Annotated in this window: 102 protein-coding genes, 2 tRNA genes, 1 other RNA gene and 1 pseudogene (2 of these 106 running past the window's edge); 55 read left to right on the forward strand and 51 right to left on the reverse strand. The window is 39.8% G+C overall.

Annotated elements, in window-relative coordinates; genetic code table 11:
* The 6 genes from WG905_RS05760 to WG905_RS05785 all read left to right on the forward strand — a co-directional run.
* Positions 1 to 128, forward strand: partial view of a hypothetical protein gene (locus tag WG905_RS05760; protein WP_339590757.1) — the final stretch only. The gene continues 208 nt to the left of window position 1, outside the view; 128 of the gene's 336 nt are visible here — the last part of the coding sequence; the start codon falls outside the window, past its left edge; its stop codon occupies positions 126 to 128.
* On the forward strand, positions 119 to 925 hold the full coding sequence (locus WG905_RS05765) for a hypothetical protein (RefSeq protein ID WP_339590758.1): 807 nt from the start codon (positions 119 to 121) through the stop codon (positions 923 to 925). The genes WG905_RS05760 and WG905_RS05765 overlap by 10 nt, the downstream gene beginning before the upstream one ends.
* 17 nt (positions 926 to 942) lie before the next feature.
* Entirely contained in the window at positions 943 to 1,866 is a 924-nt protein-coding gene (gene miaA, locus WG905_RS05770; protein ID WP_339590759.1) for a tRNA (adenosine(37)-N6)-dimethylallyltransferase MiaA, read from the forward strand.
* A gap of 74 nt (positions 1,867 to 1,940) precedes the next feature.
* Positions 1,941 to 2,474, forward strand: coding sequence for an outer membrane beta-barrel protein (locus tag WG905_RS05775; protein WP_339590760.1), 534 nt, complete (start codon positions 1,941 to 1,943; stop codon positions 2,472 to 2,474).
* A 96-nt stretch (positions 2,475 to 2,570) separates the two neighbouring features.
* On the forward strand, positions 2,571 to 3,095 hold the full coding sequence (locus WG905_RS05780) for a DUF3347 domain-containing protein (protein ID WP_339590761.1): 525 nt from the start codon (positions 2,571 to 2,573) through the stop codon (positions 3,093 to 3,095).
* An 85-nt stretch (positions 3,096 to 3,180) separates the two neighbouring features.
* Complete coding sequence (locus tag WG905_RS05785) at positions 3,181 to 4,467, forward strand: citrate synthase (protein ID WP_339590762.1); 1,287 nt, start codon at positions 3,181 to 3,183, stop codon at positions 4,465 to 4,467.
* Positions 4,468 to 4,551: 84 nt separating this feature from the next.
* On the opposite strand, the gene WG905_RS05790 is transcribed toward WG905_RS05785, so the two are convergent.
* From WG905_RS05790 to WG905_RS05810, 5 genes are read right to left on the reverse strand one after another with little or no spacing between them, the layout of a single operon-like run.
* Entirely contained in the window at positions 4,552 to 5,634 is a 1,083-nt protein-coding gene (locus WG905_RS05790; RefSeq protein ID WP_339590763.1) for a DUF3667 domain-containing protein, read from the reverse strand.
* Between the two features lie 42 nt (positions 5,635 to 5,676).
* Entirely contained in the window at positions 5,677 to 6,942 is a 1,266-nt protein-coding gene (locus tag WG905_RS05795) for a nucleoside permease (RefSeq protein WP_339590764.1), read from the reverse strand.
* 50 nt (positions 6,943 to 6,992) lie between these two features.
* A complete protein-coding gene (locus WG905_RS05800) occupies positions 6,993 to 7,607 on the reverse strand; it encodes a bifunctional nuclease family protein (RefSeq protein ID WP_339590765.1) in 615 nt (204 codons plus the stop codon).
* 40 nt (positions 7,608 to 7,647) lie between these two features.
* Positions 7,648 to 8,619 carry an electron transfer flavoprotein subunit alpha/FixB family protein gene (locus WG905_RS05805; protein ID WP_339590766.1) on the reverse strand — a complete coding sequence of 324 codons (972 nt, stop codon included), beginning with the start codon at positions 8,617 to 8,619 and terminating at the stop codon, positions 7,648 to 7,650.
* Between the two features lie 39 nt (positions 8,620 to 8,658).
* On the reverse strand, positions 8,659 to 9,396 hold the full coding sequence (locus tag WG905_RS05810) for an electron transfer flavoprotein subunit beta/FixA family protein (protein WP_339590767.1): 738 nt from the start codon (positions 9,394 to 9,396) through the stop codon (positions 8,659 to 8,661).
* 46 nt (positions 9,397 to 9,442) lie between these two features.
* Here WG905_RS05810 and WG905_RS05815 point away from each other — a divergent pair, with 46 nt between their 5' ends.
* Both WG905_RS05815 and chrA read left to right on the forward strand, forming a co-directional pair.
* Entirely contained in the window at positions 9,443 to 9,778 is a 336-nt protein-coding gene (locus WG905_RS05815; protein WP_339590768.1) for a tetratricopeptide repeat protein, read from the forward strand.
* 11 nt (positions 9,779 to 9,789) lie between these two features.
* Entirely contained in the window at positions 9,790 to 10,989 is a 1,200-nt protein-coding gene (chrA, locus tag WG905_RS05820) for a chromate efflux transporter (protein ID WP_339590769.1), read from the forward strand.
* A 14-nt stretch (positions 10,990 to 11,003) separates the two neighbouring features.
* Here chrA and dnaB read toward each other — a convergent pair whose 3' ends face one another.
* Complete coding sequence (gene dnaB / locus WG905_RS05825; protein WP_339590770.1) at positions 11,004 to 12,563, reverse strand: replicative DNA helicase; 1,560 nt, start codon at positions 12,561 to 12,563, stop codon at positions 11,004 to 11,006.
* Positions 12,564 to 12,682: 119 nt separating this feature from the next.
* On the opposite strand from dnaB, the gene rlmB reads away from it, so the two are divergent.
* A complete protein-coding gene (gene rlmB, locus WG905_RS05830; RefSeq protein ID WP_339590771.1) occupies positions 12,683 to 13,462 on the forward strand; it encodes a 23S rRNA (guanosine(2251)-2'-O)-methyltransferase RlmB in 780 nt (259 codons plus the stop codon).
* Between the two features lie 96 nt (positions 13,463 to 13,558).
* Here the strand turns inward: rlmB and WG905_RS05835 are convergent, their stop codons facing one another.
* The gene (locus tag WG905_RS05835; protein ID WP_339590772.1) at positions 13,559 to 14,650 is read right to left on the reverse strand and encodes a mannose-1-phosphate guanylyltransferase; all 1,092 of its coding nucleotides are present in this window, start codon (positions 14,648 to 14,650) and stop codon (positions 13,559 to 13,561) included.
* 17 nt (positions 14,651 to 14,667) lie between these two features.
* Positions 14,668 to 15,633 (reverse strand): KpsF/GutQ family sugar-phosphate isomerase, encoded by a 966-nt coding sequence (locus WG905_RS05840; RefSeq protein WP_339590773.1) that lies wholly within the window; start codon positions 15,631 to 15,633, stop codon positions 14,668 to 14,670.
* An 88-nt stretch (positions 15,634 to 15,721) separates the two neighbouring features.
* Here WG905_RS05840 and recQ point away from each other — a divergent pair, with 88 nt between their 5' ends.
* A complete protein-coding gene (recQ, locus tag WG905_RS05845) occupies positions 15,722 to 17,911 on the forward strand; it encodes a DNA helicase RecQ (RefSeq protein ID WP_339590774.1) in 2,190 nt (729 codons plus the stop codon).
* Positions 17,912 to 17,938: 27 nt separating this feature from the next.
* Complete coding sequence (gene kdsA / locus WG905_RS05850; protein WP_339590775.1) at positions 17,939 to 18,754, forward strand: 3-deoxy-8-phosphooctulonate synthase; 816 nt, start codon at positions 17,939 to 17,941, stop codon at positions 18,752 to 18,754.
* 310 nt (positions 18,755 to 19,064) lie between these two features.
* Here the strand turns inward: kdsA and WG905_RS05855 are convergent, their stop codons facing one another.
* On the reverse strand, positions 19,065 to 19,688 hold the full coding sequence (locus WG905_RS05855; protein ID WP_339591085.1) for a 7-carboxy-7-deazaguanine synthase QueE: 624 nt from the start codon (positions 19,686 to 19,688) through the stop codon (positions 19,065 to 19,067).
* Between the two features lie 111 nt (positions 19,689 to 19,799).
* Between WG905_RS05855 and WG905_RS05860 the strand changes: the two genes are divergently transcribed.
* Positions 19,800 to 20,135: a Rieske (2Fe-2S) protein gene (locus WG905_RS05860; RefSeq protein ID WP_339590776.1), complete on the forward strand. Its 336-nt coding sequence runs from the start codon at positions 19,800 to 19,802 to the stop codon at positions 20,133 to 20,135.
* Positions 20,136 to 20,185: 50 nt separating this feature from the next.
* Here WG905_RS05860 and WG905_RS05865 read toward each other — a convergent pair whose 3' ends face one another.
* From WG905_RS05865 to WG905_RS05885, 5 genes are read right to left on the reverse strand one after another with little or no spacing between them, the layout of a single operon-like run.
* Complete coding sequence (locus tag WG905_RS05865; RefSeq protein WP_339590777.1) at positions 20,186 to 21,067, reverse strand: bifunctional 5,10-methylenetetrahydrofolate dehydrogenase/5,10-methenyltetrahydrofolate cyclohydrolase; 882 nt, start codon at positions 21,065 to 21,067, stop codon at positions 20,186 to 20,188.
* A gap of 44 nt (positions 21,068 to 21,111) precedes the next feature.
* On the reverse strand, positions 21,112 to 22,899 hold the full coding sequence (gene lepA, locus WG905_RS05870; RefSeq protein WP_339590778.1) for a translation elongation factor 4: 1,788 nt from the start codon (positions 22,897 to 22,899) through the stop codon (positions 21,112 to 21,114).
* Between the two features lie 29 nt (positions 22,900 to 22,928).
* A complete protein-coding gene (locus WG905_RS05875) occupies positions 22,929 to 23,732 on the reverse strand; it encodes a nitrilase family protein (RefSeq protein ID WP_339590779.1) in 804 nt (267 codons plus the stop codon).
* Between the two features lie 26 nt (positions 23,733 to 23,758).
* The gene (locus tag WG905_RS05880) at positions 23,759 to 24,904 is read right to left on the reverse strand and encodes a methionine aminotransferase (RefSeq protein ID WP_339590780.1); all 1,146 of its coding nucleotides are present in this window, start codon (positions 24,902 to 24,904) and stop codon (positions 23,759 to 23,761) included.
* A 2-nt stretch (positions 24,905 to 24,906) separates the two neighbouring features.
* Complete coding sequence (locus WG905_RS05885; protein WP_339590781.1) at positions 24,907 to 25,752, reverse strand: CvfB family protein; 846 nt, start codon at positions 25,750 to 25,752, stop codon at positions 24,907 to 24,909.
* A 248-nt stretch (positions 25,753 to 26,000) separates the two neighbouring features.
* Between WG905_RS05885 and WG905_RS05890 the strand changes: the two are divergent.
* A pseudogene (locus tag WG905_RS05890) lies at positions 26,001 to 26,450 on the forward strand (zinc-binding dehydrogenase); the annotation flags it as partial.
* Between the two features lie 36 nt (positions 26,451 to 26,486).
* Here WG905_RS05890 and WG905_RS05895 read toward each other — a convergent pair.
* The gene (locus WG905_RS05895) at positions 26,487 to 26,852 is read right to left on the reverse strand and encodes a YtxH domain-containing protein (RefSeq protein ID WP_339590782.1); all 366 of its coding nucleotides are present in this window, start codon (positions 26,850 to 26,852) and stop codon (positions 26,487 to 26,489) included.
* A 102-nt stretch (positions 26,853 to 26,954) separates the two neighbouring features.
* Here WG905_RS05895 and WG905_RS05900 point away from each other — a divergent pair, with 102 nt between their 5' ends.
* The 4 genes from WG905_RS05900 to WG905_RS05915 all read left to right on the forward strand — a co-directional run bounded on the left by WG905_RS05900 (position 26,955) and on the right by WG905_RS05915 (position 31,767).
* Positions 26,955 to 28,106 carry an MFS transporter gene (locus WG905_RS05900; protein ID WP_339590783.1) on the forward strand — a complete coding sequence of 384 codons (1,152 nt, stop codon included), beginning with the start codon at positions 26,955 to 26,957 and terminating at the stop codon, positions 28,104 to 28,106.
* Between the two features lie 32 nt (positions 28,107 to 28,138).
* Positions 28,139 to 30,565, forward strand: a complete 2,427-nt coding sequence (locus WG905_RS05905) for an AsmA family protein (RefSeq protein ID WP_339590784.1) — start codon at positions 28,139 to 28,141, stop codon at positions 30,563 to 30,565.
* 121 nt (positions 30,566 to 30,686) lie between these two features.
* The gene (locus WG905_RS05910) at positions 30,687 to 30,995 is read left to right on the forward strand and encodes an RNA recognition motif domain-containing protein (protein WP_339590785.1); all 309 of its coding nucleotides are present in this window, start codon (positions 30,687 to 30,689) and stop codon (positions 30,993 to 30,995) included.
* 94 nt (positions 30,996 to 31,089) lie between these two features.
* A complete protein-coding gene (locus tag WG905_RS05915; RefSeq protein ID WP_339590786.1) occupies positions 31,090 to 31,767 on the forward strand; it encodes a lysoplasmalogenase in 678 nt (225 codons plus the stop codon).
* A 5-nt stretch (positions 31,768 to 31,772) separates the two neighbouring features.
* Here WG905_RS05915 and WG905_RS05920 read toward each other — a convergent pair whose 3' ends face one another.
* The gene (locus WG905_RS05920) at positions 31,773 to 32,177 is read right to left on the reverse strand and encodes a hypothetical protein (RefSeq protein ID WP_339590787.1); all 405 of its coding nucleotides are present in this window, start codon (positions 32,175 to 32,177) and stop codon (positions 31,773 to 31,775) included.
* Between the two features lie 110 nt (positions 32,178 to 32,287).
* The gene (gene topA, locus WG905_RS05925; RefSeq protein WP_339590788.1) at positions 32,288 to 34,897 is read right to left on the reverse strand and encodes a type I DNA topoisomerase; all 2,610 of its coding nucleotides are present in this window, start codon (positions 34,895 to 34,897) and stop codon (positions 32,288 to 32,290) included.
* A 255-nt stretch (positions 34,898 to 35,152) separates the two neighbouring features.
* On the opposite strand from topA, the gene WG905_RS05930 reads away from it, so the two are divergent.
* A complete protein-coding gene (locus WG905_RS05930; protein ID WP_339590789.1) occupies positions 35,153 to 35,662 on the forward strand; it encodes a glutathione peroxidase in 510 nt (169 codons plus the stop codon).
* A gap of 71 nt (positions 35,663 to 35,733) precedes the next feature.
* On the opposite strand, the gene mnmA is transcribed toward WG905_RS05930, so the two are convergent.
* Positions 35,734 to 36,825: a tRNA 2-thiouridine(34) synthase MnmA gene (gene mnmA / locus WG905_RS05935; RefSeq protein WP_339590790.1), complete on the reverse strand. Its 1,092-nt coding sequence runs from the start codon at positions 36,823 to 36,825 to the stop codon at positions 35,734 to 35,736.
* 399 nt (positions 36,826 to 37,224) lie between these two features.
* Here mnmA and WG905_RS05940 point away from each other — a divergent pair, with 399 nt between their 5' ends.
* Positions 37,225 to 38,088 carry a sigma-70 family RNA polymerase sigma factor gene (locus WG905_RS05940; RefSeq protein ID WP_339590791.1) on the forward strand — a complete coding sequence of 288 codons (864 nt, stop codon included), beginning with the start codon at positions 37,225 to 37,227 and terminating at the stop codon, positions 38,086 to 38,088.
* A 65-nt stretch (positions 38,089 to 38,153) separates the two neighbouring features.
* Here WG905_RS05940 and WG905_RS05945 read toward each other — a convergent pair whose 3' ends face one another.
* The 4 genes from WG905_RS05945 to ribD all read right to left on the reverse strand — a co-directional run bounded on the left by WG905_RS05945 (position 38,154) and on the right by ribD (position 41,176).
* Positions 38,154 to 38,468 (reverse strand): hypothetical protein, encoded by a 315-nt coding sequence (locus WG905_RS05945; RefSeq protein WP_339590792.1) that lies wholly within the window; start codon positions 38,466 to 38,468, stop codon positions 38,154 to 38,156.
* Between the two features lie 188 nt (positions 38,469 to 38,656).
* Positions 38,657 to 39,271, reverse strand: coding sequence for an IMPACT family protein (locus WG905_RS05950; protein ID WP_339590793.1), 615 nt, complete (start codon positions 39,269 to 39,271; stop codon positions 38,657 to 38,659).
* Positions 39,261 to 40,124 (reverse strand): EamA family transporter, encoded by an 864-nt coding sequence (locus WG905_RS05955; RefSeq protein WP_339590794.1) that lies wholly within the window; start codon positions 40,122 to 40,124, stop codon positions 39,261 to 39,263. Before WG905_RS05955 ends, WG905_RS05950 begins: the two co-directional genes overlap by 11 nt.
* Positions 40,121 to 41,176: a bifunctional diaminohydroxyphosphoribosylaminopyrimidine deaminase/5-amino-6-(5-phosphoribosylamino)uracil reductase RibD gene (gene ribD, locus WG905_RS05960; protein WP_339590795.1), complete on the reverse strand. Its 1,056-nt coding sequence runs from the start codon at positions 41,174 to 41,176 to the stop codon at positions 40,121 to 40,123. The genes WG905_RS05955 and ribD overlap by 4 nt, the downstream gene beginning before the upstream one ends.
* Before the next feature lie 48 nt (positions 41,177 to 41,224).
* Here ribD and prmC point away from each other — a divergent pair, with 48 nt between their 5' ends.
* A complete protein-coding gene (prmC, locus tag WG905_RS05965; protein ID WP_339590796.1) occupies positions 41,225 to 42,076 on the forward strand; it encodes a peptide chain release factor N(5)-glutamine methyltransferase in 852 nt (283 codons plus the stop codon).
* Here the strand turns inward: prmC and xerD are convergent.
* A complete protein-coding gene (gene xerD / locus WG905_RS05970) occupies positions 42,073 to 42,972 on the reverse strand; it encodes a site-specific tyrosine recombinase XerD (protein WP_339590797.1) in 900 nt (299 codons plus the stop codon). The two genes, prmC and xerD, sit on opposite strands and share 4 nt — an antisense overlap.
* Positions 42,973 to 43,014: 42 nt before the next feature.
* Between xerD and aroQ the strand changes: the two genes are divergently transcribed.
* The gene (aroQ, locus tag WG905_RS05975) at positions 43,015 to 43,434 is read left to right on the forward strand and encodes a type II 3-dehydroquinate dehydratase (RefSeq protein WP_339590798.1); all 420 of its coding nucleotides are present in this window, start codon (positions 43,015 to 43,017) and stop codon (positions 43,432 to 43,434) included.
* On the opposite strand, the gene WG905_RS05980 is transcribed toward aroQ, so the two are convergent.
* Positions 43,421 to 44,431: a glycosyltransferase family 2 protein gene (locus WG905_RS05980; RefSeq protein ID WP_339590799.1), complete on the reverse strand. Its 1,011-nt coding sequence runs from the start codon at positions 44,429 to 44,431 to the stop codon at positions 43,421 to 43,423. The two genes, aroQ and WG905_RS05980, sit on opposite strands and share 14 nt — an antisense overlap.
* A gap of 1 nt (position 44,432) precedes the next feature.
* Complete coding sequence (locus WG905_RS05985) at positions 44,433 to 45,311, reverse strand: lysophospholipid acyltransferase family protein (protein WP_339590800.1); 879 nt, start codon at positions 45,309 to 45,311, stop codon at positions 44,433 to 44,435.
* 37 nt (positions 45,312 to 45,348) lie between these two features.
* Between WG905_RS05985 and WG905_RS05990 the strand changes: the two genes are divergently transcribed.
* From WG905_RS05990 to mgtE, 3 genes are read left to right on the forward strand one after another with little or no spacing between them, the layout of a single operon-like run.
* Complete coding sequence (locus tag WG905_RS05990) at positions 45,349 to 45,960, forward strand: WbqC family protein (protein ID WP_339590801.1); 612 nt, start codon at positions 45,349 to 45,351, stop codon at positions 45,958 to 45,960.
* A 4-nt stretch (positions 45,961 to 45,964) separates the two neighbouring features.
* Positions 45,965 to 47,083: a magnesium/cobalt transporter CorA gene (corA, locus tag WG905_RS05995; RefSeq protein WP_339590802.1), complete on the forward strand. Its 1,119-nt coding sequence runs from the start codon at positions 45,965 to 45,967 to the stop codon at positions 47,081 to 47,083.
* A 1-nt stretch (position 47,084) separates the two neighbouring features.
* The gene (mgtE, locus tag WG905_RS06000; protein ID WP_339590803.1) at positions 47,085 to 48,434 is read left to right on the forward strand and encodes a magnesium transporter; all 1,350 of its coding nucleotides are present in this window, start codon (positions 47,085 to 47,087) and stop codon (positions 48,432 to 48,434) included.
* Here mgtE and WG905_RS06005 read toward each other — a convergent pair.
* The 7 genes from WG905_RS06005 to WG905_RS06035 all read right to left on the reverse strand — a co-directional run bounded on the left by WG905_RS06005 (position 48,429) and on the right by WG905_RS06035 (position 57,577).
* On the reverse strand, positions 48,429 to 48,839 hold the full coding sequence (locus tag WG905_RS06005) for an organic hydroperoxide resistance protein (protein ID WP_339590804.1): 411 nt from the start codon (positions 48,837 to 48,839) through the stop codon (positions 48,429 to 48,431). The genes mgtE and WG905_RS06005 overlap by 6 nt on opposite strands.
* A gap of 35 nt (positions 48,840 to 48,874) precedes the next feature.
* On the reverse strand, positions 48,875 to 51,034 hold the full coding sequence (locus WG905_RS06010; protein ID WP_339590805.1) for an FUSC family membrane protein: 2,160 nt from the start codon (positions 51,032 to 51,034) through the stop codon (positions 48,875 to 48,877).
* A gap of 241 nt (positions 51,035 to 51,275) precedes the next feature.
* A complete protein-coding gene (locus tag WG905_RS06015; protein ID WP_339590806.1) occupies positions 51,276 to 52,421 on the reverse strand; it encodes a tetratricopeptide repeat protein in 1,146 nt (381 codons plus the stop codon).
* Between the two features lie 81 nt (positions 52,422 to 52,502).
* Complete coding sequence (locus WG905_RS06020) at positions 52,503 to 53,585, reverse strand: tetratricopeptide repeat protein (protein ID WP_339590807.1); 1,083 nt, start codon at positions 53,583 to 53,585, stop codon at positions 52,503 to 52,505.
* 23 nt (positions 53,586 to 53,608) lie between these two features.
* Complete coding sequence (gene gyrA / locus WG905_RS06025; protein WP_339590808.1) at positions 53,609 to 56,236, reverse strand: DNA gyrase subunit A; 2,628 nt, start codon at positions 56,234 to 56,236, stop codon at positions 53,609 to 53,611.
* Between the two features lie 88 nt (positions 56,237 to 56,324).
* Positions 56,325 to 57,221 carry an oxygen-dependent coproporphyrinogen oxidase gene (gene hemF, locus WG905_RS06030; protein WP_339590809.1) on the reverse strand — a complete coding sequence of 299 codons (897 nt, stop codon included), beginning with the start codon at positions 57,219 to 57,221 and terminating at the stop codon, positions 56,325 to 56,327.
* Between the two features lie 137 nt (positions 57,222 to 57,358).
* Complete coding sequence (locus tag WG905_RS06035) at positions 57,359 to 57,577, reverse strand: coproporphyrinogen III oxidase (RefSeq protein ID WP_339590810.1); 219 nt, start codon at positions 57,575 to 57,577, stop codon at positions 57,359 to 57,361.
* Between the two features lie 87 nt (positions 57,578 to 57,664).
* Here WG905_RS06035 and WG905_RS06040 point away from each other — a divergent pair, with 87 nt between their 5' ends.
* The 3 genes from WG905_RS06040 to WG905_RS06050 are packed head-to-tail and all read left to right on the forward strand — an operon-like array spanning position 57,665 to position 60,219.
* Positions 57,665 to 58,150 carry a DUF4442 domain-containing protein gene (locus tag WG905_RS06040; RefSeq protein ID WP_339590811.1) on the forward strand — a complete coding sequence of 162 codons (486 nt, stop codon included), beginning with the start codon at positions 57,665 to 57,667 and terminating at the stop codon, positions 58,148 to 58,150.
* Between the two features lie 26 nt (positions 58,151 to 58,176).
* Positions 58,177 to 58,812 carry an AlbA family DNA-binding domain-containing protein gene (locus WG905_RS06045; RefSeq protein ID WP_339590812.1) on the forward strand — a complete coding sequence of 212 codons (636 nt, stop codon included), beginning with the start codon at positions 58,177 to 58,179 and terminating at the stop codon, positions 58,810 to 58,812.
* Between the two features lie 30 nt (positions 58,813 to 58,842).
* Complete coding sequence (locus WG905_RS06050) at positions 58,843 to 60,219, forward strand: MATE family efflux transporter (RefSeq protein WP_339590813.1); 1,377 nt, start codon at positions 58,843 to 58,845, stop codon at positions 60,217 to 60,219.
* A 186-nt stretch (positions 60,220 to 60,405) separates the two neighbouring features.
* Here the strand turns inward: WG905_RS06050 and WG905_RS06055 are convergent, their stop codons facing one another.
* Together WG905_RS06055 and WG905_RS06060 are read right to left on the reverse strand one after the other, a co-directional pair.
* Positions 60,406 to 61,056, reverse strand: a complete 651-nt coding sequence (locus WG905_RS06055) for a DsbA family oxidoreductase (protein WP_339590814.1) — start codon at positions 61,054 to 61,056, stop codon at positions 60,406 to 60,408.
* A 23-nt stretch (positions 61,057 to 61,079) separates the two neighbouring features.
* Positions 61,080 to 62,117, reverse strand: a complete 1,038-nt coding sequence (locus tag WG905_RS06060; RefSeq protein WP_339590815.1) for an aldose epimerase family protein — start codon at positions 62,115 to 62,117, stop codon at positions 61,080 to 61,082.
* An 86-nt stretch (positions 62,118 to 62,203) separates the two neighbouring features.
* Between WG905_RS06060 and WG905_RS06065 the strand changes: the two genes are divergently transcribed.
* The 3 genes from WG905_RS06065 to WG905_RS06075 are packed head-to-tail and all read left to right on the forward strand — an operon-like array spanning position 62,204 to position 64,571.
* Positions 62,204 to 63,355 carry a galactokinase gene (locus WG905_RS06065; RefSeq protein ID WP_339590816.1) on the forward strand — a complete coding sequence of 384 codons (1,152 nt, stop codon included), beginning with the start codon at positions 62,204 to 62,206 and terminating at the stop codon, positions 63,353 to 63,355.
* 15 nt (positions 63,356 to 63,370) lie between these two features.
* Positions 63,371 to 63,904, forward strand: a complete 534-nt coding sequence (locus tag WG905_RS06070) for an RNA methyltransferase (RefSeq protein WP_339590817.1) — start codon at positions 63,371 to 63,373, stop codon at positions 63,902 to 63,904.
* Positions 63,905 to 63,908: 4 nt separating this feature from the next.
* Positions 63,909 to 64,571, forward strand: a complete 663-nt coding sequence (locus tag WG905_RS06075; RefSeq protein ID WP_339590818.1) for a YdeI/OmpD-associated family protein — start codon at positions 63,909 to 63,911, stop codon at positions 64,569 to 64,571.
* A gap of 44 nt (positions 64,572 to 64,615) precedes the next feature.
* Here the strand turns inward: WG905_RS06075 and WG905_RS06080 are convergent, their stop codons facing one another.
* A complete protein-coding gene (locus WG905_RS06080) occupies positions 64,616 to 66,082 on the reverse strand; it encodes a glutamate synthase subunit beta (RefSeq protein WP_339590819.1) in 1,467 nt (488 codons plus the stop codon).
* A 2-nt stretch (positions 66,083 to 66,084) separates the two neighbouring features.
* Positions 66,085 to 70,596 carry a glutamate synthase large subunit gene (gene gltB, locus WG905_RS06085; protein ID WP_339590820.1) on the reverse strand — a complete coding sequence of 1,504 codons (4,512 nt, stop codon included), beginning with the start codon at positions 70,594 to 70,596 and terminating at the stop codon, positions 66,085 to 66,087.
* A gap of 351 nt (positions 70,597 to 70,947) precedes the next feature.
* Between gltB and ffs the strand changes: the two genes are divergently transcribed.
* An RNA gene (gene ffs, locus WG905_RS06090) (signal recognition particle sRNA small type) lies at positions 70,948 to 71,047 on the forward strand.
* Positions 71,048 to 71,207: 160 nt separating this feature from the next.
* Positions 71,208 to 71,876: a fructose-6-phosphate aldolase gene (gene fsa, locus WG905_RS06095; RefSeq protein WP_339590821.1), complete on the forward strand. Its 669-nt coding sequence runs from the start codon at positions 71,208 to 71,210 to the stop codon at positions 71,874 to 71,876.
* Positions 71,877 to 71,930: 54 nt separating this feature from the next.
* On the opposite strand, the gene WG905_RS06100 is transcribed toward fsa, so the two are convergent.
* Together WG905_RS06100 and WG905_RS06105 are read right to left on the reverse strand one after the other, a co-directional pair.
* Positions 71,931 to 72,428, reverse strand: a complete 498-nt coding sequence (locus WG905_RS06100; RefSeq protein WP_339590822.1) for a D-glycero-alpha-D-manno-heptose-1,7-bisphosphate 7-phosphatase — start codon at positions 72,426 to 72,428, stop codon at positions 71,931 to 71,933.
* Between the two features lie 189 nt (positions 72,429 to 72,617).
* Positions 72,618 to 72,878 (reverse strand): hypothetical protein, encoded by a 261-nt coding sequence (locus tag WG905_RS06105; protein WP_339590823.1) that lies wholly within the window; start codon positions 72,876 to 72,878, stop codon positions 72,618 to 72,620.
* A 108-nt stretch (positions 72,879 to 72,986) separates the two neighbouring features.
* On the opposite strand from WG905_RS06105, the gene WG905_RS06110 reads away from it, so the two are divergent.
* Positions 72,987 to 75,056 carry an OPT family oligopeptide transporter gene (locus WG905_RS06110; RefSeq protein WP_339590824.1) on the forward strand — a complete coding sequence of 690 codons (2,070 nt, stop codon included), beginning with the start codon at positions 72,987 to 72,989 and terminating at the stop codon, positions 75,054 to 75,056.
* Between the two features lie 151 nt (positions 75,057 to 75,207).
* Positions 75,208 to 75,280 (forward strand) — tRNA-Lys (locus WG905_RS06115).
* A gap of 107 nt (positions 75,281 to 75,387) precedes the next feature.
* On the opposite strand, the gene WG905_RS06120 is transcribed toward WG905_RS06115, so the two are convergent.
* Positions 75,388 to 76,650 carry a serine hydrolase domain-containing protein gene (locus WG905_RS06120; RefSeq protein WP_339590825.1) on the reverse strand — a complete coding sequence of 421 codons (1,263 nt, stop codon included), beginning with the start codon at positions 76,648 to 76,650 and terminating at the stop codon, positions 75,388 to 75,390.
* A gap of 308 nt (positions 76,651 to 76,958) precedes the next feature.
* Between WG905_RS06120 and WG905_RS06125 the strand changes: the two genes are divergently transcribed.
* Together WG905_RS06125 and WG905_RS06130 are read left to right on the forward strand one after the other, a co-directional pair.
* On the forward strand, positions 76,959 to 77,423 hold the full coding sequence (locus tag WG905_RS06125; RefSeq protein ID WP_339590826.1) for an SRPBCC family protein: 465 nt from the start codon (positions 76,959 to 76,961) through the stop codon (positions 77,421 to 77,423).
* 138 nt (positions 77,424 to 77,561) lie between these two features.
* A complete protein-coding gene (locus WG905_RS06130) occupies positions 77,562 to 78,119 on the forward strand; it encodes a hypothetical protein (protein WP_339590827.1) in 558 nt (185 codons plus the stop codon).
* Between the two features lie 26 nt (positions 78,120 to 78,145).
* On the opposite strand, the gene WG905_RS06135 is transcribed toward WG905_RS06130, so the two are convergent.
* Positions 78,146 to 78,598 (reverse strand): DUF1572 family protein, encoded by a 453-nt coding sequence (locus WG905_RS06135; RefSeq protein WP_339590828.1) that lies wholly within the window; start codon positions 78,596 to 78,598, stop codon positions 78,146 to 78,148.
* Between the two features lie 408 nt (positions 78,599 to 79,006).
* Here WG905_RS06135 and WG905_RS06140 point away from each other — a divergent pair, with 408 nt between their 5' ends.
* Positions 79,007 to 79,894, forward strand: coding sequence for a FimB/Mfa2 family fimbrial subunit (locus tag WG905_RS06140; protein ID WP_339590829.1), 888 nt, complete (start codon positions 79,007 to 79,009; stop codon positions 79,892 to 79,894).
* Between the two features lie 25 nt (positions 79,895 to 79,919).
* Here WG905_RS06140 and WG905_RS06145 read toward each other — a convergent pair whose 3' ends face one another.
* From WG905_RS06145 to WG905_RS06160, 4 genes are all read right to left on the reverse strand, one after another.
* Positions 79,920 to 82,118: a B12-binding domain-containing radical SAM protein gene (locus WG905_RS06145; protein ID WP_339590830.1), complete on the reverse strand. Its 2,199-nt coding sequence runs from the start codon at positions 82,116 to 82,118 to the stop codon at positions 79,920 to 79,922.
* A gap of 47 nt (positions 82,119 to 82,165) precedes the next feature.
* Positions 82,166 to 83,326, reverse strand: coding sequence for a glycosyltransferase (locus tag WG905_RS06150; protein WP_339590831.1), 1,161 nt, complete (start codon positions 83,324 to 83,326; stop codon positions 82,166 to 82,168).
* A 291-nt stretch (positions 83,327 to 83,617) separates the two neighbouring features.
* Positions 83,618 to 85,375, reverse strand: coding sequence for a RagB/SusD family nutrient uptake outer membrane protein (locus WG905_RS06155; RefSeq protein WP_339590832.1), 1,758 nt, complete (start codon positions 85,373 to 85,375; stop codon positions 83,618 to 83,620).
* A 109-nt stretch (positions 85,376 to 85,484) separates the two neighbouring features.
* Positions 85,485 to 88,733 (reverse strand): SusC/RagA family TonB-linked outer membrane protein, encoded by a 3,249-nt coding sequence (locus WG905_RS06160; RefSeq protein ID WP_339590833.1) that lies wholly within the window; start codon positions 88,731 to 88,733, stop codon positions 85,485 to 85,487.
* A 399-nt stretch (positions 88,734 to 89,132) separates the two neighbouring features.
* On the opposite strand from WG905_RS06160, the gene WG905_RS06165 reads away from it, so the two are divergent.
* Genes WG905_RS06165 through WG905_RS06175 form a run of 3 tightly spaced genes read left to right on the forward strand, consistent with a single transcriptional unit; the run spans position 89,133 to position 90,626 of the window.
* The gene (locus WG905_RS06165) at positions 89,133 to 89,927 is read left to right on the forward strand and encodes an SDR family NAD(P)-dependent oxidoreductase (RefSeq protein WP_339590834.1); all 795 of its coding nucleotides are present in this window, start codon (positions 89,133 to 89,135) and stop codon (positions 89,925 to 89,927) included.
* Complete coding sequence (locus WG905_RS06170; protein WP_339591086.1) at positions 89,927 to 90,271, forward strand: DoxX family protein; 345 nt, start codon at positions 89,927 to 89,929, stop codon at positions 90,269 to 90,271. The genes WG905_RS06165 and WG905_RS06170 overlap by 1 nt, the downstream gene beginning before the upstream one ends.
* A gap of 34 nt (positions 90,272 to 90,305) precedes the next feature.
* A complete protein-coding gene (locus tag WG905_RS06175) occupies positions 90,306 to 90,626 on the forward strand; it encodes a hypothetical protein (RefSeq protein WP_339590835.1) in 321 nt (106 codons plus the stop codon).
* Between the two features lie 177 nt (positions 90,627 to 90,803).
* Here WG905_RS06175 and WG905_RS06180 read toward each other — a convergent pair whose 3' ends face one another.
* Entirely contained in the window at positions 90,804 to 91,193 is a 390-nt protein-coding gene (locus tag WG905_RS06180) for a VOC family protein (RefSeq protein WP_339590836.1), read from the reverse strand.
* Positions 91,194 to 91,281: 88 nt separating this feature from the next.
* Here WG905_RS06180 and WG905_RS06185 point away from each other — a divergent pair, with 88 nt between their 5' ends.
* A complete protein-coding gene (locus tag WG905_RS06185; protein ID WP_339590837.1) occupies positions 91,282 to 91,956 on the forward strand; it encodes a hypothetical protein in 675 nt (224 codons plus the stop codon).
* Here the strand turns inward: WG905_RS06185 and WG905_RS06190 are convergent.
* On the reverse strand, positions 91,931 to 93,538 hold the full coding sequence (locus tag WG905_RS06190; RefSeq protein WP_339590838.1) for a Na+/H+ antiporter: 1,608 nt from the start codon (positions 93,536 to 93,538) through the stop codon (positions 91,931 to 91,933). The genes WG905_RS06185 and WG905_RS06190 overlap by 26 nt on opposite strands.
* Before the next feature lie 199 nt (positions 93,539 to 93,737).
* Here WG905_RS06190 and WG905_RS06195 point away from each other — a divergent pair, with 199 nt between their 5' ends.
* From WG905_RS06195 to WG905_RS06205, 3 genes are read left to right on the forward strand one after another with little or no spacing between them, the layout of a single operon-like run.
* Positions 93,738 to 94,478, forward strand: coding sequence for an ImuA family protein (locus WG905_RS06195; protein WP_339590839.1), 741 nt, complete (start codon positions 93,738 to 93,740; stop codon positions 94,476 to 94,478).
* 2 nt (positions 94,479 to 94,480) lie between these two features.
* Positions 94,481 to 95,977 (forward strand): Y-family DNA polymerase, encoded by a 1,497-nt coding sequence (locus tag WG905_RS06200; protein ID WP_339590840.1) that lies wholly within the window; start codon positions 94,481 to 94,483, stop codon positions 95,975 to 95,977.
* Positions 95,978 to 96,003: 26 nt separating this feature from the next.
* On the forward strand, positions 96,004 to 99,228 hold the full coding sequence (locus tag WG905_RS06205) for an error-prone DNA polymerase (protein WP_339590841.1): 3,225 nt from the start codon (positions 96,004 to 96,006) through the stop codon (positions 99,226 to 99,228).
* Between the two features lie 5 nt (positions 99,229 to 99,233).
* On the opposite strand, the gene WG905_RS06210 is transcribed toward WG905_RS06205, so the two are convergent.
* Positions 99,234 to 99,845 carry a class I SAM-dependent DNA methyltransferase gene (locus WG905_RS06210; protein ID WP_339590842.1) on the reverse strand — a complete coding sequence of 204 codons (612 nt, stop codon included), beginning with the start codon at positions 99,843 to 99,845 and terminating at the stop codon, positions 99,234 to 99,236.
* Positions 99,846 to 100,028: 183 nt separating this feature from the next.
* Positions 100,029 to 101,810 (reverse strand): DUF4091 domain-containing protein, encoded by a 1,782-nt coding sequence (locus WG905_RS06215; protein WP_339590843.1) that lies wholly within the window; start codon positions 101,808 to 101,810, stop codon positions 100,029 to 100,031.
* 196 nt (positions 101,811 to 102,006) lie between these two features.
* On the opposite strand from WG905_RS06215, the gene WG905_RS06220 reads away from it, so the two are divergent.
* Positions 102,007 to 104,091, forward strand: a complete 2,085-nt coding sequence (locus WG905_RS06220) for a M3 family metallopeptidase (protein ID WP_339590844.1) — start codon at positions 102,007 to 102,009, stop codon at positions 104,089 to 104,091.
* Between the two features lie 59 nt (positions 104,092 to 104,150).
* On the opposite strand, the gene WG905_RS06225 is transcribed toward WG905_RS06220, so the two are convergent.
* The gene (locus WG905_RS06225) at positions 104,151 to 104,621 is read right to left on the reverse strand and encodes a 3'-5' exonuclease (RefSeq protein ID WP_339590845.1); all 471 of its coding nucleotides are present in this window, start codon (positions 104,619 to 104,621) and stop codon (positions 104,151 to 104,153) included.
* Between the two features lie 196 nt (positions 104,622 to 104,817).
* Here WG905_RS06225 and WG905_RS06230 point away from each other — a divergent pair, with 196 nt between their 5' ends.
* The 4 genes from WG905_RS06230 to WG905_RS06245 all read left to right on the forward strand — a co-directional run bounded on the left by WG905_RS06230 (position 104,818) and on the right by WG905_RS06245 (position 108,537).
* Positions 104,818 to 105,948 carry a DEAD/DEAH box helicase gene (locus WG905_RS06230; RefSeq protein WP_339590846.1) on the forward strand — a complete coding sequence of 377 codons (1,131 nt, stop codon included), beginning with the start codon at positions 104,818 to 104,820 and terminating at the stop codon, positions 105,946 to 105,948.
* 385 nt (positions 105,949 to 106,333) lie between these two features.
* Positions 106,334 to 107,629, forward strand: coding sequence for a hypothetical protein (locus WG905_RS06235; RefSeq protein WP_339590847.1), 1,296 nt, complete (start codon positions 106,334 to 106,336; stop codon positions 107,627 to 107,629).
* Between the two features lie 43 nt (positions 107,630 to 107,672).
* The gene (locus tag WG905_RS06240) at positions 107,673 to 108,212 is read left to right on the forward strand and encodes a DUF4142 domain-containing protein (RefSeq protein ID WP_339590848.1); all 540 of its coding nucleotides are present in this window, start codon (positions 107,673 to 107,675) and stop codon (positions 108,210 to 108,212) included.
* Positions 108,213 to 108,216: 4 nt separating this feature from the next.
* Positions 108,217 to 108,537, forward strand: a complete 321-nt coding sequence (locus WG905_RS06245; RefSeq protein ID WP_339590849.1) for a plastocyanin/azurin family copper-binding protein — start codon at positions 108,217 to 108,219, stop codon at positions 108,535 to 108,537.
* 17 nt (positions 108,538 to 108,554) lie between these two features.
* Here WG905_RS06245 and WG905_RS06250 read toward each other — a convergent pair whose 3' ends face one another.
* Complete coding sequence (locus WG905_RS06250) at positions 108,555 to 109,121, reverse strand: YdeI/OmpD-associated family protein (protein ID WP_339590850.1); 567 nt, start codon at positions 109,119 to 109,121, stop codon at positions 108,555 to 108,557.
* Positions 109,122 to 109,343: 222 nt separating this feature from the next.
* On the opposite strand from WG905_RS06250, the gene WG905_RS06255 reads away from it, so the two are divergent.
* The gene (locus WG905_RS06255; RefSeq protein WP_339590851.1) at positions 109,344 to 109,880 is read left to right on the forward strand and encodes a pyridoxamine 5'-phosphate oxidase family protein; all 537 of its coding nucleotides are present in this window, start codon (positions 109,344 to 109,346) and stop codon (positions 109,878 to 109,880) included.
* Positions 109,881 to 109,892: 12 nt separating this feature from the next.
* Here the strand turns inward: WG905_RS06255 and WG905_RS06260 are convergent, their stop codons facing one another.
* The gene (locus WG905_RS06260) at positions 109,893 to 110,651 is read right to left on the reverse strand and encodes a DUF72 domain-containing protein (protein ID WP_339590852.1); all 759 of its coding nucleotides are present in this window, start codon (positions 110,649 to 110,651) and stop codon (positions 109,893 to 109,895) included.
* Positions 110,652 to 110,777: 126 nt separating this feature from the next.
* Between WG905_RS06260 and WG905_RS06265 the strand changes: the two genes are divergently transcribed.
* The 5 genes from WG905_RS06265 to WG905_RS06285 all read left to right on the forward strand — a co-directional run.
* The gene (locus WG905_RS06265) at positions 110,778 to 111,323 is read left to right on the forward strand and encodes an OmpA family protein (protein WP_339590853.1); all 546 of its coding nucleotides are present in this window, start codon (positions 110,778 to 110,780) and stop codon (positions 111,321 to 111,323) included.
* Positions 111,324 to 111,491: 168 nt separating this feature from the next.
* Positions 111,492 to 112,388, forward strand: coding sequence for an arginase family protein (locus WG905_RS06270; protein ID WP_339590854.1), 897 nt, complete (start codon positions 111,492 to 111,494; stop codon positions 112,386 to 112,388).
* 64 nt (positions 112,389 to 112,452) lie between these two features.
* Positions 112,453 to 113,643, forward strand: a complete 1,191-nt coding sequence (locus tag WG905_RS06275; protein ID WP_339590855.1) for a multidrug effflux MFS transporter — start codon at positions 112,453 to 112,455, stop codon at positions 113,641 to 113,643.
* 120 nt (positions 113,644 to 113,763) lie between these two features.
* Positions 113,764 to 113,836 (forward strand) — tRNA-Lys (locus WG905_RS06280).
* Positions 113,837 to 114,256: 420 nt separating this feature from the next.
* Positions 114,257 to 115,343, forward strand: the 5' portion of a protein-coding gene (locus WG905_RS06285) for a Kelch repeat-containing protein (protein WP_339590856.1). The gene runs 716 nt beyond the window's last position; the window shows 1,087 of its 1,803 coding nt (coding positions 1-1,087); it begins with the start codon at positions 114,257 to 114,259; its stop codon lies off the right edge, out of view.

A 115,343-nucleotide genomic window follows, 5' to 3' on the forward strand; every position in this document is an offset into this window, starting at 1 on the left:
TCGATTGTAAATTGTTGGGGAATCAAACCGCAATTGAAATTAAGCAATTAGATGATGTGCTGATGAATCAAATTGAAGAAACCTTTGCTGCAGGATATAAGGTGTTTAAAGAGCAAGAATGGGTCTGAACGCTGACTGGCTTATCGCAGTTGAAAGTTTATTAGCGGCTGAAAATATACAGGTTGAAAATTTAAACCACACCTGTTTTCATCTATTATTTATCCCACAGGGAAAGCTGATCCTTAACCTTGTTCCGCTTTCTCATCCTTATCAGCCTGAAAAGTTCATTGAACTGCAACAAGCTTATCAGCTCAAAGATATCCATGTGATTCATTTATGGGAGGACATTTTCATCACCAGGCAAGCGCAGGTGTTGAGCAGAATTAAATCATTTGCAGGCTTAAACAGGAGCGTTCACGGCCGGAATACATTCGTTGAAAGGATTTCTAAAGAGGATGCAGATGTATTTCTTAATCAATATCATTTACAAGGAAGTGTGGGAGCGAGGTACAGGTTTTGTTTAATCCATGAAAATGAGACTGTTGCCGTTGCTACCTTCAGTAACAAAAGGAAAATGGTCCGACAGGGACCCGATTACACTTCAGCTGAACTCATACGCTTTGCTACTAAAGACGGCATTACAGTAACGGGCGGTCTTAGTAAATTGATTAAACATTATGTTAAACTACTGGCGCCAAATGACCTGATGAGTTACGCTGACCGCGACTGGTCGTTAGGTAATGGATATCTGGTTGCGGGCTTTAAATTAAAAGCCATCACACCGCCTTCAAAGCTATACCTGGACCGGATCACTTTGCAGCGCTATTTTAGTCATCGTATTCCAGATAAAACTGATCAATCAGCCGCTTCGTCCTATATTGAAATTTTTAATACTGGAAATCTTAAATTTATACTTGATCTCTAATGACCAAAAACCCTTTATTGATTATATTAGGACCCACTGCAAGTGGGAAAACGAAACTTGCGGTTTCAGTTGCTGCTGCCTTAAACGGGGAAATCATCAGTGCAGACAGCCGTCAGGTTTTTAAGGGAATGGATATCGGAACGGGGAAAGACCTCGATGAATACAAAATCAACGGCAAGCTTATTCCATACCACTTAATTGACCATAAAGAACCAGGTATGCGTTACCAGGTTAATGCATTCAAAGTAGACTTTTATAAAGTTTTTGAATCTATAACAGCACGTCATAAATTACCTGTGCTCTGTGGGGGCACCGGAATGTATATCCATAGCCTTCTTCAAAATCATGAATATACTGCTATACCGGTCAACGAAACCTTAAGGGAGAAGTTAATGCCCTTTGAATTATCCGGACTTCAGACTATTTTAAAGGAATATCCACCTCATTTGTGGCATCATGCTGATCAATCCACACATAAGCGTTTAATAAGGGCTATTGAAATCGCCGAATATCTAAAACACAACAAACTAGAGACTTTACCTAAAATTAATTTTAAACCGTTAATTATAGGTTTAAAATCGGGCGTCGAATCCAGACGGACGAGGATAAGGGAAAGGTTGGAGCAAAGGTTAAAGGATGGTCTGGTTGAAGAAGTACAGCAACTTCTGGCTAATGGGGTCAGCAAGGAGATGTTGGTGTTTTATGGCCTTGAATACAAGTTTGTGGTCGCTTACCTATCTGGTGAATTGAATTACCCCGATTTCAAAGAAAGGTTGTTCACGGCGATCTGCCAGTTTGCCAAACGGCAAATGACCTTTTTTAGAAAAATGGAAAAGGATGGAATTGAAATTCATTGGTTTGATATAGACCAGGAGTCAGTTATTGAAGTTAAAACAATTGATTTATATGAAAAAAACGCAGTAAAAAATCAAGCTATTTGAACGTTAACAGGGTGTGGCATGCAATTTGTTTAAGCACGATCATACAACTATTATTTAAACGAAATCAAATAGAAATGAAAAAAACTACAAAATTTATTGCTACTGCAGCAGCTGCGCTGGCATTATTTTTCTCCACTAATGTAAATGCACAAAGCCCGAAATTAGGTATAGGTATTCATGCAGGTATACCAACAACAGATCAATATAATTTTACCCTGGGTGGTGATGCCCGTTTGCAGTTTGATATCTCTAAGCAGATCTCTATTCCTGTAAGTGTAGGTTATACGCACTTCTTTTCGAAAGATTATGCACCTGAAATTAAACAGGATTACGGTTATATCCCAGTTAAAGCGGGCGTGAAAGTATTTTTTGACGAAGTAACAGGATCTGGATTGTATGGTATGGCTGAACTTGGTGCTGCTTTTGGAGTAACTGATAATGCTAAAACAGGTTTTATCTATGCACCTACGGTAGGGTATTCATGGAGCAGTGGTTTAGACCTTGGTATCAGGTATGAAGGTATTTCCAGCGCAAGAACTGAAACACCAGTATATGACAAAAATGTAAGTCATATCGCCTTGCGTTTAGCCTATGGTTTTAAATTGTAATATTTAACTCACAAAATAATTAAGCCCCTGATTTTTTCGGGGGCTTTTTTATTTATTCGAATTTAAAATGCTATTTTGAGCAAAAAAACAGAATATATGAATAAATATATAGGTGCTGTATGCTTGCTCGCAATGGCGTCCTGTGGCAACCCAGCCAAGGATAATGCAAAAGTTACAGATAGTGTTGCTGTTTCTACACCGGTTACCTCCACGACAGTTAGTTTAAAAGAACCTGAAATTCAGGCTATTTATGATAATTATATCATATTAAAAGATGTCCTTGTTAAGGGAGACGAACAAGGCGCCCGTGATGCGGCAAAAGTTTTGTCTGGTAAATTGAGTCTTTATAAAGGATGTGAAAATACTGCGCTTATCGCTGATAAGATCAATGCAGCTAAATCTTTGAAAGACCAGAGAAAAGAATTTACCTACCTTAGTTCTGATGTAATTGCATTGTTTAAACATGCAGCTTTAAATGAAGGAACCATTTATGTTCAGCATTGCCCTATGGCTAATAATGGCGATGGTGGTGATTGGTTATCTTCTCATAAGGAAATCAGAAATCCTTTCTATGGTGATGAAATGTTGGAATGTGGATCTGTTATAGAAGAAATTAATTAACAATTAATAGCTTTTAATAACTTTATAGCGTTGTTAACAAACCAATAAAATAGATTAGTTACTTTTGTTATATAAATTATAAGATATGTCAGAGATTGCAGAAATTAAGATTGACGGAAAAGTTTATGAATTCCCTGTTATAACAGGTACTGAGGGCGAAAAGTCAATAGATATTTCAAAGTTAAGAGAACAGACAGGGTATATTACACTGGATTTCGGATACAAAAATACAGGTTCTACGAAAAGCGCTATCACTTTTTTAGATGGCGAGAAAGGAATTCTAAAATATCGTGGTTACGGCATTGAGGAACTTGCAGAGAAATCAACTTTTCTTGAGGTTGCCTATTTATTAATATATGGCGACTTGCCAAAAAAAGATGAATTAGATGGTTTCCAGGGAAAGATTAGAAGCCATACCCTCATCCATGAAGATATGAAGAAGTTTCTGGATGGCTATCCTTCTAAGTCGCACCCAATGGCACAGCTGGCTTCATTGGTTTGCTCCCTGTCAACATTCTACCCAGAATCCCTGAATGCAAATTCATCACCGGAGTCAATGGATCAAACCATGATCAAGTTATTGGCTAAATTCCCCACCATCGTTTCTTTTATTTATAAAAAATCTTTGGGCCATCCATTAATTTATCCAAAAAATAAATACGACTACGTGACCAATTTCATTAATATGATCTTTGGTCAGCGGACAGAGGAAGTGGACATTGATCCTGTTGTTGTTAGTGCCATGAATACGCTGTTGATCCTTCATGCAGACCATGAGCAGAACTGTTCTGCCTCCACAGTAAGAATGGTAGGTTCTTCAGATTGTAACCTTTATGCTTCCGTATCTGCCGGTATCGCTGCCCTTTGGGGTCCTTTACATGGTGGTGCCAACCAGGCTGTAATTGAAATGCTGGAACTTATTAAAGCAGATGGTGGTGACACCGAAAAATGGATTAATAAAGCTAAAGATAAAAACGATCCTTTCCGTATGATGGGCTTCGGACACAGGGTTTATAAAAACTTTGATCCAAGAGCCAAAATCATCAAAAAAGCTTGTGATGATATTTTAGAAAAGTTAGGTATCAACGATCCTGTACTGGAGATTGCTAAAAAACTGGAAGAAGCAGCACTTAATGATGCTTACTTCGTTGAACGTAAATTATACCCTAACGTAGATTTTTATTCTGGTATCATTTATAGGGCATTAGGTTTCCCTACAGACATGTTTACCGTATTATTCGCGCTAGGCCGTTTACCTGGGTGGATTGCGCAATGGAAAGAAATGCAAGAGAACAAGGAGCCGATTGGCCGTCCGCGTCAGATCTATGTTGGACATACGAACAGAGAATTTGTTCCCCTTGAAAACAGGTAAGACATTAGCTCATTAGAAACCATAAAAAAACCGATGTTATCTTTAACAACGGTTTTTTTATACCCAAAAGCCAAATAAATGCCCTTATACCATCAGTGCCGATAATACAACGAGCAGTAAAGCTGAAAAACTAAATACAACGGTATAGCTTACAAAAAGGAACCACATTTTAGTCAGTGTTAGCCACCTTGTGCTGCCATAAAAAGTTCTGAGGGATCGATAGATGTACCAAAGCATATAAATGATACACAGCCACGTTAAAAGTGTACTGATGTCAAAGAAAAATCCAGTGAGCCATTGCAGGAAGATCGTTGCCAGGACACTCAGAAACAAAGCCGAATGTACATGGAAGGAGTAAATTAAATGCTCATAATAATATTTCTTCGTCGTCCAGTAAACCAGTTTCAGAATCAACGCAAACAACGGCAACAGAACAAACATCAATTTCGGGATATTTGATAGGATTTGTTTTTTGATTCTTTCCTCAGCATCAGGGAAACTTTTCATCCTGATACTTTTTTTGTTGAGGTAATTTTGAAATAAATTGTCTCTTTCCGCTTTAGGAAGTGATAACTGCCTTTTTTCGTAATCGGCTATGCTAGCATCTTTTGCAGTGAACCAATCGCTTTTTGTTGAAAATGAACGTCGTGCTGTGGTGTCGGTGAGTTCTTTGGTTAACTGTGAGTCTGTCAGGAGCTCATTAACAAGACTATCTTTGGTCTGTTCATTAATGGGAAGTGATTTTAAAGTTTCGCGTAATTCCTGTTTTCTTGCCTTGGTTAAGCTATCGTCAGGTAGGGTGGCTGCTGCTGTCGTAGCGGGTGTTCCACTTTTTAATTCCACTTCAGGTTGATGAGAAGAACTTAAGATGATCAGGAAGAATACAATGCTGATAAAAATATACAACCGGATAGGGTGGATGAAGGCTACTCTTTTACCGGCAACAAACTGTTGCGACAGAAACCCAGGCTTAAAAAGCAAGGGCCACATGGTGCCAAAGAATTTAGAATCAAAATGAAAATAATCTGCAATGGTATGTGTAATCATATGCAGGGCATCTTCCTTAAGCTCCAGGTTCTCTTGTCCGCAATGCGGACAGTAGTATTCTTCCACCTGGTGCCCGCAGTTTAAACAATTTTTCTCTTTTCTATATTTACCTGACGACATATTAGAGATTTTAGAAGAAAATAAGCTTGTTAATGTATTGGTCTAATGGCTCATCGCTTTGATAGCCGTTTCCTCTGCACGATTATGTTTGTATTTAAATATAAATGGAAAAATTACAGCAAGAATAAGGGTGTAAGCAGCGAAAGTTAGCCAGATATTTGGCCAATCCTTACTCTGATCTGCAAAAGTAAAGAATTTATCGATAATGATGCCACTGGTAAAACTCCCAAACAGCGCACCAAAACCATTGACCATCATCATGAATAACCCCTGAGCACTGCCACGCATTTTTTCGTTGACCTGGGTTTCAACAAATAAAGATCCGGAGATATTAAAGAAATCGAAAGCCATCCCATAAATAATGCAGGATAAAATGATCATCCACAGGCCGCCTGCAGGGTCTCCATAAGCGAATAAACCGAACCTTAACACCCAGGCAAGCATACTAAATAACATCACGTATTTGATCCCGAACCGTCGTAAAAAGAAGGGGATGGCCAGGATAAACAGTGTTTCTGAAATCTGCGAAATGGACATGATAATTGCAGGGTACTTTACAGCTAGCAGGTCTTGGTAGGCTGGTACATTTTTAAAATCATGCAAATAGGTGTCTCCATAAGCATTCGTGAGTTGTAAAGCGGCACCCAATAACATGGAAAATATAAAAAACACCGCAAATTTACTTTGTTTTAATAAGGTGAAAGCCCTTAGCCCCAAGGCATCAACGAATGACCTGGAATCGATTTTATTGGCAAGGGGAGGGCATTTGGGAAGCGTGAAAGCATAGATACCTAAAATTAAGGATACAGCGGAAGCAATGTAGAACTGATTAGCGGAAGCTTCATTACCTGTAAGGCTTACTGTCCATAAAGCCGCAATAAAGCCTATTGTTCCCCAGATCCTGATGGGTGGATAATCCCTCACCACATCCTGTTTGCTACTCTTTAACGCCGAATAAGCTACAGTGATGGATAAAGAAAGCGTTGGCATATAGCATATCATATTTAAGAGGATCACCCAGAAAAAGGTGGATGGATTATCTACAAGCGGCAGGCAAAAAAGAACAACTGCCCCTAAAATATGTAAAGTCCCATAAAGTTTTTCCGCGTTAATGAACCGGTCAGATATAATACCGGTTAAGGCTGGCATAAAAATAGAAGCTATACCCATAGTGGAGAAGATAACCCCAAATTCGGTACCCGACCATTGTTTGTTTTGAAACCAGTAAACTCCAATAGTCAGAAGCCATGAACCCCATATAAAAAATTGAAGAAAATTCATTAGCGTTAAGCGAGCCTTAACATTCATAATAAGTGATGAGTTAATTTAGAGCGTAAAAGTAATATTATAAATCTGGTTTATATGGAATTCCTTTTATTAAGCTCATCTCTGATGCGGGCCGCTTTTTCATAAGCCTCCTCTGCAATTGCTTCCTGGAGTTTGGCCTGCAGTTCCTCAACACTTAAAGACTTGTAATTTGTACCTGGTATAGAGGTGGATATGTCTTCCGATCCCTTTTCTTTTGCCATCGTGTCCATGTTTTCAAGGAAAAGTAAATCGTTTCCCTCAATTACAATTCCTGCAGAAGAAATGATGAATTCGTAGGTGTAAATTGCTGCCTTAAAACGGACGGCTAATGCGATCGCATCAGAAGTCCTTGCATCAATTTCACGGGTATTTTGGCCATCTGTACAAATCAATTTTGCAAAGAAAACACCATCAACCAGGTTGTAGATTAAAATTTCCTGGATTTGAATATTATAGGCCTGTGCAAAAGATTTGAACAGATCATGTGTTAACGGCCTGCTTGGCGTCATCTTTTCGATTTCAATAGCGATGGCCTGTGCTTCGAACGCACCTATGATAATAGGAAGTCGTCTTCTTCCATTAACTTCTCCCAATACCAGGGCATAAGCGCCGGATTGTGTTTGGCTGTAGGATAATCCTACGATGTCAAGTTTTACTTTTTTCATATTAAAGAATACAAGGCAGACTTTAGCCTGCCTTATATTTTTATCCTCTATGTGCTTTTAAAGCCTCTATTAATTTAGGTACTACTTCAAAGGCATCGCCTACAATCCCATAATCTGCCACTTTAAAGAAGGGCGCTTCCGGATCTTTATTTATAGCTACAATAACCTTTGATGAACTGATACCAGCTAAATGCTGTATGGCACCTGAAATGCCAATAGCAATATACAAATTTGGACTCACAGTTATACCAGTTTGTCCAACATGTTCTTCATGTGGTCTCCAGCCGGCATCAGATACTGGTTTAGAACAAGCCGTAGCAGCACCTAACAGGTCAGCAAGCTCTTCAATCATTCCCCAATTTTCCGGTCCTTTCAATCCTCTTCCTGCAGAAACTACCCTTTCCGCATCTGGCAAAGATACTTTATCTGTAGCTCTTACAATTTCTTTAACAATTTCAGCTAAGTCAGTTTGTTTAATTTCCGGAGAAAATGTTTCAATAACTGCATCAACAGGTGATTCTTTTACACCAAACGCGTTAGGGTTCAGCGCAATTACTTTCTTTTCGGAAGTCAATTCTGTAACGGCAAAAGCTTTTCCGGAGAAAGCAGTCTTTTTAACAAGAAATTTTCCACCTTCAGTTTGAGGGAGTTCAACTGCCCCATCAATCAATCCTGCCTGAAGTTTTACTCCAATTCGTGGTGCTAAACCTTTTCCTGAGAAAGAGTTAGATAAAACGATAATCTTTGCATCTTCCTTATTAGCCGCTTCTGCAATAACCGAGGCATAGGCCTGGTTAACAAAGCCCTTTAACTGTTCTGAAGTAACGTTTAAAACTTTTGAAGCACCATATTTACCTAATTCTTTAAGTTCATCTTCACTCACATTACCGATAGAAATTGCGGTTAACTGCGTTCCTTGTGCATCTGCAATAGCTTTCGCGTAAGAAACGGCTTCAAACCCTGATTTCTTAAATTTGCCATCGGCTTGTTCTATATAGACTAAAACTGACATAATATCTTTTTAAATAATGATTTATTGAGCAAGGACTGATTAGATCACTTTTGCTTCCGAGTGTAACAAGTCAATTAATTTAGCTGCGTCATCTGCAGGTACCAGTTTAACGCTTCCTCTTGGAGCCGGCGTCTCAAACTTAACGATCTTACCAAGCTCTTCAACGGCTACAGCATCAACAACGATAAGGGGTTTTGTTCTGGCTGACATAATTCCTCTCATGTTTGGGATTTTTGCTTCTGCCACGCCTTCAGCACAACTCGCAATAAACATTCCATTTACTGAGATCACTTCTTTACCACCCTCGATTTCACGTTCTAAGGTAGCTGTAGTTCCATCATAATCCAATTTTTTAATGATAGAAATGGAAGGAATAGTTAAAAGTTCTCCTACCATGGCCGGAACCTGTGCACCATTGTAATCAATTGATTCACGTCCGCATAAAATCATATCGAAATTATTGTTCTTAGCATACTCCGCAATCTGATATGCCGTGAAATAAGCATCACGGGGAGCGGCATTGATCCTAACGGCATCGTCAGCACCTATTGCCAAAGCTTTTCTGATGGTGGGGTCGGTGTTGCTTTCTCCAACATTTAAAACCGTTACCGTTCCTTTTCCTCCTTCACATAACTCAATAGCTTTCGATAAGGCAATTTCATCATAAGGGTTTACAATATATTGTACGCCTGATGTATTGAATTGTGTATTATCGTTAGTAAAAGTTATTTTTGTTGTCGTGTCGGGCACATTACTGATACAAACTAATATTTTCATAAAAATTGTCTTTTTGCAAATCTAATTAAAAAAGCAGGGATTTAAAATGCAAAGTACCCGATTAATCACGTTATTGGAATTTTTAAAAAGTGATCCTAACGATCCTTTTGTTATTTACGCACTGGCTACTGAATATAACAGCTTGAACAACACTGAACAGGCATTTCATTATTATCATCTGCTGATCAAGGACCATCCGGATTACGTGGGTACCTATTATCATTTAGGTAAATTATATGAAAAAAACCAGGCGCTTGAAAAAGCAGTTGAAACTTACCAGAAGGGGATGGCGGTAGCCAGAAATAAGCGTGATAACCACGCCTTTTCTGAATTACAGGGTGCTTATAATTCAGCAATGGGGCTGGATTATGAAGATGACTAAGCGCTGGCACCTTGGAAAAGAAGCAACTGCTGTTTATTAAAAATGTATTACTGTATACATTCACAGCCTTTGGTGGTGCCCAGGCCCATATCGGACTTTTGTTAAAATATTTCGTTAAAAACACCCGCTTTGTTACTGAAGCTGATCTGCTGGAATTAAATGCACTTGCACAAATTTTACCCGGGCCAGCTTCTACGCAAACCCTTGTAGGGATTGCTTATAAGGTGGGTGGGCTAAAGCTTTCCGTCATCACCTTTCTGATCTGGATTCTGCCCTCTGCGGCCGTAATGACCTTTGCTGCCATCAGTTATTCATGGTTTGATCAAAAGGACCGTTTCACCGATATCCTCAAATTTATACAGCCTATTGCACTTGGAATTGTTGCTTATGGTGCCTTTACTTTGTCAAAGAAAGTACTGGTTTCTCAGTTAGCTATTATGCTGGCCATTTCATCTGTAGTCGCTACTTTAGTGTTACGTAATGCCTATGTGTTTCCCTTGGCGATTTTGATAGGGGGTATTGTTTCTTCGGCTATTGATACGCCAAAAGAAGAGACAGAGATCAGGGTCAAACTCTTTTCCAATATCAATCCCCGCAAATTAAGTTACTATATAGGTGTGTTACTCGTTCTGGCGCTACTAGGTGCCATCATTAACACCACCTCGCCATTTAGTTTGCCGATCAGGTTGTTTGAAAACTTCTACAGGAACGGTATTTTCATTTTTGGCGGCGGACAAGTACTGGTGCCTTTAATGTTTACGGAGTTTGTGGAAATGAAAAATTACCTGGATGCTTCCGGCTTTTTATCAGGATTTGCCTTACAGCAGGCATTGCCGGGGCCCACTTTTTCTTTTACCAGTTATATCGGGGCATTAAGCATGAAAAACTTTGGCTATGACGTGTTTGGTCAGATTACCGGGGGTATTGTAGCTATATTAGGGATTAACTTGCCAGGCTTGATCCTGGTGCTTTTTATCGTTCCCTTCTGGGATGATTTGAAAAAGATCACCAGGATCAAGCATTCGCTGGCGGGAATCAATGCTGTCAGTGTCGGCTTTATTATTGCCGCATTTATATTGTTGCTTAAGCCTATGGGGCTTAACTACCTCTCCATTTTGATTATGGTCATCACCTTCCTCCTCCTTAATTATACAAGGGTCAGTCCGCCGGTACTGGTCATCGCAGGTATTTTGTTGGGTTGTTTTATTTAAATAATCACCCAAGATTAGAATGGTGCATCGTCATCCATCATATCATCCATTCTGGAAGGTTTGATGATGACGTTTCCTGCAGGGCGGTCAAATTCAGGCGAGGGAAGGATACCCGCACCAGGATCCATAGCAAAACTGTTCTGCGGCATAAAGTTTTCTTCCAGATCGGCAAACTTTACATATTTACCAATAAATCTTAGTGGTACAATACCCGTTTCACCGTTACGGTGTTTTGCAATGATTACCTCTCCGATACCTGCCTGCGAACGTCCTTGTTCATCTTCAGTAATTCCATAGTATTCAGGACGGTATAGGAATAAAACCATATCCGCATCCTGCTCAATGGAACCCGATTCCCTTAAATCCGATAGTAAAGGTCTTTTACCATTTTGGCCAGGTCTGTTTTCCACAGCACGACTTAACTGCGAAAGGGCCAATACAGGTACATTCAGCTCTTTAGCAACAGATTTCAGTGCCCTTGAAATACTACCAATTTCCTGTTCACGGTTACCACCACCGCCTTCACCTTTACCATGCATCAGCTGCAGGTAATCGATGATGACCATCTGGATGTCATATTGTGACTTCAACCTCCTGCATTTTGCTCTAAACTCGAATATATTCAACGCGGGCGTATCGTCGATCAGTAGCGGAGCCTCGGTAAGGCGGCCAATTTTACTGTGCAATTGTTGCCATTCCCATTCTGCAAGATTTCCTTTCCTGATTTTTTCCTGCTCAATTTCTGTTTCTCCTGATATTAAACGATTCACTAACTGCACAGATGACATCTCCAGGGAAAACACCACTACTGGCTTCTGGAAATCCACGGCAGCATTTCTAGCACAGGTTAAAACGAATGCTGTTTTACCCATGGCGGGGCGTGCAGCGATGATGACTAAATCTGATTTTTGCCAGCCACCGGTAATCCTGTCCAGGTCAGTGAAGCCTGATGGAACTCCGGTTAAGCCATCCGTTTTGGTTCTTAATTCCTCAAGGGTTGCTAAAGACTGCTTGATGATTTCGTCCATTTTCTGCGTATCTCTACGCAAATTGTTCTGGGCAATGTCAAACAAATTCTTTTCTGCATGATCTAACAGGTCAAAGATATCTGTCGTATCCTCATAAGCGTTCTGAATAATTTCTGAGGAGATCCTGATCAGTTCTCTTTGGATATATTTTTGAGAAATGATCCGGGCATGGTATTCAATGTTGGCAGCTGATGCTACCCGGTTGGTTAAATTTGTGATGTAATAAGCACCGCCTACCATTTCCAGGAAGCCGAGTGTCCTCAACTCAGAAGTAACCGTTAAGATATCAACAGGCTTCGATTTCTGGAATAAAATACCAATGGCCTCAAAGATTTTTTTATGGGCTTCGTGGTAAAAAACTTCAGGTTTTAAAATATCGATAACAGTAGAAAGGGCATCTTTTTCTAACATTAACGCACCTAAAACAGCTTCTTCTAAGTCTATGGCCTGCGGTGGGATTCTGCCCATGCCGCTCACTGGATTTGTTATTCTGTTTTTTCTGGCTGTGTAATTAGATTTTTCCTGCCCCGTTGTCTCAATACTCATGGAAGCAAAATTAGACAAAATAACCGTTCCATTCTGAATTGTTTTTGAACATAATGGTGATAAATATTTATGCTGTAAATATTTTTATTTAGGCTATTTTTGCGCATTATAAAATAAGTATGGAAAATTTTAGAAGGTCTGGAAGACCTAAAGAAAATAATGAGTTTATATTCGGTATACGTGCTGTTATTGAGGCAATTAAAGCTGGTAAAGATATAGAGAGTATATACATTCAAAGGGGGCTTTCCGGTGAGGTGATTTCAGAGCTAAAGCCGCTGTTGAAAGAAATTGAAGCACCAATTCATACCGTTCCGGTGGAAAAACTGAACAGGATGACTCAAAAAAATCACCAGGGTGTTTTAGCTGTTATTTCTTCCATCACCTTCCAAAAAATTGAAGATATCATTCCTGCTATCTATGAAAAAGGTGAAACGCCGCTGGTATTAATTCTCGACGGCATCACAGATGTGAGAAACATGGGGGCTATTGCCAGAACAGCAGAATGTGCCGGTGTCCATGCTATTTTAGTTCCCACAAAAAATTCAGCACAAATCAATGCAGATGCTATAAAAACTTCCGCTGGTGCGCTATTTAATATACCTGTTTGCCGTCATCCCAACCTGCATAAAGCAGCTATTTTCTTACAGGAATGCGGACTACAGATTGTTGCTTGTACAGAAAAAACAAATGATCTGATTTATGTGCCAGATTACACGGTACCAACAGCAATTGTAATGGGCGCTGAAGATGAGGGTGTTTCTAATGAAATTATGAGAATGGCCAATCATTTGGCTAAAATTCCAATGTTCGGAGAAATTGGCTCGCTGAACGTTTCCGTTTCAACAGGTATTATTCTGTATGAAGCCATCAGGCAAAAGAATAATGTCTTGTCTAAATAAAGGCCATCAATTGGTGGTTCAGGTTGCATAAAAAAAAGCGGCAGCTGTTAATTTCATTTTAACAGCTGCCGCTTTTTTGTAGGGTGATCAGGTTATCTAAATAAATTTAGTACCATGTTTCGATTTTATATCGGCTACAATTTGTTTCACACTTTGCTCTTCACTTCTCGGACAAATCATCAATATGTTGTTCGATTCTACAACAATATAATCGTGTAATCCTTGCAATATCACCAACTTACCTTCTGGTACATTAACCATACAGTTAGATGAATTAAACATCATTACCCGGTCAGCAGGAATCACGGCATTACCCACATAATCCTTTTCTGCCATTTCATAAATAGAAGCCCAGGTACCCAAATCAGACCAGCCAAATTCTGCAGGCAACACGTATACATTGTCTGCTTTTTCCATGATCGCAAAATCTATAGAAATATTAGTACATTGTTGGTAAGCATTACTGATGAAAGCCGCTTCATTAGGGGTATTGTAAGCTGATTGTCCTGACAGAAAAATATCATGCATTTCTGGTAAATGCTTTTCAAAAGCCTTGTTAATGGCTTTTGCGGACCAGATAAAGATGCCCGCATTCCATAAAAAGTCCCCGCTTTGTAAAAATGACTTAGCCAGTTCAATGTTAGGTTTTTCTGTAAAAAGCTTAACTTTACGTAAATCCGGATCAGAAGGCAATAAAGTATCAGTGTACTGGATATAACCGTAACCAGTGTCAGGTCTGCTAGGCTGTATGCCTAAGGTAATTAAGCAATCATTGTTGGCTGCTGCTGCTAAGGATTGTTCAATTGCAGCAATAAATTTATCCTGGTCGGCAATGGTATGATCTGATGGAGCAACAACAATAGTAGCGTCAGGGTTAAGCTCTGCAATTTTCATCGATCCGTAAGCTACACAAGGTGCAGTATTGCGCATGATCGGCTCAGCAAGAATCTGGTTGTCCTGGATGCCCGGTAATTGCTCCTTAATAATGGAGGTATACAATTCGTTAGTAACGATAAAGATATTTTCCGGCGGACAAATCTTTAGAAAGCGGTCGTAAGTGCTTTGAATAAGCGTTTTTCCTGTACCAAAAAAGTCAATAAATTGCTTAGGGAATTCCGTTCTGCTTACTGGCCAAAAGCGGCTTCCGATGCCGCCAGCCATAATTAACGCATAATTGTTCTTGTTCATGCTTGTCGTAAAGAGGTTTAAATGATACCTTCCTGAAGAAGGTCGTGTAAATGTATGATGCCGAAATACTGTTCTCCTTTAGTCACTAATAACTGAGTAATGTTATTTTGTTTAATGATTTCAAGTGCATTTATCGCTAAATCACTCTCATCAATTTTCTTCGGATGTATATTCATGATGTCTTTCGCCTTAATATCTGCTAAATTAGTATGTTTTTCCAACATTCGTCTAATATCACCATCAGTTATTATGCCCAGGATCTGTTCGCTATCAATCACCACGACTACACCCAAACGGTTTTGACTAATTTCTATAATCACATCCTTGATAGGGGCATTGGCATAAATCTGCGGTTTTTCGTTTTTTACTGCCAGGTCGCAAACCTTTAAGTACAGCTTCTTCCCCAGAGAACCGCCGGGATGGTATTTTGCAAAATCATCTTTTTTGAAATCTCGCGCGTGAAGTAAAGCTACAGCCAGGGCATCACCCATGGCTAACTGTGCTGTTGTGCTCGTAGTGGGCGCCAGGTTATGCGGACAAGCTTCTTTCTCAACAGTAGTGTCCAGAATGAGATCTGCATGATGGGCCAGCGTGGAATTCATTTCGCCAACCATTCCAATTAATGTATTGCCTGATTGCTTAAGCAGTGGCGCCAGCACCTTTATTTCAGGTGTGTTGCCGCTTTTGGAAATACAGATAATGGTATCCTTTCGTTGAATCATCCCCAGGTCACCGTGAACAGCATCTGCAGCATGCATAAATACGGCCGGCGTACCCGTTGAGTTTAAGGTAGCTACGATTTTTTGAGCAATAATGGCACTCTTACCAATACCGGTAACTACCACCCGGCCCTCACTCTTTACAATCAAGTTCACAGCCGTTACAAAGTCTTCGTTAATACACTTTATTAAGCCTAAAATGGCTTCTGATTCTAAGGCTAAGGTATTAATGCCTGCCTCCAAAATTGATTTTTTACTTTTCAAACAGAATTAATTAGTATCTTGATGCTTTAATTACATCAAAATTATGTTATTTTGAACTAATAATAGCACGGAATATTTTATACACAAAATGGATGTGAAAAAGTCGTTGTTTGACAACTTACAAAACTTTTTTGGTTTTGATAATTTTAAAGGTGATCAGGAGTCTATCATCACCAACGTTCTTGAAAGAAAGAACACGTTTGTAATCATGCCTACAGGAGGAGGTAAATCAATTTGCTACCAATTACCTGCACTCATGAGCGAGGGTACTGCAATCGTTATTTCTCCCCTTATTGCATTGATGAAAAATCAGGTAGATCAATTAAGGGCATTTGGAGGAAATGATAGCATCGCACATTTTCTAAACTCTTCATTGAATAAAACTGATATAGCACAGGTTAAAAGTGATTTGTTAAGTGGACAAACCAAACTTCTATACGTTGCACCAGAATCGCTTTCTAAACAGGATAATATTGATTTCTTTAAATTAATAAAAATTTCCTTCGTAGCGGTAGACGAGGCACATTGTATTTCAGAATGGGGCCATGATTTCAGACCGGAATACCGGAAAATAAGACAGGTAATTAGTGGTCTAGGTGAAGATATCCCTATAATAGCCTTAACTGCCACAGCAACGCCGAAAGTACAGCAGGATATCATTAAGAACTTGCAGATGATGGAAGCTACCTTATTTAAATCTTCTTTTAACAGGCCAAACTTATTTTATGAAATCCGCCCTAAAAGGGATGTCATAAAAGAAATCATCAGGTATATTAAACAGAATACGGGTAAATCGGGTATCATTTATTGTCTGAGCCGTAAAAAGGTGGAAGAAGTAGCTGAAAGCCTGAATTTAAATGGTATAAAGGCCCTGCCTTACCATGCCGGATTAGAGCCAAAAGTAAGAGCAGAAACCCAGGATCAGTTCCTGATGGAAGATGCACAGGTTATTGTGGCCACTATTGCTTTTGGTATGGGTATCGATAAGCCTGATGTGCGCTTCGTGATCCACCATGATATCCCTAAAAGTATGGAAGGTTACTACCAGGAAACAGGTAGAGCTGGAAGAGATGGGGGCGAGGGCATTTGTTTAGCTTTTTATGCACAGAAAGATGTAGATAAGCTCGCTAAATTCATGAAGGATAAACCCGTTGCCGAAAGAGAAATCGGCACCCAGATTCTTAAGGAAGTGATCGATTATGCCGAATCAGGCGTATGTCGCAGAAAACAAATCCTGCATTATTTTGGCGAGAACTTTAATGAGACCGGTTGTAACTGTATGTGCGACAATTGCAGAAAACCGAAGAAAAACTTTGATGCTGAAGAACAGCTTAAAGCATTGCTTACGCTGATTAAAAATATCGGCGAGCGATTTGATGATACCCACATCCTGAACATTTTAATGGGGTCTGAAACTGCCCAGACCATTGCTTACGAACATGCTAAGTTAATGGAGTATGGCTTGGGTAAAATTGAAGGGGAGAACCTTTGGAAATCCCTGATCCGGCAAGCGGTATTGAATAATTTCCTGGCCAAGGATATCGATAATTACGGTTTACTGTACTTAACGAATTCCGGGCGCGATTTTATTGAAAATCCTTATAGCTTGAAATTTGTGCTCAATGATCCTATTGAGGCTGCGCCGGATGATGACGAAGACGATGTGAAACATGGTTCTGGGGCATTGGATGCGCAGTTATTAACGTTGCTGAAAGACCTTACCAAGAAAATTGCCAAGCAAAAGAATGTTCCTCCTTTTGTGGTTTTTCAGGATCCTTCTCTGGAAGAGATGTGTACGCATTATCCGGTTACGATGGAAGAGCTTAAACAGATCTCTGGTGTCGGTAATGGTAAAGCCTTTAAATTCGGTGCTCCTTTTATTGACCTGATCAAGAAGTATGTGGACGACAATGATATTGAGCGTCCGGTTGACCTGATCATTAAAACACAGGCCAATAAATCGCAGCTTAAGGTTTCTATTATACAGAACGTGGACCGGCAAATTGGCCTGGAAGACATTGCCAAAGCAAAAGGCATCACCTATTTTGATATTCTGAAAGAAATTGAGGCCATTGTGAACTCAGGCACCAAGTTGAACCTGAATTATTTTGTAGATGAGATGATCGATGAAGATCGTCAGGACGAAGTTTTTGATTATTTCCGTGCGGCACAGAATGATTCTATAGATGCGGCATTGAAAGATCTCGGAGAAACGGACTATACCCGTGAAGAGATTCAGTTGATGAGAATTAAATTCATGTCCGAACTTGGTAATTAATACAAAGCGTTAAATTAGAACAGCCCAATGATCAATTTTGATATCGATAAATTAAAGCATACCCATAGTGACAACTTTTTTCTGATGGCCGGCCCATGTGCCATCGAAAGTGAGGAAATGGCGATGCGTATTGCAGATAAAATTGTAAACATTACCAATAAATTAGAGATTCCTTTTATTTTTAAAGGATCTTACCGTAAAGCCAACCGCTCTAAAGGCAGTTCCTTTACCGGAATTGGTGATGAAAAAGCATTAAAGATTTTGGAGAAAGTAGGCCACACCTTTGACGTACCGACCGTCACTGACATCCATGAAAGTGCTGAAGCGGCGATGGCGGCAGCCTATGTGGATGTTTTACAGATTCCAGCTTTTTTATGCCGACAAACAGATTTACTGATTGCGGCCGCACAAACCGGAAAAGTGGTGAACGTTAAAAAAGGCCAGTTCCTTTCTGCAGGATCCATGAAGTTTGCTGTAGAAAAAATTATTGAAGCTGGTAACAACAGGGTAGTGTTAACCGACAGGGGTAACACTTTCGGTTACCAGGACCTGATAGTGGATTACCGCGGACTGCCTGAAATGCAAAGTTTCAATGTTCCGGTGGTGATGGATTGCACGCATTCTTTGCAGCAACCCAATCAAAGCAGTGGGGTAACAGGCGGTAAGCCTGAGCTGATTGGTACGATCGCGAAAGCGGCTATTGCAGTGGGTGCCGATGGTTTATTTATTGAAACTCATCCTGATCCTGCCAATGCGAAATCTGATGGTGCTAACATGCTTCATCTTGATCACCTCGAAGAACTTCTGGAAAAACTGATTAAAATCAGAAAAGCAGTGATTTAATGGTGATGAAGCTATTGACGCTTATGATGGGTTCGCTCATCAACAAAAAAAAGACAACCTCGGTTGTCTTTTTTTTGTGTATAAATTGCAATTCAGGGATTATACATTGTTTTATGGCAATGTCATATCACCATTATAGTACGAAACAAGTTATTAGGGTGTTGACAGGGCGTAGCTAGGGCGTTGCTAGGGCCTTGGTAGGGCAGTTAGCCCTGCGAAGGCCCTAGCAACGCCGAACCAAGGGTTTATCAAGCCTTAGCTTATTCTACCATTGGCTTTTGCTGATCAATAAGAATTCAGTTTGAATTTATTAAGGAATATTCAGGTATTTATGCGTTTGTAAAGAAATTTCCCATTTAGGGTTAGCCATTACATATTCAATAATAAGGGGCGTAATTTCACTGGCTTTAGACCATTCTGGCTGCAAATAAAGTTTACAGGTTTTAGAAACAGTAAGTGCATATTCTTCTGCCCAGGCAAAATCACTTTTATTAAATACAATCACTTTAAGCTCGTTGGCAAAAGGAGTAATATCCGGCCTTGGCGCCTTGAACTTTTTCGGTGATAGGCAAATCCAATCCCAGGTACCAGAAAGGGGATAGGCACCAGAGGTTTCAATAAAAGTTAAGATATTTTTTTCACGGAGCTTAGCCGTTAAATAATCCAGGTTATAGATTAAGGGCTCACCGCCGGTAATCACCACGGCTTTACCGGGAAAGGTGTCTGCTTTAGCTACAATATCATCTGCCGCTGTCAAAGGGTGTAACTCTGCATCCCAGCTTTCTTTGACGTCGCACCAGTGACAGCCCACATCGCAGCCTCCCAACCGTATAAAATAAGCGGCTTTACCCGTATTGTATCCTTCGCCCTGAATAGTATAAAACTCTTCCATTAAGGGAAGTAAAGTGCCGTCGCTTGGTATTTGATGTGCCATAGAATTCTGCAAATGTAAATAAATCTTCATAGTAAATAGATTATATGTATATTCATCATGGTTTATATGACCTGCCTGTGAAATTTGTTGTTATCTATTATACTGGTCTCCATGCTCAAATGGCATAAAGTTACATCCGAAATTCCTGAACATGATTTTGTACAGCAGATCATCATCAATGGCAAGAAACTTTGTATGGTGCGGGAGCAGAACCAGCTCTATGTTGTCCAGAATACTTGTCCGCATGCCGGAGGGATATTAAGTGGTGGCTGGTGTAAAAATGGCTACCTGATATGTCCTATCCACCGATATGAGTACAACCTGAGAACAGGACGCGGCGCAGAAGGTCAAGGGGATTATATCGATACTTATCCTGTAGAAAAGAGGCCTGACGGTATTTATATCGGAATGAAGGAAAGCTGGCTGGGGAAGCTTTTTAAATCATAAAAAAAACTTGTATCAATTCAGAATTCAAATCGATACAAGTTCCTTATTATTTAGCTATATATTTCTTTTTTTGCCGAAGCAAGGGTGTTTTTTAGCAAGCCTACAATGGTCATTAATCCAACACCGCCGGGTACAGGTGTGATCCAGGATGCTTTTGGCGCTACGTTATCAAAATCAACATCGCCGTATAGTTTATAACCTGATTTTGTAGTCGTGGAAGTTTCCCTGTTGATCCCAACGTCAATAATAATAGCACCGGGCTTTACCATGTCGGCGGTTACAAAATTCTTTTTACCAATGGCGGCTACTATAATATCAGCCTGTAAGGCCAGTTCTTTTAAATTAGTGGTTTTGCTATGTGTCAGGGTAACTGTACAATTACCCGGATTAGCATTCCTGGCCATCAAAATACTCATCGGACTGCCCACGATATTACTTCTGCCCACTACCACACAGTGTTTGCCGGTAGTGTCAATCTGGTAGGCCTGTAGCATCAGTAAGATGCCATAAGGCGTAGCCGGAATAAAGCAAGGTAAGTTACGCATCATCCTACCCAGGTTAACCGGGTGAAAGCCATCCACGTCTTTTCTATAGTCGATGGTTTCCGTCACTCTTTCCGGATCAATATGCTTAGGTAAAGGTAGCTGTACAATCAATCCATCAACCGTTGCATCTTTATTGATCTCTTCAATTTTTTGCAGCAGCTCCGCTTCAGTTACATCGTTATCATACCTTACCAAAGATGATTGAAAGCCAACCTTTTCACAGTTTTTCATTTTGCTGGCCACATAAGTTTCGCTGCCACCATCATTACCTACCAAAATGGCTACTAAATGTGGTTTTCGTCCGCTTTCACTTAAAAATGATGCAGCTTCAGCTGCGATTTCCAATTTAATTTTCTCTGAAGCAAATTTTCCGTCTAGTAACTGCATATATGATATATTCCTTTGTATCTATTATAAATATTATTCTTGTATTAATCTAGTTTCAGCACGGCCATAAATGCAGTCTGTGGTATTTCCACATTTCCTACCTGACGCATCCGTTTTTTACCTTTTTTCTGTTTCTCCAATAGCTTACGTTTACGGGAGATATCACCACCATAACATTTGGCAGTTACATCTTTACGCATGGCTTTTACATTTTCCCTGGCAATAACTTTGGCACCAATGGAAGCCTGGATAGCGATATCAAATTGTTGTCTCGGAATTAATTCCCTTAATTTCTCACAGATTTTTTTACCAAAGTCATAGGAGTTGGAACGGTGGATCAGGGATGATAAAGCATCCACATGTTCGCCGTTAAGAAGAATATCCAGACGTACGAGGTCCGACTGCCGGTAACCGATCTGGTGGTAATCAAAGGAGGCATAGCCTTTGGAAATGGTTTTTAGTTTATCATAGAAGTCAAAAACAATCTCGCCCATCGGTATCTCAAATACAAGTTCTACCCGATCTGAGGTGAGGTAAGATTGGTTAACGATGACACCACGTTTTTGTATACAAAGTGACATAACCGGTCCAACGAAATCAGACTTGGTAATGATATTTGCTTTGATGAACGGTTCTTCCACATATTCCATTTTACTGGGATCTGGAAGATCTGAGGGGTTGTTGACAACAAATTCTTCACCACGGGTGGTTTTGGCGATGTAGGAAACGTTAGGTACAGTGGTGATTACTGTCATATCGAACTCGCGTTCCAGTCGTTCCTGAATAATTTCCATGTGGAGCATGCCCAGGAAACCGCAACGGAAACCAAAACCTAGTGCTGCAGAACTTTCTGGTTCGAAAACAAGGGAAGCATCGTTGAGCTGCAATTTATGCATGGCTTCACGAAGTTCTTCAAACTCGTCTGTGTCCACCGGGTAAATGCCGGCAAAAACCATCGGTTTTACTTCCTCAAAACCTTGAATAGCATCCAAAGAGGGGCGGGCAACATTGGTAATGGTATCACCAACTTTAACTTCACGTGCTTCCTTGATGCCGGAGATGATATAACCTACATCACCTGTTTTTACTGTGGCTTTAGGGAACATATTGAGCTTAAGTACACCCACTTCGTCAGCAAGGTATTCTTTACCTGTATTAATAAATTTTACTTTATCTCCTTTACGGATTTCGCCGTTTACGACCTTGTAGTAGGCAATAATCCCCCTGAAAGAGTTGAATACGGAGTCAAAGATCAGCGCCTGTAATGGTGCTTCCGGATCACCAACAGGTGCCGGTACACGGTCAACGATGGCCTGAAGTATTTCAGCGATACCCATTCCGGTTTTACCAGAAGCAGGGATAATATCTTCTCTTTTACAACCGATGAGGTCAATGATTTGATCTTTTACCTCTTCAGGCATCGCCCCCGGCAAGTCCATTTTATTCAAAATGGGAATAATTTCCAGGTCGTGCTCTAAGGCAAGATACAAGTTGGATATAGTTTGTGCCTGGATACCTTGTGAAGCATCAACAATAAGCAAGGCACCTTCGCAGGCTGCAATAGAACGGGAAACCTCATAAGAGAAATCCACGTGTCCCGGCGTATCGATTAAATTAAACGTATATTCCTCTCCGTCAACGATATAATTCATTTGTATCGCATGACTCTTGATGGTAATGCCGCGTTCGCGCTCCAAATCCATATTATCCAGCAACTGCGCCTGAGACTCACGCTGGGTAATGGTCTTTGTATGTTCTAATAAACGATCCGCTAAGGTACTCTTACCGTGATCTATATGTGCTATTATGCAAAAATTACGTATGTGCTTCATCTTTGCGCAAAGATAATATTTTGATCGGTTTAAACTATTGTAAAATTATCTGCATCCTGCAGAAAGGGAAAGGATTTACGTATTTTAACCAGTTCTTCGTAACCGATGGTAAAAGTATAGAGATCTTCGTCCTCGGGTCTATAGTATACGGTGTTGCCAAATGGGTCTATGCACATGGAATGTCCACTGTGGTACACCTGGTTGCCATCATGGCCAACCCGGTTAACGGCAACCACATAACATTGATTTTCTATGGCTCTTGCAGGAATGAGGGCTCTCCAATGAGCCATCCTTTGGTCAGGCCAGCTGGCGATGATCAGGAGCAAATCATATTCTTCGTTATGATTGCGCAGCCATACCGGGAAACGGAGGTCATAGCAGGTGGCAAGGCGAATTTTCCAACCTTTTAATTCTACGGTGACCCGTTCATTGCCGGCGGTATAATGCAAATCTTCCTTACCCATGCTGAACAGGTGGCGCTTGTCATAATATTTATATTGCCCATCCGGATTCATCCAGATTAAACGGTTGTAATAGTTTCCATTTTCCGTGATGATGATACTGCCCGTAATGACGCAATTGTATTTTTTAGCCATATTAGACATCCATTCCATGGTCTTACCATTCATTTCTTCAGCTAATGCCTCCGGGTTCATGCTAAAACCTGTACTAAACATCTCAGGTAAAACAATGAGGTCAGTTTTTTCCTTCACACCATTAGATAACCTTAAAGCAAGATTTTGCAGATTTTTATCTACATTCTCCCAAAACAAATAAGCCTGGAAAACTGTGATCTTTAAATTGCCGTGGTTGAGATGACTTGGTTGTTCCATGTTCTAAAATTGTATAGGAATTTAAATTATAGTTTAGTTAATGATTCAACGGCTTTTTCGAGTGTTTCTTGCTTTTTTGCAAAACAAAATCTCAGTACATGGCAGTCGGTGTTTCGGCTGTAAAACGCCGAAACTGGAATTGCAGCTACGCCAAAATCCTTAATGAGCCTCGTAGCCAGGTCAATATCACTTTCGTGACCAATTTTTTTGTAAGTTACACATTGAAAATAAGAGCCGCTGCAGGGCAGTAGATCAAATCTGGTGGTAGAAAGCATCGACCTGAAGGCATCCCGCTTTTGCTGGAAGAATGCAGCCAGGTCCATGTAAGTATTGCTGTCTTTAAGGTAATTGGCAATGGCAATCTGCATGGGGGTGTTTACACTGAATACATTGAACTGGTGAATTTTTCTGAATTCCTTCATGAGGAATTCGGGTGCAATGCAATAGCCGGTTTTCCAGCCTGTGGCATGCAGCAATTTTCCAAAAGAAGCAACAATGAATGCTCTTTCACGTAGTTGCGGATACCTGGCGATGCTCAGGTGTTCCCGTCCATCGTAGATGACATGCTCGTAAACCTCATCACTTAAAATCAGGATGTCGGTGTTTTGAGTAAGTTTAATCAGTGCCTGTATGTCTTTCTCCTGTAGTACGCTTCCGGTAGGGTTATGCGGACTATTGATGATGATCATTTTAGTTCTGGCACTGAAGAGTTTTTTGACCATGTCCCAATCAATTGCATAATTGGGCGGAGTCATGACATATGGCTTCACCAGTCCGCCAAACATTCTGATGGTAGGGGCATAACAATCGTAGGCAGGTTCAAAAACAATGACTTCATCGCCAGGATTTATGGCAGCGGCCAAAGCAGTAAAAATGGCCTGTGTGCCACCAGCGGTAACCGTAACTTCGGTTTCTGGATGATAGGATGCCCCATACAAGATGCTTACTTTTTCAGCAATTAATTCCCTCAAAACAGGCAGGCCAGTCATTGGAGCATATTGGTTAAAACCATTCTGCATGGCTTCATGGACCAGCTCGAATAATTTTGGATCACAGTCGTAGTCAGGGAAACCCTGAGAAAGATTGATGGCCTGATGTTCATCAGCCAGTTTAGACATGACGGAAAATATGCTAGTGCCGGTACCAGGTAATTTTGATGGCGTAAATATCATCTTTATTCTGCTTCTTCGTCTTTAAAAATCTTTATCTCATGATCACTAATGGTAATCAATCTGTCTTTATATAACCCGCCAATAATCTTCTTAAAGGCATTTTTACTCAATTTAAAACGATCGTAAATATCTTCTGGTGAACTTTTATCGCCTAAAGCAATTACACCGCCAGCTGCTTTAAGTTCTTCAAGAACAATATTTTTATTATCTAAAATATGACTGTAGCCCATTGGCTGTAAGCTCAGGTCGATTTTTCCATCAACCCTGACTTTCTTGATCCAGCCTTTTCTAATTTCCCCGGGGTGGAGTTCGTCGAAAAGTTCATTTGTATACAATAAACCGATATATTTATTATCTACAATGGCATTAAAACCAAGGTCTGAGCGGTCAACAATCAATAAACTGACCTCATCGCCCTCATCAAGGTCAATATCCTCTTCTTCCACAAAATTCGTTAACCTCGAAGATGCAACCATGCGGTCGTTATTTTTATCCAGGAATACATAAACTACATGTTTATCACCTTTAAACATCGGTCTTTTTTGCTCTTTCTCCGGAACATATACATCTTTATCAATGCCCAGGTCCATAAATACACCGTCTTCCCCATCGTCAACAACGGTTAAATAGGCGAAATCTCCTACGCAGGCATGAGGTCTTTTGGTGGTGGCCATCAGCCTGCCATCTTTATGGACGTATACAAATACATTTATATTTTCTCCTACTTCGGTTTGTGGGGGTACCAGGGTATAAGGTAATAAAACTTCTTTGTCGCCATCTGTTAAGATTAAACCGGGTTCTGTTTTATGAATGATCCTTAAATCGTTGTATTGTCCTATTGCTATCATTTTGTTGTTGTAAAGCCATCCACTTCAATGGCTGTTAATTTAAAATCTAAGGCTGCAATATCGTTATTAATCATAAGCATTGATAAAAGTCAATGAATTATTTTGAGTTTAATCGATGACAGGATTGTGATTATTGAGGGATTAACATTGGTTAATTTTACGGTTTGGTTCATTCCATTAATAACAATCATATAATAATAGCTTCATAATCTATTAAAATAAATATATACCAATGAAACCATCATAAGCTTGCAGCTTTACTTGCGCTGGGAGCTTCAGCGGTTATACCCAGAAAAGAAATGGAGGAGCAAAGTGATCAGATTTGGTTAAAGCCGCGATTTGCTGCAGCCATTGACACCGTTGGGGGGCAGGTATTGGCCACATTAATTAAAAGTTTATCCTATGATGGCGTTGTAACAGCTTGCGGGATGGTAAATGGGGGCGATTTACCAATTACTGTTTTTCCTTTTATTGGCCGAGGAATACAACTGATTGGGATTGACTCTGTTCAACATCCATTGGAAAAACGTGCTGTTGTTTGGGGAAAACTAGCTGGAGACTGGTTGCCAGATACACTTGACCAACTTGCAGAAACAATTGAATTAAGTGAGTTACCGGGAAAAATAGCTTCAATACTTGCTGGACAAATGCAGGGAAGAGCATTGGTAAAACTTCCTAAGAAAATGATAAATGTATAATCCTAACGGCCGGCATTGATTAACCGGCCGGGATTATTAAATGTTCTGAGGGGCATCAGTTGCGGCATTTGGTTCATTTTTGTTGTTGCCTTGCAATGATTCAGAGACCTCTTTAGTTTTCTTTCTTACATCTTCAACTACCTGATCTTTTACTTCTACCGCTTTATCGGTTTCAGATCTTAGTTTGTCTTTCACTGATTGAACTCTGTCTTTAACGCTTTCCGCTAAATCACCGGCTTTGTCAGAAATTTTTCCACGGATATCTGCGCCTCTTTCAGGTGCAAATAGCATTCCTATAACCGTTCCCACTGCAAGGCCCGCTAATAAAGCCACTATGGGCATCGCTGAATCTGTATCTGTTTTGCGTGATACTGTGTCAGATATTAATTTTTTCAATTTCATGATAAGATGTTTTTTTAGTTTTAAGAACAAGTGAAGCCTATATATGTTTTAATTAAAGTAAAATACCTCAAATGCTTACCTTTGATTTTTTCCTGCAGATCGATGATTTCAAAAAATAAACACAGAATATTTTTAAGCCTTTTTTTCTTTATGTCTGGGTTGAGTTTCTCTACCTGGGCGTCACGAATTCCAACTATAAAAACCACTTTTAATTTCAATGAAGCCGAGCTGGGTACTTTACTTTTAGCCTTGCCCATTGGCTCTTTAATTGGCTTGCCGCTTTCAGGTTGGTTGGTGTCCAGGTTCAATAGCAGGGTACCACTGGCTTTTGGTTATGGATTAAATATGGTTTCGCTGGCACTTATCGGTTTTGCGCACAACACGGTTACCCTGGTAGCCGCAGTGATGATTTTTGCCTTTACCACCAGGATCTTCAATATCTCGGTTAACACGCAGGCCATAACTTTACAAAAACAATATGAAAAAAAGATCATCGGTTCTTTCCATGGCTATTGGAGTACTGGGGGAATTGCAGGAATACTTTTGTCAACGTTGTTCCTGGCTTTAAATGTGAATATGCAGATACACTTTATTGTTACTGCTGTTATCGCTTTGGCGATCACCGTTTATTCCTACCAGTTTTTACTAAGGGATGATCGTGTCAAGACTGGTAACAAAATAATATTGAAGAAACCAGATCCCTATATCCTTTACCTGGGGCTGATTGTGCTTTGTTCTGCCATTTGTGAAGGAGGGATGTTCGACTGGAGTGGTATTTATTTTCAGGAAGTCGTTAAAGTGGAGATTTTTACCTACGGTTACCTGATTTTTATGACTTTCATGGCGATTTCCAGGTTCATCTCAGATTTACTGATCGAAAGGATTGGGATGCCTGCTACTTATGTGATGTGTAGTGTATTTATTGCCCTGGGGATTGCGCTTTCCGTAATATTCCCTTATTTCTGGACAGCGATGATTGGGTTTTCGCTGGTCGGTTTTGGTACAGCTGCAGTGGTTCCCATGTCTTATGCACTTGCAGGTGCTTCAAAAAAATATTCTCCAGGACTTGCCATTTCTATTATCGCTACTTATTCCATTACAGGTATGCTTGTTGGCCCTCCATTAATTGGCTACCTTGCCCATGCTTTTGGTTTAAGGGTATCATTCATTGTCTTTGGCTTGTGCGGTTTAATGCTGATCCCTATTTCGAAACTCTTCTTTAACTATAAAAACACTATTGAAAAAACAATATAGGTGTCTCAAACGTTGCTTGTTAAATATCTATAATGCCTCACTGGACGAAAATAGCGCTCAAAATCTTCTCGGTTATTTTAGGATTAATTTTACTTATCTATATTGGCGTTGCAATTTATGTACATGCTAATAAGAAAGACCTATTAGTTTCCATCTCAAAGGAACTGAATAAAGGTCTTAATGGCAGCCTCACCATAGGCGGTATGGACCCTGCATTTTTAAGGGGTTTTCCCGGTGTTTCCATCAAACTGACCCATGTGCTACTAAAGGATAAAAATTGGAGTCATCACAGGCGCACCCTCCTCACTGCAAGAGAAATTAATATTGCCGTTAATCCTCTCGCTTTATTGAGGGGAACCATTCAAATTAAGAAAGCCCAAATTAACCAGGCCGGTATCTATGTTTTCACGGACAGTACAGGCTATAGCAATACAGCTGTGTTTAAGAAAGATGAAAATTTACCAGCAGATAAAGAGGAGAAGAGCAGCATCCCTGAAATTAGAAGGTTTACGCTGGATAATGTGAGTTATATCATTGATAATCAAAAAGGCCACAAATTATTTCAATTTCAGATCAGCCACTTATCCGGAAAAATTGATTATAACGGTTCCGGTTGGGAGGCCGCTTTAAAATTAAAAACCCTCGTTAAAAGTCTTGCTTTTAACACCAGAAGAGGTAGTTTTATGAAAGATAAAGTTTTTGAGGGCCCTTTTCATGTACAGTATGATAATAAAACCAAAGTAGTTAAGGCAGATTGGAAAAAACTTAAAATAGGGAAGGACGATTTCACCATCGCGGCTAAATTCTTTACCGGTGCGGACCCCTGGAGATTTGTAATTAACATCAATACCAAAAGCATTCTTTGGCGTAATGCTTATCAATTGCTGACGCCTAATATCAGTAAGAAACTAAAGCTATTTAATTTAGAAAAACCGATCAGTATCAAATGTAAAATTGAAGGTCATACCGGTGCAGGTGGAAATCCTTTAATCAACGTGGCTACGAGCGTCAGAAATAATATATTAAGGACTCCAGGCGGGGGGATTGTACAGGACTGCAATTTTGATGGTGCTTTCACCAACCGCCATTACAAGGAGCGGGAGATTAATGATGCCAATTCACTCATTAAATTATTTCGCTTTACCGGTACTTATGATGAAATACCGGTAAGAATGGATACTGTTGCCATTGCTAATTTAGAACGACCAGTAGCTTCAGGCTTATTCCAGTCGAATTTTGATATTACCAAACTCAACAAGGTTATGGGTGCGGACCTGTTGAAATTTAGCCATGGAATGGCTGCTGTTAATGTGGCTTACAGGGCTGATATTGTTAACTTTAAACTGACGAAACCTTTTTTGAAGGGTACTGTACTCATCAATGATGCATCGATCAGTTACGTGCCACGGGGGTTAAATTTCAAGCATACAAATGTATCCCTTTTTTTTACCGAAAAAGATCTCCAGATTAAAAACTTAAGGCTACAAAGCGGAAAAAGTGTGCTGAACATGGAGGGGAACATTCAAAACTTCCTTAATCTTTATTATAGTGAGCCTGAGAAAATCTTATTGACCTGGCAAATCAGAAGCCCTGAGATACATTTAGGAGAGTTTTTTGCCTTTTTAAGTCAAAGGAGGCCGGTGACGGTGAAGAAAAAGAAAGCATCAACGACTACGTTCTCTGAGGATCTGAATATGGCTTTTGAAAAAAGTCGTGTTGCCTTATTTTTGGATATCGACAAAGTATTTTACCATAAGTTTATGGCCACTGACGCGCAAGCCGAACTTTACCTTACTCAAGATGGGGTTACGATTGAAAATTTAAGTGTCAAACATGCAGGCGGACAATTAAAATTAAATGGTAGTCTTACGCAAAAGGGGCAGCGTAATGATTTCAATGTGAAATCTGAAATCAGTAATGTGGATATAAAAAAGTTCTTTTATTCCTTTAACAATTTTGGTTTGACCACGCTTACTTCTGAGAACCTTAATGGCTATTTATTTTCCAAAGTCAATATAAAGGGTGCATTGACAGCGCAGGGGAACATTCGGAAGAACTCGATGAACGGGCATGTTATATTTGATTTGAAACGTGGGCAATTGCTTAATTTCAAGCCCCTTGTTGATGTAGGGCAATTTGCTTTTCCTTTAAGAGATTTAAACAATATCACATTCAGAAATTTGAACGGGAAATTTGACATTAATGGGGAGAAAATAAAAATTAACCCCATGAAGATCAATTCGAATATCCTTAATATGGATGTTGCCGGTGTATACTCTCTTGGTAGCGGGACCAACATTGCGCTTGATGTTCCACTGCGGAACCCTAAAAATGATATTGAAATTGATGATAAAGAAGAGCTGCAGAAAAAGCGGATGCGAGGGATTGTGCTACATATTTTAGCAACTGATGGTGAGGATGGGAAAATTAAATTTAAATGGAATAAAAATCGTGATTAATTCAAAAACTATTCTTTTTCAATTTTGTTGATAACTAAAGGAAAAATAATAATATAACTTACACTTACATTGCAAATTAGCCATATATAATGGTTATATTTGAATAAATTTTAAGACATTAATGAAGATATTTATCACAGGCCTTCCTTTAGAAGTAGGGGAAGATGAATTAACAGCCGTATTTGGTGATTTCGGTCAAGTAAAATCACTCAGAATTATCAAGGATCGCGAAACAGGGCAGAGCCGTGGTTTTGGTTTTGTAGAAATGCCAAACGACGAAGAAGCTAAAGAAGCCATTAAAAGAATGAATGGCGGCGATTACAATGGTAACCGTATCAAAGTTGCTGAAGCGCAAGAAAAACCAAACACTGGTGGCAGTGCTGGTGGTGGCTTTAAGCGTAACAACAACAACAGAGAAAGAAGCTATTAATAGCTTTTTTTTATTTGAACTCCACAAATAAAATATATATGACCAGCTGTAATTATTACGGTTGGTTATTTTTTTGATCCATCAAAAAGCCCCTATGTTTAAGCAATATAAGGCTTTCAGTTTGCTGTTCCTGTTAATTTTCATAGTCCAGCTTTTTGTAACGCTATATTCACCTCCCACCTTTGCTATAGTCCTCCAAGCTGGTGTCCTCCTTGCATTGATTGTGTTTTTTGTGCAAAAAACAAAGCTTAAAGGGAGGTTTCATAAACGCTTATTTACAGGTTTCGTGTTTACCTTGTTAAGCGGAATACTGCTGCTGTTTCCGTCTGTACCTTCAATTTACAGCTGGACTTGTTTTCTGTTGGTACATTTATTTTATATCAGGGCTTTCTATCTTGATTTCAGATCTGCGCAGGAGCTGGATAAAAAAAACGCACGCAGTGCTATTCTTGCCTGTACTGTATTGGGTATGGGTTTTTACATCTATTTAAGACCTTTTTTAGAATCATTACGTTTACCATTGATGCTGTTTACATTCGTTAGCTGCATGATGCTGATGATGGCCGTATTTAGAAATTTACGGGTAAATCAAGAAAGTTTTAATTTGATCTTTGCCGGGGTATTGCTATTTGTATTATCAAATAGCTTATTGGCGCTACACCTGTTTACAGGTTCTTTTCCATTAGCAGAGTTGTGGATCACGTCAACCTATCTGGCTGCACAATACTTCATCGTAAAAGGAGGGGTGGAACGTAAACTGCTAAACAACTAGCGTGTTTATTTGATCATGACACCAGGTTTATTAACCAATGGTATTTTAATTAAGTTTTCGTCTACGATGCTCTCCGGGAGAAAGATGAATTTTTTATCGTATATCGTTTTTCCTATATAATAACTCAACCAATACTCGTTGGTAAGTCCGAATACTTCTGTAGCGATGGCCTCAACGCCTGTAAACGACTGCGGTGGCATATCTCCTAAGAAGTGTCTTAACACGGAGGTTTTTACAGGTTTTCCTTCTTTTTCACCATAACCTTTTGAACTGATCAAAACATTGGTAATGGGTTCGTCCTTTAGATTAACGAGGTATACGGTCCAGTTTTTAACTTCAGGTGTTTCGTCAACCAGCACAACTGCCATTGCGACATCCTCAACTATATTTTCTGGAAGGTCTTTTTTCATCAGTATATAAAATGTTTTTTAAAGGTGATGAAGCTATAGCTTGATAGCTTCATCACTGTATATGTTCGTGATTATAAACAGTTATTTTCCTGGTGTTAATTCTTAAATGGTTAACTTTTCTTCGTTACAACTTTCTTGACTGCTGGTTTTTTTGCTGCCGGTTTTTTTGCCGCTGGTTTTTTAGCCGTTGCTGCAGTTTTACTTACCGCCTTTTTCTTAGCTTTTACTTCAAAAGCATTAGGCACCTGTTCCACGATCAGTTTTTTAACATCTTCCAAAGAAACTTCCTTTAAATCTTCCTGCGTGTATTTTTCACCGGTAGCAGGATTTTTTCCAAGTTTCAGCATTTCCTTGCCGAAGCGGATAAAAGGTCCCCATCTACCATTTTCAATTGCAATTTTTTCTCCAGGCCATTGTTGAATATACCTGTTGGCTTCTTTTTCTATTTTTTTACCAATAAGTTCTTCAATCTCTATATCACTCAAATGGTCAAAGTTGTAAGCTTTAGGTACATTAATAAATAGATCATTCCATTTGATAAAAGGACCAAAGCGGCCAGTACCTTTGGTAACAGGGAGCTCCTGGTAGTGTGCAACAGGTGCGTCGGCAAGGATCTTTTCGTCTATAATCTCTACAGCGCGGTCTTTATCTATGGATAGCGGGTCTTCATTTTTAGGAACAGAAATATAGGCTTCTCCCCATTTTACATAAGGACCGAAGCGGCCAACACCAACAGAAACTTCTTTCTCCTGGTAATCTTCTAATTGAAAAGGCAGCTTAAATTGCTCAAGCGCTTCATCAAGTGAAATTGTAGCTACCGACTGTGTTTTCGAAAGACTGGCATAACGTGGCTTTTCCTCATCCTCCAGCTGACCAATTTGTACCAGTGGTCCATATTTACCAACTTTGACATAAACATTCTTACCTGTCACCGGATCAAGGCCTAACAAACGTTCGCCATTTGCTCTTTCGGCATTTTCCAAGGTAGTTTCTACTTCCTTGTGGAACGGGGTGTAGAAGGAGTGGAGCATTTTAGTCCATTCCTGCAAACCCTGCGCAATTTCATCAAATTCCTTTTCTACATTGGCAGTAAAGTTGAAATTGACAATATCTTTAAAATGTTCTACTAAAAAGTCATTGACTACTTCACCAATATCTGTAGGGAAGAGCTTATTCTTTTCAGCACCGGTAATTTCTGTTTTTATCTGTTTATGTACCGCACCATTTTGTAACACCAGTGACGTAAAGTCGCGCGGCTTACCTTCCTTTTCCCCTTTAATCACATAACCACGATTTTGAATAGTGGAAATGGTAGGCGCATAAGTAGAAGGACGGCCAATACCAAGTTCTTCTAGTTTTTTAACCAGGCTAGCTTCAGTATATCTTGCTGGTGGGCGCGAGAAACGCTCGGTAGCATTCATCTCTTTTAATGCAAGCGATTGCCCTTTAGCCAGCGGCGGTAACATATTGTCATTGTCTGTATCTTCCTGCTCATCATCGTCGCTGGATTCCAGGTATACCTTTAAGAAACCATCGAATTTCATTACTTCACCTTCCGCAACCAAATGTTCATCACGGGTGCTGACTGCTATATGCGCTGTTGTTTTCTCAAACACGGCTTCGCTCATTTGTGACGCAATAGCTCTTTTCCAAATCAGGTCATAGAGCCTCTGCTCGGAACTATCTCCGGAAATGGTATGCGTACTGAAGTAAGTTGGTCTGATGGCCTCATGCGCTTCCTGAGCCCCAGCAGACTTAGTTTTATAAGTCCTCGTGTGAAGATATTTCTCTCCCCAGGCTGATTTGATCTCACTGGATGCTGCGTGGATTGCCGTTTCAGATAAGTTGACGGAATCGGTACGCATATAAGTGATCTTTCCACTTTCGTACAGCCTTTGTGCTACCTGCATTGTCCTGGAAACGGAGAAACCAAGTTTCCTTGAAGCTTCCTGTTGTAAGGTTGATGTGGTAAAAGGTGCTGCTGGGTTGCGTTTTGCGGGTTTAGTTTCTAGCTGACTGATTTTAAAGGAAGCTGCGATGCAGTCCTGAAGAAACTTCGCTGCATCATCTTCCTTTTCAAATCGCTGTGGAAGTTCAGCCTTTACAAGTTCTTTTCCGTTTTCTGTATTAAAAACAGCACTTATTTTAAAGGCTGCAGTGGATTGAAATTTGTTGTATTCTCGTTCGCGGTCAACAATTAACCTAACAGCGACAGATTGAACCCTACCTGCAGATAAAGATGGTTTTATTTTTTTCCAAAGCACTGGTGATAGCTCAAAACCAACCAACCTGTCTAGAACACGCCTTGCCTGTTGTGCATACACCAGGTTATAATCAATACCCCGAGGGGTATCAATTGCTTTAAGGATAGCAGGTTTAGTAATTTCATGGAAGACTATGCGCTTGGTCTTGTCTTCTTTTAAACCAAGTGTTTCATATAAGTGCCATGAAATTGCTTCTCCCTCGCGGTCCTCATCGGAGGCGAGCCATACCATTTCGGCATTTTTAGCTAGTTTCTTTAACTCGGCAACAATTTGCTTTTTATCAGGTGGCACCTCATAAGTCTGACTGAAATTATTAGCTATATCAATCCCCATATCTCCTTTAACCAGGTCACGGATATGTCCATAACTCGACTTTACAAGGAAATCTTTACCCAAATACCCCTCAATGGTTTTAGCTTTTGCGGGTGATTCTACTATTAATAAATTCTTAGCCATTCAGAACGTTTTTCTGCAAATAAAGCTATAAAAAGCGCTAAAATCAAAATAGAATCCATTTTTTTATGAATCTTCAAATTCAAATGACTTAACTTTTAACTCAAATTCACATGTATTTATACAATTTGAGAATCCTTAAATGCAGTCCTAAACTTGCCTGATACTTGAATCTATCTCAATTTTTTCTATTTATTTAATAGCTGATTATCTTCCAAAATATATTATTAAATTAGTAATCTATTAAATCATATAGTTATGAATGTACTTTTAGTTTTATTAAGCTTGATTTTTATGAACCCTCCAAATGTTCATGATTATACCATCAAAACCATTGATGGCAAGCAGATCAAGTTATCGCAGTTTCGAGGGAAAAAGATATTGATTGTTAATACCGCATCCAAATGTGGGTATACCCCGCAATATGAAGAATTAGAAAAGTTGCATAAGCAATACGGAAAAGAAGTAGTATTGATTGGATTTCCGGCGGGTGATTTCGGCGGACAAGAGTTAGCAACCAATGCAGAGATCAAGGAGTTTTGTAAAAAGAATTTCGGTGTTACATTTTTGATGAGTGAGAAAGTAAGTGTGAAAGGTGATGATATCAATCCGTTATTTAAGTACCTGACTTCAGCTAATAATCCGGATTTCAAAGGTGACATCAAATGGAACTTTGAGAAGTTTTTAATCAATGAAAAAGGTGAACTGGTACACCGTTACAGGTCGGGCGTAAAGCCACTAGACCCGGTGATTATCAAAAACCTGTAATCATTCGTTCTTCAATAAAAAAGGCTCCTCAAGGAGCCTTTTTTATTGAAGTTGATTTGCCGACACTTCTTTTAGCAAAGAAATCCACCTCCAAGTAAGTCATTTCCTTCATAAAAAACTGCAGACTGGCCTGGAGCAATTGCGGAAACAGAATGGTCGAATACAACCCTCATTTTATCTTTCTCCTGAACGATGGTACTCAACATACCCGCATCTTTGTAGCGGATCTTAGTGATCACATTATCCATTGGGTCATTGATGTTCTCATATTTCACCAGGTTGATATTTCTCACCAGCGCTTCTCCACGTTCCAGTTCATCGGCCCTGCCTAAAACCACCGTATTGCTTTCCGGTAAAATCTGGGTAACAAACATCGGCTCTCCAAAGGCGATGCCTAAACCTTTCCTTTGTCCGATGGTATAAAATGGATAACCCTTATGTTGTCCTACCACCATCCCATTACTCAAAATGAAATTACCACCGGCAACCTTTTCTTCAAGATTCTCCACTTTATGTTTCAAAAAGGCGCGATAATCATTATCAGGGACAAAGCATATTTCATAGCTTTCGCTTTTCTTTGCTAGTTCTTCCTGACCCATATCCAAGGCCATTTGTCTGATTTCAGATTTAGCAAAGGAGCCTAAAGGGAACTGTGTACGGGCAAGGTTCTCCTGTGATACACCCCACAACACGTAAGATTGATCTTTATTTTCATCAAACCCTTTAGAAATCACGTACCTGCCACTATCTTGCTGCCTGATGTTAGCATAATGACCGGTAGCGATAAACTCACAGTCCAGTTTATTGGCGCGTTTTAACAAAGCCTCCCATTTGATGTGTGTATTACACAGTACACATGGGTTAGGGGTGCGTCCGGCTAAATATTCATCGACAAAATTATCGATCACATAGTCGCCAAATTCATCCCTTATATCTAAAATATAATGTGGGAAGCCGTAATTAACCGCAAGGGTTCTTGCATCATTGATACTGTCAAGACTGCAGCAGCCAGTTTCTTTACCACTCGTACCTGAAGTTGCATAATCCCAGGTCTTCATGGTCAGGCCAATAACTTCATAACCTTGTTCGTGTAGCATTACTGCTGCTACAGAACTATCCACACCGCCACTCATGGCTACTAAAATTCTGCCTTTTTTACTCATTGTATTATAATCTGATACAAAAGTAAATGTTTTAAAACAAAGATTGCCCCTGTAGGCGTCAATGGCTTGTAAAAAGGGCTAAATCATAAATTAAAACTATTTTCTTTTGTTTTCTTCGTTTGAAATAAATATTTAAAGAGAAAAAATTAACAATAAATAATCTTCAGTTAAAATAATTAATAAAAATTAATAATTAGTCCAGAAGTGCCGTAAAGGCATTAATTTAATATTTATGAATGAAATTGATTTTACTATTTTGAAATGTTGATTATTGTTTTAATATTTGCTTAAGCCAATTAATTATAGTTTTTAAACCATAGAGTATTCTTTTGGTTAAAACCATCGAAGTAATTGGCTGAGGCTGGTTAAAAGAATAATGGAAATATAAAAACGAAATTTATGAGGCAATTAAAAATTGGACAAACCATTACAAGCAGGGATTCCGCATCTTTAGATAAGTATTTAAATGATATTGGGAAAATAGATTTATTAAGCATAGAAGAGGAGAGTGTATTGGCCAAGAGAGTCAGGGAGGGTGACTTAAGGGCCCTTGATCTGCTGGTGAAATCCAATTTAAGATTCGTTGTTTCCGTAGCAAAGAAGTACCAGCACCGGGGTATGGCGTTAGGTGATTTAATAAACGAGGGTAACCTGGGGTTGATTAAAGCAGCCCAAAGATTCAATGAAACCAAAGGATTTAAGTTTATTTCGTTTGCGGTATGGTGGATCAGACAATCCATTTTACAGGCCCTTTCTGATCAGACCCGAATTGTGAGATTACCTTTAAATCAAATTAGTTCCATCACGAAAGTAAATAAAGCGACTTTATCCCTTGAACAGGATTTAGAAAGAAGTCCTTCTCCTGAAGAGTTATCAGAATTTATGGATGTGGATCTTGACAAGATTGAGGAATATTTAAGTATTGCCAGGATGCCTGTATCTTTAGATGCTGTGACGAGTGAAGAGATCGGAAGTACTTTATTGGATACGCTTCACGATGATAATCCTGGTGCAGATCATATGCTGATGTTAGACTCTTTTAATGATGATATCAGGAAAATCCTCATGACATTGCCACTGCGTGAAAGAAACATCATCATTTTATATTTTGGTCTGGGAAATGCTGAGCCGATTATACTTGAAGAAATTGCATTACTCAATGGCTTAAGCAAAGAAAGGGTGAGACAGTTAAAGGATAAGGCATTGAAGGAATTGAAAAGAAGAGCCCGAAGCTTTAAAAATAATATATTAAACAATGATTAGAATGGCCTGAGAGACCCGTTATAGTTCGATGATTGGGGCTGGTGAGAACCGGCCCCTTTTTTATTTTATACAAATGCAGGTACTGCATCGGGATCGTTTCCCTGAATTTGATTTCTTCTGACTTCAGCAAGTTCTTTAGGCCTTCGTGCCAGTAAATTTATGCCTGTTGTGCCGTTGTATAACAGGAAACTACCAAGTAATATTTCTTGAATAGCCATTACTGGAGATTTGAAAGCAGTTTTAATTCCTCTTTGTAAAATATAAACACCTGCTACTATAGAAATTAACCTTTTGCCTGCGTCCATTTCTCTAGCTTCTTCTATGTTCAGTAAAAGTTTTCCAGTAAGAATCGTGAGTTTATGAGTTAAAGTTGACAACATCTTTTAAATTTTAATGATTAATAATTCAACACTTTTTAAGGTGTTTTGTTTGTTTAAAATTAAAACTCGAAGCGCTGTCCATTATATATTCATTCGCAAGGGGCTAAATTTAGAGCGCCTGTATGATTACTTTTCGGACGATCTGTTGTGGCTTTTTACTGTTGTGGCTTTACTAAGACGAGGTAAAATTAGATGGTGCCAATATATTCAGCCTTCAGCGTATCAATTGCTTCCAGCTGTGTCAATACTTTGTTGAGTTTAGATTTTCTAACTTCTAAATCAATACGACAGACGGTATCAAAAGATTGGTTATGAATAGTTATTTCTTCTTCCTTTATAGTTCTCATCACTTCATTCATACTTAAATAATCAAAAGTAATCCTATAGCAATCATTAACTGTTTTATCTATGATTTCAGCATTGTTGATAGATTCGATCGTTGCATTTTTATAAGCGTTGATTAAACCCGGCACCCCTAGCAAAGTGCCGCCGAAATACCTCACGACTACAATGAGTATGTTAGTTAGATCTGTAGATAGCAGGGTGTTAAGTATTGGCCGGCCTGCTGTTCCGGAAGGTTCGCCGTCGTCGTTAAACCGGTGAACACTCCTGTCTGGACTTAGCCGTAGGGCCCAGCAAAAATGCCTGGCTTTGGTATGTTCTGCACGAAGTTTCGCAATGATCGGCTTAACCTGGTCCTCATTTATTAGCGGGAAAGCATAAGCAATAAATTTACTGCCTTTGTCTTTAAATATACCTTCTGAAGGATTTTGAATTGTTTTATAGGTGTCCTCAAAGAGCATAAATCTGGGATAAAGTAATGATTAAGATTGATCCAAGCGCTAAAGTCAGACCCACGTAGTTGACCTTGCTGAATTTTTCTTTAAATAAGGTAATGCCAATCACACTACCTAGAATGATTACACCAATATTCATTGCCGCGAATACGGTAGAAGGCTGTTGAGCCAGGGCTTGATGTGCTTTAAGGTAGAACAAGATATTTCCAAAATTGAACAAGCCGAGTATCCCTCCGAAAAGAAGGTTAACAAGTGCAATTTTTTGATTTTTATAAAATACCTCATAAAAAATAGATAAAATTGACACCAGGAAAGCAATAGCGAAAATAAGGATCAGGGAAGTTGTATAAGGAATAGCTTGTGCTTGTGCTAGTTTCTTAAATAAGATATCTATTACGCCAAAGCCCAGGAAAACCACGATTGCATAAAACCAGTTTGCCGTAGTCTTGTTTCCTTTTTGTTTTTTAACAAGTGTTAACAGAATGGCTAATAATCCTAAAAATAAACCGAACAATTTAAGGTTACTCATCTGTTCATGGAATATGAAGTAAGCAGCTAATATGGGAATGAACAGGGACAACCTTTGTGCGATGTCACTTTTCACAATGCCTATGTTTTTTATGGATGCTGCTAGAAACCAAAATATCACCGGCAATAGAATTCCTAAGGCGATGTATATCGGGGAGGGGACAGCCACAAGGTCACTGACCTGAGGCTTGAAGAAAAAGCAGCCTAAGATGATAGCAAAGAGGTAATTCCAGGTAACAGTTTGTATGATGTTAATTTTATACCGGCGTGCAAGCTTTAACAGGACAGCAACCGTAACGCTGCAACAAATACTAATAAGGATATAGATCATTTGTCTTCCCAGTTTTTATAAATGATAAGTTTATCAAGATTGATGGGTACTATTCCCGTAATCTGGCCATTGATCTGGGGGGCATGAACCCCCGTTTGCCAGTTTTTTGAAGAACTGAAAACCCGGGCTTCATCCCAGAGCCGTGCGGAAATAAATTGATTAAGTATGTTGGCGCCGCCTTCAATAATCACAGATTGTATATCCATTAAATACAATTGGTAGGCTATTTTTTGAGGTAAATAATATTTCATATCCTCCATCTGCACATAATGGATATTTTCAATGACTTCTGTATTAACTTCATTGAATATAATGGTCCGGGCAGCGTTATTAAAAATATGTTTATCCAACGGTATATCCAGGTTTCTGTCAATCACTAGCCTGATGGGATTTTTTCCATCCCAATCCCTGGTCGTGAGTTGAGGATTATCAGCGATGACTGTCTGTTTACCTACAAGAATAGCATCTTCTTCGGTACGCCATTTATGAACCATCTTTTTAGCTAGTGCTGTGCTGATCCATTCCTTGGCTGGCTTTAAAGGTGAAAAATAGCCGTTAGCCGTTTGAGCCCATTTTAATATGATATAGGGACGCTGTTTTTCAATTCTTGTGAAAAATCGTCTGTTCAGCTGCCGGCATTCTTCTTCTAAGATGCCTTGCTTAATGTCGATTCCGGCATTCAATAACCTGGCTATTCCTTTTCCATCCACATCCGGAAATGGATCCTTGTTGCCTATCACCACTTTTTTGACCTGATGTTTTATCAAAAGGTCAGCACAAGGCGGCGTTTTGCCAAAATGTGCACAAGGCTCAAGACTTACATATACAGTGGCGTCTTTTAAGAGCGAATTTGCCTGATCGCCGTATTTCTCAAAAACTGATTTTACGGCATTCACCTCGGCATGTGCATCTCCGATTTTTGCGTGAAATCCCTCACCAATGATTTTATGATCCTTAACGATTACACAGCCCACCATGGGATTTGGACTAACCGAAGCGATTCCTGTTTCGGCCAGTTCCAGACATCGTTTCATATATAATTCGTCTGTCATTACCGCAAAAGTAAGGTATATTGTTTGATTTAGTTACTTTTACAACGCATGAATTTCAAAGCTTTAAAGGAATATTTTATCAGTGAAATGACCGGTTATGAAGAGCCTCAGGAGGCCCTTGCCTTATTTTATATGACCGTTGAGCATGTTTCCGGTATGGGAAGGGGCAAGCTGTCGCTTCATCAGGAATTAGAGGTAAAACCTGAGGAATTTAATGCCTGCCAGGAAATTATTAAACAACTACAACAACGAAAACCAATTCAATATATATTCAAGGAAGCCCATTTTTATGGCCTCACTTTCCATGTTGATCCTGCTGTGTTAATTCCACGGGCAGAAACGGAAGAACTCGTAGACTGGATACTCAATGAAGTCAAACCGAGAATTCACAGGGGTGCATTACTGGATATCGGAACGGGCAGTGGTTGTATTGCTATCTCCTTGAAAAAGCATATGGAAGAGTGGGCTGTCTATGCGATGGATATTTCTGCTGCTGCCTTAACGGTTGCACGTCAGAATGCGGAAAAAAACAAAGTGCAGGTAGAATTTATTGAAGCTGATGTACTCCGTTATTCCAGAGATCAACAGTTTACGGTGATCGTCAGCAATCCACCTTATGTTAAAGAGGACGAAAAACAAGCCATGCATGCAAATGTGCTGGACAATGAACCTCATTCCGCGCTCTTTGTGAGCAACCATAACCCGTTAATTTTTTACAAAGCCATTGCTGAACTGGCATCAAAAAATCTGGAGAAACATGGCTATCTGTTTTTTGAGATCAATGAATATTTAGGTGAAGAAACGGTAGCGATGTTGTATGCTATGGGCTTTAATGATATCGTGTTAAGGAAAGATATGCAGGGAAAAGACAGGATGATCTGTTGCCGTAAAGGAGACTAGCTCCTGGGATGATGCTGGGTGATGACCGAACGCAGGTAATCCCGGTCAATGTGTGTATATATTTCTGTTGTGATAATGCTGGAATGGCCAAGCATTTCTTGTACGGCACGCAAATCTGCTCCACCTTCCACCAGGTGTGTGGCAAAGGAGTGCCTTAAAGTGTGCGGACTGATGTTCTTTTTTAAACCAATCTTTTCGGCAAGACTTTTAATGATGGTAAATATGGAGATGCGCGATAATTTTGTACCCAGGCGATTTAAGAAGATGAAATCTTCATTGCTTTTTTTGATTTTCGAATGTACCCTCACCGTGGTTAAATAAAGGTTGACCATTTTCAGGGCCGTGGCCCCAATTGGCAGCAGCCGTTCTTTATTACCTTTTCCCTTTACTTTTATATATTCCTCTTCTATATTTAAATCCGAAATACGTAGCGTGCATAATTCGGACACCCTTAAGCCGCAACCGTATAAGACTTCAACGATTGCCTTGTTGCGCATACCCTCGTCTGTCGAGGCATCAATCGCAGCGATCAGCTCATTAATTTCGTGAATGCTAAGGCTTTCCGGGAGTTTTTTATTAAGGCTAGGTGCTTCCAGAAGTGCGGTGGGATCTTCAGTGATAATTCCTTCAATGAGCAGGAAGCCAAAATAAGATTTTAAACCGGAAATAACCCTGGCTTGGGTACTCGGTGCTATACCAAATTCATTTAGCCATTTAAGAAAGGTTTTAAGGTCAGTAATACAAATTTCTTTAGCCTCTTTTTTAACATGAATCACCTCAAAGAATTGTATAAGCTTGTTGACATCGTTTAAATAAGCTTCGATGGAATTGTCTGAAAGCGCCCGTTCCAGTTTCAGAAAGATCCTGAATTCTTTTAAGTAGGGATTGATGATCACAAAAATTTTATTCTGTAAGTTTTTACTGTTAAGTTTGGAAGGATGAAGATACAAATTATTAATGGACCAAATTTAAACCTTTTAGGGGTACGGGAGCCGGGAATCTATGGCGACAAAAGTTTCGAAGCCTATCTGCAACAACTGAAATCAAAATATCCGGAGGTGGTCATTGACTACTTTCAAAGTAATGTGGAGGGAGAACTCATCAATAAATTGCATGAAACAGGCTTTTCAGTTGATGGAATCATTTTAAATGCCGGTGGTTATACGCACACTTCTGTGGCACTTTCTGATGCCATTGCAGGTATCAATGTTCCTGTCATTGAGGTTCATATATCAAATATATATGCAAGGGAAGAATACAGGCATGTTTCTTTAACAGGCAAAAACTGTAAGGGCGTATTAACCGGTTTCGGGATGGATGGTTACCGACTGGCTATGGAGAGTTTTATAAATCCCTGAACCGTTTAATTTTCTTGATAAAGAACTGATAGACAATGCTGGAATGGTATACACCCTGATGCTGCTGGAAGGGTATCTGCTTTCCAGCCCTTTTTTTTCGGGTCTGATTGAAGTTCTTGAAAAAGTTTACATGGGCTTTGGAAACTGCCCATGCAAATTTGGATTCCCCTTTAGCCAGAAAATGTAATAAGGCAGCAAAATCAAGGAAGAATCGGACAAAGATCAAGCAGAATGCTTCAAATGAAGGCAGGTTTTTTTGCATGATCATCAAGTTGTTCCGGAAGTTTAAATAGGTTTTATAAGGGTTAGTGGCATTTAAGGAACCACCACCAACATGGTAAACTTCGGCATCCGGGCAATACATCACCTTAAAGCCGAGGTTTTTTAATCTCCAGCACAAATCAATTTCTTCCATATGCGCAAACAAGGCCGCATCTAAACCACCTGCTAGTTTCCAATATTTACTTTTTATAAAGAGGGATGCACCACTGGCCCAGAAAATTTCAATCGCATCGTTGTATTGGCCACTATCGGTTTCCACGGTATCAAACATTCTACCACGACAAAAAGGATAAGCAAATTGATCTAAGAAGCCACCTGCCGCCCCGGCATACTCATATTTCGATTTATCAGACTGCCATTTTATTTTCGGTTGAGCAGCGGCTATCTGCTCGTCGCTTTCCATTAAATCAATTACCGGTTGTATCCAGTTTGCAGGAACTTCCACATCAGAATTTAACAGGACGAAATAATCCGCCTCCACCTGTGCAAGAATTTTGTTGTAACCATCAGCAAAGCCATAGTTATGGTCATTCTCAATAATCCGGACCTGCGGGAAAGCCGACCGGATATAAGCTACTGAAGTATCTGTTGAACAATTATCACCAACTACCACCTGAAGGTTTTGGTAGTTAGAACTGACTACCCCAGGTAGAAACTTTTCTAATAGTGTTTTTCCATTCCAGTTGAGAATGACGACGGCTACACTTGGATTCATATTAGTTGATTTCTGGTTTGTGTTTCCATCTTCTATGACTCCATAACCAATATTGGGGTGTTGCATTAATGTTATCTTCTAAAATTTTAAATTGCGCCGATGTAATCTCGTGTTCTTTAGCTTCTTTGGCATGGTCTGTAATGCGGATACAGTCAACTTCATAATACCCCCGTTTCAAGACCTTCACCTTCAGGTAATATACCGGGCGATTGGTTTGAACGGCAATTTTTTCGGCTCCGGAAAAAACTGTTGTCGGTTGGTGTAAAAAAGTAAGCCAATGATTAGTGGGGTCTTTAACCGGTGTCTGGTCTGATGCAAAACAAAATACCGATGTTGTTTTCCTGGAACCTGCAACTGTGCGGAGTGTTTGTTTCATGGCCACAGGTGTGTTCCCAAACCGGGTACGCATGTTATAAAACCATTTTTCGAATACCTTATTGTTTAAAGGCTTGTAAATAACATATTTTGTTTCAGAGAGATTTAATCCGAAAGCGAGCATTCCCCATTCCCAATTACCATAATGTGCAGAGCAGGCAATCACACTTTCGCCTTTTTGTAAATGTTCTTCTATCTGGTGTAAATTGGTGAATTTATAGCGTTTATTTAATTCCTCTTTTGAAATAAAGGGCGTTTTTATGATTTCAACGATCAAATCACATAAATAGCTATAATATTTTTTTTCTATAGCGATGATTTCGTGGCTATTTTTTTCTGGAAAGGAGTTTTGTAGATTTTCCCTCACTACTTTCCTTCTGTAGCCGGTTACATAATATAGGATGTAATAAATAACATTTGAAAAGCCATACAATACGGGTAATGGAAGTAGGGCTAAGCCGTATAAAAAATATATCCCAATATAAGAAAACCCCTTTTTTATCATTAATTTGGCAAATTAAGAATGCAAACATAGTTAACAAATGCAAAGCCACGCAATATTTCCTCTTTTTTATCTTCCTCCGGTTAGTTATTTCTCTGCTTTACAAGCGCATGATTTTGAATTTATAATTGAGGCATATGAGCACTTTCCGAAACAAACTTACCGCAACAGGACAACTATCTCGTCGCCCAACGGCAGTTTAGATATGTATATCCCGGTTGTAAAAGGCTCGAAAGTGCATACGGTTGTTAAAGACGTTAAAATTAGTTATGATGCTAAATGGCAACGGCTACATTGGTTAAGCATGCAGAACTCGTATCGTAATTCTGCCTATTTTGAGTATTATGAAGATGAATTAGCACCATTTTACCATCAAAAATTTGACTATCTTTTTGACTATAATCTTGAATTATTTGAATGGGTATTGAAGAAATTAAAAAAGACAACTCCAATTACTTTTACAGCGGAGTATGTTAAGGATGTAAGTCCGCAGGCAGATTTTAGAGATAAGTTGAGTTTCAAAAATCCAGCGCTAGAATTTCCAGCAAAGCCGTATTTCCAGGTATTCGAAGACAGGAATGGCTACCTGTCAAATTTAAGTATCTTAGATTTATTGTTTAGCCAGGGACCACAAGCAAAATTATTCCTTTAGTTTTATGGCTAAAAATAAAAAAGACAGGAAAAAGAGAAAACACCTTGCTGTACCTGAGGCTGGTACCAGCCCGGGATCTGTTTATATTGATGCAACTGCCTTTAAACCCATCATTACTATTCATAGTTTCAATGCTGAAGAATATATCATTGACCAAGTCAGCAACCTTCAAGGATTGAAAGACCGCATTTCCAGTTCAAAATATACTTATTGGATTGATATCAAAGGGTTAAAATCATCTTCCTTGTTTGAAGTGCTGAAGGTAGATTTTAATATCAATAAACTCGTGCTGGAGGATATTACCCGGACATACCAGCGTCCGAAAATTGAAGAATATGACGGCTACGTTTTTGCGGTGAGCAGGTTACTGTCTTTGAATGAGAGTGATATTCTGGAAAATGAGCAGGTAGCATATATCCTGATGAGAAATGCCTTGTTTACTTTCCAAGAGGGTTATGAAGAATGCCTGAAACCCGTTCATAATCGTTTAAGAATAGGGCGGGGGAATATCAGGACCTCTGGGAGCAGCTACCTGATGTACGCCATCATGGATGTTCTTATTGACCAATACTTCGTGATATTAAATAATATCGGAGATAGCCTGGATGATATAGAAGATCGGTTGCTTGAATCACCGGATCGTATGATCATGTATGACCTTCAGGCAATTAAACGTAATTTAATCAATATCAGGAGGGTAGCCTGGCCTGAGAGAGATAAGTTAAATGACCTATTAAGAAGCGATAGTCCCTTAATTACCGATCAAACAAAAATGTTTGTCAAGGACGCTTATGATCATTGTATTCAGTCAATTGATATGGTTGAATCCTTAAAAGAGATTTCGGCAAGCAACCTGGATATGTACCTTTCCATCATCAGCAACCGGATGAATGAGATCATGAAAGTGCTGACCATTGTGTCATCCTTATTCATTCCATTAACTTTTATTGCAGGTATATACGGTATGAATTTTGCAAAACAAGACCCGGTAACGGGCAAACTAATGCCCGCAAACATGCCTGAATTGTATGCTGAGCACGGATATATATATACTGTAGTTTTTATGGTGCTGATAGCGCTTGCACAGCTGTTCTATTTTTGGCGGAAAGGGTGGTTCAAATAATATGCAATCTTTCGAATTAGACAAGACGGATGTTTCAAAATTGAAATCCGCTTTAAACGGTAATGATGAGGATTTGAAATTACTGCTGGAGGAGTATCATGCTTCAGAGATTGCTATTTTATTTGAAAGCCTGCAGCAGGATGATAAGGAAAGGATCATTAATTTACTTTCTGTGGAGGTGGCTTCAGAAGTCATTGCTGAAATGCATGAAGAAGCCCATCCTGAAGAGTTGCTGCTGCAACTTCATCCTGAAAAACGAACCGAAATTGTTGAAGAGCTGGATTATGATGATGCAACAGACATTATATCCCAACTAGAGGAGCACGAGCAAAAGGAAATCCTTGAAGATCTGAGTGAGGATGATGCTTCAAACATCAGGAATTTGCTTCGTTATGCGGAAGATACTGCAGGTGGATTAATGAACACGGAGTTCATTAAAGTTAACCTCAATCTTAACAAACAGGATGCAGTTGTTGAACTGATCAAACAGAGCGAGGAAATAGAAGAATTTTACACGATTTTTGTTGTTGACGATGATAATGTTTTCCATGGTATTGTGTCTTTAAAAGACATTATCAAAGCCAAGGGAAATGAAAAAATAACCGCTTTAGTGAAGGCAGAGGTAGCCTGGGTCTATCCTGACACTGATCAGGAAGAGGTAGCGAGGTTAATTTCCCAGTATAACCTGACCAGTATTCCCGTTGTTGACCGTGAAATGCACCTGCTTGGCCGGGTAACCTTTGATGACGTGATCGACGTTATTGAAGATGAAAATACGGAGGATATTTTAAAGATATCGGGTGTTTCTGAAGATGAGGAATTAAGTGGTCATTGGCTGGATGCTGTTAAATCACGATTACCCTGGCTGATCATCAACCTTGGAACAGCATTTTTAGCTTCCGCTGTGGTTCGGTATTTTGAGCCTACACTGGCCAAAATAGCGGTATTAACAGCCTATATGACTATCATTGCCGGCATGGGCGGAAATGCAGCCACCCAGGCACTGGCGGTTACGGTAAGAAGGATTTCATTATACGACCTCACAGATAACCAGGCTTATCGAACTGTGCTTAAGGAATTTACAGTTGGATTAATCAACGGAGCCGCCACCGGATTGATTGTACTGGTGGTCGCCTTGCTCTTTGACAGTAATCCTTTATTGGGGGTTGTGATATTTTTAGCGATGACCGGGAACCTGGTAGTGGCCGGAGTAACCGGGGCGGGTATACCATTAATACTTAAAAGGGTAGGGATAGATCCGGCAATAGCATCTTCCATCATCATCACCACCTTTACCGATGTTTTTGGTTTCTTTTTACTGCTGGGCCTTGCCAGTAAGTTACTGCTATAAAGCAGTAACTGTGGTTTCAATATTTCCTCTGGTGGCTTTAGAATAAGGGCAAGCTCTATTTGCCTTCTCAGCTAAGCTTTGTGCTTCTTCCTGGGGAATGCCTGGGATATGAACATCTAGCGCGGCCGATAAAACGAATGCATTACCATCCTGATTAAAGGACACGTTCACTGTAACAGTTGCTTCTGAAACATCGATATTTTCGCGTTTTGCAACAGAACCAAGCGCACCAAGGTAACAAGGCCCCCAAGCGGCAGCGAAAAGCTGTTCCGGGTTAGTTGCACCACCTTCTCCACCCATTTCAGCAGGTTTCCTTACGTCAAAGTTCAGTTGATCATCGCTTGATTTAATATGTCCATCTCTGCCGCCTGTTGCAGTCACAGCAGCTGTATACAATTTTTCCATAGTTTAGTAATTTAATATATAACAAAACCCTCACCTTAAAGTTTTAAATTGATCTTTTCAGTTAATTTATAAATGTCATAAGCAACCTTCTGTATCAATTCCACCAGCTCATTAATGGTTGCCAAATCTTCCAGATCAGCATCAGGGGTATTGATCTTATTTCTGATCAGTGGAACATTCCTGATTTCTGCCGTTGGTTTAACTAAGGTTTCTGTGGTTAAATTAATAAGATATAAGGTGTTGTTAATCAATGGCTTTAGTTCTCCCGTCTTTTCCATTGAAAATGAATGTTCCTTATTATAAAGAGCAAGGGTGGCAATGTAAGAAGAAAGCAGGTGATTCAATGCAGTAAACTGGTGCATTTCTTTCATGAGTACTTGTTTACTTTTAGGCTCAGAAAACATTCTTTGGAACAGAGAGGCGAGGTTTGAAGAAGTTACATAAACTTCTTTCCGGGCCAACTTATAGGAGGTTAAATTTTGACTTTTATCAAAATAAAGCGAAGTAACTTCTTTAAAATAATCTGCGTTTGCTTTCACTGCAGAAACCATGTCATCCTTTAATTTTTTATGTTCCCAATTGGGAAATAAGGAATAGCTTGCTAAAAATGCAAGGAATGAGCCAATTAAAGTATCTATAATCCGTTCACTTACGACAGCAATGTCTCCCATGCCTAAAAAGTTAAACAGTATGATTACATAGGGCGTCATGAATAAGACGCTCACAACATAGTTTTTACGCTGAAAACTATAACATAAAACCATACATACCAATAGAATAACAAACAAGACGTTTTTATCGGGTATATAAGTGATTACAACTAAACCGATTATTGCGCCGGCGATGGTGCCGATAATTCGCTCATAATTCCGTTGTTTGGTTAAACTGAAGCCGGGTTTGGAAATCACCAGAATAGTGAGCAAAATCCAGTAACTATGGGAAAAAGGTAATACTTTGGAAATCACAAAGCCAAGCAGCATCACAATGGCGACCCTGAGGGCATGCCTGAAGGTGGAAGATTTAAAAGTTAAATTTTCCAGCAATAATTTGATATCTATCTTTTGTCGGGTGATAAATTTCTCAGTGTCAATCGTCCTGCTTTTCAAACTTTTCTTTTCCTTGAAATAACCATTAATGGTTTTTACCCTTGAAAGTATGTTTTCAATATTAACTTCAATGTTTTTTAAGGCGACAATACTCAATGTATTATAAGTTGCTGTTTCTTTTTCTTCTTCGAGTTTTAGGATTTTCGACTTCAATTGTGCGATTTCATCCCTCAGCCGACCAGAAAGGAGGGGAGTACCTCCTGTTTTTAAAGCAAATGCCAGTTTATCTAATTCATTGGCTATCATATTGATCACCACCTCAAAATCCGTTAAAATTCCGGATGAATCAAACTGTTCATGCAATTTCTTATAATTGTAATAGGTAGACATGATTTGCTCAAACAAATCAACCATATCTACAAACACGAGCATTAAAAATCTGCCTTCAGGTGTTGAATCCCGTACAATTTCCCTTGTTTTGAAAAGTAGTTCTCTTACGGCATCTTGTTTTTCATGAACCTGGACCTGCAATTGAAGTAATGCGGCGTAATTTTGTTCGTAATCAGTATTGTAATGGTAAAATTTAGCTTTGGCCCTTAAAAATTCGGATACTTCATCAATCGATTCGCTTAAAGTTTGTTGAACAATCCGGTATGGCCTGAGTGTATACATAAAATAACTCAACAAGGTATACCAGGAACCACCAGCGAGAACCAAAACTGCGTGTAACATCACATCCTGTCGCGGCCTGACGTCGTCCACACTTAAAACGATGACCAGCAAGGAAGCTGTACCAATCGCCGCTTCGCGCGTTCCATACAAAGAGAACATGGAAAATAGAAAACTAGCGAGTGGCAATAAAATTCCTATGAAGTAGAGATTGTTATTCGTGAGGCCGACCAAAAACGACATCATAAAAATTAAGCCTGTAGTAATGATCATCGCATTTCTGCGGTGTACAATTGGGCCCGGCGTGTCAACGACACTAACGCATAAGGCACCTAAGGACAAAGTCATGCCTAAACTAAGCAGGCCAAACTGGGCGAGAATTAATGACGGGCAAAGAACTCCAAATGTGATCCGTAAACCGTCTGCAAAATAGGTGCTTAATAAAAAATCTTGAATGCTTCTTAGCGGCTTATGAAACATGGGGAAACAGCATAAAACGTTAATGGTATGATATAAGAAACTCTAGGTACAAGTTCTATGCCTTTATTTAAAATTTGTTTTTTTCATAAATATTATATCGCACTATAATTAATATTATGTTAAGTAGACTTTAGAATACCCCCTTTTAATACGGGGTATTCTATTTCAATGGTATTCTTGAGGCTATCACAAACTCCTGCATCCAGGCATTCAGTGTTGTACCTTCAATATTTAGATTTTTTTAAAATTCTTCCAGCTTACGTTTCAATTCTTGTACTTTATCAAACTTATTCTTTCTGGCATAAATCTCAGTCAACAATTGAACCGTCGACCTGTCATTTGGGTTAATTTCATTGGCCTGTAACAGTGTTAGCTCAGCCCTGTTGATATTGGAGTTGAAAGTTTGTGTATTCGTACTATCATTTGATTTGAGCGCATTATTGGCAACATCTATATAAGCTATTCCCAATTGATATAAAGCATCAAAATAATTCGCGTCTAATTCAAGTGCTTTCTTATACGCCAACTCTGCTGTTGAATTTTTAGCATGCTGCTGATTTAAATAGCCGTATAAAAAGTATAATAACTTATTCTTTGATTCTATTGGCAGCGTTTTTTCAATGGCTTTGATTGCTTTGTCATACTTCTCATTGTCGATCAATAAGTTGATATAGTTGTTATTTAGGAAGGAATTGTTAGGATTAAGCTCCATCCCCCGCTCTAACGTACTAATGGCCATATCATTTTCAAACTTTGAAGTGTAAATAGTTGCAATAGACTGGAATAACGTAGGGTTTTTAGCTCCATTCTGCAATGCACGTTTAAAATAATCCTGTGCAGCGGCCAGGTCTCCAATGTTTTTTGCACTTAATCCGGTATTTATAGCCAAGGTCGTGTCATTTGGAAAAAAGTCACTTACCTCACGCAGTAGCTCAAAAGCATTCTTAAAATCATTATTTAAATAAGCCTTGCTCGCCTTATCTTGTTTTTTGAGGATGATATTATGTGTTGCAGCGTCAATTAAAGAAGTGTTATTTTGAAAACGATCCAGTTCTTTAGCGGTATTTAAAGCTTCGATGGCCATTTTATAATGCCTTTCGGAATTACTTTCGTTTTCATCAATTAGGGCCACATACGAACTCAGGTAAGACTTGATCGCCCATGTTTCGGGCCAGTTTTTTGTCCTTCTGTCTTTTTGTGCGCTTTCGGTAGCCTTGATGCCTTCGCCAATTACGCTCAACTGTTTAGCTTTATCCTGACCGCTCGCAATGGCTGCCTGCAGCTTACCTACAGCATTTTGAGCTACTTTCATTTGACTCTTCTGGCTAAAGCTGTCAGTAGAGATAATTAAAAATGCCGCTAAAAGTATAAAAGATTTGATGTTCATAATTGATGTATTTGAAACAAATTTATGTAAAAAAAAAGAGGGATAAAATTTATCCCTCTTTTTTGTAGAATTAAAGCAAAATTATGGTGTTAAAGCCTTAAGTTTTTTGTCAGTTTCTTCGTATTTCTGGGTTTCATTTTTAAACGCATAAATCCTTTTTAAAGCTTCAAGTGCTGAAGCTGATTTAGGATCTAATTCCGCAGATTTAAGGTAATAAGGTAAAGCTTTATCTAACATCGCGGTGATTTGAGTGGTCATCGCAGCAGCTTCCTTTACTTGTTTAGCACTTAATTTGTTCTTTTTTTCCTGAATTGATACGGCCTGCGTGTAATAAATATCACCTTTCAAATACTGATAAATTGCATTTTTTGGATCTTTTGCAATTAATTTATCAAGCATCATCTCAGACTTTTCAATATCACCCTGGTTAATATACAACTGTGTTTCTATTTGTATAAAGTTTTCGGCATCCGGAAATTTCGCTGATGCTTCTTTCAATAAGGACAAGGCAGAAACGGTATCTTTCAATTCACTCAGTGTGATGCCGATCACTTCACCATACAAATCTTTTGAATTTGGTGCGTTGAAACTGATCAGTTTTTTGAAGTTTTTAATGGCTTCCGGATAGTTCTTCACATTTTTAGCCATGATACCAGCATTTAAATACATGGCAGTATCCTGTGGATTCTTTTCGGTAGCCTCAGTGAAGTATTTCAAAGCTGTCGCGAAATCCTGTTTGTTATAAGCGGTAAATGCCCTGATTTTAATGGCATTAGTAATGTTTACTTCTGCTGTCTGGATGTTTTCTTTTTCACCACCTTTTGTATCCAGTGTTTTAGCTTTGGTAACCGCTTCTTCAGCAATTTTTTGCTTAGCAATTGAATTCTCTGCATTCACGGTATCTGCTGCAGCAATCGCTGAAGCAAATAATGCTCTGTAGGACCATGCTTCAGGCATGTCCTTTGATTTTTCGTGCACAATTGCCTTGTCTGTATGTGCCAGACCGGAGTTTAAGGCTGTTAATGTTTTGTCAAGCGGTTGTTTTCCACTTGCCATTAGCTGAAACAGGCCCCATTCTTTCTTTGCGTCGGCAACTTCACTCTTTTGAGCATTTGCCAGCGTAGCAACTCCTACGAACAGTAAGCTGAAAAGTACTTTCTTCATTTTATTTATTTTAAAGTTTATTTTTAATTATCTTCTTCTTCAGCATCTTCCTGATCATCCTCATCCGCTCCTTCTACATCTTCATCTTCCTCGGTTTCCTCAATTTCTTCAGTTTCCTCGGTTTCGCCTTCTTCTGCAACGGTATCTAATGGAACTTCACCATCAATATTTACAACTTCCTCCACCTCTTCATCTTCTTCATGATCAATTCTAGCTACTGAAGCTATTTCATCATTACCTTTCAGATTGATTAAGCGAACGCCCTGGGTTGCTCTTCCCATTACCCGTAGGTCACTCACCACAATTCTGATCACGATACCTGATTTATTAATAATCATTAAATCATCAGCATCGGTTACATTTTTTATAGCAATAAGGTCGCCAGTTTTTTCAGTGATACTAATTGTTTTCACACCTTTCCCACCTCTGTTAGTAACGCGGTAATCATCAACGTTGGTACGTTTACCATAACCTTTTTCTGATACTACTAAAATAGTCGCTTCAGGATTATCTACAGCAATCATACCAATTACTTCATCTTTGTCATGCGCAAGGGTAACACCTCTCACGCCTGTTGCCGTTCTTCCCATCGGTCTAACAGTGGATTCATTAAAGCGGATGGCCCTTCCAGAGCGTAATGCCATTAATATTTCACTGCTTCCGCTGGTTAAGCTAGCTTCCAATAACTGGTCACCTTCATTGATGTTAATTGCATTAATACCATTCACCCTCGGTCTTGAATAAGCCTCTAAAGATGTTTTCTTAATTGTACCCTTTTTGGTACACATAATGATAAAATTGTTCTCCAGGTATTCCTGATCTTTTAAATTCTTGACTTTAATATAGGCCTTTATTTTCTCTTCTTTAGGAATGTTGATGATGTTTTGAATAGCTCTTCCTTTACTTACACGCGAACCTTCAGGAATTTCATACACCCTTAACCAGAAACAACGACCGCTTTCTGTGAAGAAAAGCATGTAATTGTGATTGGAAGCAATCAAAAGATGTTCGATGAAATCTTCATTTCTCGATTCACTGCCTTTAGAACCTTTCCCGCCTCTCGCTTGTGTTCTGAATTCTGTAGCAGGTGTACGTTTAATATAGCCTTCACGAGAGATGGTGATGACTACATCCTCATCCTCAATAAAGTCTTCCATGCTCATGTCTTCAGCAGAGTGAACGATCTGCGTTCTTCGCTCGTCACCATACTTTTCCAACATTTCTTGCAATTCATCTTTGATAATTTGCATTCTAAGACCTTCATCAGCTAGTACGGATTGAAGATATTCAATGGTTTTCATTAATTCATTAAATTCATCTTTAATCTTATCACGTTCCAGACCTGTTAAACGACGTAAGGTCATATCAAGAATTGCACGTGCCTGAACATCGCTCAATCCGAATGATTCCATTAAGCCCATTCTTGCATCCTCCGGCGTATTTGAAGCACGGATTAACTTGATAACTTCGTCCAGGTGATCAAGTGCAATAAGCAAACCTTCTAAAATATGCGCTCTTTTCTGCGCTTCGTCCAGTTCAAATTGCGTGCGGCGAACAACAACTTCATGCCTGTGGTTAACGAAATGCCTGATCAGGTCCTTCAAATTCAGCATTTGAGGTCTGCCTTGAACAAGGGCAATGTTATTTACACTGAATGAGGTTTGTAAAGCCGTTTGTTTAAATAAGTTGTTTAATACAATGGCAGCATTAGCATCACGTTTAATTTCATAAACGATCCTGATTCCGTCCTTATTAGACTCATCTTTTATATTGGAGATACCATCGATTTTCTTTTCACCGACAAGTTCCGCTGTACGCTCAATCATCATCGCCTTATTCACCTGGTAAGGTATTTCGGTCACAATGATGGTCTCCCTGTCTTTATTTGTTTCAATTTCAGCCTTTGCACGCATCACAATACGTCCCCTGCCGGTTTCGAAAGCATCCTGAACACCCGTATAGCCATAAATGATAGCACCAGTAGGAAAATCAGGAGCTTTTATGAACTTCATCAATTCCGGAATAGTGATTTCGTTATTATCAATATAGGCAATTGTACCATTGATTACTTCTGTGATATTATGCGGAGGCATATTTGTGGCCATACCTACTGCGATACCCGAAGCACCGTTGATCAGTAAATTGGGAACCTTCGAAGGCAAAACTGTAGGCTCCTTTAAAGAATCATCAAAGTTAAGCTGGAAGTCTACCGTATCTTTATTGATATCAGCAAGCATATCTTCAGCAATCTTTTGGAATCTTGCTTCCGTATAACGCATCGCTGCCGGTGAATCACCATCGACAGAACCAAAGTTACCTTGTCCTTCAACCATTAAATAACGCAAGCTCCAGGGCTGCGCCATCCTCACCATTGTTAAATATACAGATGAATCGCCGTGAGGGTGATACTTACCCAAAACTTCACCGACAATACGTGCTGATTTTTTATAAGGTCTATTGTTTGCTAATCCCAGATCAAGCATACCATATAACACACGGCGGTGTACAGGTTTTAATCCATCTCTTACATCAGGGAGAGCTCTTGATACAATTACAGACATCGAATAATCGATGTAAGCAGACTTCATCTGCTCGTCTATATTGATCTTAATAATTTTGTCGTTTTCCTGACTTTCTAAATCTTCTGCCATAAATTAATGTTCGTATAAAACGATATAAATAAAGTTTTGTTATAACCTTGCGAATTTAACAAAATAATGTGTTTAACCTTAAAAAATATTAAACCCAATCAATTCCTTTGATAAGTTTACTGGTTGTATAAGCTTCCGGAGAATTCTCCAAAGGGTGGAAATTGTAGATCCACTTTGCCAAAGGAGGCAAGCTCATTAAAATTGATTCTATTCTTCCGTTCGTTTCCAATCCAAACTTCGTTCCTGAATCATAAACCAGGTTAAACTCGGCATACCGGCTCCGGCGTACATATTGCCATTCTTGTTCCTGCTCAGTATAACTCTGATCCCTGTTACGGTCAATCAGTTCTGTATAAATGGGTGCAAAAGTACGTCCCACATCCAAAGAAAATTCCAGCAATTGTTCGTAGCTCAACTTTGTGTTGGCAGGTCTCAGCCTATCGTAAAAGATCCCTCCTATACCACGTGTTTCTTCCCTGTGTTTGATGTAGAAATAGTCATCGGCCTGTTTTTTAAACTGCGGATAAAAGTTGGTGTCATACTTATCACAGGTATTTTTCAGTAAATGATGGAAATACCTGGCATCTGTATCAATTACATAATGAGGTGTAAGATCAATACCACCACCAAACCACCTGGTATCATCATCCATTTCAAAATACCTAATGTTCATATGTATAATTGGAACAAATGGATTTGAAGGATGCAAAACGATCGAAACACCGGTTGCAAAAAACTCATCACTTTTTACGTTAAAGGCCTTTTTTACCGATTCGGGAAGTTTCCCATGCACTGCAGAGAAATTTACCCCTCCTTTTTCAATCACAAGACCATTTTGAAACACCCTGGTACGGCCTCCGCCGCCACCTTCTCTTTCCCATAACTCTTCTTCAAAATGCGAACCTAAATCTGCAGTTTCCAGTGCACTACAGATCTCATCCTGGATGATCTTATATTCTTTTGCAACTTTTTCTCTGAATAACATAATCAAAGTTAACCCTAAACAGGTTCTATCGTATTTTATAATTAGAGATAGTACATTTTTTTGACAGTACATAAAAAAAGCCATCCACGTCGGATAGCTTTATCTTTTCTTAAACATGAGGTTGGACGTATTCAGCATTACATTGGAGGCATAGTCTTCGTAGTGTCAGGCGGCATGGTAGTGGTTGTTGTATCGGTAGGCCTTGTTGTTGTATCCGTCGTAGCAGGCGGTGTCACCATTGTGGAGTCCATTGTCGTCGTGTCCCTGGTGTCAGAGGCACCGCGATTAGAACTGCATGCTGAAGTGGCTATAATTAATGAACCTACAACAGCAAGACTTAGAATTGTTTTTTTCATAGGATTTAAATCTTGTTTTAAGATTTAACATTGGTAGGAATAAATAGTTTTTTAAAAGTTCAATAATCTTTCAGATATTTAAGGGTCATGATTGTATCTGAAAAAACCCTTAAGTGGGCTATGTGTTTTTATCCTCCCTTGTTTTTCCAGAGAATATGGATTAAAAAATTCCACCAAGGATTCCGGGGTGTTGACGTGAAGATTACAAAAAGCCTGATCAACAAAAACTATAACGGCTCCATCTTTGGGGGAACAATTTATGGGGCCACGGATCCTTTTTATGCCCTTTTATTTGATCAAATCTTACGTAGAAAAGGCTTTAAAACACGTGTATGGTTAAAAAGTTCCACTATCAATTACCTTAAACCCGGTCACAGCCATTTATATTTTACGATAAAGATTTCTGATGAGATGCTGGAAGATGCCATTTGGGCTTTAACCCACGAAGGTAAATTTGTAAAAGCCTATCCTATGGAAGTAACCGACAAAAAAGGAGTTTTATGTGCAACGGTGATCAATGAAGTCTATATCAGGAACCTTCATCACGGTGAAAAGGCTGTTGTAGCCTATTAATTAATTATGATCTTCAATCATTGTTTATGAACATCAGGAAATTAATACTTCAGGGCGAAGGAACGACGCTGGATTTTAAAAAGACAATAACGAATGTCGGAAAAATTGCCAAAAGCCTGGTTGCTTTTGCAAATAATAAGGGCGGACAATTGTTGATTGGTGTAACTGATGATGGAACCATTACCGGGGTGAAATCTGAAGATGAGGAAAAATACATGATTTTAAAATCTGCACATCAATACTGCAGGCCAGCTATTGAGCCTGAGTTTGAAGAGGTTTATGTGGAAGAAAAACTGGTGCTGGTCGTCAAGATCAGCGCAAGCAAAACCAAACCTCATTATGCCCTTGATGATAACCAGCAATGGTGGGTTTATTATCGGGTGGAAGACAAAAGTGTATTGGCAAGTAAGATTATTGTGGATATTCTTGGGAGCGAGCACCGGGAAAATGGCCAGTTGATTGCTTACACCGACCATGAAAAGAAGCTTTTTGCCTATTTGGAAAAAGAAGGGCGCATTACCCTTAAACAATTCAGTAAACTAACCCGGAGCTCGAACCGGCACGCACAGAAAGTATTAGTTAACCTGATATTAACCGGTATTATCAAACCACATACTTCTGAGAAAGAGGAATATTTTACCATGGCAGAATCAATTAAATAGCTGTATTTTCGCGATTTATTATCGTGGGCTATGTTTAAATCCTTTTATACAAAATACAAACCTTACTATTCAGATAACTTAAGATTAGCACTGCCTATAGTCGTTTCTCAATTGGGCCATACCGCCGTGCAGCTTGCCGATAGTGTAATCGTAGGACATTTCGCAGGAACCACCCAACTGGCCGCTGTATCACTTGTTAATAGTATCTTTATGCTGGTGATGGTACTGGGGCTAGGGATCTCCTACGGTTTAACTCCTTTAATTGCACAGGAACAAGGTAGAAGGAACTTTTCAGCTTGCGGAAAACTCTTATCCAACAGTTTATTCATGAATATCGTTAGCGGCATCGTGCTCTATTGTTTTGTTCATTTTGGTACCCTACTCATCATCGATCATCTCGGACAATCACCTGAAGTAGTTGCTTATGCCAAGCCTTTTCTGGGTTATTTAGGCTTTTCCATTATCCCTTTGATGATTTTTCAAACATTTAAACAATTTACAGAAGGCCTTGGCTTTACCAAGCAGGCGATGTATGTGTCCATCTGGGGTAACGTCATTAACATCGTATTAGGGATCATATTCGTGAAGGGAATGTTCGGTATAGCCCCAATGGGCGTAAAAGGTGTAGGACTGGCTACGCTGATCGACAGAACTTTAATGGCTGTGGCGATCGGTGTTTATGTGTTCCGGTCGGAACATTTCAAACCTTATCTACGAAGTTTCAAGATCAGCTTTATAGACAAGGTCATCAGTAAAAAGATCTTTAAAATAGGTGCACCCGTAGCTTTACAGTACTCCTTTGAAGTCAGTGCTTTTAGTGGTGCTGCCATTTTGATTGGCACTATTGGTGCAGTTGAACAGGCGGCACACCAGGTCGCCATCAATTTAGCCGCCATCACTTACATGATGTCCAGTGGTATCGCGTCAGCCGCTACCATAAAAACTGGTAATAACCTTGGTAAAAACAACTTTTTAGACTTACGCCGTTCGGCCATAGCAAGTTACCATGTGATCCTTGGTTTTATGACGATCACGGCCCTGCTTTTCATTTTTGCAAATAACCTCTTGCCTTATATCTACACCGAGGATACAGCTGTGATCCGCATTGCAGCACAATTGCTAATTATAGCCGGTTTTTTCCAGCTTTTCGACGGAACCCAGGTGGTAGGCCTTGGCGTATTAAGAGGGATTGGTGATGTCAACATCCCCACCTTCATCACTTTCGTGGCTTATTGGATCATTGGAATTCCATTAGGTTACTTCCTGGGCATTAAGTTAGGATTAGGCGTTAACGGTATATGGTATGGTTTAACCTTTGGTTTACTTACCGCGTCGATCCTGTTGTTCTTCCGCTTTCAGCAGAAAACAAGACGCCTGCTGGTAACTGTGCCGGCTGTAACTAAATAATGGGCCTTCATCACGATGTAAACCCATTATATTGAACTTGTTTTCGTCATGCTGAATTTATTTCGGCATCTCTTTGAAACGATAATGGGGTTTTGAGATGCTGAAATTAATGAATCATGGTCACGGAAAAGAGATCCCGGAACGGAACCCGGGATGACAATCGAACCTCCTCGATGACGAAAAAAATCAGTCTTCCTGTGGCGCATATTCCAGCCAGCTCATTTTCAGGGCGTCAAGAAATGTTGCCGGTGGCTGGGCACCGGAGATGGAATATTTCTGGTTGATGATAAAGAATGGAACACCACTGATGCCGATGCTTTTTGCCGTACTTTGATCATACCGCACCTCGTCAGTAAAAGAATTACTTTCCAGCATCCGGGCAACCACATCTTCGTCAATTCCAATAGATACCCCTATTTCAATCAATGTCTGCTTGTCGTCGATGTTTTTACCTGCTGTAAAATATGCAGCGAATAAGCCTTCTTCCGCCTCATCGCCCAGGCCCAGGCTTTTCGCCAGTTGAATCAGACGGTGCGCATTAAAAGAGTTGGCAACAACCTGCCGGTCCAAATCAAAGGTAATGCCGGTCTCGGCAGCTGTTTCTGAAACATACTTTCCAATCTCTATGGCCCATTGCTTAGTTTGCCCTTTAATTTCTGCCAGGTGCTCATGCGGATTCTTGTCCGGTTCTGTTTTTGCATTTGGATCAAGCTCATAGCTATGCCACTCCACTTCTACTTTATCTTTGTGTTCAAACTGCGATAACGCTTTTTCGAACTTTCTCTTTCCAATATAACAAAACGGACACCTAACGTCCGACCAAATATCAACTTTCATCTATTATATTATTATGTGTATGTTTATTTATGCTCGATTTTATAAATTGTAGTCTGTTTATAGGTATCTCCGGGCAACAAAACTGTTGAAGGGAAATGCGGAATATTAATGGCATTTGGATGGTGTTGGGTTTCCACGCAAAAAGCTTCAAACGGACCATAATTTTTACCTTTTTTACCGTTTTTCACCTGGAGAGATTTAGCCGTATAGAAATGGGCAACAGGCTCTGTGGTATATACAGACAACCTTAAACCGCTAATATCTTCTTTGGTTTCGGAGGCCAGGGTCAATTCTCCGGGTTCTTTATCCAAAACAAAGGTCTGATCATAGCCTTCGGCCGGGTCCCAGTCCTGACCAATTAATTTAGGGCCAAGAAAGTCGTATATCGTGCCTTCCACGGGAATCTTCTCCCCTGTTACCGCGTAATTACCATCCTGCTGCAAGCAATAACTGGCTGGTATCCTGTGGGTATGCCTGGCTACACTGCCACCTGCAGGTGATAAGTTAAAGTAACCATGATGGGTCAGGTTGATGGCTGTGGCTTCATCAGTTTTTGCGCTATAATCAAGGATGAGCTCATTGTCATCTGTTAGCTTAAAAGTCAGTTGAACGGTTAAGTTTCCGGGAAACCCTTCCTCTCCTGCCGGACTTACGTATTGCAATGTTAGGCCGGGGGCAACTGTCGGTAAGATATCCCAAACTTTTTTGTCGAAACCTGTTTCCCCGCCATGAAGACTATCCCGGCCATTTTTTTTCGATATCTCGTAATTTTTGCCGGCAATCTCAAATTTGGCATCTTTTATCCTGTTGGCATACCGCCCGATTACGGCGCCTAAATAAGGATAAGCGGCAAGGTAATCCTCACTTAAATACCCTTCAAAATCATCAAAGCCTAATACGATATCTTGTTTTTCACCAAAAGCATTCTCCACTATAAAATTACTTATAATGGCGCCGTAGTTATATATCTTTACATAAGTGCCATGACTATTGGTGAGCTCAACAGCATAGATTTGTTTTCCGTTAATTTCATGATGGGTCTTGATCAGATTTGGTTTCATATTGTTATCTTGTCGGCTATATTTTTTGTGTAAACAATACTATCAATACTTTAACAATTAACAGCAAATAATTTAAATTTTTACAAATGAAGACGGATTTAGCGCGTAAATTCCATGAAAATTATCAACAAGAACCTACTGCTACTTATTTTACACCAGGAAGGGTTAACCTGATTGGCGAGCATATCGACTATAATGGCGGATTAGTTATGCCCTGTGCGATCACCTTGGGGACATGGTTATGTATGGCGCCAAATAAAGATCAAGTCATCAGATTTAAAAGCCTTAATTTTCCAGAAGAACTTACGATCCCTTTACAATCCAGCTATACCAAAACCGGTACAGAGTGGTATAATTATACGCTTGGTGTTTTTAATGAAATTCTAAAAGAAAAGGCCATCACACAAGGACTTGACATCCTCATTGACGGTAATATTCCCATTGGTTCGGGCCTATCGTCTTCTGCCTCTATAGAAGTGTTAATGGCCTATGCATTAAATGATTATTTCAATTTTGGTTACAGTAAACTTGAACTGGTCTTGCTGTCAAAAAGGGTAGAAAATCATTTTATTGGCGTTAACAGTGGCGTAATGGATCAATTTGCCGTCACCTTCGGAGAAACAGATAAAGCCATTGTGTTGAACTGCGATACCCTGAAATACAGGCTTGTTGACTGCGATACGGACAATTATGTTTTAGCCATTATCAATACCAATAAACCAAGAAAGCTTTCTGAATCAAAATACAATGAAAGAGTTCAGGAATGTCAGACGGCCTTGAAACAACTCAACCAGGAAATTACGTTGAATAACCTGTGCGAACTGACGGCAGAGAAATTTGCCCTCCATAGTCACCTGTTAACAGATCCTGTGATACTGAACCGTGCAACCCATGTGATTAAAGAAAATGACCGGGTGAGTTTTGCAGCCAAAGCTTTAAATGAAGGAAACCTGGAAGAGTTCGGCCGCTTAATGTACGCTTCCCACCTCTCCTTAAAAGAGCTGTATGAAGTAACCGGCATTGAATTAGACACGGTAGTGGAATTCTGTAAAACCTATCCACAGGTTATCGGCGCAAGGATGACTGGTGCTGGTTTTGGAGGTTGTGCCATTGCATTGGTTGAAAAAGGTGCGGAAGCTGATTTTAATGAAGAGTTGAGTGCTTTCTATACAGAAAAAATAGGCTATGCTCCTTCTGTTTACATCAGTAACATTGGTAATGGTGCATCAAGGATTTAATTTTACTTTTGTAAAATGCAAAAGTTAAAATTAGATGATCTTAACCGGGTAAGTGTAGCTGAGTTTAAAGAACAAGATAAATTACCTGTTGTTGTGGTGCTGGATAATGTTCGCAGCATGCATAATGTAGGTTCAGTTTTCAGAACCGGGGATGGTTTTGCTGTTGATCGGATTGTTTTATGCGGCATCACTGCCAATCCACCACATCGGGAAATCGAGAAAACCGCGCTTGGCGCTACCTTATCCGTTGATTGGGTACACTATGATGACACTGTAACGGCCGTTAAGGCTTTGCGTGAAGAAGGTTATATCATCATCGCCATTGAACAAGCTAAAAATAGTACCATGCTCAATACCTTCAAACCAGATCCGAAGCATAAATACGCCCTTATCTTCGGGAATGAAGTAGACGGGGTAAGTGAAGAAGTGATGGCCATGATTGATGAGTGTATAGAAATACCCCAGTTTGGTACCAAACATTCTTTTAATATTGTTATTTCTGCGGGGATAGTCCTTTGGGATTTCTTTGCCAAGTTAAAACTCTCCTAGTTCTATGGATAACCCTCTATTCAAAAAATTAAATCTTAAGGCAGGGAATACCTTGCTTGTAGATCAGGCACCAGAAAATGCACTTACCTTTTTAGGGGAAGTTCCAGCATCTATTCAGTTGGTTTTCAATGAAGAAAAGGGATTTGATGCGATTTTATTGTTTGCGAAGATGGCCGATGAGTTAGTAAGCCGGTTAACTGCTTTAAATAAATATTTAAAACCAGCAACGCTGATCTGGATTGCTTATCCAAAAAAGAATTCCGGTATAGCAACCAATTTAAGTATGATGGGGCCCTGGGAAGCTGTCAAAGCTTTAAATTTAAGTCCTTGTGCCTCAGTAGCCATCAATGATGTCTGGACAGGAATCCGTTTAAAGCCTATTGACCAGATTAAATCTTCTGGACTTGCCAAGGAAAGTATAAAAAACAATGCCCTGAATGAATTTATTGATGTAGAGAAAAAGCAGGTTACCCTGCCGCTCTACCTTGAAAATGCCTTAATAGAACATCCCCAGGAATATCGTTTCTTTGAGTCCCTATCTTGGTCCAATAAAAAAGAATATGTGCTATGGATCTTAACCGCAAAGCAGCATTCGACCAGGGCTACAAGGATCTCAAAAATGATCTCCAAACTGGCAGAACGAAAAAAGAATCCTACCGCTAAGTAGGATTCTTTTACCTTTCATCGAGAATAAAAACTTATAAGTATACCTTAGGCGTAAGGTATTCCATCTTTACTTGATAATTTGCTGTAACCCATCAGGTATTCGTCCACTTTGCGGGCGGCCTCACGACCTTCAGAAATTGCCCATACCACCAGTGACTGGCCTCTTCTCATATCTCCGGCTGCAAATATTTTGGCAATATTCGTTTGGTATTTACCTTCTTCCGCTTTCACATTTCCACGGTTATCCAGTTCAACACCTAAATTTTCCAACAAGCCTTCTTTCTGCGGATGAAGGAAACCCATGGCCAGTAAAATCAGCTGACAAGGTAATTCACGTTCCGTACCCTCAATTTCAGTAAAATTAATTGGTCGGCCGTTAGCATCTACCTCCCATTCCACATCAACGACTTTCAGGGCTTTTAAATTTCCATCTTCATCCTTGATGTATTCTTTGGAATTCACTCCCCAGGCACGGTTACAGCCCTCTTCATGTGAAGAAGTCACTTTTAACAGCATAGGGAAAGTTGGCCATGGCATATTTGAAGTACGCTGTTGGGCAGGCATCGGCATGATCTCGAACTGGGTCACCGATCTTGCCCCTTGACGGTTAGAAGTTCCGATACAATCAGAACCTGTATCACCACCACCGATGACGATTACATCTTTTCCAGTTGCTAAAATCGCATCCTGTTCAATTTCAAAATTCCTTACCCTTTTATTCTGCTGTTTCAGGAAGTCCATGGCGTAATGAACACCTTTAGCATCCCTTCCGGTGAGGTTAAGGTCTCTTGGAATCGTAGAGCCTCCGGCAAGAATGATAGAGTGGTACTCTCTTAAAAGCGTGTTCAGCTCTACGTTGACCCCAACATTGGCATTACATTTAAATACAATACCTTCTTTTTCAAGAATGTTGATCCGTCTGGTGACTACATCCTTTTGTAATTTAAAATCAGGGATCCCGTAATTCAATAAGCCACCGGGGGTATCATCACGTTCGTAAACAGTGACCTCATGTCCAGCTTTATTTAACTGTGCAGCAGCAGCCAATCCCGCAGGTCCGGAGCCAATAACGGCTATTTTTTTGCCGGTCCTCATTAATGGAACCTCAGGTTTAATATAACCCTTGGCAAAAGCCATTTCTATGATGTGTTTTTCGATTTCTTCAATCGATACCGGTGATTTGTTGATCCCCAATACACAGGCAGATTCACAAGGAGCCGGGCATATTCTTCCTGTAAACTCAGGGAAGTTATTAGTGCTCAATAAGATAGATGTTGCCAATTCCCAATCTGCTTTATATACAGCATCGTTGAACTCCGGAATTACATTCCCCAAAGGGCATCCAGATTGGCAAAAGGGAACGCCGCAGTCCATGCAACGTGCAGCCTCCCTGTTTATTTGATCAGCATGGTATAAATGAACGAATTCATTATAGTGCTTTAAACGTGATTTTGCATCTTCTTTTTCAGGAGCAGTTCTTTCATATTCTAAAAATCCGGTTACTTTTCCCATGATTAAGATATTTTTAATTCAGAATTTCTTTTTAATAATACGGCTTTGTATTCTTTCGGGAATACTTTGATGAAGTGAGCAGATTGCGTAGCCCAATCATTTAAAATGAATTGTGCCAGTGTGCTCTTTGTCAGCTGGATATGCTTTTTAAGTAATGCGTTGATGCGCAGTTCATCTGCTTCATCCAAAGGATCCAGATCAACCATTTCCTTATTGCATTTGTTCTCGAAGTTACCTTTGGTATCATAGATCCAGGCAACACCACCACTCATTCCAGCAGCAAAATTGCTACCTGTTTCACCAATCACCAGCACTTCACCGCCGGTCATGTATTCACAACCATGGTCACCAAGGCCTTCCACTACGGTTGTCGCACCGGAGTTTCTCACGGCAAATCTTTCACCCGCCTGTCCTCTTACATACAGTTCGCCGGAGGTTGCGCCATATAGGGCCACGTTACCAATAATAATGTTTTGCTCAGGCACATAAGTAATGTCAGCGAATGGATAGATGCTTATTTTGGCACCCGAAAGGCCTTTACCTACATAGTCGTTCGCTTCGCCCTGTAGTTCCATGGAAATACCCCTTGCTGCAAAAGCACCAAAGCTTTGTCCGGCAGAACCATTAAACTTAAAGTTGATGGTATCCGGTGGCAGTCCCTGTCCTTTATGAAGTTTTGAAACCTCGTTAGATAACATGGTTGCAATAGCCCTGTTTGTGTTCTTGACATCAAACGCTGCAAACACAGGTTCCTTATGTAATAAGGCTGGTTGAGCAGCTTCAATCAGCTGGTGATCCAGTACGTCTGTTAAACCATGGTCTTGTTTTTCAGAATTATAGAAAGTAAGGCCATTTTCTGGTGCTTTATATAAGATACCTGAGAAATCCAGGTCTTTCAATTTCCATTCGGCGTCATCAATTTGGCGTACCGTTAAAGCATCAGCCTGGCCAACCATTTCGTGAATGGTTCTGAAACCAAGCTCAGCCATCGTTTCGCGAAGCTCTTCAGCAAGGAAATGGAAAAGGTTTACCACATGATCTGCCTCACCTGTAAAAAGTTTCCTAAGTTCAGGATCCTGTGTAGCCACACCCACCGGGCAAGTATTTAAATGGCATTTACGCATCATGATACAGCCTGCAGTGACCAATGCGGCGGTAGCAACACCCCATTCTTCAGCACCTAATAGAGTTGCAATGGCGATATCCTTTCCGGTTTTCAGCTGACCGTCTGTTTGTAGGACTACCCTGCTGCGTAAACGGTTTTTAACCAAAGTTTGGTGAGCCTCAGCCAATCCCAGTTCCCATGGTAAACCTGCATGTTGAATAGAAGTTATTGGCGAAGCACCTGTACCACCGTCAAATCCGGATACCAGGATCACATCAGCATGTGCTTTTGCTACCCCTGCAGCAATGGTGCCGACGCCGGCTTTTGAAACCAGTTTCACATTGATCCTTGCCTCGCGGTTCGCATTTTTAAGGTCGAAAATCAATTGGGCAAGATCCTCAATGGAATAAATATCATGGTGTGGCGGCGGTGAAATTAAGCCGACACCCGGTGTAGAGTGACGTGTTTTTGCAATCCAGTCATCCACTTTATGGCCAGGTAATTGTCCGCCTTCTCCAGGTTTTGCACCCTGGGCCATTTTAATCTGCAGCTCATCTGCATTGGTCAAATAATTACTGGTTACCCCAAAACGTGCTGAAGCTACTTGTTTAATCGCTGAGCGCATGGAATCGCCGTTTGGCAAGGGTTCATAGCGTAATTCATCTTCACCCCCTTCACCCGTATTGCTTTTTCCACCAATGCGGTTCATGGCGATAGCCAGGGTGGAGTGCACTTCATGAGAAACCGACCCGAAAGACATTGCTCCGGTAGCAAAACGTTTCAATATATTTTCAACCGGTTCCACTTCGTTTAAAGGTACAGCCGGACGATTATATTTGAACTCAAATAAGCCCCTGATGGTAAATGCTTGTTTAGTTTGCTCGTTGATTAATTTAGAATATTGTTTATAAAGGTTATAATCGTTTCTTCTTGTCGAGTTTTGAAGCAAGTGGATGGTTTGCGGATTAAATAAATGCTGCTCGCCTTTACGTCTCCATTTGTAGTTACCACCTGTTGGCAGAATTGTATCCGGGCGGTTAGCCTTTCCAAAAATTCTGCTATGCTTAATTAAAGCTTCATTGGCAATTTCATCCAATCCTAATCCACCGATTCTTGAAACAGAACCTGTAAAGTAGTTGTCGACTACATCTTTATGAATTCCAAGGATTTCAAAGATCTGCGCACCATGGTAAGATTGTAAAGTGGAAATTCCCATTTTAGAGAAGATCTTCAACAAACCGGTATTGACGGCATAGATGTAATTCTGCATTAATGATTCCCTGGTCAGGGTACTTTCCTGCTCAAAGCTTTTGATGGTTTCCAAAGCCAGGTAAGGGTTTACTGCGGTAGCACCAAAGCCAATTAAACAGGCAAAATGGTGAACTTCCCAAACATCACCAGCTTCTACCACGATACCCACAGCACCCCTGTAGCCTTTACGGATTAAATGGTGGTGCACTGCCGATACCGCTAATAAAGAAGGAATGGCAGCATGCTCAGAATCCAGTGCCCTGTCTGATAACACCAATACCTGGAAGCCATCTTCAACAGCATCCACGGCATAACGGCATAAACGGTCAAGCGCTTTAGCTAAGGCACCCGGTTTACCCGTTGCCCTGAAATACGTTTGCAAAGTTTTAGCCTGGAATACACCGGTATCAATACTTCTTAATTTTTCAAGTTCTATATTACTTAATATAGGGTGCTTGATGCCAACACAATGACATTGCATGGCGTTTTCTTCCAGCAGGTTACCATTGTTACCCATAAAGCCAGCAAGGCTCATGACCACTTTTTCCCTGATGGGGTCAATTGGCGGGTTGGTTACCTGTGCGAATAACTGCTTAAAATAAGAGGATAAGTGCTGCGGTTTATGAGATAAAACGGCCAAAGGAATATCGGTACCCATTGAACCTAAAGCCTCTTTACCTTCGAGTGCCATCGGTTTGATGATGGTATCAATATCTTCCCTGCTGTAGCCAAATACCTGGTGATACCTGAAAATAGAGTCCTCAGATAAATTAGTAAAAACTACCCTTGGTTCAGGAAGTTCTTCCAGTCTGATCTGGTATTGATTGATCCAATCGGCATATGGTCTTCGGCTGCATACCGTCGTTTTTATCTCATCATCGCTAATGATCCTGCCCTGCTCCATGTCCACAACGAACATTTTTCCAGGTGTTAAGCGTCCTTTTTCAATGATCTTGCTTTGATCTAAAGCTAATACCCCAGCTTCAGAAGCCATGATCACACGGTCATCTTCCGTAATCGCATATCTCGAAGGACGAAGGCCGTTTCTATCTAATGTAGCACCGATCAGGTTGCCATCTGTAAAAGCAATCGCTGCCGGACCATCCCATGGCTCCATTAAAGTAGCATGGAATTTATAGAAGGCCTGCTTCAATTCGTCCATGTCTTCATTACCGTCCCAGGCTTCTGGAATCAGCATCATTAATACATGCGGTAAAGAACGGCCAGCATGCAATAACAATTCAACGATATTATCTAAACAACCTGAATCAGATTGCGTTTCATCAATCACAGGCAATAAAATATTCAGTTCTTCAGGCGTAAAATAAGCCGAAGCAAAAGATTTTACACTAGACCTGAACCAGTTCAGGTTACCCTGTAAGGTGTTAATTTCACCATTATGGGCAATATAACGGAAAGGCTGAGCCAATCTCCAGGAAGGGAAAGTGTTCGTGGCAAAACGGGAGTGGATTAAGCCAAAAGCCGATACCACACGTTTATCACTCAGTTCAGTAAAATAGGTTCTTACCTGCATGGAAGTTAACTGACCTTTATATACGATCGTTCTTGAAGAGAAAGAAGCGATATAAAACTCGTTGTTAATTCCATTAACGGTACCATTGATTGTTTTGGTCAGGTAATTTTTGAATACGTATAACTTACGTTCAAAATCTGCTCCTGCAGCGATGGCATAAGGTCTGGCAATAAATACCTGTTCCATTTCTGGTTCAACAGATAGTGCCATCTCGCCAATATCATCGGTGTTGGTCAGCACTTTTCTGAAACCCAGTACTTCAAGTCCGAGTTTTTCTGCTGCGCGGTAAATAACCGACCGGCATTCTTCGCGTGACTTAATGTCTTTTGGTAAGAAAAGCATCCCAACGCCGTAATCACCAGATTTGTTTAGGCTAAATCCGATCTTTAAGCACTCATCATACAGAAATTCATGAGGAATTTGAATCATTATTCCGGCTCCGTCGCCGGTATTAATCTCCGCCCCACACGCCCCTCTATGGTCAAGGTTTTCAAGAATGGTTATCGCATCTGATATGATTTGCTGGGATTTTCTCCCTTTTACATGAGCAACGAAACCAATGCCGCAGGCATCGTGCTCGAAACGCTGATCATATAAACCTTGCTCGTTTAATTTGTGGTCCATAAAACTTAGTGTATTAGAAACACTAAGATATGGTTTTCGTATTTAATTACAATATTTGTATATCTTTTTTGTAATCTCGAATTGAATTGGTAACGCAATCGCCTTAAATTATTAATATTTCAATAAAAAGCACCTAAAAATATCTAATTGATAATGGATAGCGGTGTTTTGGTGTCAAAATTCAGTAATATTAACCTTTAAAGGAATTATTAAGAAGATGTTAAGAAAATAAAAAATAATATCACTCTTCAAGCCATTCTAATTCAGTGTTTTATGCTTTTTTCGTATAAAAAAGCACGATTTATGTAAAAATACTTTTCGTAAACTGATCTCTTTTGCTACATTTGTCCCGGGCAAGTCTTTTACGATCAGCTCCCTTTGAACTCCCCCAGGGCGGGAACGAAGCAAGGGTAGAAGGTTGTAGCGGTGCGATAAAAGGTGCTTGCCCATTTTTTACTTTTTCTGATAAAGTAGAAAATGGAATCTCCCTCAATAGTAAAAACTGAATAATTCTTGAGCTATTTATGCCGGGTAAGCAAACAAATTGTTTATTTTAGCCTCCTCATAAATATTGATTTATTCATTTAAATAAATTATTCTAAATATATAATATGAAATTTTTCATTGATACAGCTAATCTGGAGCAGATTAAAGAAGCACAGGACCTTGGAGTTTTAGACGGTGTAACCACCAACCCCACCCTGATGGCTAAAGAAGGTATTACAGGCGAAGAAAATGTACTGGCACATTACAAAGCCATTTGTGCTATTGTAGATGATAATGTAAGTGCGGAAGTAATTTCGACTACTTATGAGGAAATGGTTGCTGAAGGTGAAGCTTTAGCGAAGTTAAATCCTAAAATTGTGGTAAAGGTACCCATGATCAAAGATGGTGTTAAAGCAATTAAGTACCTTTCTTCTAAAGGAATCAGAACCAACTGTACTTTAATTTTCTCTGCAGGACAAGCATTATTGGCTGCTAAAGCAGGTGCAACTTATGTTTCTCCATTTTTAGGCCGTTTAGACGATATCTCTACAGACGGTTTAACTTTAATTGAAGACATCAGGTTGATATTTGATAATTATGGTTACCCAACTCAAATTTTAGCTGCTTCTATTCGCGGTCCGTTACACATCGTTGCTTGCGCTAAATTAGGTGCAGATGTAATTACAGCACCTTTGTCTGCCATTACTGCTTTATTGAAACACCCTTTAACAGATAGTGGTTTAGCTCAATTTTTAGCTGACCATGCTAAAGCTGCAAAAGCGGTTTTAGCATAAAAACACGTTTTTGATATTTATAAAAAGGCCTGGCGGTTCGCCAGGCCTTTTTTGTTAAGAAGCTAAAACCTCTTTGATCTTTTCATAATCGAGTTGCTCATCCGGGGCAATCAAAATTCCCTTTACCCCTGCCCCATTTCCTGCTTCCACATCACGTGGCTTATCGCCGATCATCACCGACAAGGCCGGATCAATATCATAGGTAGCGATCGCTTCCAGCAACATTCCTGATTTAGGTTTACGGCATTCGCAGTCTTCGGATACACTTGGGTGGTGCGGACAATAATAAGCATGCGTTATCTTGGCTCCTTGTGCTTCGAATTTATCGAATAGAATCTTGTGCATCACGTCAAGAGTTTCTACTGTATATCTTTCTTTAGCAATTCCCCCCTGGTTGGTGATCACGATCAGCATGTAGCCTTCATCGTAAAGTTTTTTCAATGGCGGGATCTGGTATTCTAAAACTTCAAACTCTTCTACGGTACAGATATAGTCGTAAATCTCATGGTTTAAAACACCGTCGCGGTCTAAAAATATTGCTTTATTTTTCATCAATTTATAGTTTGCTTTTTAAAGGTAATGAAGCTATCATAAGCTTGTGTTATTGTTATTGTAAGCTGCAAGCTTATGATGGTTTCATCAATTTATAGTTTGCTTTTTAAAGGTAATGAAGCTATCATAAGCATTCATGAATTTGTTTTTGAGTGCTTGCTCATGATGGTTTCATTTGTTTTTAGTTCGTTATTTAATGGTAGTGAAGATATCATGAGCTGATATTGGATCTAGGGTGGATGTACCATGGATGTACGTTGTATCTACCTTTTTCTGTAAAAACGTAGATACATGCCACATGCTCAGCTCATCCAGGATACTTTCATTTTCATTTGGATATAGTTTGTCTTTAATGGTAATGAATTGTGACGGCTTCATTATCAGGTTATTGTTTTTTAAGTTAGTTGCCGGAATGAATCCGGCATGACGAGCCCTAATCGCGTCAATCATCTAATTGTTATTTCGTGTAATAAAGGTTAAAATAGCTTCCTTTTCCCTTATTGTATCAAAGATGAAAATATTGTTTAAAAAATATACCTTTAAGCATATTTATTATTCATGAACCAGGAAGAATTCAAACCATTTGTGCCAGCGGAAAGCAACGTGGCCGAGTTAACTGTAAAATCAATTTTACTCGGCTGTATCGCAGGAATCATATTCGGGGCAGCGACTGTTTATTTAGCTTTAAAAGCAGGACTAACCGTGTCAGCCTCCATACCCATTGCCGTTTTGGCCATCACTCTTGGAAAGAAATTCTTTAAAACTACTATTCTCGAGAACAACATCATACAAACCACAGGTTCGGCAGGTGAATCTATTGCTGCCGGGGTGGTCTTTACCCTGCCGGGATTTTTATTTTTAAGTACCGATGTCGGCGGACAAAGCTCAGGGGAAGCCTTTTTTAATTACATGACCATCCTTACCCTTGCCATTCTGGGGGGTATTCTGGGTACCTTGATGATGATTCCCTTGCGCCGTTCCTTGATTGTGAAAGAACATGAAAACCTGCCCTATCCTGAAGGAACAGCCTGTGCATCGGTATTAAAAGCCGGTGAACGCGGCGGTGCTTTCGCTAGAACTGCATTCTGGGGATTAGGCTTCGCGCTTATCTATGCTTTGTTTCAAAAGGTATTTAATGTGATTGCGGATGTACCAACCTGGGTGACTAAGCAAACCAACAGGTTTTTACCTTCTGCACAGGTGAGCGGTGAAATTACGCCTGAATATTTAGGCGTTGGCTATATCATTGGTCCGAAAATTTCAGGTGTGCTCGTTGCAGGTGGTGTTTTGGCCTGGCTGGGCTTAATACCCTTATTGGCCACTTTATTGGATCCGGTCCGTGCCGCTAGTCAACTGGTGAAATTGGGCCTGATGGCAGATATCACCAAAGCCGGAGGTTATGCCGGTTGGGACCCCATTGCAAGGACTTTTACCGATTATCCCGCTGCCATTTACCAGGCATATGTTAAACAAATTGGTGCCGGTGCGGTTGCTGCGGGCGGTTTTATCACTTTGCTGAAAACCATTCCTACCATTGTCTCTTCTTTTAAAGATAGCATGGGCTCGATTAAAGAAGGTGGAATTGCGGCGGAAACCAAAAGAACTGACCGTGATCTTTCCCTGAAAGTAGTCGGATTAGGTAGTTTAGCCCTGATCCTGCTGGTCGCTTTCCTGCCACAAATTCCCGGCGACAGCATCACCAATAAATTTATTATCGGCTTACTTGTTGTTGTTTTTGGTGCTTTCTTTGTGACCGTTTCCAGTCGTATTGTCGGTTTGATCGGCTCCAGTAATAACCCGATTTCGGGGATGACCATCGCTACGATCATGGGTACCTGCCTGGTTTTTATCGCTGTGGGCTGGACTGGCAAAGTGTATGAGCCGATGGCCTTGGTTGTAGGGGGAATGATTTGTATTGCTGCGGCCAATGCGGGCGCCACTTCCCAGGATTTAAAAACGGGTTATTTAGTAGGTGCCACTCCAAAATATCAGCAGATTGCTTTATTTATCGGCGTTATCGTTTCTTCCATCGTGATTGGCCTTACCGTAAGGATCCTCGATACGCCTACACCTGAAATGCTTGCCCAAGGGATCCAGCATGCCATCGGCACACAGGAATATTCTGCCCCACAGGCTACTTTAATGGCTACACTGATTAAAGGAATGCTTTCCTTTAACCTTGACTGGCAGTATGTGCTCGTGGGTGTGTTTATCGCCATCACCGTCGAGCTATGTGGTGTGAATTCTTTATCCTTCGCTGTAGGCGCTTATTTACCCCTTTCCACTACCCTGCCCATTTTTGCAGGTGGTTGTATTAAAGGTATCATCAATTGGAAGGAACGCAATAAAATAAAAACCCAGGAAGAAGATGAATTAGGGCCGGGTAATTTGTTTGCCACTGGATTAGTTGCAGGCGGTGCCCTGGCCGGTGTGATCGTCGCCGTGCTGATGGTGATCCCTTCTGTGCGGAATAACCTGAGTAAAATTGATATCGAACCCCTGTTTACGCAATGGTTCGGCGCAGGTGGTTATCAAATCCTGGGGGTGATGTTCTTTCTATTCATGGCATTTGTGTTGTATAACATCGCCGGAGGGAAGCCTCAGGAAGATGAATTAATCGAAAAATAGGGCTTGTTGAAGGGCTTGTTATAAATAATGTGCCTTTAAATCAGTTGTATAGCTAATTTCCGTATAATTATGTTGCAGGATATATTGAAGAATTCTATATTTGCACCACTCCAAACGGAAACGCTTAGAGTAAAGTTCCTCAAAGAACTTTGATTCCGTAGCTCAGCTGGTAGAGCATTACACTTTTAATGTAGTGGTCCTGGGTTCGAATCCCAGCGGGATCACGAAAAGCCTCAGAGAAATCTGGGGCTTTTTGCGTTAGAGGGTATTTTGGTTGGAGGATAAGCAGCGGGGTTTTTATTTGATAGTTGTGATTAGCCCTGCCTAAAGCCTATTTCAAGGCTTGATAAACTAGTACTTTAAATTTATCGCTAATTTCTCCATGTTTAAGAGGCCATTGCTGTATAAACAAAAGCCCTGAAAGTTTCTCTTTGGGATCAGCCCAATATGATGTTCCAAAAAAGCCACCCCATGATAGGCTACCTTCCGACATGCCTAATTTTGCATTGCCTTTATGTGTTGTTATTTGAAAGCCCAGCCCAAACTTATCATCACCGAATGGTAAATCTCCAATTTGGTTTTTTGTCATTATTTCAATGGTGTGTCTAGCCAGCAGTTGCTTACCATTATAAGTACCTCCATTTATAAACAACTGTAAGAAAGCCGAATAATCTGTTATCGTAGAAACTAACCCTGCACCTCCTGCAAAATAGCCATTATTATTAACAGGATAATCTATTGAACTTCCTGGAAAGGTATTGTTTTGCCAAAGCATCGGTTTTTTGGTAGCTTGATCTTCTGTATATACGTTCACTAATCGTGCTCTTTTTGCCTCAGGTAAATAAAAATAGGTATCTCTCATACCCAGGGGTTGGAAAATTCGCTGTGCAAAAAATTGATCCAACGATGTTCCTGAAACTACTTCAACCAATCTTCCCAGCACATCAATGCTCAGGCTATAGGTAAAACGCTCTCCTGGATTGTGTTCCAAAGGTAGCGTCCCTAACTTGTTAATCGCATCGGCCAATACCTGCTTGTGATCAGAAAATCCAGCCTGTATGCCAGCCTTGACGTAAATAGCTTTCATTTTTGGTGAGCCAATCTGTGCATAACCAATGCCAGAGGTATGTGTCAGTAAATCTCGTATTGTAATTTCTCTTTTGGCCGGAACCACTGTATAGCTGCTATCATGCTCATTAAATTTATCCAATACCTTTGGATTCGCAAACGAAGAAATATATTTTGAAATTGGCTCATCTAACAAGAACTTCCCTTCTTCCCAAAGCATCATTACCGCTGTACTTGTAATAGCCTTCGTTTGAGAGGCAATGCGGAAAATGGCATCCTTTTGCATCGGTTTTTTAAGCTCCTTGTTGTCCATGCCAAATGCCTTGTAATAGGCAGGCTTTCCATCCTTCATAATCAAGCAAACACCGCCAACAATCCAGTTACTATCTATGTATGATTTCATCAGCTGATCAATCCGATTTAACCGTTCTATAGAAAAACTACTCGTTTGCGCTGCAGGTTGGGCAAATACACAAAAAGTTCCGATACAAATCAGTAGGATCAAATACACACGTTTCATCATCATGCTATTACCACTCCCAAGGTAAATTCCTGAGAAATATTAACTTAAATATAATTAATTTATGAATCGATGATGATTACTATTCCTTATTTATTTAAAATTTTCTATTGCCTTTCATTGATTTGCCTTGAGGCTGGTTAACAATTTGAGTCAGCAACTCTATGGTTGCTGTCGTGTTATAAACTTGTCCTAGGGCAAGTGATATGATTGATCTTTTAAATAACTTTAACTAACTAAAGATGCGTGAATTGGTACGCTCATCTTCTATTGTTAACATCGTTTGATTATAAACTGGTCAAAAAATTTAAGTTATGGAAAATTATCACATCACCATTAAACTTAATGCAAGCGCAGGTCAAGTTTTTAATGCCTTAACTGACAAAATTCCCCTTTGGTGGACAGAAATGTTTGAGGGTTCGTCAAATCAAAAAGGCAATTCTTTTACTGTTCGTTTTGGTGAAAGCATATACAAAACCATGCAGGTAGAGAAATTAGTTCCGAATGCTAAAGTAGTGTGGTATGTTAAAGATTCACTGATCGCTATTCCCGGACTCAAAAACCAAACGGAATGGATAGGTACATCTATAAGCTGGGAAATAAAATCAAAAGATAACAATACCCAATTGGAGCTTACACATCTTGGCCTGAACCCCGAGACCGAATGTTATGATATCTGCACAAACGGTTGGCAACAGTTTACTGATAGTTTAAAATTATATGTTGAAACTGGGGAAGGGAAATCCTTTAAAGAAGAGAAAAAACAGATAAATGTATGATCTATATTGACCCTCGATAAAATGAACGACTGCAGACGAACATTCAAATATAATGGCCCCTATCGCCATTTCAATTATTAAGGCTTCAGGAATTATCATTTAGTAAATTGGTATTATGTTTCTAAGATAAAAGAAATCATGGAAAAGCATCAATTACCAAAACAGTATGCGCCTGCGATCGTGAAAATCACAGGGTCCTTACTCCTCATACCGCTACTCTTAACACTTCTTGCCATTTGGCATTGGAAACCTGGCACTTTCATCCTTGCATTTGTCCTCCTGTTTGGGGCTGCAGTTCTTATTTATAAACTGGTAATGAAGAACTTGATGAGCAATAAGGCATACCGATACGGCGTTGGAGTGGCAATGACGGCAGTGTTATTTCTCGCCTGGATGAATGTTGCCGTTGGTGGCATTCTTGGGGATAACCCGGCCAACATGATGTATTTCGGCGTACTTTTCGTTGGATTGTTTGGCGCTGTGATTGCTGATTTACAGCCACTGGGGATGTCGCAGGCTCTTTTTGCAACAGCGTTCGCTATGATTCTGGTTCCTGTGGTGGCCTTGATCATCGGTACGCCTGCTTTTAACAACGGCGTGTGGGCAGTTTTTGGCCTCCATGCGGTATTCGCCATGCTATTTGTTGGATCGGCTATGCTGTTTGGGAAAGCGGCGCATGAAGCACATCTGCACTAATGAAGTTGGCAAATAAGCGGAAACTTTCATTCGTCACCGTCCAAAAGTCGTCTATGATAATTAATTTGTCCAAGGTGATAAGCTAAATGTGTGGCAAGGTGAACTAAAAAATAGGCTGTGGTTGTTTTTTCGCTAAGCACCAAAATTGGGTATTCTGCATTCAATTCTTCAACTGTCAATTTATGGAGAGAATTTTCTACAACATAAATAGTTTCTTCAATTTTTTTAATTAATTCAGCCTTTGGTATGTTTTTTAATGAAAATTCAAGTTCTCTTTGTCTAACGTAATTTGTTTTTCCAATTTCAGCACCTATATAAGTATTTAGGTTACCAATGAGATGTAAACAAAGATTGCCCGCTGAATTTGAAATATTCTTATCTATACACCACATTCTTTCTTCAGCGCTATATAATTCAATTTCAGTTTTCAATTTATTAAGGTCTCTATTAAAAATAGTTTTTAAGATTTCAATAAGCATAGATTATATAGTTAGTTTTTATTTGACTAAGTATTTATAATTGGGCAATAGTATCATTGTTCCTGCCCTAACCTCCAGGATTCCAGTAACGGTTGAGTTAGTCAATGGATTCCCATAATAAGTATTTCTTCTGCTTCTTTAAAGGATATGTTATTTGTAGGGTTTGGCGTCATAAAAGTATTGGTATTTAGGTGAAATATACTCAAATCTATTCCGATCACAATTTCTGTAACTACAATCAGGCAGCAATGATAAATATTCCAGTTTAATGGCCATGAATCCAATTTTACCTGGACCGACAAAATAGCTATGAATTGATTTTAACATATCTGAGTACCATATTTTACAATTTGAATCAATATATTTCCTGATGATATAGAATAGTTATATTCATATCAAAAAAAGGTCATGAAGAAGATAATCATCTCTTTTATCTTACCATTACTTATTCTTATCTCATGTAAGAAAGAAATGGATCAACCACTACCCGATCTGGAAAAAGAAACTTTCAATATCAAATTAACGGCAACCGGAAAAATTGATACGAAAGAAAGCCTTGCTGCATCAGCCGCTGCTCCTGTTTTGGATAGTCTCATCAACCAACTTACCCTGGTGCTGCACAGAGAAGATGATCGTAAGGAATTTTTAAGAATGGTGCAGTTTAAAAATTCAGGGTCTTTCGGGCAATTTGAAGTGACAGTTCCCAGGGACAATTACCTCATTACGCTGATTGGGTCCAAATCTTCTTTTGGTATCAATCAATATTACAGGCCGCATAATTCAAATCCCATACTTTTACCCTATAGTACTGCACACATGGAATATGAGCAACCCACGTCGTTAATGGGCGAAAAACGCAATAAAACGGATGACACCTTTTTCATCAGCAGGCTGTATACGATAGACCGTAATATGGATATCGACTTTGAATTACAACGGATTGTAGGAAAGCTTGAAGTGGTGGTCGAGGATGTGGAAGAATACACGGTAACTATCCCGAATGATGCCACCGGGTATCTGTTTAGTTCACAGTCGTCATTTGGCAATAGTGAAGAAGGACATGCCAAGGAGGTAAATAACTCCGATGGACCCATCAGTGTGCTGGTACTTCGAACGGATAGAGCGTTAAATATAGAAATATCTGGAGCTGGCAGAACAAAGCAAATGGCTGTTCCGATTTTTAAGAACCAAAGGACTATCGTAAGAGGAAGCCTTTTAGCACCTTCTTCAAAGGCAAGCTTTAATGTGTCTGTTAACACGGAATGGCTTCCCGACAGTACAGAAGTTATATTTTAGATTTCAAAGATTACTTCATCAGCTGCTATAAAACCAACAGTCCAAAATCCCTCAAAGTATGAATTGGTTTTGAATACCAGAACAACTCAAAATGTTCCATGGTAGTCTCAAAATCAGCTTTAATTTCTTGAAAGGTATAAATTTGTGTGTTTGAAACCGCTATTTTCTCCAAGATGTAAGCCAGCCATTCGCCTTCATTTTTATTGGTCTGGATACTGAATGTTTCCTTTTTATCGTGAAAGGTTAAAACCATCGATTCAAAAGAATTACCCTTTTTATATTTTGTAAAGCTTTCTGTATCTGGCTTCCCGCCTAACCAAACCACTTTAGCAGTTGGTTTAGTATTAAACTTGCTTTCTTCCCTTAAAGCTTTTTCAATATAGTCTGAAGGGATCGTTACTTTGGGAATCTTAAAATCAAACCAATCCTGCAATTTGTAATCAAAGCAAATGCCATGCATAAAATTATAGAGTGATTTTTTTAAGCCAAAACTAAATTTATCATGATCTATTCCCGTTTTGTCGATATAATTGATGTCATTATTGGCGAAAGTGCCGATAGTTTCGGTCTCCTTGACCACACCAAATCTTTCTGGATATAGGCCAACCGGACTATGTGCGGTCATCGCGAACTGATGCCAGAAACCAGATTGTAAAACACCTGCTTTAAACAATTGTCTTACCATTTCCAGACTGTCTACAGTTTCTTGAATAGTCTGTGTTGGATACCCATACATCAAATAGGCATGCACCAATATCCCTGCTTCCGTAAAATTCCGAGTTACTTGAGCTACCTGTTCAACTGAAACCCCCTTGTCAATTAGTTTCAATAACCGATCTGACGCTACCTCTAGACCACCAGAAACGGCTATACAGCCTGATGCTTTAAGCAATAAGCACAAATCTTTGGTAAAGCTCTTCTCAAACCGGATATTTGTCCACCAGCTTACAGCGATATTTCTTCTTAAAATTTCTAGTGCTACTTCGCGCATCAAAGCTGGTGGTGCAGCCTCATCCACAAAGTGAAAACCATTCTGACCCGTTTGTCGACTGAGCTCTTCAATTCGGTCTACAATCAGTTTAGCGGCAACAGGTTCGTAAACCTTAATATAATCCAAAGAGATGTCACAAAATGTACATTTCCCCCAATAACACCCATGGGCCATGGTCAATTTGTTCCAGCGGCCATCACTCCACATTCGATGCATTGGATTTACAACTTCTATCACCGAAATATACTTATCCAGTGGTAAATCGCTGTAATCTGGCGTTCCCACATCAGACTGCTTATAATCACTTCTTAAAGCATCATTTTTATAAGTAACCTCCCCATTCTCTAATAGAAAGGTTCTTTTATACAGGTTAAAATCCCCACCTTTTGTGACCGCATGGTGGAGCAATTCAATAGGTAATTCCCCATCATCCAAACAGATATAATCGAAAAATTCAAACACCCGCTGATCAGAAACAGAACGTAACTCTGTATTGGCAAAACCCCCGCCCATAGCTATTTTAATCTCCGGATAACTTCTTTTTACATATTGCGCGCATCGGAAAGCAGCATATAAATTTCCCGGAAAAGGAACAGAAATCACGAGTAGCTGAGGTTGAATATGGGTGATTTTCTCTGCTAAAATCTCGATCAGGATTTTATCCATATAGGTATACCTTTGATTTAATGCTTCGTAAAGCTCATCAAACGAATTTGCACTTCTACCTAGTCTTTCAGCATAACGACTGAAACCAAAATTCTGGTCTATACATTCAATAATAAAATCCGAAATATCCTCCAGATAAAGTGTTGCTAAATGTTTACCCTTATCTTGCGTTCCCATGGACCCAAATGCCCAATCTAACTCATCTAATTGCTCAAATCTTGCTGCTTCCGGTAAAAAATTCTCCTGACAAATCTGTAAAGCCAAGGTTGGGTTTTTGCCTTGTAAAAAAGCAATAACCGCATCGATAGTTTTGATATACTCGTTTTTTAAAGCGAGAATTCGCCTTGCATTTGAACTTTTTGCTTGAGCAGGTTGCTCCTCAGCATGAAAGAACAGGTCTTCTAAACCTTTCCTGGAAAACAAAGCCAAAATCACTTCAATACCTAAATCGGCCTGCGTTGATGAATTACCTTTAGTATTCAAAAAACCTTTAATATAGGCAGTTGCCGGATATGGGGTATTCAATTGAGTAAAGGGAGGCGTAACAAGGAAAAGATCTGTTTTCAAAATGGAATTGTATTTATTGGCAAAAATACCTATAAATATTTTAGTACTCAAATTGCTATTCGTTCCTCATGTTTGATTCGTTCGGGCATCTTCAAAACAGTTCCAACTTCCCCATTTTTTCCCAATACCCCTTCATAAACCTTTAAATATCGATTACACATTTGTATGATACAATACTTCTTCACATGTTCCAGCGAAAGCTTAACCATTTCAGCGTAAAGCTCATGATCCTGAGATGTCTCCTTTATTTTTTTTGCCAGAATTTCAGGTTGCCGTGGTGGAAACAATAAACGGGGATCGGGAACAATGTCATTGACGCCGGGAACATCTGATCCAATAAATGGCTTCTCCGATGCCAATGATTCTAACGTCACCCCCGATAAGCCTTCAAAATTGGTGGACAAAACATTCAGATCCACTTTGTTCATCAAGCTGTAAACATCTGTGCGCATGCCTAAGAAATGGACTCTTGGTGTTAAATCCAGACTTTTTGCAAATTGTTTCGCAGGCTCCAGCATGGTTCCACTGCCGGCAAAAAATAGATGGAAATGTTCTGGTAAATATTGCATCGACTGGATAAGCGTTTGCTGATCCTTTTCCTCGCTGAACCTTCCTACCATCAATATATTGTAGTTTCCTTCTTTAAAAATATCATATTGGATATCCTTTGACTGTGCTCTTTCCTTCTCCAACTGGTTTAAATTTACACCATTGGGAATCACGACACTCCTCACCTTCTCTAGCCAGCTCTGTAAGCTTTTATCGACTTTAGTAGTGATGGAAATGGTCATGGCATAACGGTTGTAAACCACCTTCTCCAGCCGCTGGAGGGATTGATATTTACGTCTATTGTTATGAACACTATGCTCGGTCTTCACCAGGCGAGTTCGGGAAGGCTTAAACCAGGAAGCGACAGCCAGCCAATACTGTGAGGGGAAAAGATGAGCATGTACAATGTCGTATCGCTCATTCCTTAATAGCCTTATTAACTGATAGACCTGCAACGGATTGTAATTTGAACTGTCCAGGGTCTTAACGCTGATCCCGTTCTCCCGCAGTAGGTTGTGGTAGGCGGTAACCAGGTTTTTTTTATTGCTGATTAGCAATTGTACCTCGTGTCCCTCCTCTTTCATAAGCGGCAGGATATCTGTAACTAATTTCTCTGCGCCACCAGAGACCAGCCCATCGATGTAATGTAAAATCTTCATATTTAAGGTTAAGGGTTTACCGATCACTTCAATTTATAGCTGAGCTTTTGTTCTAATTTCTAATAACAACATGGAAGCTTAGCGGTAATGATTTTGAAAGATATTAATTATACTATTAATAATACAAATTTCTTTTAATAATATATGTAAAATTGTTAATTAAGCTTTTTATTTAAAAGTAAAATTTTTAATTACCTCCGTTTGACTTCCTTTACAATCATTTTTTTTGAATAAAGCAAAAAAAAACCGGCTTCCTTTTTGGGGGAAGCCGGTTTAAGAATCATCTTCTTGTTATTGCCAACCTGGATTTTGAGCCAGGTCTACACCACCTTGAGTTTTGTAGAGTACAATTTGATCTTGAGGTAATGGATATAAATAAACTTTCGGATCAGTAAAACGACGTGCGGAAGCTGCACTTACAGATGGTGTAATATAACCTTCTGTTTTTGCCTTGTCATTATCTAAATAGATACTCACTGAAAGTCCAGGATAATCTGATTTTTTGATATAAGCACCTCTGTTAATGTCAGTGTTAGCTTCTGTATCTACGTACTCCGCTTTTTTCCATCTTCTGATATCATCCCACCTGAAGCCTTCGAAAACTAATTCTACGCGACGTTCTCTTCTGATCTCCCAAAGAATAGAACTTACACTTGGATCTCTTTTTGGATCATCGAATGCAATTCCATTTTCAACTAATGTTTGTGCTCCAGCGACCCTTAATCTAGGGATGTTGATTCCTGGGCGTTGACGTAGTTTATTGATGGATTTATCAAGATCTTCGTTAGTGATGCTGCCTAGTTCGGCTGTGGCTTCAGCATAATTTAACAAAACCTCACCAAATCTAATCACTGGTGCATCGGTCTGGTTAACCGAGCCAGTTGCTTCAGGAGCGTCCTTTAATGATTCGTTCAGGTATTTATGAGCGGAATAACCTGAAGACGACAAATTACCCACCACACCAGATAACCTGATTTCCTTTGCAAACGTTTCCGTCATCCTTGGATCACGGTTTGCGAAAACTTGGGCTGGGCCTTTGTCACCTTGGTACAATGGAGAAACCCCGATAGGCAAACCATCAGATGCAACGTATGATTCGATTAGGCTCTTTGATGCACCAACCTGAGGTTCGCGGTTATTCCAGCTCATCACAGAATGGGTTAAAATTCCAGATACATATTGTCTGAATAAAATTACTTCTGTATTTGCAGCTAAATCAAGTGAAGAGAACACTGCTCTGTAGTTTCCAAGGCTGTAGCGATTGGATGAAATGATCGCATCTGCAGCATTTTTTGAAGCTTGGAAATATTCAGTTGCCTTTGCTGTATTGGCGAAATGATATTTTTGCCATGATCCTTCATAAAGCATGATTCTAGAAGTAAAAGCCAAAACCACATCTTTGTTTACAGCTTGTTTTGCGGTGCCATCATTTGATCTGACATTTTCAGCAGCAAATTTTAAATCTTCCAACACTTTATCCATGACAAACGCACGTGAATCACGCGGTTTGTAAAGTTGAGCCACATCAGTTTCTTCGAGTACTGTATCGTAATAAGGAACATCACCAAATCTGTTAACCAGGTAGTGGTATTGCATGGCCCTGAAGAACCTGCCCACACCTATCCAATGTTTCTTGGCTTCTTCGGTCATGCTCGTTCCAACGGTCATTCCTTCTACCTTTTTGATAAATAAGTTTGCTTTTCTAACATTATCAAAATTCCACCCAAAACCACTGGCAGGAACAATACGTGTAAATTCAGTTGGGGTATTCGGTGCATAGTCATCATTCAAACTGGCTGCATTTTCTACACCACCCGAAACGCCCCCAGGCTGTCCCCATAGTATCTTCCCCCATGACACACTGGTTCCATATCCGGGAAAATAACTTGAATAAAATCCATAGGCAAAGGTCCTGACGTTATTTTCGTTCGTCCAGTAAACATCATCTGCCAATTGATCCAATGGTGGTTTTTCTAAGTAGTCTTTTTTACAGCTTACCGCGGTAGTTAAGATTACAGCAAGGAGTATATATAATTTATGTTTCATCATTATATTTTTGTTATTATTAGCAATGAGGCAATCATTTTTATGTTTCGTCATGCCGGATTGGTTCCGGCATCGATCGACAATGTGGCCAACATCATTTTGTATTCAAATTTTAAAATGTTGCCTGAAGTCCAAAAGAGATTGTTCTTCTGTAAGGATAAACTCTACCGAAGGCCGCTGAATCATTTTTACCGGTTTCAGTAACGTTTACTTCAGGATCAATAGGAATGTCTTTCAGCTTATCCATTTCAAATAAGTTTTCTCCACTCACATAAAATCTCAATCTGCTTAAATGGATTTTTTCTGCAACATTCTTGGAAAGTGCATAGCCTAACGTTACATTTTTCAATCTCAAGTAAGAAAGATCTAATAGATATTTAGTTTGTGGATAGAAGTTTTTTGTGCTTGTCTCTGCCATGTTAGTTGGACGAGGATAGTAGGCACTTGTATTTTCTTCTGTCCAATAATCTAACTGATGTGCATACCAGGCCTCACCTGTTCTCCATCCCGGCACAAACATCGGTCCTTGTGCCCAGTAATCTCTTGCACCTACACCCTGGAAGAACACATTAAAATCGAAACCTTTGAAATCGGCACCAATTCTAAATCCATATTGATATCTAGGGGTCGAGTTTCCGATTACTTTCTGGTCTCCCGGATCTTCAACTGTATTTGAACCTCTGGTGATGGCGCCATCGCCATTTAAATCCTGGTATTTAATATCACCAGGACCATAGAAGAAGTTATTACCCTCGAACTGCGTTTGATTAGGTATACCGTCTTTCAATGTGTATTTATCGCCGGTTAAAATCGGGTTACCGCTGGCATCTTGTTGGAAATCATCTTTAGTAAAGAAACGATCAGTTTCATAACCCCAGATTTCGCCTAACACCTTGCCTTTATAGTTACCACCAAAAGCCCTTGCGCCTTCATAATCAACAAGTACTTCTTTGTAATCAGATAATACTCCGCTTAAGTTCAAGTTTAAGCCATTACCAAAAGCATGACGGTAATCTACAGCAAGTTCCCATCCGGTCGTTTCTATAGAACCAAAATTTCTTTTTGGTGGTATAGAACCATAAACCGAAGGTAATGTAGTCCCTGGTGTATGGATATCGTTGGTTGTTCTTTTGTACCAGTCGAAACTTGCGCCAAATTTACTATCAAAGAACCTGGCATCCACACCAAAATCTAAAGTGCTTACCGTTTCCCAGGTTAAAGCGCCAGAAACTGGCATAGGTATACCTACTGTAGTTATATTTTTACCACCCACTAACCAACCAGAGTTTACTGTAGGTAGAACTGAATAAATGTTACTTGGAATGGTGTTCTGGTTTCCAATTTCTCCATAAGAAGCTCTGAATTTTAAGAAACTTAATACTGGTTTACTGAAATCCATGAAGGATTCTTCTGTAATGACATAACCTGCCGACGCAGAAGGGAAAAAACCCCATTTCTTGTTCGGAGATAAATTCGACGAACCATCGTATCTACCGTTTAACTCTAAAAGATATTTATCCTTGTAAGCATAGTTAACTCGACCGAAAGCACCTAAAGTATTCCATCTTGAATGTGAACTTGTTGCAAATTGATCACCTGTTGCCAAGTTGACTTCACCCACAGCTAAATCAATCAGGTCTCTTCTTTCTGATAACTGATAAATTCTTTCATACGATTCCACATCACCACCGGCAATGATTTTGAAAGCATGATCCGCTATGTTTTTTGTATAAGTTGCAAAAACTTTACCTGTATTTAAGTTACTCCATGTTGAGGTGTATCTTCCCAGGTTATAAGATGCAGCACTATAAGGTCTGTAAGGAATTTGTCCTTGTGCATCCACTCCACTCCAAAAATCCAGTCCACTTAAAACGCCACCTGTTTGATTTTCGTGGCCATTTACACCTGTGTATGTATAATCTGCATCAATGGTTAATCCTGCAAATGGCTTTATAGTACCACCTAGGGAAATTCTTGATAAGCTATTGGTGTTTTTGCTCATTTTAGTTTGCGTAACATCCGTTATTGCATTTCTAAAAGGTTTGCCATCAATAGTTCCATAAGGGAAAACTGTAGGCCACCTGTATAAATAATACCATGGATCATAAACTGCGGCGGCATAATTAAATGGTTCAGAGCGGTTTGTATTGGTGTATAACACTTTAGCACGTGCATCAAACCAATCTGTTACTGCAGTCGTAACGCCCAAATTCAGGTTGTAACGGCTAAATTCATCAGGATTAACTTTTAACACACCTTCCTGGCCCATATATCCGACACCTATATTATAGGTTGTTTTCTCTGATCCTCCTGTTACTGAGATATCGTGTTTCTGTTGTGGAACCCACTTACGCACAAACATATCGTCTACATCCCAAGGGCGGTAAAAGAACAATTTACCACCGCGAACTTCGTAATCACGACCTAAAACCATTTCTGATCCTAAATCCTGACCGCCGTAAAGATTTTCCCATTCGCGCATTTTTTCAATAGCCGTATCATCGATATTTATACCAACGAAAGAGAAAACACTTTCTCCCGGTGTAAATCTTCTTCTTGCTAAAAAGGCCATTTCAGCACCCTCTGCCGCCGGCGCAATTTTCGGCGTTGTTGTTGGTGTACTGAATGCAATGTTATTAGAATAAGAAATTTTAGCCGGTGTGTTTTTCTTACCTGTTTTAGTGGTGATTAAAATTACACCCCATGCGGCTCTTGTTCCATAAATTGAGGACGATGCAGCATCTTTTAACACGGAGATAGATTCAATATCTTCCGGGTTAACCATTTGCAAGTCAGGTATTTCTACGTTGTCTACTAAGATTAACGGATTTCCGCCTCCAGATAATGAACCTACATTCCCACGTAGCTTGATTTCAGGGCTCTGACCAATAGCACCACTTGAAGAGGTGATCGATAAGCCTGGAGTTGTACCTTGTAAAGCTCTGGCTACATCGGTTACTGGTCTTGAATCCATCACCTTCGTATCAATTGTTGATACGGCACCAGTTAAATTAGCTTTTTTCTGTGTACCATAACCTACAACAACGATTTCCTGTAAATTTTGGTTGCTGGATTTTAAGGATACATTGATAGTGTTTGAGGTAGATACAGTGATTTCCTGAGCATCCATAGAGATGTAACTGAAAACCAATACATCACCTATGTTAACTTGAAGGCTGTAAGCACCATCGTTATTCGTCTGAACACCAGTAGTACCTCCTTTCACTCTAACGGAAACACCAGGAATTGCTCCCCCATCATCGCTTCCGGTTACTTTTCCAGTAATAACTTTTTGCTGTGCAAATGCTTGCGTGGCAAGCAAGAATACCCCACATAAAAGTATGAGTAATTGTTTTTTCATAAATGTTAATTTGGTTAATATCCTATTATTCATTCTATACATTTTTATAGCATTCAAAGACGCATAAAAACGCACCATTAAAATTTTGTGATAAATATGGGTATTCTTTATGTAACGAGAGCGGTTTTACCTAATATTTTTTGAGCCATCACAAAATATTGTAGGGAAAACCCGCAATAACCCGCAAAACCTTATATTTTCTTAATTAATAATTAATCCAATTGACCAGGAGGGAAATCCTATAGCCTCTGAAGATGGGCAACAGTGGTACTGCATAGAATAATTAAAGCTGATGAGCTGTCTAATACGTTTTATCTATTGTTTTATATATTAACATACAGATTATAAATAATAGATTTCTACCGGATACCTTTGTATTTCATGTTTTAATAAATATTTATGGATTTGAAATTAGAAGGAAAGACTGCTCTGGTTACAGGTTCAGCTTCCGGTATCGGCTATGCCATCGCATTGGGATTGGCAAAAGAAGGCGTAAAAGTATATATAAACGGCCGTTCACAAGAGAAAATAAACATTGCGATAAATAAGATTAAATCTCAGGTTCCAGCAGCTGAGGTGGATGGTATTGTTGCAGATTTTTCGAAGGTGGAAGAAGTAAACTCGCTTTTGAAGAAATTACCTGAGGTAGATATCCTGGTTAATAATGTAGGGGTCTATGGGGAGCAGCCATTTGAAACTACAGGTGATGACCGATGGATGTTAGATTATGAAATTAATGTATTGAGTGGAGTCAGGCTTTCCCGTCATTATGCACCTTTGATGAAAGCAAAAAACTGGGGCCGGATTATCTTCATTTCCAGCGAATCAGCAATCAATATCCCTGATGACATGATTTTGTATGGTGTTACTAAAACGGCTTATCTGGCTTTGAGCAGAGGATTGGCCAAACACTTAAGGGGCACTAATGTAACTGTTAACGCTGTATTGCCAGGTCCAACATTAGCGGAGGGTACAAAAGACATGTTTGAAAAAATTGCTTTAGATAAAAATGTAACTGTTGAAGAAGCTCCTTTTGTATTCCTCAAGGAAAAAAGGCCTTCTTCTATTATTCAACGATTTGCTACCACTGAAGAGGTTGCTAATTTAGTGGTTTACGTAGCTAGTCCTTTGTCTTCAGCTACCACTGGTGCTGCTTTACGTGTGGATGGAGGCGTTGTAGACGCTAGTTTTTGATGCTGTTTCATGGCATCTACAAATTGTTCAATGGCATTGATGGTATTAAGGGAATGTTGGCTGAAATGGGTTTACCCACTTTTTTAGCTTATGGCGTACATTTTGGAGAAACCATTGCACCGATTCTGTTGATCATTGGTTTTAGAACCAGACTTGCTGCATTAGTTTTTACCATTGTAATGGTAGTGGCTTTTGGTATGGCACATAGAGATGATATTTTTTCTTTAGGAAAATCAGGCGCCTGGGTTGTTGAATTAGTAGCTTTATATTTGTTTGGCGGTCTGGGACTTTACTTTACTGGCGGAGGAAAATATTCAGTATCGACAACGAATAAATGGGATTAAATATCGATTAATTACTGTTATATTCGCAGCCAATATGGGTTACGCAAAAGAAAGAGGAAAGCTTGAAAAGCTATCGGCGAAAATTGCCGGTCTGGATGTTTATAATGAGAAGGGTTTTGACATTCTCAATGATGTTCATGAACAATATTCACATACAGTCAGGATCTTGAAAAATAAAGAGTCGGAAACTTTTAGTGAATTGTACAGTAAGGAATTACAGGAAGTTAAAGGCGGTAGAAAAGCATTGAAGGAAAGTGAAGACGAAGAAACACGTCAGGAAAACTTCATTCAATATAAAAATATCATCTTGTCGGCGATTGAGAAAACCATCCAGGCAACAAAAGATTCTTTATAGTCGGCAGCGAATGATTTTATGGCTCGTTGGTAGCGCATTAAAATCAGGCAGTCCTCATAAAAATTAAATATAATGATCTAAATACAAAAGCCTCAATCAGAATTGGGGCTTTTGTGTTTGAAAGATCTTTTGATAAAATATTAAGTCTGCATTCTAGGGATCAGACTTGGAAAACAATTAACGATGTTGGTCAATGTAAATAACATTACCATCTGGATCGGTTAACATTATGCTAGCAGGTCCAGTAGTCTTTTCGTCTGCTTCGGCTGTCAACTGAATATTTTTGTTTTTAAGGTGTCGTTGAATTTCTCTGACGTCATCAAACTTCTCTAAATTACTGGCATTCTCGTCCCAACCAGGATTGAAGGTCAGAATGTTGTTCTCAAACATTCCCTGAAACAGACCGATTAGAGAATTCCCGTTTTTCATGATGAGGTAATTTCTCTCGAGGTCTCCCGCAAAAACGTCAAAGCCAAGGTCTTCATAAAATTGTTTTGAAACTTTAATGTCTTTGACGCTCAGGCTTACTGAAAATGCGCCGAGTTTTATGTTGTTTTCTTTTTCCATATATATAGTTGGTTTCAAAAGGTAATGATTCTATCATAATTATTTCAATATATTTCTCCTTATTTACATTTAAATTGCTAGATTACTTATGAATACAAAATTCATGATCGGCGTTTTAAAGACCTTAACCACAAGTAATTTACATTACATATCTGGCCTGATCATTTCTATTTTTGTAGGACTGCATTTATTCAATCATTCTTTAAGCATTTATGGTGCGAACAGACATATAGAAATGATGGATACCTTAAGAATATTTTACCGTAATATTTTCTTAGAGACACTTTTACTCATTGCTGTGCTTGTTCAAATTGTATCAGGCCTTAAGCTTTTTTTAACAAACCGAAAAATAGCAAGGTTAAGCATTGAAAAGCTACACATTTGGACCGGATTATATTTAGCAATTTTCTTTGTTATTCATGTAGGTGCGGTTTTTGGTGGACGACTTATTTTGCATCTAGATACAAACTTTTATTTTGGAGTTGCAGGACTTAATTCATTCCCGTTAAACTTATTCTTTATTCCTTACTATGGGCTTGCCATCATTTCATTTTTTGGACACATCGCTGCTATTCATCACAAAAAAATGAAGCTAACTATCTTTGGTTTGACACCCGTAGGCCAATCACTTCTAATTTTAATATTTGGGATTTTATTCACCATTTTCGTTTTTTACGGACTTACAAATCAATTTAAAGGAGTGGAAATCCCAAAGGCATATGAAGTGCTCATAGGGTTTACTGCAGATGGAGTTTTTCCCTGATACTAAATTCTTCAATGTCTATAAATGAAAGGTATTTCCTAATCAATTCTTCATCATATTCACCCCTACGATTCATTTCTGTGAGCAATTTCCGATGTTCTTCTAATAATTCGAGGTAAATAATTTGATAGCCTAGTTGTGGGTTTTCATTTTCTTTGGTTAATTCATTAGGTTCTTTATCAAAAAACAAAATATCAATCTTCAATCTCGCATATAAATTATTTAAATGCTGATTTTGAAGCATATCATCGCTATAATTCTCATCTAAGAACCGAAGAGAAGAATGTGCAATTTTCTTCTGAATGATCAACTCCTGCTCTTGCTCTGGTATAGAAGCAAATTTATCTGTTAGTTTTATTTTCCGAATTAGCCAGGGAAGTGTCAATCCCTGAAACACCAGTGTAACCAGGATGACAATGAAGGTGATGAATAAAATCAGGTTCCGATAAGGAAAAGACTGACCTTCAGCAGTGAATAAAGGTATGGAAAGGGCTGCTGCCAGAGAAACTACACCCCGCATTCCGGCCCATCCAGAAATCAATGGCATTTTCCATCCTGGATTAGGATCTGCTACAGTAATATATCGACTAATCATCCTCGTAAAAATTGCGGCCCCAAATGTGCAAATCAAACGCATAACAATCAATGCCAAAGAGATAGCTAGTCCATACCATATTGCCCTGCCTAAACTGATTTCTTCAAGCTGCCTGATAATGTAGGGCAGTTGAAGCCCAATAAGTAAAAAAATTAAACCATTAAGTAGAAATACAATGTTCGACCATACATTTACGCCTTGTATCCGGCTTCGGTAATTAAGCATGCTTTGGCGCCTATGGGATAAAAAAAGTCCGCCGCTGACTACCGCTAATACACCGGAAAAATGAAAGTGCTCGGCAGAATAGTACATGCAATAAGGAGTTACCAGGGTTAAAACTATTTCTATACTGGTTGTGGCGTGTAACCAACGATGAATAAGGTAAAATATGTATCCTACAAGAAGCCCTATGAGTGTTCCCATTACAATGACCAGGAAAAAACTGGTCACAGCTTCTCCAAAATAAAATTGTCCTGTAAGTATTGCTGCTAAAGCAAATCGAAATATAACCAGGGATGAGGCATCATTAAGCAGACTCTCCCCTTCAATAATGCTGACCAAAGACTTTGGTGCTTTTAACCGACGCATAATCGTTGTTGCGGAAATTGCATCAGGCGGTGATATGATTCCTCCTAAAAGAAAACCTAGCGCTAATGTAAAACCTGGAATGAGTGCCGTGGATAAAAATGCGATCACACAGGAATTGATAAAGATGATAGGAAAAGCAAAACTGGTAATGACCCTTCTCCATTTCCAAAACTCTTTCCATGAGATCTGCCATGCGGCCTCATAAAGAAGTGGAGGCAGAAAAACAAAGAAAACCACCGTGGGGTGAATGGTTATTTTTGAAAATTCATCTACGAAACTTAAGGCCAGACCGCCTAAAACCAATATAATCGGATAAGGTAGACGCAGCTTTTCAGAAATCATGATCAGCGCCAGAATAACTAAAATGAGAACGACGTATTCAATAAACAGGCTTTGCATCAGGTGATCATTTAGGATAATCTATTATGATAGCTTCTTCACCGTTAAAATCAAATAATATACCAGTGAACAATAGGCAAGTTTTTGTATAAATAAATATAAACAATTGTTAATCAATTATATCAGCCATATCAATGATGATATAAATAATTCACTTGATTGCTAAAAATATTAGCATTAATTTTGTTTCATCATTGATATGGAACAGGTTAGATCAAAACAAGAAATCATTAGCAAACTCAAAAAAGAGATCCTTTCCTTACAGGGCTTTAACCCGGTATGTGCAGGAATTACGCAGTTTTCAGGTCTTGGCCCTATTGAAGCTGCCTTTCCCAATGGGGTTTTTCCGAGGGCTGCAATACATGAGTTTATTAGCGCCGAACCTGAACATGCTGCGGCATGCGGTGGGTTTATTGGGGGCTTATTAAAGGAATTAATGATAAATAAGGGTGCATGTCTTTGGATCAGCAGATCGAGAATGATCTTTCCTGCTGCTTTAAAGACTTTTGGTATTGAACCTGAAAACATCGTCTTTATAGATGTAGTTCGGGAGAAGGATGTACTGTGGGTAATGGAAGAAGCACTTAAATGCATGGGGCTTGCTGCGGTGATCGGAGAAGTCAGGGAGATCAGCTTTATGGAGTCCCGGCGCCTGCAGCTCGCTGTTGAAAGAAGCAAGGTTACCGGTTTTGTATTAAGAACAGATGCAACTAAAATCAGCACCACCGCTTGTGTGGCCCGTTGGCAAATCACTCCCATAGCCACAGAACTGGATGATGGAATGCCCGGACTTGGTGCCCCCCGTTGGAAAGTGAACCTGTTAAGGGTCCGTAATGGCAATCCCGGTTCCTGGAATATGGCATGGGCAACAGGCGCTTTCCAATTTATTCCTGAAAGAACTACCCTACCTGAATTAAATGAAAGACTTAAAATTGGATAATTATGCAAAAGCGTTTCCTATCCATATGGTTCCAATATTTAACAACTGACTGGCTTTGTATCCGGCAGCCTGAATTGAGCAAACTTCCTTTTGTATTTGCTATCCCTGAACGCGGTCGAAAAATTATTACAACCATGAATGCACTGGCACAGGCAGATGGAATTAGTCGCGGCATGCCTTTAGCTGATGCAAAGGCTATTGTTCCCGGATTGCAGGTGTTTGATGAAAAGCCAGGCCGTGATCTTAAACTTTTGAAAGCTTTGGGTGAATGGTGTATTCGCTATTCGCCAGTCGTTGGTATTGATTCTCCAGATGGACTCCTGCTTGATATCAGTGGTTGCAGTCATTTATGGGGTGGAGAATCAGCTTACAGGCAAGAAATTATAACACGACTCCAAAGTAAGGGCTATTATGTACATGCTGGCATAGCGGATACCATTGGAGCAGCCTGGGCAATCGCTCGTTTTGGAAAGGAGCAATACATCATCGAAATGGGTAAACAATCGGATGCACTATTAAAGCTACCTGCTGCTGCTTTACGACTTGAAATTAACATCTTGCAGCGTTTACATAAACTTGGGTTGCACAAAATATCCAGCTTTATAAGCATGCCCCGTTCTGTTTTACGCAGGCGCTTTGGTGAAGGATTGCTGCACAGGTTAAGTCAGGCATTAGGTCAGGAAGAGGAATATTTGGAGCCAATCCAGGTGGCAGATCCTTACCAGGAGCGATTGGCTTGTATGGAACCCATCCGTACAGCTACCGGAATAGAAATTGCGATTAACCGGCTTTTGGAATCGCTTTGTGAAAGATTACAAAATGAAGGAAAGGGATTGCGCATTGCTATCTTGAAATGCTATCGTTTAGATGGGAAGATTGAACAAGTGGAAGTCGGTACTAATAAAGCTTCAAATCAGGTTTCTCATTTATTGAAACTGTTTGCCTTGAAGATATCGGGGATCAGACCAGCCCTTGGCATTGAACTTTTTACGTTGGATGCTGCTCAATTAGAAGAGGTTCCCCTACTTCAGGAAGCAATCTGGACTGGCAGTCCCGGTCTCGAAAATCAGGAACTTGTGGAGTTGCTGGATAGGCTTTCGGCGAAAATTGGTGTAGATAAAATTCACCGTTATTTGCCTGATGAGCATTACTGGCCTGAGCGATCGGTTAAACCTGTTTCATCGCTTACCGAGAAAGTAATTACTCCATGGCGTACGGATCGCCCCCGTCCTACTTTGCTTTTAAGCAAACCTGCCCTTATTGAAGTAACTGCCCCTATTCCTGATTATCCGCCGATGACGTTTCGTTACCAGGGGAAGCTTCATTATATCAAAAAGGCAGATGGTCCTGAACGCATCGAACGTGAATGGTGGATTGATCCCGGTGAGCACAGGGACTATTACCAGGTGGAAGATGAAGCAGGACAGCGGTACTGGCTTTTTAGATCAGGACATTATGGTGAAACCCAAAAATGGTTTATCCATGGTTTTTTTGCCTAATAAAAGAATCCCATAAGAAAGGTATCATGAGTTATTCAGAATTACAAGTTACTTCAAATTTCAGCTTCCTGAGGGGTGCTTCCCATCCTGAGGAGCTGGTTGAACAGGCATACCTTTACGGCTATAAGAAGATCGCTATTACCGACCGCAATACCCTTGCAGGTATTGTGCGCGCGCATGCTGCTGCCAAAGGAAAGGAAATACAAATTATTCCTGCTTGCAGGCTTGACTTACGTGACGGCCCAAGTTTATTGGCTTACCCTACCTGCATAGCTGCATACAGCAGGCTCTCTGCCTTGTTGTCTAAAGGGAATCTAAGAGTTGAAAAAGGAGAATGTGAACTGTATAAAGCAGATGTGTACGAATATGCTAAAGGGATGAAGTTCATTGTTATACCTCCGGAAACCCTAACCGAAACCTTTAACTTTGAACCTTTATTTGAGCAACAGCTAAGTGAGTACAAAGAAGGGTTTGGAAAGGATCTTTATATCGCTGCCACCCGCTCCTATCAGGGAGATGATCAGAAAAAGCTGTTTCGCATTTCACAGTTGTCCGATAAGTTCAGTATCCCAATGGTTGCCACAAATGATGTTCATTACCATGATGCTGGACGGCGGGAATTACAGGATATATTAACCTGTGTTCGTGAAAAATGTACGATACATACCGCTGGTTTCCGGTTGCATCAAAATGCAGAGCGATACCTTAAGCCTATTGATGAAATGCTGCGGCTCTTTATAAAGTATCCTGATGCCATTAAACGTAGCCAGGAAATTTCAGATGCCTGCCAGTTTTCCTTAAATGAATTAAAATATATTTATCCGGAAGAAATCACTACCGAAGGCCGTACACCACAGGAAGAACTTGAATTCTTATCCTGGCAGGGTGCTAAGGTACATTATGGTGAAACTTTGCCAGAAAAGATTGTGCATTCGATAAGGCATGAGCTCGCATTTATGGAGGAGATGAATTATGCCTCCTATTTTTTAACCGTTTATGATATTGTTCGATATGCCCGGCAGCAGGGAATCCTTTGCCAGGGACGGGGTTCTGCGGCCAATTCAACGGTTTGCTATTGCCTGGGAATTACCTCTGTTGACCCTACTAAATTTGATTTGTTGTTTGAACGCTTTATTTCTTCCGCAAGAAATGAGCCGCCAGATATTGATGTTGATTTTGAACATGAACGTCGGGAGGAAGTCATTCAGTATATCTATAGTAAATATGGGCGTGATCGTGCCGCCATTGTAGCCACCGTTACCCAACAACACCAGAAAGGTGCCATTAGGGATGTGGGCAAGGCAATGGGTTTATCGGTAGATACCCTTAATCGACTTTCTTCCGCCATATGGGAGTTTACAGAGGAGTGGTTTGAAGAAGAGCGGCTATTGGAACAGGGTTTAAATCCTGCTGATCCTCATTTAAGAAAGGTGTTGGAACTTACGGGTCAAATGATGGGTTTCCCACGACAATTAGGACAGCATACAGGTGGCTTTGTCATTACCCGGGGTAAACTCACAGATTTATGTCCCATTTTAAATGCCCGGATGGAAAACCGCACGAATATAGAGTGGAATAAGGATGATATTGATACTTTGGGTTTTTTGAAGATCGATGTGTTGGGTCTGGGTATGCTTACCTGTATCCGTAAAGCTTTTGACCTGGCCAAAGCATACTATAACCTTGACCTCACGCTTGCAAATATTCCTCAGGATGATCCGGCAGTATATGAAATGATTAGCCGTGCAGATACCATCGGTGTGTTCCAGATTGAAAGCCGGGCGCAACAAACCATGCTCCCAAGGTTAAAACCGAATTGTTTTTATGATTTAGTTATTGAAGTGGCTATCGTAAGGCCTGGTCCAATTCAGGGAGATATGGTACATCCTTATCTGCGACGCCGTAATGGAGAAGAGCCAGTTGAATACCCATCCAAGGAATTGGAAGAGATCTTGAGCCGGACATTAGGGGTCCCTCTTTTCCAGGAACAGGCCATGAAGATCGCTATTGTGGCAGCAGGCTTTACGCCCGCAGAGGCAGATGAACTTCGCCGGAGCATGGCTACTTTTAAATTAAAAGGCCTGGTGACTCAGTTTGAGAAAAAGTTGATTGAGGGGATGAAAGCCAAAGGGTATACTGAGGAGTTTGCACATCGTATCTTTAAGCAATTGGAAGGTTTCGGAAGCTATGGTTTTCCTGAAAGTCACGCTGCCAGTTTTGCCTTACTGGTCTATGTTTCTTCCTGGATCAAATGTCATTATCCGGATGTATTTGCCGGCGCTTTATTGAATAGTATGCCCATGGGCTTCTACCAGCCCGCACAAATTGTGATTGATGCCCGAAACCACCAGGTGGAAGTAAGGGCCGTAGATGTAAATTATTCTTTTTGGGATAATACACTCGAAGAAAAAGCAGGTAAATACCATGCACTCCGACTGGGATTCAGGCAGGTAAAGGGCGTCCGTGAAGAGGATATGCAGACCTTAATTGCCGGGCGCGTTAAAGACTATACCAGTATTTCTGAATTACGTACTGCTGGTGTTTCTGTATCCGCTTTAGAACGACTGGCAGATGCAGATGCATTTCGTTCCCTGGCGCTTGACCGCAGAAAAGCACTGTGGGAAGTTTCCGCTCTGCATGATCAGCCCATCGCCTTATTTGAAGGTCAGTCCTCGGCTAGTGCTGCTGAACCCCAAATCTGCCTTCCTTTCATGAGTACAGCAGAACATGTGGTTCAGGATTATGCTGCCACGGCCCTTTCTTTAAAAGCTCACCCAGTTAGTTTCATACGCGAAAAGCTCAGGCTATTGCATATTCTGTCCTCAAAAGAAATAGGCTCGGTTAAAGATGGCACTATAGTAAAAGTGGCAGGACTGGTTTTGGTGCGACAAAGGCCTGGAACAGCAGGCGGGGTTTGCTTTATTACGATTGAAGACGAGGAAGGTTTCTCCAATCTGGTCGTTTTTCGCAATCTTTTTGAAAAGTACAGGAAAGAGATCCTTGGCGCTAAATTGCTGATGGTGGAGGGCAAGCTTCAGCGTGAAGGAAAAGTCATCCATGTCATTGTTAGTCGCTGTTTTGATTTATCCAAACTTCTTCGGGGACTTACCATTGAAGAAAATGAAAACTTACCCTTGCTTACTTTGTCCCGGGCTGACGAAAGAACACCTTTTCCAGCTGAAAACAAAAGAACACAGGTGAGGAAAAATGTGAATGATGAAGTCTTTCCAAATGCAAGGAATTTTAAATGATGGTTTTAAATAATTGAATGCAATTGTGCCATCCAAACAGTAGCATCACCACATTGGGGATCATCTTCTTTATAAACCAAAACGCGGAAGCCATGCCCTTCAAGCAAGGAACGATATTGATCCTTATTCAACGAAGCATGAAACAGGTTTTCGCCTCCGTTCATTCCCCATGCTTCACCATGTTCCTTTCCTGAAGTAAATAACAATACACCGTTTTCCCTCAGGTGATCCTTGAAAATTTGGAACATGGCAGGCTGATCTTCTGCGGGCAGATGGAAAAAGCTATGCCAGGCAATAATGGCGTCAAATTTCTGATCGAGCGCAAGTTCGCGCATGTCAGCTTTTATAAATTCGGCCTGTGGTAAATTAAACCTTGCGATTTCTAACATGCGGTCACTGGCATCAACTCCTATGGTCTGTATCCCTTGATTGATCAAGTAACCCATCATTGGCATTCCAGCTCCGCAACCCAAATCCAAAACACTAGCGCCAATCCCTACCCTGTCAATTAGCTGGTCCAGGTAAGTCTTTTCCATCAAAACAGGATTACGGTTCGTTGCGTACCAATCAGCAATGATATCATAGGTTTTGAACACGTTGTGCTTTTCGTTATCCATATCACAAAATTAGTTATATAAGCTGACTGATTTGAATTCTTTCTCTTTTGAAGCAGCTTAGGAAGAGGTTTGCAAGGTCCTATAAAAAGATTGGCACCTGCTTTTTAACAGGTGCCAATCAATAAACGGATGCTAAACTAAATTCAGCATGACGAGTTATTTATAATACAGTTCAATTTGTTTTTAATAAATAGTCCTGGACAAATCATTCAATAGATTCTTTGCCTCATTCAAATCACCATTCCAATGGTTCGTTCTGATCGTGCTTTTTAATTTTGCTATCGCCAGCTTAAATTGTTTCAATTTTTCATGCTCACCTCTACTCGCTAAATCCTTCAAAATAAGCTGGGCTTTTTCGTAATCCTGAACCCCTTCCATTGTACGTTCAAACCTCACAGAGCTTCTTCCATGTGGATAAACAATATAGGTGTCACCAGCGGGCCATGTACGGAAACGGGAATCCTGCAATGGATTTTCTACCCATGAATTATAGGACCAGCGTAACATCCCATCAAAATCAGCAGCAAGCGCATACCAGGCTAAGTAGGTAGATTCAGCTGGATCTGAAAAAGTAAACTGGTTTGGAAATGCGTCAGAGCAGCAGATATAAAATGTAGTCGTTAACCCTTTTGCCCTGCGATTTACAAGATCTGTATGCGAGAAAGGATGCTGTGCTGAAATGCTGATATCCTGACTATCAGGAAAGCGCTGGTAAGTTTTTTGATTATCAGCATAAGAAATACCTAATTCAGGCGCCACTTTATAAATCAGGTTTATGGCTGCATCCATTTGGTGTCTTTCTCTTTCATCCATGGCTATATTCGTGATTTTTAACCATCCCTTTTGTTTAAGGTGCCTGGTGAAATCTTTCAGGAATGGCGTCCATAGCTCTTCAAAAACCGCTGTTCCTGGTTTGGCAACAACGTTTACCAGTTTGTCGGAGGATGCATCTTTATAATGTATCTCATTATTCCAGGGAACAATAGAATAACAATTGATCATTTTAGTAACCCCTAAATCCATCATAAAACTCACCCATTTATCAAATACGGTGTAATCATATGCCCAGGAACCATCTTTCTGTTTGGTCCAGCTAATCATATCAGCGTAAGGATCATAAGTTTGAACATTCCATGGATCTTTATTTAAAGTAGCGGTGATCACCTTTTGTCCTGCCTTTGCAAGCATCTCCATAGTGGGTTTCATTGCCTTGAAATGCTGATCGCTCCATACTGGAAGACCTTCTACCCTGGCTACTGCTGCGGGATGTTGCCATTGATCTAAATGGTAAGTCCACTGGGAAGCGTCTGGTAACAATTTGTTAATCACTTCCAGGGTTAAATTCAAATTTTGCGGCTTTTGACCTTTGGCGGTAACTTTTACAATAGCCTTATATTTACCTGGTTTTGCATCTTTAGGAATGGATATACTCACCCAAACCGGTCTTACTTTCTTTCCTTCGAGGTTATAGCTTTTCAGATGATCTATCATATCTGCTGATAAGGACGCTGCGAAATTCTCCGGTTTACGTGCGCCGCAACCTTCTGCAAACTCATCCGTCATGACATATCTTAAAAAATTTGCAGTGGCAATAGTCGCTGGTAATTTGTCTTTGGATGAAGACGTAAATGAAGAAACAGTTACTTGAACATCAGGGATTGCTTGCGCAGACCAAAGCAAGATCTGAGAAGACACACGTTCACCCTTCCACCCGCTGACTACATGCTGAGCTACCGGCTGTATGCTTGGCGCCACAGATTTAGGGAACTTCTTATCAATAGAGACGAAGCTGCTGTGTAAACCAGCTTTAACACCAGACCAGTTTGATAAGGTATCTGCTGTTGGATCTGGTAGTTCAGTGAAATCTTTTGGAATTGAACTTTGTGCCTGGCTGTTTCCTGCATAGGTAAAAGAAAAGAAAAGTGCTAATAATAAAGCCCGGGAAAATTTAGAATTTGTCTTCATTTATTGAGATTAGTGCAAACGAAGATAGTAACATATTGAACTTATTCAAATTAAACATAATTGTCTTATCGTGGTAACATTCATAGGATAAGCTTTTTTAAAACGTTTTTAGCGCTTAAATTAGGCGCTCATAAATTATACTAACTAATTAATCACATTGAAAAAGAAAATACCAACCTTAGTAATCGCTTGTTGTATGCTCGCATCTTTTAATGACAAGGCACTGGGCCAAGTAACCCAAAATCCCTTATTGCTAGAATTTAAAACCCCATTCGGTGTTCCAGCTTTTGATCAGATCAAGCCAGAACACTTTATGCCCGCTTTTCAAGAAGCGATGAAGCAGCAAAAACAAAATATCGCTGTATTGTTAAAAAAACGTGCAAGGCCTACGTTTGAAAACACCATTGAAGCTATAGAACAGAGTGGCGAACTACTCACCAGAATTAGCCCTGTGTTTTACAACCTTACTTCGGCAAACACCTCTCCTGAACTAGAGAAGATATCTAAGGAATTAGCTCCGGTAATGTCACAGCACAGTGACGATATTTACTTGAATAAAGACCTTTTTCAAAGGGTGAAGGAGATTTTCGACAACCAATCAAAGTTAAGTCTTACAAAAGAACAGGCACGTTTATTAGAAACCACCTATAAAGCGTTTGTTCGCAGCGGAGCAAATTTAAATCCGGAGCAACAAGCAAAAATGCGCAATATCAATCAGCAGATGTCTTCATTGACCGTTAGTTTTGGCCAAAATCTTCTTGGTGAAACAAATAGTTTTGAGTTAGTTACTGATAAGAATGCTGATCTGGCAGGTTTGCCTGCTTCACTGGTTGCTGCAGCAGCGAAATCAGCAACAGATGCCGGTAAGGCTGGAAAATGGCGCTTTACCCTGCACAATTCAAGCGTAATGCCTTTTCTGGAATATGCAGAGAACAGGACTTTAAGGGAAAAAATGTATAATGCATATACCAATCGCTCAAACAATAATGATGAACGTGATAACAAAGAGAACTTAACGAAAATTGCTTACCTAAGGGCAGAAAGAGCCGCTTTGCTTGGGTATGCAACTCACGCCGACTATGCTTTGGAAGAGACCATGGCTAAAAAACCTGCGGCAGCGTTAGATCTTTTGAATAACCTTTGGACAGCAGCATTACCGATTGCAAAACAAGAGGCAAAAGACATGCAAGGCTTAATGGATAAAGAAGGTAAAGGTGCCCAGCTGGAAGCTTGGGATTGGTTTTACTATGCTAACAAGGTAAAGAAGGAAAAGTACAATTATAACGCAGAAGAACTACGTCCTTATTTTAAACTGGAGAATGTACGCGACGGCATTTTTAATTTAGCAACCAAACTTTATGGCATTACATTCCATCCATTAAAAGATGTTCCTAAATATCATAAAGATGTGATGGTTTATGAAGTTAAAGAAGCTAACGGTGAACATATCGGTGTATTTTACATGGATTTCTTCCCTCGTGCTACTAAACGAGGAGGTGCATGGATGACATCATACCGCAGTCAGTCTGTTAAAGATAACAAACGTGTAGCACCAGTGATTTCCATTGTATGTAATTTCTCTGCTCCAAATGGTGATGAACCTGCTTTACTTACGCCTGATGAAGTGGAGACTTTTTTCCATGAATTCGGACATGCCACGCATGGTTTATTGTCTGATGTAAAATACAGACGCTTAGCTGGAACATCAGTGTCAAGAGATTTCGTTGAACTTCCATCACAAATTATGGAGCATTGGGCATTTGAGCCGCAAGTGCTTCAGTTTTACGCTAAACACTATCAAACAGGGGCAGCTATTCCTGCAGAACTACTATCTAAAATGGACAAAGCTTCTAAATTCAACCAGGGCTTTGCTACGATAGAATACCTTGCTGCTTCTTTACTGGACATGGGCTACCATACCCTTAAATCAGGTCAGAAAATTGATATAGCTCAATTCGAAAAAGAGCAAATGAACAAATTAGGCTTACCTAAGCAAATTGCACCAAGGTATAGAAGCTCGTATTTTCAACACATCTTTGCAGGTGGATATGCTGCGGGTTATTACAGCTATATCTGGTCTGAAGTTTTAGACAGTGATGCATTTGCAGCTTTCAAAGAAAGTGGAGACATCTTTAATCCTGAGATTGCAAAATCATTCAGAAAGAATATCCTTGAAAGAGGAAATACAGATGAACCAATGACGCTTTACAAATCTTTCCGTGGAAGGGAACCTGATGTAAAGTATTTATTAAAAAACAGGGGTTTAGATCAAGCCCAATAAGTAATTAACATCTTCTGGGGTTGTATTATAAGTTGAAAATTTAACTGATGATACAACCCCTATTTATTTAAGTGCATTTTATAAAGTTCTGCACAGGCCAGCGCATCACTCAGCGCATCATGATGATTCAAAGGGATCCGGTGTTCCTGGCATAAAGAAGCCAGCTTTTTTTTGTAAATCTTATAAGTACAAGCTTTGGTGTATTCTGGTTGTGCAATCTGGTAATAATCTAAAGTTTGAGAAAGACAGCTGAAATCAAAAGCACCGTTATGCGCAACTACAGTTTGTCCCTGGATAAAAGGAGAAATCTCATTCCAAACCGCTGAAAAATCAGGAGACCTACGGGTGCGTTCAGGACTAATGCCATGCACTTCAATATTCCGGTAAAAATAATAGTTGTCCGGAGGACAAACCAGCCGGTTAATCGTTTCTTTAATTAATCCATTTTCGATTCGCACCAGTCCGACCTGACAAATACTCCAGCGTTTCCCATGGGCAGTTTCGAAATCAATTGCTGTAAAGTTTGGCATGTTAAGATATGTTTTGATTTAATATTAATAATAATAACTGAACTGGGAAATGGAATTAGAGAATGTTTCTGCAAATGTAGTAAACAGCGTCAATTCTCAATCAAGTCTTTTACTCCATGCTATCGTACATTGTTATGAATAAATTAAGCTTGGCTAACAGCGATTTTTGTTTAATTTTACCAAAATGTTGAATAATATGTCTTTTTCGTCCTTAGGTTTATCACCTGCTTTACTAAAAGCACTGGTAAATCAAAACTTTACCGTACCTACCCCTATTCAACAAGCCGTTATACCGGCAATATTAGATAGAAAGGACGTTTTAGGGATTGCTAAGACAGGTTCAGGAAAAACTGCGGGTTATGTTTTGCCCCTTTTAACAAATTTGCAACAGACTTTCGGCGCTAAAAACCGTCATGCTAATGTGCTGGTTGTTGTACCAACCCGTGAATTGGCTGAACAGGTGAAGGATGTTTTCCAGGCTTTTAGCCTTGCACTTTCTGAGTCTATCAAAACTTTGGCTGTATATGGTGGTGTTTCCATTAATCCACAGATGATGGCACTGCAAGGTGTAAATGTGCTGGTTGCCACGCCAGGTAGGTTATTGGAATTAGTGGATTCAAATGCTGTGCACTTATCGAGCATTGAAACTTTGGTACTGGACGAAGCAGATAAGATGCTCAATCTGGGATTTAAGGAGGAAATGAATAAGATTATTGCGCTTTTACCTCAAAAGCGCCAGAATATATTATTATCTGCTACATTAACTGATGATCTTCAGCAAATTAACCAGATCTTATTGCACGAGCCGGTGGTTTTTAAGATAGAAGAAGAAGAAGATTCGATTGACTTTATTAACCAGGTGGCTTATATCGTTTCTGAAGAAAAGAAAGGCCCGTTTTTGCGTTATCTGATCAATCATCATGACATGAAACAAGTATTGGTATTTGCTTCTTCGGTTCATCAGGCAGAGGCTATTGTTAACAAGCTTCTCAAAAATAAGATTGACGCAAAAGCTATTCACAGTAAAAAAAGTCAGGGTGCCAGAACAGAAGTTTTAGCTCATTTTAAATCAGGAAAACTACGGGTATTAGTGGCCACAGACTTAATGGCGAGGGGTATTGATATCAATTTCCTCCCTTTTGTGATCAATTATGAATTACCCCGGTCTCCTAAAGATTATGTACACCGTATCGGCAGAACTGGCCGTGCAGAAACAGCGGGAGATGCAATTTCACTGGTGAGTCATAACGAACTACACCATTTTGAGGTTATCCAAAAAAAGATGGGAAAACAGGTGAACCTGATTGATAGCGCAACTATCTTGTAACCGAATGCCATCAGCAGATCAGCTCAAACAAATCATGATGCAGAATTTAAAGAAGTAATTATATTGACTATCGTAAAGCTAAAGCCTCCAACACCTCTAAAAATTCCGTTTCATAATCATATATCTCTATTCCCGTCAAATCGGCACGCTTAATCTTTGAGATTGCTTTTAGTTCTCTTTCAGCTTCCATATCAATAGGAAATGAACGAAAATTATAAACCCGCCCTAATTTTGTGGCTATGTTTGCACATGCAATCGCATCATATCTGGCGTGATGGTCTAGCCTATCATTTTAAATAATGCCATTAGGGCAGATTCTTTGTAACCCTTTTCAGCCAGCTCATCTCTAATCTATTATTAGGTTTAACAAAGTAATACTTTCGTTATGGCAAATTATAGCAAATCGATTGTTATCGCAACATTGATGGGGTTTGTACTCCTGTCACAATGTAAAAAAGATCATTTTCTAAAGGATGAGGAACCTTCTCCTGCACTAGTCAATGAGGGGAAAGAGATCTTCCGTTACGATACGTTTGGAGATGAAGATTTCTGGAGCGGCCTTCTCCATTTAGACAAAGCAATCGCGGGATCGGCCAAGGGAGGTTACGGTCCTGGCGTTAGTCCGCGGACAGCCTTGGCCGTCGGCTTAAAAGTAGACGCCAAAGCTTTACCTCCAGAAGTGGTCGCCGGGATAAAATCTGGTGCCATCAGCCTTGATGATCCCGCCAGTACACTTGCATTATTAAAATTAGATGCAGTGGTGGGTGTAAAAGGAACGTTTGAAGCCAATGGTGCATTGCGTTCAATCGGTATTACCTGTGCTTCCTGCCATTCTACGGTCGACGATTCATTCGCGCCCGGAATTGGCAACCGGCTGGACGGCTGGCCGAACAGGGACCTGAATGTAGGGGCAATCATATCTTTAACAGACAATGCCAAACCTATAGCAGACATGCTCCATGTTAATGAAGGCACTTTGAGGACAGTATTGGGGTTATGGGGTCCTGGTAAGTATGATGCCGTACTATTTGTGGATGGTAAGGCGCTTAGGCCTGATGGAAAAGTATCTGCAAGCTTACTACCGGCTGCTTTTGGTTTAAAAGGTATAACCCTGACGACCTATACCGGATGGGGAGATATTAGTTATTGGAATGCTTTTGTAGGTGTCCTGCAAATGCACGGCAAAGGAACTTTTATCGATCCCAGGTTAAATAATCAGGAAAAATATCCAATTGCAACCGAAAACAACCTTTATAATGTAATCAATAATCCGGATTTACTGACCTCAAAATTGCCAGCTTTAAAAGCCTATCAACATTCAATTCCAGCACCGAAACCTCCTGCAGGCAGTTATGACCAGTCCGCTGCGAATCTAGGAAAGGCTGTTTTCTTAGATAAAGCGAAATGTGCTTCCTGCCATGCAGGTCCTTTGTATGCAGATAATATTCTACATACAGCCGCAGAAATTGGCATCGATGATTTTGAAGCTAAACGCTCTCCAACAGGTAAATACCGTACAACGCCATTAGGTGGGTTATTTACCAGAACAAAAGGAGGTTTTTATCATGATGGCAGGTTTGCCACCTTAGGTGATGTTGTTAACCATTATGATAAACACCAGTCATTAAACCTTACCGCTAAAGAGAAACAAAACCTGGTAGAATATTTAAAATCACTTTAACAATTCAAAACATATTTACCTGAACAATCAAAACCTTTAAGCTATGAAAATCATGAAATCTTCATTAACGGCTACAGCCATTGGTATAGTACTATTGGTTGTATTTACAAGTTTTTCGCTTGCACAAAGCACTAAACTCACAGACCCGGAGATCGCTAACATTGCTGTTACGGCTAACCAGATTGATATTGACTATGCAGCGGTAGCCAAAGAAAAATCAAAGAATGCGGAAGTGCTTAAGTTTGCCGAAACCATGACCAATGACCACAAAGCAATCATTAAACAGGCAGTGGAACTGGTTACCAAATTGAAAGTAACTCCGAAGGACAATTCGGTGAGCAAAAAGCTCTTGGCTGATGCAGAAATTACCAAGAAAACTTTGCGTTCAAAGTCAGGAGAAGCATTTGATAAAGCCTATATCGATAATGAGGTAGCTTATCATAAAGCCGTTATTTCTACTGTAGAAGGTACATTGGTTCCTTCAAGTGAAAATGCAGAATTGAAAGCCCTGTTACAAAAAGTGGTTCCTGCATTAAAAGCGCATCTTGGCCACGCTGAAATGATACAAAAACAACATAAGTAAAGCCATGAAAATATTTTTTATGCTGATGGCACTAACCTCAACTTTAACCTCCAGCTGTTCTTCACCGCCTGATCGACCGAAAACTTATACGGTTGAAATTAAGGATATGAAGTTTGTGCCGGAAGCCATCACGGTTAAAAAAGGTGACACGGTGCTATGGGTTAACCGGGATATCATGAATCATGATGTGACGGAAGAAAAAACAAAAGCCTGGAAATCATCTCCTATCTCAACCGGAACATCATGGAAAATGGAAGTAACTAATGATGCCAATTACTATTGTAGCATTCATGTCGTCATGAAAGGAACAATTAGGGTCGAATAGCTTGTCTTTTTATCAGGTTAACAATTTTTGTACTTGTCATTCAATCCAACACCCTGTAGAATCATCGGCGTTATTTTTTCCAACCTTGCTTTTTTAGTTTCTTCTCTTTTTGCAGCGTCAATATGTTCGATATATTCTTTTTGTTTGTAAGGACTTAGTTTCTCAAAAGCTGTTTCCAGGGCTTTATTGGTAAGAAAGGTGTTTGAAAGTAATTCGGGAATTACCGCGGCGGCTGACTTTTGTGGCTTCCATACTTTTCCTTCTTCCTCGTTTTTTATCGCCTCATGGATATACTCCAATACCAGTGTCTCATTGATTTCCTCCATTGCCGTAAACCGCCAATGGCGCAGGGCTTTGGTCTTCCCATCCTGTGCGCTGACTAAAACCTGCTGCTCATCTTTCAAAAAAACACCATTATAAAACCAAAGGGCAAAGTAATTTTTGAAACCAAGAGCACCTACCACATTTTTACCATTATGGGTGTATACTTCCATACCCCATTTAATGGTGGAGGTGAGTCCTGTTTTAAGTATAATTGACTTAAGCAGTGCTAATTCTTCCTGCCATTGATTATCTTTTTCCATGATTTTAAACGATACGGTTTGATTAATTATTTAATGACCAAATTTAAAAATAAAGTATTAGCATGATAGAGTAGCATACATTCAAACATAATGATTAAAATATTTCTTTTTAAGTTCCAGCGTCAGGGAATTCAGGGGGCAGGCATTGAAGCATTCCTGTTAAAAAAATTAAAACAAAGAAATTGCCTGATTGTAGTCTTATAAATCTATAATAATAAGAATATGGACAACATCAATAAAAACCAGGAAGAGAAAAACCGTGAAAATTTAGATGCAGAAGCTGCAGTAAAGAAGATTAAAGAATTGGTAGATATCGCTAAAACCTGCTTTTTAACCACAGAGGTTTCATCAAGTCAATCTTATGGCACCAGGCCCATGACCGTTCAGAAGGTCGATGATGCCGGCGTAATCTGGTTTCTCGTGGCCAATGACAGCCATACCTATAAGGATATTGCCGCGAACCCGAAAGTGAAATTACACTTCCAGGGATCCGCTCATTCAGACTTTCTGTACTTGGAAGGGAATGCTGAGTTATTAGCAGACCGGGGCAAGATGAGAGAGCTCTGGGAGCCGATAATGAAGACATGGTTTACAGAGGGGCTGGATGATTCGCGCATTGCCGTTTTAAAGGTCAGTCCCATAAGTGGTTATTACTGGGATACTAAACATGGAAATTACATCGCTGGGATAAAAATGATGATTGGTGCAGTGATTGGAAAGACAATGGATGATTCCATTGAAGGCAAAATACAAGCCTAAAATAGGGTAATGCTATTCCAGCACATAAGCTCTTAAGCTTTCCATGTTCTGGATGGCATTACCCATCGTATTGTTGAAATAGGTATAAACCTGTTTCCCATCTTCTAGCCATTCTTTAATGTAGGATGCGTATTCGTAGAGAAAATGATCATCATAGCTGCCTCGATAATTTCCGCTGGGGCCGTGAAAGCGTACATATACGAAATCAGCAGCTGCGTCAATGAAAGCAGCTCCTTCTTTCAGTTTATCGTGTATCACTAAACCCATCTCCAGGGATTCCAACATTTCATAAGTGTCACTCTGGTACCAGTTCTGATCCCGGAATTCAATAGCCACCTTCCATTCATTTTCAGGATCTGCCAAGCGGATCTGCATTAAAAGCTGTTCCATTTCCCGCATGAGCACAGGTTTGATGCTGCCGGGAAATTGCACCAACAAACATCCCTTTTTTTCTCCGGCACCTGCTATTCTTCCCATAAAATGCGGGATATCGGCAGCGAAAAATTCAAGCCCCTTATTATGTGTAATTCCACGCCAGAGCTTAAAAGTAAAGCTGAAATTTTCGGGGGTATCGTGTGCCCATTTACTTACCGTAGCAGCCATCGGGATTTTATAAAAAGAACTGTTTATTTCGATGCTGTTATATAGGGAACCATAATAGCATAGTCTGCTTTTAGCCTTATATTCCTCCGGATAAAATTCTTTATTGGGCACCGGAAGTAAGAGTCCGCTGGTGCCAGTATAATAGTTGGATAGTTTTTGATATTGCATTAATGAGGTGTTTACTGTGTAACAATATTGAGTTTATAGCCCTGAAGTGCTTTTAAAACACCTTAATCCACAGAATAGTTTGTTCGCCCAATTTTATCTTTAAGAAAAAAGCGATAGTTTTAGCGAATGAGATATACTGCTAACACAACAAAGACACTTTCCGTAGTCCTCGGGGTACTTCTTCTATTTACCCTTTCCTGTAAAACCAAAAAAGTAACCGTTCAAACGCCTGTTACTTCCCAGGTTAAAGATACCGATACTGAGTTAAATGGTATCAAGAAAGACTTACCTGAAAACCAGGTGGAGAGAACAAACGAAGGTATCAAGTTCACTTTTAGTAACGAAATCCTGTTCCCCACCAATTCATCTTATTTGAATGAAAACTCCAGCAAAAATATTGCTGCTGTTGCAAGAGTTATTACAGAAAAAGGCGATGGCCGCGAAATCCTTGTCGAAGGACATTCCGACAAAACCGGAACTTCTGAATACAACCAATGGTTATCTGAAAAAAGAGCTGTATCGGTAAAAAACCAATTGGTTAAATTAGGAATTGCTGCCGACAGAATAAAAACCGCTGGAATTGGTGACACCAACCCTATTGCGGATAACAAAACTAAAGAAGGAAGATTAATTAACCGCAGAGTTGAAGTTACCCTGTTAAAAGTTAACTAGAATTTAATTTAGGTGACCATTCATTATAAAGGAGGAAGCGCATGTTAATTCAAACATGCGCTTCCTCCTTTTATAGTTGGTAAAAGGCATCACCGTAACTTTTGTTGCCTAGCTAAGTATTAAATTTTATGAAGATTTTATTAACTTGGGTTTTCTTGCTGTAATGAAATGAAAAGTATTTGCATTGTTGAATTTCCATCTAACTTAGGTTTAACCATGCTTCAGCCTGGAAGAGAACCAGGTGTGAAATATTTACCGGATTGGCTGCGGGAACATGATTTTCATCAACATATTCATCCTGAGAGCACCATGCGGCTTGATCCTCCTGAATATAGCGGGGTAAAAGATCCTGAATCCGGTATTTGGAATGCAGATGCGATTGCTGCTTATGCCTTTCAGCAGGCAAATGTTTTGACCAACCTGCTGGATGATGATAAATTTCCAATCGCCATTGGCGGCGACTGTAGTATTGTGATCGGGCCTGCCATCGCCTTAAAACAACGGGGTAATTATGCTTTGTTCTATCTTGATGGGCATACTGATTTTATGGATATCTCTTTGTCGGCTTCAGGGGGTGCTGCTGGGATGGCCGCTTCGATTGTTGCAGGAAGGGGACATGAAAAATTAGCTGACATTTTAAACTTATCTCCCTACATCAAGGAAGAGCATATCTGGTGTGTTGGCAACCGTGAATATGATGATGCTTATGAAGATGAGATCCGAAATTCAAAGGCGACCTATAAAAGCCTGGATCGCTTACGTGAAAAGGGGATCGAACAGGTTGTGAACTCCTTTCTTGATGCAATTCAAACCAGGCAGTTAGATGGTTTCTGGCTACATATAGATGTGGATGTATTGAATGATGATATCATGCCTTGTGTTGACAGCAGAACGCCCGATGGCCTTACTTATCCGGAATTCAATGAAGTATTGTATCATTTGCTACAGAGTGAGCTGTTAACAGGCATGGACATCACCATTCTTGATCCTGAACTGGACCGTAAGGGCAAGTATACGGAAGCTTTCGTGATGAATATAGCAACGGTTGTTAAGCGTGCGCTTTAGCGAAATTAAGATTAGGATTTGGTAAATAATTAGTGAATCTTTGCGCCCTCTAAAAAATGGCTTAATGACAAAACCAACCAATTTTTATCTCATTCTCATATTAGGGTCTTTAGCGGCTCTGGGGCCCTTTTCAATTGATATGTATCTACCGGGCTTCGATGCCATAGCAAAGGACTTAAATACGACGGTACCTAAAGTATCACTTTCCTTGTCGGGTTTCTTTATTGGTATTTCCTTTGGCCAGTTGCTTTACGGGCCATTACTTGATAAATTTGGACGTAAAAAGCCATTGTATATTGGCTTGCTGGTTTATATACTGGCTTCCTTGGGGTGTTTGGCTGTTAACGATATTAACCAACTGATTGTATTAAGGTTTATACAAGCCATCGGAAGTTGTGCTACGGCTGTCGCCTCCATAGCCATGGTGCGCGATCTGTTTGCTGTGAAAGAGAGTCCGAAGGTATTTGCTTCACTGATGCTCGTGATTGCCGTGTCACCTATGCTCGCTCCCACTGCTGGTGGTTATTTAATTGAAGGCCTGGGCTGGAAATATGTATTTGTCTTTTTAGCGCTTATGGGCGTTCTTTTACTCCTAGCTTCTTACTTTTTTCTTCCAGAAAGTTATAAGCCTGATCCAGAGTATTCGCTTAAACCAGCGCCAATGCTTAAGAAATTTCATACGGTACTAATTGAGCCGCAATTTTATACCTATGCACTCATTACCTCGCTTTCTTTTGCTGGTTTATTCACCTATATTTCGGCTTCGCCCATGATTTTTATGAATTTATATGGGGTCAGTAAAACGGGTTATGGATGGATATTTGCCTTGTTATCGGCAGCATTTATTGGTTCAAGTCAGGTTAACCGGCTTATTTTGAGGTGGCATACCAGCAAGAAAATAGTCAATTGGGCATTAATTTTACAAGGTGTTGTCAGCTTTTTGTTTCTGCTGGCAGCGTTAAACAACCTGCTTAATCTGTATAGTACCATTGCTTTTATCGCCTTGTTTTTAGCTTGTCTGGGATTGATTAATCCAAATGCTGCGGCACTTTCTCTGGCACCATTTTCAAAAAATGCGGGCAGTGCTTCCGCTTTAATGGGTGCTTTGCAAATGGGTTTAGGTGCTTTGGCATCTTTTGCAGTAAGCTTTTTTCCTGAAAATTCTGTCCTGCCCATGCCACTAATCATGTCGGCCGCTATAAGCTTAGCCTTATTGATCCTTTGGTACGGAAAAAAAATGCGATCCGTGAATTAATTTAGTTGCTTATTATCAGTCTATTGGCTGTTTATGATGTGAATTCTTTCAATTTTTAGTGGTTCATACCTTGATTTTTCCTGAAAATTGATATCTTTGCATCTCTTTAAAAAAGAAGATGATTCCGTAGCTCAGCTGGTAGAGCATTACACTTTTAATGTAGTGGTCCTGGGTTCGAATCCCAGCGGGATCACACCAAAGACTATCAAAATGTATAAGACCCTGCAATCAAACGATTAGCAGGGTTTTTGCTTTTCATTGGGATCTGTTATTTGCTTACGAAACACTTTCACCAGAATACACACTAACAGGTGGCTCGTCATTGTTAGCGGTCATCGTACAAAGTTGCATCAAACCAACATTTAAACTCAAGATATGAGAAAGTCAGAAAAGGGCTGCTATTGTTGAGAGAAGCTAGAGGACAATTCTTAAAGGTGTAAGGACAAAAAGCTTTAACTCTCGTGCATTCATATTTTCTTATAAACGCACTTAATCATTAGCATAAAATGATTTAGGAATGCAGGATCCAATTATGAAGTTGGAAAAACCTAAGACTTTCATGGAATAAGGTTAAAATAATTTATCTTTGGTGAATTAATTAAGCTCTCCCTTCATGTTTCGTTATTTACGCCTTGTTTTTTTCCTTTCCGTTTTATTTTGTGTGATTTCTGGTTGTAAAAAAGAACAACAAGATCCTCCTGCAGTTAATTTCACTTTAAATAGTGTTGATCCATTAGCAATTCAATTTTCAGCCACTGCACAGGATGTGGAAGCCAGTAACATAAAAGAAGTAGGTTTTGTATGGCGAAAACAACCAATGCCAACAAAAGAGAATTCTTTTGTTAAGGTGATGAATAATGCCACCGTTAATTTCAATTTTAAACTTGCCACAGGGTTAGAAGCAGATAGTACTTATTACGCAAGAGCTTATTTGATTACAAAAAGCAAAGAAACGATTTACAGTCAGGAAATTAGTTTTAAAGGTAAAAAAGGAAGTGCTATAAACTTTCAAACCACTTTAGGTGAATATACCTGGGACGATGAATTAGAAGTACAGTTATTTAATGACCTTGACATTGATCTAACTAAGTTAGAATTTGTACTCGATAAAAACTTAAAATTCGTCCCTCTAAAAATCATCGGTAACACAATTTATTTTAAGATTCCCCTGGAAGCGAATCCAGCATCGTGGTATAGTATGTTAGATGTACAATTATATGGTGCTCACATAGCTTCAGTCCCCATCAGATTCAAAATTCCAAAAATAATTCAAAGCCAGGAGATCTATGGAACTGTAGGAGAAAAGATTAAACTTACCGGTGATAATTTTCATCCTTTGAAAGATCGCAATACGGTTCTTTTTGGAAACAATAAATTTGTGGTGCTCAACGCTACTAAAACAACACTTGAAGTAGAAATTGCGGATACCCAATATTCTTATAGTGATAAAATTACTGTGCAAACCAGTCCGGTCCTAAAAACGATTTCTGAGTTTAACGCTAAAGTGTATAAACATTTTAAAAGGATTGCCCCCTTCCCCGGACCTGCAAGGATTTCTCCCCTGGTATTTGAAGCAAACAATAAAATGTATCTCGGCCTTGGGTTCGGGCATTTTGCATCAATTCTTCAGGATATGTGGGAATATACTCCTGCAACGGATTCATGGAAGCAAATTGCAGATTTGCCCAGTGTACCTGGAT

Source organism: Pedobacter immunditicola, from assembly GCF_037482985.1.
GTDB classification, from domain to species: Bacteria; Bacteroidota; Bacteroidia; order Sphingobacteriales; family Sphingobacteriaceae; genus Pedobacter; species Pedobacter immunditicola.

What these genes read in the sequence shown, in the direction of transcription:
- WG905_RS05765 (WP_339590758.1), top strand. Translation starts at nt 119, where the DNA reads ATGGGTCTGAACGCTGACTGGCTTATCGCAGTTGAAAGTTTATTAGCG.
- WG905_RS05775 (WP_339590760.1), top strand. Translation starts at nt 1,941, where the DNA reads ATGAAAAAAACTACAAAATTTATTGCTACTGCAGCAGCTGCGCTGGCA.
- WG905_RS05780 (WP_339590761.1), top strand. Translation starts at nt 2,571, where the DNA reads ATGAATAAATATATAGGTGCTGTATGCTTGCTCGCAATGGCGTCCTGT.
- WG905_RS05785 (WP_339590762.1), top strand. Translation starts at nt 3,181, where the DNA reads ATGTCAGAGATTGCAGAAATTAAGATTGACGGAAAAGTTTATGAATTC.
- WG905_RS05790 (WP_339590763.1), bottom strand. Translation starts at nt 5,634, where the DNA reads ATGTCGTCAGGTAAATATAGAAAAGAGAAAAATTGTTTAAACTGCGGG.
- WG905_RS05795 (WP_339590764.1), bottom strand. Translation starts at nt 6,942, where the DNA reads ATGAATGTTAAGGCTCGCTTAACGCTAATGAATTTTCTTCAATTTTTT.
- WG905_RS05800 (WP_339590765.1), bottom strand. Translation starts at nt 7,607, where the DNA reads ATGAAAAAAGTAAAACTTGACATCGTAGGATTATCCTACAGCCAAACA.
- WG905_RS05805 (WP_339590766.1), bottom strand. Translation starts at nt 8,619, where the DNA reads ATGTCAGTTTTAGTCTATATAGAACAAGCCGATGGCAAATTTAAGAAA.
- WG905_RS05810 (WP_339590767.1), bottom strand. Translation starts at nt 9,396, where the DNA reads ATGAAAATATTAGTTTGTATCAGTAATGTGCCCGACACGACAACAAAA.
- WG905_RS05815 (WP_339590768.1), top strand. Translation starts at nt 9,443, where the DNA reads ATGCAAAGTACCCGATTAATCACGTTATTGGAATTTTTAAAAAGTGAT.
- dnaB (WP_339590770.1), bottom strand. Translation starts at nt 12,563, where the DNA reads ATGAGTATTGAGACAACGGGGCAGGAAAAATCTAATTACACAGCCAGA.
- rlmB (WP_339590771.1), top strand. Translation starts at nt 12,683, where the DNA reads ATGGAAAATTTTAGAAGGTCTGGAAGACCTAAAGAAAATAATGAGTTT.
- WG905_RS05835 (WP_339590772.1), bottom strand. Translation starts at nt 14,650, where the DNA reads ATGAACAAGAACAATTATGCGTTAATTATGGCTGGCGGCATCGGAAGC.
- recQ (WP_339590774.1), top strand. Translation starts at nt 15,722, where the DNA reads ATGGATGTGAAAAAGTCGTTGTTTGACAACTTACAAAACTTTTTTGGT.
- kdsA (WP_339590775.1), top strand. Translation starts at nt 17,939, where the DNA reads ATGATCAATTTTGATATCGATAAATTAAAGCATACCCATAGTGACAAC.
- WG905_RS05855 (WP_339591085.1), bottom strand. Translation starts at nt 19,688, where the DNA reads ATGGCACATCAAATACCAAGCGACGGCACTTTACTTCCCTTAATGGAA.
- WG905_RS05860 (WP_339590776.1), top strand. Translation starts at nt 19,800, where the DNA reads ATGCTCAAATGGCATAAAGTTACATCCGAAATTCCTGAACATGATTTT.
- WG905_RS05865 (WP_339590777.1), bottom strand. Translation starts at nt 21,067, where the DNA reads ATGCAGTTACTAGACGGAAAATTTGCTTCAGAGAAAATTAAATTGGAA.
- lepA (WP_339590778.1), bottom strand. Translation starts at nt 22,899, where the DNA reads ATGAAGCACATACGTAATTTTTGCATAATAGCACATATAGATCACGGT.
- WG905_RS05875 (WP_339590779.1), bottom strand. Translation starts at nt 23,732, where the DNA reads ATGGAACAACCAAGTCATCTCAACCACGGCAATTTAAAGATCACAGTT.
- WG905_RS05880 (WP_339590780.1), bottom strand. Translation starts at nt 24,904, where the DNA reads ATGATATTTACGCCATCAAAATTACCTGGTACCGGCACTAGCATATTT.
- WG905_RS05885 (WP_339590781.1), bottom strand. Translation starts at nt 25,752, where the DNA reads ATGATAGCAATAGGACAATACAACGATTTAAGGATCATTCATAAAACA.
- WG905_RS05895 (WP_339590782.1), bottom strand. Translation starts at nt 26,852, where the DNA reads ATGAAATTGAAAAAATTAATATCTGACACAGTATCACGCAAAACAGAT.
- WG905_RS05900 (WP_339590783.1), top strand. Translation starts at nt 26,955, where the DNA reads ATGATTTCAAAAAATAAACACAGAATATTTTTAAGCCTTTTTTTCTTT.
- WG905_RS05905 (WP_339590784.1), top strand. Translation starts at nt 28,139, where the DNA reads ATGCCTCACTGGACGAAAATAGCGCTCAAAATCTTCTCGGTTATTTTA.
- WG905_RS05910 (WP_339590785.1), top strand. Translation starts at nt 30,687, where the DNA reads ATGAAGATATTTATCACAGGCCTTCCTTTAGAAGTAGGGGAAGATGAA.
- WG905_RS05915 (WP_339590786.1), top strand. Translation starts at nt 31,090, where the DNA reads ATGTTTAAGCAATATAAGGCTTTCAGTTTGCTGTTCCTGTTAATTTTC.
- WG905_RS05920 (WP_339590787.1), bottom strand. Translation starts at nt 32,177, where the DNA reads ATGAAAAAAGACCTTCCAGAAAATATAGTTGAGGATGTCGCAATGGCA.
- topA (WP_339590788.1), bottom strand. Translation starts at nt 34,897, where the DNA reads ATGGCTAAGAATTTATTAATAGTAGAATCACCCGCAAAAGCTAAAACC.
- WG905_RS05930 (WP_339590789.1), top strand. Translation starts at nt 35,153, where the DNA reads ATGAATGTACTTTTAGTTTTATTAAGCTTGATTTTTATGAACCCTCCA.
- mnmA (WP_339590790.1), bottom strand. Translation starts at nt 36,825, where the DNA reads ATGAGTAAAAAAGGCAGAATTTTAGTAGCCATGAGTGGCGGTGTGGAT.
- WG905_RS05940 (WP_339590791.1), top strand. Translation starts at nt 37,225, where the DNA reads ATGAGGCAATTAAAAATTGGACAAACCATTACAAGCAGGGATTCCGCA.
- WG905_RS05945 (WP_339590792.1), bottom strand. Translation starts at nt 38,468, where the DNA reads ATGTTGTCAACTTTAACTCATAAACTCACGATTCTTACTGGAAAACTT.
- WG905_RS05950 (WP_339590793.1), bottom strand. Translation starts at nt 39,271, where the DNA reads ATGCTCTTTGAGGACACCTATAAAACAATTCAAAATCCTTCAGAAGGT.
- WG905_RS05955 (WP_339590794.1), bottom strand. Translation starts at nt 40,124, where the DNA reads ATGATCTATATCCTTATTAGTATTTGTTGCAGCGTTACGGTTGCTGTC.
- ribD (WP_339590795.1), bottom strand. Translation starts at nt 41,176, where the DNA reads ATGACAGACGAATTATATATGAAACGATGTCTGGAACTGGCCGAAACA.
- prmC (WP_339590796.1), top strand. Translation starts at nt 41,225, where the DNA reads ATGAATTTCAAAGCTTTAAAGGAATATTTTATCAGTGAAATGACCGGT.
- aroQ (WP_339590798.1), top strand. Translation starts at nt 43,015, where the DNA reads ATGAAGATACAAATTATTAATGGACCAAATTTAAACCTTTTAGGGGTA.
- WG905_RS05980 (WP_339590799.1), bottom strand. Translation starts at nt 44,431, where the DNA reads ATGAATCCAAGTGTAGCCGTCGTCATTCTCAACTGGAATGGAAAAACA.
- WG905_RS05985 (WP_339590800.1), bottom strand. Translation starts at nt 45,311, where the DNA reads ATGATAAAAAAGGGGTTTTCTTATATTGGGATATATTTTTTATACGGC.
- WG905_RS05990 (WP_339590801.1), top strand. Translation starts at nt 45,349, where the DNA reads ATGCAAAGCCACGCAATATTTCCTCTTTTTTATCTTCCTCCGGTTAGT.
- corA (WP_339590802.1), top strand. Translation starts at nt 45,965, where the DNA reads ATGGCTAAAAATAAAAAAGACAGGAAAAAGAGAAAACACCTTGCTGTA.
- mgtE (WP_339590803.1), top strand. Translation starts at nt 47,085, where the DNA reads ATGCAATCTTTCGAATTAGACAAGACGGATGTTTCAAAATTGAAATCC.
- WG905_RS06005 (WP_339590804.1), bottom strand. Translation starts at nt 48,839, where the DNA reads ATGGAAAAATTGTATACAGCTGCTGTGACTGCAACAGGCGGCAGAGAT.
- WG905_RS06010 (WP_339590805.1), bottom strand. Translation starts at nt 51,034, where the DNA reads ATGTTTCATAAGCCGCTAAGAAGCATTCAAGATTTTTTATTAAGCACC.
- WG905_RS06015 (WP_339590806.1), bottom strand. Translation starts at nt 52,421, where the DNA reads ATGAACATCAAATCTTTTATACTTTTAGCGGCATTTTTAATTATCTCT.
- WG905_RS06020 (WP_339590807.1), bottom strand. Translation starts at nt 53,585, where the DNA reads ATGAAGAAAGTACTTTTCAGCTTACTGTTCGTAGGAGTTGCTACGCTG.
- gyrA (WP_339590808.1), bottom strand. Translation starts at nt 56,236, where the DNA reads ATGGCAGAAGATTTAGAAAGTCAGGAAAACGACAAAATTATTAAGATC.
- hemF (WP_339590809.1), bottom strand. Translation starts at nt 57,221, where the DNA reads ATGTTATTCAGAGAAAAAGTTGCAAAAGAATATAAGATCATCCAGGAT.
- WG905_RS06035 (WP_339590810.1), bottom strand. Translation starts at nt 57,577, where the DNA reads ATGAAAAAAACAATTCTAAGTCTTGCTGTTGTAGGTTCATTAATTATA.
- WG905_RS06040 (WP_339590811.1), top strand. Translation starts at nt 57,665, where the DNA reads ATGATTGTATCTGAAAAAACCCTTAAGTGGGCTATGTGTTTTTATCCT.
- WG905_RS06045 (WP_339590812.1), top strand. Translation starts at nt 58,177, where the DNA reads ATGAACATCAGGAAATTAATACTTCAGGGCGAAGGAACGACGCTGGAT.
- WG905_RS06050 (WP_339590813.1), top strand. Translation starts at nt 58,843, where the DNA reads ATGTTTAAATCCTTTTATACAAAATACAAACCTTACTATTCAGATAAC.
- WG905_RS06055 (WP_339590814.1), bottom strand. Translation starts at nt 61,056, where the DNA reads ATGAAAGTTGATATTTGGTCGGACGTTAGGTGTCCGTTTTGTTATATT.
- WG905_RS06060 (WP_339590815.1), bottom strand. Translation starts at nt 62,117, where the DNA reads ATGAAACCAAATCTGATCAAGACCCATCATGAAATTAACGGAAAACAA.
- WG905_RS06065 (WP_339590816.1), top strand. Translation starts at nt 62,204, where the DNA reads ATGAAGACGGATTTAGCGCGTAAATTCCATGAAAATTATCAACAAGAA.
- WG905_RS06070 (WP_339590817.1), top strand. Translation starts at nt 63,371, where the DNA reads ATGCAAAAGTTAAAATTAGATGATCTTAACCGGGTAAGTGTAGCTGAG.
- WG905_RS06075 (WP_339590818.1), top strand. Translation starts at nt 63,909, where the DNA reads ATGGATAACCCTCTATTCAAAAAATTAAATCTTAAGGCAGGGAATACC.
- WG905_RS06080 (WP_339590819.1), bottom strand. Translation starts at nt 66,082, where the DNA reads ATGGGAAAAGTAACCGGATTTTTAGAATATGAAAGAACTGCTCCTGAA.
- gltB (WP_339590820.1), bottom strand. Translation starts at nt 70,596, where the DNA reads ATGGACCACAAATTAAACGAGCAAGGTTTATATGATCAGCGTTTCGAG.
- fsa (WP_339590821.1), top strand. Translation starts at nt 71,208, where the DNA reads ATGAAATTTTTCATTGATACAGCTAATCTGGAGCAGATTAAAGAAGCA.
- WG905_RS06100 (WP_339590822.1), bottom strand. Translation starts at nt 72,428, where the DNA reads ATGAAAAATAAAGCAATATTTTTAGACCGCGACGGTGTTTTAAACCAT.
- WG905_RS06105 (WP_339590823.1), bottom strand. Translation starts at nt 72,878, where the DNA reads ATGATTGACGCGATTAGGGCTCGTCATGCCGGATTCATTCCGGCAACT.
- WG905_RS06110 (WP_339590824.1), top strand. Translation starts at nt 72,987, where the DNA reads ATGAACCAGGAAGAATTCAAACCATTTGTGCCAGCGGAAAGCAACGTG.
- WG905_RS06120 (WP_339590825.1), bottom strand. Translation starts at nt 76,650, where the DNA reads ATGATGATGAAACGTGTGTATTTGATCCTACTGATTTGTATCGGAACT.
- WG905_RS06125 (WP_339590826.1), top strand. Translation starts at nt 76,959, where the DNA reads ATGGAAAATTATCACATCACCATTAAACTTAATGCAAGCGCAGGTCAA.
- WG905_RS06130 (WP_339590827.1), top strand. Translation starts at nt 77,562, where the DNA reads ATGGAAAAGCATCAATTACCAAAACAGTATGCGCCTGCGATCGTGAAA.
- WG905_RS06135 (WP_339590828.1), bottom strand. Translation starts at nt 78,598, where the DNA reads ATGCTTATTGAAATCTTAAAAACTATTTTTAATAGAGACCTTAATAAA.
- WG905_RS06140 (WP_339590829.1), top strand. Translation starts at nt 79,007, where the DNA reads ATGAAGAAGATAATCATCTCTTTTATCTTACCATTACTTATTCTTATC.
- WG905_RS06150 (WP_339590831.1), bottom strand. Translation starts at nt 83,326, where the DNA reads ATGAAGATTTTACATTACATCGATGGGCTGGTCTCTGGTGGCGCAGAG.
- WG905_RS06155 (WP_339590832.1), bottom strand. Translation starts at nt 85,375, where the DNA reads ATGATGAAACATAAATTATATATACTCCTTGCTGTAATCTTAACTACC.
- WG905_RS06160 (WP_339590833.1), bottom strand. Translation starts at nt 88,733, where the DNA reads ATGAAAAAACAATTACTCATACTTTTATGTGGGGTATTCTTGCTTGCC.
- WG905_RS06165 (WP_339590834.1), top strand. Translation starts at nt 89,133, where the DNA reads ATGGATTTGAAATTAGAAGGAAAGACTGCTCTGGTTACAGGTTCAGCT.
- WG905_RS06170 (WP_339591086.1), top strand. Translation starts at nt 89,927, where the DNA reads ATGCTGTTTCATGGCATCTACAAATTGTTCAATGGCATTGATGGTATT.
- WG905_RS06175 (WP_339590835.1), top strand. Translation starts at nt 90,306, where the DNA reads ATGGGTTACGCAAAAGAAAGAGGAAAGCTTGAAAAGCTATCGGCGAAA.
- WG905_RS06180 (WP_339590836.1), bottom strand. Translation starts at nt 91,193, where the DNA reads ATGGAAAAAGAAAACAACATAAAACTCGGCGCATTTTCAGTAAGCCTG.
- WG905_RS06185 (WP_339590837.1), top strand. Translation starts at nt 91,282, where the DNA reads ATGAATACAAAATTCATGATCGGCGTTTTAAAGACCTTAACCACAAGT.
- WG905_RS06190 (WP_339590838.1), bottom strand. Translation starts at nt 93,538, where the DNA reads ATGCAAAGCCTGTTTATTGAATACGTCGTTCTCATTTTAGTTATTCTG.
- WG905_RS06195 (WP_339590839.1), top strand. Translation starts at nt 93,738, where the DNA reads ATGGAACAGGTTAGATCAAAACAAGAAATCATTAGCAAACTCAAAAAA.
- WG905_RS06200 (WP_339590840.1), top strand. Translation starts at nt 94,481, where the DNA reads ATGCAAAAGCGTTTCCTATCCATATGGTTCCAATATTTAACAACTGAC.
- WG905_RS06205 (WP_339590841.1), top strand. Translation starts at nt 96,004, where the DNA reads ATGAGTTATTCAGAATTACAAGTTACTTCAAATTTCAGCTTCCTGAGG.
- WG905_RS06210 (WP_339590842.1), bottom strand. Translation starts at nt 99,845, where the DNA reads ATGGATAACGAAAAGCACAACGTGTTCAAAACCTATGATATCATTGCT.
- WG905_RS06215 (WP_339590843.1), bottom strand. Translation starts at nt 101,810, where the DNA reads ATGAAGACAAATTCTAAATTTTCCCGGGCTTTATTATTAGCACTTTTC.
- WG905_RS06220 (WP_339590844.1), top strand. Translation starts at nt 102,007, where the DNA reads ATGCTCGCATCTTTTAATGACAAGGCACTGGGCCAAGTAACCCAAAAT.
- WG905_RS06225 (WP_339590845.1), bottom strand. Translation starts at nt 104,621, where the DNA reads ATGCCAAACTTTACAGCAATTGATTTCGAAACTGCCCATGGGAAACGC.
- WG905_RS06230 (WP_339590846.1), top strand. Translation starts at nt 104,818, where the DNA reads ATGTCTTTTTCGTCCTTAGGTTTATCACCTGCTTTACTAAAAGCACTG.
- WG905_RS06235 (WP_339590847.1), top strand. Translation starts at nt 106,334, where the DNA reads ATGGCAAATTATAGCAAATCGATTGTTATCGCAACATTGATGGGGTTT.
- WG905_RS06240 (WP_339590848.1), top strand. Translation starts at nt 107,673, where the DNA reads ATGAAAATCATGAAATCTTCATTAACGGCTACAGCCATTGGTATAGTA.
- WG905_RS06245 (WP_339590849.1), top strand. Translation starts at nt 108,217, where the DNA reads ATGAAAATATTTTTTATGCTGATGGCACTAACCTCAACTTTAACCTCC.
- WG905_RS06250 (WP_339590850.1), bottom strand. Translation starts at nt 109,121, where the DNA reads ATGGAAAAAGATAATCAATGGCAGGAAGAATTAGCACTGCTTAAGTCA.
- WG905_RS06255 (WP_339590851.1), top strand. Translation starts at nt 109,344, where the DNA reads ATGGACAACATCAATAAAAACCAGGAAGAGAAAAACCGTGAAAATTTA.
- WG905_RS06260 (WP_339590852.1), bottom strand. Translation starts at nt 110,651, where the DNA reads ATGCAATATCAAAAACTATCCAACTATTATACTGGCACCAGCGGACTC.
- WG905_RS06265 (WP_339590853.1), top strand. Translation starts at nt 110,778, where the DNA reads ATGAGATATACTGCTAACACAACAAAGACACTTTCCGTAGTCCTCGGG.
- WG905_RS06270 (WP_339590854.1), top strand. Translation starts at nt 111,492, where the DNA reads ATGAAAAGTATTTGCATTGTTGAATTTCCATCTAACTTAGGTTTAACC.
- WG905_RS06275 (WP_339590855.1), top strand. Translation starts at nt 112,453, where the DNA reads ATGACAAAACCAACCAATTTTTATCTCATTCTCATATTAGGGTCTTTA.